Source organism: Streptococcus sp. IsoGale022 (assembly GCF_031142805.1).
Classification (GTDB): Bacteria; Bacillota; Bacilli; order Lactobacillales; family Streptococcaceae; genus Streptococcus; species Streptococcus sanguinis_A.
The window spans coordinates 1-115,343 of the sequence record NZ_JAKZJI010000005.1 but is presented as its reverse complement, the minus strand read 5'-3'; the positions used below and the strand labels follow the sequence as shown (position 1 = coordinate 115,343).

Here is a 115,343-nt window from a genome sequence, read left to right as displayed (position 1 = left end):
CAACTTCGAGGATCACTTCCTGATCCGTGATGTTTTTCATCTGGGCAAAGATATGGCCTTCGTTTCCAGAATTGCCATAGTAGTCGCCGTCAATGACCCCAACGGAGTTAATCAAGACCAAGCCTTTTTTACGAGGATTGGATGAGCGGTCGTAAAGATAAAGCACCTCACCCGGCTGCATATAGGCCTTGACACCAGTCGGAACCAGCTTAATCTCCCCTGGCGCAATAGGGGTGCGCTCTGCCACTTTCAAATCGTAGCCAGCTGCGTGAGCCGTCTCTCTCTTAGGCAGCAAATCTTCATTTGTAAAGCTGGAAACCAGCTCGAATCCGCGAATTTTCATGCATTTCTCTTTTCTATTTTTGCTGTCCCTATTATACTAAATTCGTAAAAAACAAGCAAAAAAACCGCCAATTGGGCGGTTCTCCCTAGTATAGATTTCTGATGATCTCTCCATTATCCAGATAGGTAAACTGCTCCGTCAAATCTGATGTGAAAACTTGATACATTTCTTTAAAGCTCAAGGCCAGCGAGTGGTGATCAAGATCCTCGCGTTTAATCCAGAACACTTCTCCTTCGTCGGACGAGACCAGCTCTCCTTCAAAACGATTGGTTTTGTAAAGAAAAACGACATAACGTTCATCCTTTTCGGTATAAAACTGCTTGACACCGCATAACCTAGGCTCATAGATGGTCAGACCTGTTTCCTCCTTGATTTCCCGTATTACTGATTTGACAAAGGATTCATGATTTTCAACATGGCCGCCTGGAAAGCAAAGGCCGGTCCAATCATCATTTACTTTATTTTGTACTAAAATGCGGTCCTCATCATAAACCATACACATATTTGTTAAAATAACTCGCTCCGCTCTTGACATCTCTGCTCCTCCATCTACCGACCGATTCGCTCGGCCTACTTGTGACTCATTATAACATAAAAGACATCAAATTGATGAAAATCTAGATTTCTCAGCCTTTTCAACAAAAAAAACCGCCAATTGGGCGGTTCTTATAGGGAGATTATTATGAAAAAGAAAAGTTTTAGGATTTCTAAACAAAGTTAGGAGGTCTTTGTTTATGATCTTAGTATAGGACACTTATCTTAAATTTTCCTAAAAGTAACTTAAAAAAATGAAATAATTTTTTACAGCTCTTGCAAGAGGTACTGAAACAGCTCCAAATTGCCCTTTTCTTCGTTTATTAAAAACTCCGGATGCCATTGAAGGCCTATGATACGATGATTGTCAACCGATTCAATCGCTTCGATGGTATTATCTCTTGGATCAAAGGCTGTCGCGCGAAAATTAGGTGCCAAGTCCTTGATACTTTGGCGATGCACCGAATTAATCTGGCTAGCCTGACCAAACAAGCGCTCCACAACGCTATCTTTCTCCGTACGAATGGAGTGCGAAGTACCAAATGGCAAGCCCTGCCAGTGATTTTCGATATGCTGATTAAGAGTACCGCCAAAAGCAACATTTACCAACTGCAGACCGCGGCAAATAGCCATAACTGGCTTGTTTTGGCGCAGGGCTTCTTCCAAGAGAGCCAACTCAAACTCATCGCGAACAATATTGTAGTCATCACTGTCGATGGTCTTCTCTTCCCCATAAAACTGTGGGTGAACATTTTGCCCGCCTGACAAAATCAGCTTGTCAATGGTTTCTACGTAATCTTGAACTAAACTTTTATCTCCAACAGGAATCACCATCGGCAGGCCACCAACCATTCGTACGCCGTCCACAAACTTGCGTGAAACAGAGGTGTGAATATTCTTTCCAGCTTCATCAACTGGACAAAGATTGGCTGAAATTCCAACAATCGTTCTGCACATACCGTGATTCCCCCTTATTTTGATATAGTATATCTTACCACGCCTTTTGAAAAGCGTCCAATAGATTTTTTTTAAGCTGCTTATAAAAATTTTTTATCAAAGACTCTGCATGTCTCTCAAATAAAAAACTCTCGAATGTACTATAAGCACAAACGAAAGTTTGGAAAAATGTCTCAACTTTCTACTCAAACACAAACTGGTTGTGATAGAGTTCCGAGTAGAAGCCACCGAGTTTGAGGAGCTGGTGATGATTGCCCTGTTCGATAACCTCTCCATCTTTGAGAACGATAATCTGGTCAGCATTTAGGATAGTTTTGAGGCGGTGAGCAATAACAAAGCTAGTCCGGCCAGCCACAACGGCTTCCATGGCCTGCTGAATCTTGCTCTCTGTTACCGTATCGACATTGGAAGTCGCTTCATCTAAAATCAAGACTTGCGGGTCGGTCAGCAGAGTTCTAGCAATGGAAATCAGCTGTTTCTGCCCAGTTGAGAAAATATTCTGATCATCATCTACCAGGGTATCGTATTTGTCTGGCAGACTTTCGATATAGTCATGAATATGAGTCGCACGCGCAGCCGTTTCGACCATCTCCTGACTGGCATCTGGTACACCGAAGCGAATATTGTCCCGAATCGTACCGCTAAAGAGCACCGAATCCTGCAAGACAATCCCCACATGGCTCCGCAGACTGTCCAACTCATAATCTCGAATATCGCGACCGTCAAACTCAATGCTGCCATTATCCACATCATAAAAGCGATTGAGCAGGTTCATAATGGTCGTCTTACCTGATCCAGTAGGGCCAACAACAGCTGTCATCTTGCCCTTAGGAGCTAAAATAGATACGTCTTTGAGAATAGGCTTGCCTTCTACATAAGAGAAGTCCACATGCTTGATCTCAACGGAGTCTGTAAGCTCTGTGAAAGCAGGTGCATTCTCTGGCCGGACTTCCTCCGGCGCATCAAACATCTCCTGAATCCGGTCAGCCCCTGTAAAGGCCAACTGCAGACTGCCCCAGCTGGCTGCAATCTGGATGATAGGCTGATAGTACTGCTGGGAAAACTGAGTAAAGGTGGTAATCAGGCCAACTGCAACAGCCGTTTCAACATTAGGGTCGCTAAGCAAGACAGCCGAACCAACAAAAATAACAATAGCTGTATTAATCAAATTCATCCCGTTCATGATTGGGAAGAGAAGGCCTGAAAAAGTCCTGCCTTTAAAGGTTGCCGAGCGTACGCGGTCATTCTGCTCAATAAAACCTTTAATGACCTCCCCCTGCATTCCCTGAACGATAACGGCTTTCTGACCGGAAATGGTCTCGTCCATATAAGCATTGAGGCGGCCGACTTCTTTTTGCTGAAGATTGGTGTATTTCCGAGCCAGCCTAACAATGACCACTAGAAGAAGAAGAAAAGCAACCGGTGTGCTAGCTACCGTTATCCAGGCTAATCTAGCATTTTGGACAAACATGATAATCACTAGACCCATATAAAGCAAGGCATTGCTCATAACCTGAATCATGCTCTCGTTTAGAGCTTGCAGGATATTGTCCAAGTCGCTGGTAAAGCGCGACAGAATGTCTCCATCCTGATGGCGGTCAAAGAAAGCAACTGTCATCTTGGACAGCTTGCCAAACAGGCCCTTGCGCATCTCATTGGTCGAATGGGCAATAACTCGGGTCATTAAAACCATGTATATTAAGCTAGAAACAGACAGGCAGACAAAGGACAACAATACACTGCCCATGACGCTGCCAAAAGTCAACAGAATCTGATCAGTCTCACCCTTCTCCACAAAAGCCCGGCCCAACTCAACCAAATGCTGAACAGCCTGACCGACATAAACCGGAAAAAGGACCTGAAAAACAGTCGCTGTTACCATCATCAAGAGCACAATGACAAAGGATAATTTGTAACGCTTAAAATATTGCCAGAAAAATGCAATCGTCCGCATCTTAGTCCTCCTTTCCTTTCTGAGTTTCGTAAATTTCGCGGTAAACATCGTTAGTGGCGACCAATTCCTCATGCGTCCCTTGGCCAATCAGCCGTCCCTGATCCAAGACCAGAATCTTATCTGCATGAACAACGGAGCTAATCTTTTGAGCAATGATAATCGTCGTCGTTCCTTGTAGCTCTTTGTTCAAGGCTTCTTGAACCAGCTTTTCTGACTTAGCATCCAAGGCTGAGGTCGAATCATCTAAAATCAAAATATTGGGATTGTTGACAACACCTCTGGCAATGGACATCCGCTGCTTCTGACCTCCAGAGAAGTTACTGCCACGTTCCTCCACTGCACTATCAAAACTCTCTTCCATACGGTTGATAAATTCACTGGCTTGGGCAATACGAGCCGCTCGCTCCATCTCAGGCAGTGAAGCATTGAGCTTGCCCTGACGGAGATTGTCCGCAATGGTCCCACTAAATAGAATCGCCCGCTGCAGAACGATAGAAACATTTTTTCGAAGAGTTCCCTGGCTAAGCTCTCGCAGATCCCAGCCGCCAATCTTGACAGAACCTTCCTGCGGGTCAAAAAGACGGGGAATCAGCTGGGCCAAGGTAGATTTACCAGCACCTGTCGCACCGACAACACCAATCATTTGCCCCGGCTCAACCTCAAAGCTGATGTCCTTTAGCATTGGCTCGTCATCGTTGGGATAGGAAAAAGTCACATGCTCAAAGCGTAGGCTGCCTTCTAGTTCTTCATCTGGTGAGTCTGGAAAAACCATGGCCGACTCCGTCGCCAATACTTCCTTGATCCGACGGATAGAAATGATTCCCCTCGTCACGCCATTTCCCAAAAAACCAACCATAATGATAGTGAAAATAATCTGGCTAAGATAACCAATAAAAGAAGCGATAGAGCTAACCAGCCCTGGCTCCGCCTGAATCATGCCAGATAGAGTCCAGATAGCCAGGTAAACAGAGCTGTAACCGACCAACATCATCATTGGCTCAATGATTGAAAAAGCATAGCCAATATAGAGATTCTCTGACAGCAGCTCATCAGACACCTGACTGAACTTATGAAACTGGTCTTCCTCCCGCACGAAGGACTTGACCACTCGCACACCACGAAGATTTTCCTTGGCAATGGCATTGATTTTATCCAAAAGAGTCTGGAATTTCTTAAAACGAGGCCCCATCATCCCCATCATGACAGCGGTTAGACCAGCTATGAGCACGATTAGCAAGAAAATAATCCACCAGAGAGAGGGCATGGTCACAATGGCCAGGATGACTGAACCAATAAAAAGGATGGGCAAGCGAAGAAGAATTTGAAAGAGCATCATAGTCACATTTTGAATCTGATTGATGTCATTGGTCATCCGCACGACTAGATTGCCGGAGTTGAATTCCTCGATATTAGCATAAGAAAAGGTCTGAATCTTGCGGAAAGTCTCCTCGCGGAGATCTGATGAGACAGCTTGGGCAATATAAGCCGCCAAGGTCACATTAATCCCTCCTGCCACCAGTCCGACAAAACCGATGCCAATCAGCCACCCCCCCCCATACTGTAGATGGTCTGGCTATTTTGCTCCTGCAGAGCATCTAAGATGTGCTTTAAAAACCAGGGTAGTAAAAGAGAGCTGGCAATCATCAGCGAGGTCATCAAAAGCGAACTCAGGGCATACCATTTATACCGTAATAGACTTTTAAAAAACATGCTTCCTCCTACTTTTTTCATATTTGACTTAGTTTCCTTATTATATCACAGATAAAAACAATGTCAAGCAAGAAATTTCTTATATTATATGGTAAAATGAGATATAGAACTCTAAAACTGATTTAAATTCAGACTCGGAATTTCATCATAAGGAGAAGATATGGATAAACAACGAGTTGCTGTGATTGGTCCTGGTTCTTGGGGAACGGCCTTATCACAAGTGTTAAATGACAACGGACACCAGGTTCGTATTTGGGGAAATATCGCTGAGCAAATCAACGAAATCAACGACGAACACACCAATAAACGCTATTTCAAAGATATTGTACTAGACGAAAACATCAAGGCCTATCATGACTTGGAAGAAGCTTTAAAAGATGCGGATGCTGTGCTTTTTGTCGTGCCGACCAAGGTAACCCGTCTGGTAGCCAGACAAGTAGCTCAAGCTCTGGACCACAAGGTGAAAATCATGCACGCCTCCAAGGGGCTGGAACCCAATACTCACGAACGCATTTCAACTATCCTAGAAGAAGAAATCCCTGCAGAGCTACGCAGCGAGATTGTCGTTGTCTCAGGTCCCAGCCATGCTGAGGAAACCATTGTACGCGATATTACCCTGATTACTGCTGCTTCCAAGGACCTGGAAACGGCTAAGTATGTGCAGGAGCTCTTCAGCAATCACTACTTCCGCCTCTACACTAATACCGATGTTATAGGAGTGGAGACTGCAGGCGCTCTGAAAAACATCATCGCTGTCGGAGCCGGTGCTCTCCATGGATTAGGCTATGGTGACAATGCCAAGGCTGCCATCATTACACGCGGTCTGGCTGAAATCACGCGTCTAGGTGTCAAGTTAGGAGCCAATCCTCTGACTTACAGCGGCCTATCTGGTGTTGGTGACCTGATTGTCACAGGGACTTCTGTCCACTCCCGCAACTGGCGGGCCGGCAATGCTCTAGGACGTGGCGAGAAATTAGCTGATATTGAAGCCAACATGGGCATGGTTATCGAAGGAATTTCTACCACTAAGGCCGCCTATGAACTGGCCCAAGAGCTGGATGTTTATATGCCGATCACACAGGCGATTTACAAGGTTATTTATCAAAATTGTAATATCAAAGATGCCATTTATGAAATCATGAACAATGAATTTAAGGCTGAGAACGAATGGACTTCGTTCTAATAGAAAGGAAATAATTATGTCAAAAGTTAAGAAAGCCGTCATCCCTGCAGCTGGCCTAGGAACCCGCTTCCTGCCAGCTACCAAAGCACTAGCCAAGGAAATGTTGCCAATCGTTGACAAGCCAACCATCCAGTTCATCGTTGAGGAAGCTCTCAAATCTGGAATTGAAGATATTCTGGTTGTCACAGGTAAGTCAAAACGCTCAATCGAAGACCACTTTGACTCAAACTTTGAATTGGAATACAACCTCAAAGAAAAGGGTAAAGACGACTTGCTCAAATTGGTCGATGAAACCACTGGTATCGGTCTGCACTTCATCCGTCAAAGCCATCCGCGCGGACTGGGAGATGCTGTCCTTCAGGCCAAGGCTTTCGTAGGAAACGAACCTTTCGTTGTCATGCTTGGTGATGACCTCATGGATATCACCAATGATAAGGCTGTACCGCTAACCAAGCAATTGATTGATGACTACGAAGCTACTCATGCTTCTACCATCGCTGTCATGCAGGTCCCTCATGATGAAGTTTCCTCTTATGGTGTGATTGCCCCTCAAGGTGAAGGTGTCAAAGGTCTCTACAGCGTGGAAACCTTCGTCGAAAAACCAAAACCTGAAGACGCACCGAGTGATTTGGCTATCATCGGCCGCTACCTGCTGACACCGGAAATTTTTGAAATCTTGGAAAATCAAGCTCCTGGTGCTGGAAATGAGATTCAGCTGACAGATGCGATTGATACTCTTAACAAGACGCAGCGCGTGTTCGCTCGCGAATTCAAGGGCGATCGCTATGATGTCGGTGACAAGTTCGGCTTTATGAAGACTTCTATCGACTACGCCCTCAAGCATCCGCAGGTCAAAGACTCCTTGAAGCAGTATATCATTGACTTGGGTCATAAACTAGAGAAAAAACAAAGTAAAAAATAATTGATTCAAACAACTAACTTTGAAAATAAAATTTTAGCTATAAAAAAGAGGTTCCCAACCTCTTTTTTTGATATTTCATCAGTTATTTTCTAAAGATTCATTAAATCAAAGAATGATGAAAGCCTAGAAAAATTAGAAGGGCAGCCAAGGCTAGATAACCGAATAGGACTAGCCAACGCTGAACTGGTTTAAAAGCATTGCTTGAGCCTTTGACAGGAAGAATGACCGCACAGAGTATGCCACCAATCAAACCGCCTAAATGCCCCGCCAAACTGATACTAGGCATGAAACTAAAGATGATATTGACCACAATCAAGGTCATATAAGACTGTCCCAGCTGCTGAATGTAGCTATCGCGAACGACATATTGCAGGGTCACGATAGAGGAAAAAAGTCCAAACAAGGCGGTTGAAGCTCCTGCTGATAGAGCAGCTGGACTGAAAAAGAAGACAAAGATATTTCCCATCAGGCCAGACATCATATAGAGCAGAAAGAAATTTCGCGAACCAAAAATGTCTTCTGCCTGCCGTCCAATAAAATAAAGAGTAATGACATTTACCACAAAGTGCTCCAAGCCAATATGCACAAAGATAGCAGAAAAGAGACGCCATATCTGAATGGGATTCATGATAATAGTTGGAGAATACATTGCTCCAAATTCAAAGACAGTTTGTGCTTCAGCATAAGAAAAGCCACGTAAAATAAGCATCCCCACAAAGACAAGTGTTGTTAGAATTAACAAAACACTGGTCACAGGATATTTTTTATCATAGATGTAGTTCATAAATCAGTACTTCCTTTACTGCTATATCGTGATAATCAGGCTCAAAATCAGACTGTTGAAAACTATAGATGCTGCTGATGGATGCTCCTGCAAAATCAGCCAGATAACGGTCATAGTAGCCACCGCCGTAACCAATCCGAAAGCCTTGAGAATTGAAAACCACACCCGGCACATGAATCAGATCAATTTCTGTCTTGTCCACAGCCTCTTCACTTATCGGCTCCATAAGACCAAAAGAGCTTTTTTGCAGGTGGCTTTCATCATAATCCACAAATATCATCCGCCCCTGGCCATAGGTTTTGGGCACTAAAACCCGCTTGCCGTCCAACTGAGCCTGCTTGATAAAGGATGCAGTTGAGACTTCATGCGGCATAGAAAGATAGGTAGCGATAACCTGAGCGTTTTGATAAGCTGCTGAACTGAGCAAGTGCTGGGTCAGCCAGCTATCTGCCTGTTCTTTTTCTTTTCCTGACAGTTTCTTCATCTGGTTCAGTACAGTTTGTCTCAGCTCTTTTTTCATGCAGCTCGTCCACCCTTTCCTTATCTTTCGTTGATTTTATAATCTAGGAATTTCCCAATCTTTTCAATAGCAAAGAGCAGTGCTGCCTCGTCCGGTGTCATCTTGGGATGATGGAGGGCATAGGGACTATCCACTCCCAGCCAGAACATGACGCCCTTGACCTTGCTGAGCAAATAACCGAAATCCTCGCCTGTCATAGCCGGCGCAATATCAATCAGCTCCACTCCTTCTTCCTTCTGGAAAAAGTCCATCAATTCGTCTGCTAAGCCAGGATGATTTTCCACAGGCAGGTAGCCACCTTGTTTAAGCTCCAAGTCCAATTCCAGACCGAAACTTTGGGCTAGGCCCTCTGCTATTTCCCGTAAGCGCTTCTGAGTCAAGATGTTCATCTCCTGAGTCAGAGTCCGAATGGTGCCATGCAAAAAGGCCGTTTCTGCGATGACATTGTTGGTCGTGCCAGCATGGAGCGAACCAAAGGTCACAACCGCCCCCTCGATAGGATCGACATTGCGGCTGACAATGGTCTGCACCTGGGTGATAAAGTAGCTAGCCGCCACCAAAGCATCATTGGCTTCATGAGGAAAGGCCGCATGGCCTCCCTTCCCCTTAAAGGTCAGCTTGACTTCACAGGTACCAGCAAAAAGCGTTCCTCTGTTAGTGGCAATATCGCCGACCTTGAGGTCTGGTCGCACATGGAGACCGTAAAACTCATCTGGCAGCCAGTCGCCAAAGGCACCGTCTTCATACATGAGCATACCGCCAGCTTCATTTTCCTCAGCAGGCTGAAAGAGAAAGAGTAGATTATGGGTGGGCTGAGTGCTCACAGCTTTCTCCAGTAGGCCAAGAGCCACCGTCATATGCATGTCGTGTCCACAGGCATGCATCCGACCTGCATGGGTACTGGCAAAGTCCAGTCCTGTATCCTCCACAATCGGCAGACCATCAATATCTGTCCGCCAGCCAATCGTCTTATCCGGTGAACTTCCCTTGATAAAGACCAAAATACCCGTCCGCCAAGTTCGAATTTCCACAAAGTCTAGGCCAGCTGTCAGGCCATCAATGACCTGCATCAGGTAGGCATGGGTCTTGTATTCTTCCAGACCGATTTCTGGTATCTGGTGTAAATCACGGCGAATGTTCAGATAATCAAGCATTTTTCTTTCCTTTAAAATCTTGTCAGACCAGTCAAAGTGTCGGGCCGCACCCAATCAATTCAAATTTATGCTATTTTTAAAGAGTACGCAGAGCGTCTTCCAGAGCTGTCTTCTGCTGGGTCTTCTCGTCAATGGTCTTGATAACTCGTGCTGGAACACCAGCAACCACTACGTTTTTCGGAACATCCTGTGTCACAATCGCACCAGCCGCAACAACGGAACCACTGCCAATTTGTACACCTTCAATCACAACAGCATTGGCACCAATCAGCACATTGTCTCCAACCCGAACTGGCTCAGCACTAGCAGGCTCAATGACCCCCGCCAGAACAGCACCAGCACCAATATGACTATTTTTGCCGACAATAGCTCGGCCACCCAGAATGGCACCCATATCAATCATAGTTCCAGCACCAATTTCTGCACCAATATTGATGACTGCCCCCATCATGATGACAGCATTATCACCAATTTCAACTTGGTCACGGATAATAGCGCCCGGCTCAATGCGGGCATTGATATCGCGCTTGTCCAAAAGCGGCACCGCTGAGTTGCGGGCATCCTGCTCTACGACATAGGTCTTATTCTCCTCTAAGTTCGCTAGGAGCGGCTTAATTTCTTCCCAGTCTCCAAAAAGAACATTGCCTAACTTCACAACAGACCAAGGAATGGAACCGTGCAATTCTCCATCAAAGGTTACCTTGACCGGAGTTTTTTTCTTGGCATCAGCGATAAATTTGATAATTTCTTGAGCGTTCATTTTAGTAGCAGACATGATTTTTCCCTCGATTCGTGAATGATTTAGCCTTTTAGTTTGTTTATCTTCGCAATCTCCAACAACTTGAAGAACAATTGAAGTAAACCAAGAAGCTTGATTAGACAATATTATAACACAAAAAAGGGGATTGCAAAACTCCTATAAGACTCTCTACATGAGATACAGATTGTAAAAAGACACGAACTTTTGTCCGTGCCTAACAAAGCAATTCCAAACCATATACCAACGATATTATTTAATTCTTTCGTTCAAAATGTTCCCACTGTTAGCATCAATGGTCATTTTGATCTTTTGCGTACCGTTCAGAGTTTCCAGCTTATGAGACAAGAACTCCTATTCATTTATTCTATTTAGAAAGATTACTCAATAGGTACTGTCCATTTTCCTGACGGATAAAAGTCAAAGTTATCTCCTTATTTGAAGAGGTTTCATAGTTTACAAGCATCTTCGGCTCTGATTCACCATCCCCATAAACTGAAATATGTTGATATTCTGGGTATTCCTTGATTACTTCTTTAAAGGAAGAACCGCCCTCGCCTGTTTCCGCATCACCCATCTTTAAGTTCTCTGTAATCTGGCCAGATACCTTTTTATCATAGTCGTCACTACCGGGCATAATACTCATACCCTGAAGATGGTAGCTGCCATCCTCGTGTTTCATAAAGGTCAGAGTGGTATAACTAGAGTCAGGTAACCAAGACAATGAGAGCCCTTCTTCCTGAAACGTCACACTGCTGGCCAAGCCAAAATCTTTGACTACTTGTTCAGGGGTCAATCCTTCATCATCCGCACTAACAATGCTCATCTTTTCAAGGTCTTTCACTTCCCACTCATATACATCCTCTTTTGATGGAGCCACAAAAGAAGCAACATCGCTTTGATGTCCCTTTCGAGACAGACTTGGCACACTTCCCCCACCCATAAAATTATTTAGGAAATAGCCACCAAGACCTCCTAGCAATAGTCCCGCTGCCAGACCTATTCCTAAAAATCCTATCAGCTTGCCCGTACTATTTTTCTTTGGCTCTGGGCTTGGCTGGCCAGCGAAGTTTGCAGCTTGCTGTGGTCCGGTAAAGTTCTGACCAGCTGGATTAAATCCCTGAGGAATTTCTTTTTGAAAAGCAGGATTTCCCCAATTATCCTGCTGAGGCATCTGCTGCTGAGGAGCATCAAAAATGGGTTGCTGAACACCAAAATCTTGATTAGGATTCGGCATTTCAGGACTGCCCCCTTCTACTGGGAGAGGCTGCTCCTCTGTTGAGTTAGCTACAAATTGTCCTGAGTCTGATGACTGGACTTGCTGTGGGTACGGAGCCAATCCTTCTAAAGATTGTTCCTGCGGTTTATTTTGTTCTGGCATTGTTTCTCCTTTTATTATTTGAGTTCTATTTTATTTATTGGCAGTAGCGGACAAAAGATAGTTTCCATCCTCCTGCTGAACGAAGAACAACCTATAAGTACCATCATTAGGAGCGTCATAAGCCGCCTCCATAATTGTTTGACTAGTATCCTCACTGAAATCTTCATCTACACGAATATAGATACTCCTCGGACTGCCATATTCCTTAAAAACTTCCTTATAGGAAATGCCATCCTTACCAGTCTTTGCATCGCCTTTTTCAATTTTTCAAAGTAATCAGCCGCCATCGCTTCGTCCTCAGCATTATGCTTGCTTCCTTCAAAGCGAATATTATAGATATGAAGGCTATCCAGATAGAAACCATCTTTTTTCTTCTCAAAATCCAGAGAAGCAGTTTGATCTGTATAATAAATTGGCCAGTCCTCCTCCTCATCATCAGAATCTTGAAGCGTTCCCCATTCTAAATCAAGGCTGTCACGAGAGATTTCTTCTTTTAAAGCCTTGCCATATTTATCAAGAATATCTTCCACAGAAGTACCATTCGTATCTGTCTGAATAGTATTGAACCGTAACTCTGACAAACTATCAATATCCCACTTGAACTCAGTAATATCTGGGTCAATGTACTGATTTGATTGATCTCTCTTTGATGCTCCGGCATCAGCCAAAGGATGCAGCACAGGATATTCCCCTTTGATGACATCCGCTACTCCCATTCTATAGCCCCAGATTCCCCCTCCGATTAGTCCAAGACCAAGAGAGAGCAAGGCTCCGCCTATCAGGATTCCTTTCCAGGATTTATTCTTGGTCAAAGGCGGAGTTGGTCCCTGCGGACTTGAAACATGGCCTTGCTGAGGTTGAAAATGATGCGGGAATCCCTCTTGCGACTGAGCATTCTTTGAAGGCTCAAAAGAATGCTGTGTTTGCTGTTCTGTCAATCTTCTTTCCTCTTTCTTGTTTTTTTTCAATAGTCTTATCAGTTCTCTTTTAATAACGAAATGCTTTGAAAGCAGTCAGTCACAAAAGATAAACTAAATAACTAAAACTTACATTTCCTCTGACTTTATATATAAGAAATTTCCATCTGGCTGGCCTACAAACAATAGGTATTCATAACCATCTTCTGTTTTATAAGTCACCTCAGCAATCAGACGGTTAGAGATAATTTTATTATCTACGTCACGTTCGGTTGTGATGACAATTTCTGACGGAACAGGATGCTTCTTCAGAACCTCTGATAAAGCTGTTCCTCCTTCACCGGTTTCCTTGTCTCCTTTTTTCAAACGTTCAAGGTCTTTGGGAGATAATACGCTCCAATCTGTCGTTTCCTTCCCTTTTCTATATTCTTTAAAAGAATCTCCAACTACCACTTGCCTCAGATAGTAGTTCTGGTCAACTTTATCAAATTGAAAAGAAATATTTTGCTCCTTGTCCCTGACAGAAGGGCCCCATCGGAGTAACAGACGATTGCGATCATATTCTGCTGAACTAGCCAAGCCATAAGTTTCAATGATTTGATCAGCCGTCAGACCTAATCCCTCATCATTTGTATAGCTCAACCGTCCCAAGTCTTCCAATGTCCAATTAAACTGAACCGACTGCCCGTCTGTAGTAAAGCTGTCACTCTTGTCTTTGGCTTCTTCCTGAGCTTTACTCAAACGTTTAATCCTTTGCATATCCTTATTTGTCTGTGCCTGCTTGCCGATAAAATAAGCTGAACCGCTGCCAATCAAAAGACCAATTATGAGAGCAAAAACTGAAAGTCCTATGACTTTTCCGATATCTCCCTTCTTATCAGGCGATACTTGCGGCTGAATCTGCTGGAAATTCCCTTGCATTGGCTGGCTAATTTGATTTTCTTGCCAAGCCCTTTGCACTTGACCTTGTCCATCTTTATCTGACATGGTTTTCTCCTTATACATTTTGTCAATTTGTCATATTGCGAAAACATTGAAAAATAATGACAAATTTTACAATATTATAACATAAATTATTTTTCCAATCAAAAAACCTCCCCTAAGGGAGGCTGCGTTTCGTATTACAAACGTGCATTCAATTCTTTGCTCAGTTCTTCAAATCCTGGTTTACCAAGAAGAGCAAACATATTTCTCTTGTAGGCTTCAACCCCTGGTTGGTCAAATGGGTTGATGGCATTCAAGTAACCTGAAAGGGCGATGGCCAATTCGAAGAAGTAGATGGTATAGCCAAGAGTGAAGGCATCTTGCTCTGGAAGAGTCACATACATATTTGGTACGTCACCATCTGTGTGGGCAAGAAGAACTCCGTCAGTCGCTTTTTTGTTTACAAAGTCAACGTCTTTTCCTTGAAGGTAACCAAGTCCGTCAAGGTCTTCTTCCAAGCTAGGGATAATCACGTTCTTGCGTGGTTTGTCAACACGGACAACTGTTTCAAACATGATGCGAGTTCCTTCTTGGATAAATTGACCAAGTGAGTGCAAGTCAGTTGAGAAGTTAGCTGAAGTTGGGTAGATACCTTTTTGGTCTTTCCCTTCTGATTCACCAGCCAATTGTTTCCACCATTCTGAGAAGTACTGAAGTGATGGCTCGTAGTTTACCAAGATTTCAGTTGCATAGCCTTTACGATAAAGGATGTTACGAACGGCTGCGTATTGGTAAGCTTCATTTTCAGCAATCTTGTCTGAAGTGTAGTCTTTACGAGCTGCATTTGCACCTTCCATAAGGGCTTTGATGTCAGCACCTGATGCAGCGATTGGAAGCAAACCAACTGCTGTCAAGACTGAGAAACGTCCACCGATATCATCTGGAACCACAAATGTTTCCCAACCGTTGGCATCTGCTTCAACTTTAACGGCACCTTTTTGGCGGTCAGTTGTTGCATAGATACGTTTGTTGGCTTCTTCTTGACCGTATTTCTTAACCAAGAGTTCTTTGAAGACACGGAAAGCGATAGCTGGTTCAGTTGTTGTACCTGATTTAGAAATCACGTTTACTGAGAAATCTTTGTCTGCTACATACTCTACCAAGTCAGCTAGGTATGTAGAGGAGATTGAGTTCCCAGCGTAAAGGATTTGTGGCGCTTTGCGCTCTTCTTTTGTTTGCAAGTTTGCAAAGTGGTGGTTCAAAAAGTCGATAGCTGCTTTGGCACCAAGGTAAGAGCCACCGATACCGATCACAACCAAGACATCACTGTCTGATTTGATTTGCTCAGCAGCCTTCAAGATGCGGTCGAATTCTTCACGGTCGTAGTTTTCAGGAAGGTCCAACCAACCTAAAAAGTCGCTACCAGCACCAGTTCCTTTACGGATCAATTCATCCGCTGCTGTTACTTGTGTTTGCATGTATTCCACTTCATGTGGGGCAACAAATTTATCTAAAACTTTTGAATAATCAAATTTAATATGTGACATGATATTCCTCCATTTTTTATTCCACTCTATCATATCGCTTTCATACTTATTTAGCAAGTAATTTATTGTTTTAAAGCGTTTCCAATTTATTTTTTTATAAATAAGCTAAAGCTAGCAACCATCTGAAAGCAATCGTTTGCGTAAGTCAACAAATTTTAGGCCTATTGAGCAGAATATTTTTGATTGACAAGAAAACCAATATGCTCCTTAAGATTGGATGTCAGCTGAATTCATTTCAGGTCCATTCGAACTAGATTCACTGCTCCAATATTCATCTGCGCCTTTCAGGCTTGACTCCTTAAATTTTGGAACGTAGTTCTCGCTTCGCTCAAACTGCGTCAATGCACCTAAGTTCATCTGCGTCCTTTGGACTTGATTCACTTAAAGACTCTATACGGTTTACAGATTTTTTCCTTATGGGAAAAACTGCATCCATTGCTCTAAAATTCATCTGCGCCTTTCAGGCTTGATTCATTAAGAGCAATAGAAAAGAGCACACAGTTTACATCGCTTAGGGCTGCTGGATTCCTCCCCTGACCCGCTTCACGCAAAACTGTTGCTCCATGAATAGTATATCACATTTTTTTACTTTTGGCGACGATTTCTAAAAAAATCTTGCATGATTTGAGCACACTCTTCTTGAAGGATCCCTGTTTCCACTTCTACACGGTGGTTCAGGCGCTCATCTGTCAAAATATCATAAAGGCTTCCAGCTGCTCCAAACTTTTGATTTGCTGCGCCATAGACAACGTAAGGAATGCGCGCTAGACCGATTGCTCCGCTGCACATGACACAAGGCTCGATGGTCACAAAAAGCGTTGAATCCAGCAAGCGCCAGCTATTTTCATGCCGATTCGCCTCTTCGATAGCCATAATTTCCGCATGCATAACAGCCCGTTGCAGCTCCTCACGTGCATTGTGACCGCGGCCGATAATCTTACCTTCTTTAACCAAGACACAGCCGATAGGAATTTCATCATGGGCTAAGGCCATCTCCGCCTCCTTTAAAGCTTCCCGCATAAATGCTTCTTTTTCTTCAATCGTATAATTCATCATTGTCTTTCTAAATCTATAGTCGTCTACCCCATTATACCACAAGCCCGCTGCACTTCTCAGAAAAAGTAAAAGCCACCACTGGGGTGACTTTCAGGAGATTATTATGAAAAAGTTTAGGATTTTTAAACAAAGTTAGGAGGTCTTTGTTTATGCTGTTAGTATAAAATATATATCTTAAATGAGTCTTAATATGAAATTTTCTTACAAAAAAGCACAAGAAGCAATTTCCTTGTGCTGACTTTTTTATAAATTAGACCAGACGCTTTCCAAGATATTGGTCTGCTCGCGGCCAGGACCGACTGAGAAGGTAGAAATACGAACACCAACCAACTCACTCACTCGGCGAACATAGTTGCGGGCATTTTCTGGCAAGTCTTCCAGACTGCGGACACTGGTGATGTCCTCTGACCAGCCTGGCAGCTCTTCGTAAATCGGCTTGCAGCGCTTGAGCTGTTCCAGACTAGCTGGGTAATGGTCAATTCGCTGCCCATCCAAGTCATAGGCTACACAGATTTTCACTGTATCCAGACCGCTCAAAACATCGATGGAGTTAAGCGAAAGATTGGTAATCCCTGATACACGGCGGCTATGGCGCATGACAACAGAGTCAAACCAGCCTACCCGACGCGGACGACCGGTGGTGGTGCCATATTCGTGGCCGATATCACGAATGCGGTCACCAACTTCATCGAAAAGCTCTGTTGGGAATGGTCCATCTCCGACCCGACTGGTATAGGCCTTGCAGACACCAACTACCTTGTCAATCTTGCTCGGACCAACACCAGAACCGATGGTGACTCCCCCTGCAACTGGATTAGAAGAAGTTACAAATGGGTAAGTCCCTTGGTCAATATCCAGCATAACCCCTTGAGCCCCTTCAAAGAGCACTCGCTTGCCTTGATCCAGCGCATCGTTGAGGATAACAGAGGTATCAGTCACATACTGCTTGATTTGCTGTCCATATTCATAGTATTCTTCAAAAATATCATCAAAGTTGATTGCTGTACTATCGTACAATTTTTCAAAGAGGCGGTTTTTCTCAGCTAGATTCCGCTCCAATCGCTCTCTGAAAATATCTTTATCCAAAAGGTCAGCGATGCGGATACCGACACGAGCAGCCTTGTCCATATAGGCAGGGCCTATTCCCTTGATTGTTGTTCCGATTTTATTGTCACCTTTCGCTTCTTCCTGCAGACGATCCAGCTCGATATGGTAAGGCAGGATGACATGCGCTCGATCAGAGATGCGAAGGTTATCCGTCGTCACACCCTCTTCATGCAGGTAGTTCAATTCTTTGACCAGAGATTTAGGATTGACCACCATTCCATTTCCAATGACAGAGATTTTTTCTGGGAAGAAAATCCCTGACGGAATCAGGTGCAGCTTGTACTTCTTGCCGTCAATCACGATAGTGTGTCCGGCATTGTCACCACCCTGATAGCGGGCAATCACTTCGGCATTGGCTGAAAGGAAGTCTGTAATCTTCCCTTTTCCTTCATCTCCCCACTGGGTTCCTACAACAACTACTGATGTCATAATTTTGTCTGAGCTGAAGCAGCTCTTCCTTTCTTGAAAAGCAGGCAGGAATCTCACCTGCGATTATGTTTTATACCTCATTATATGAAAAATTTAACAATTTTTCAAGATGGGACCCATTCTTGATTTGCTTTTTCCCTTTTGAAAACGAATTAAATTTTCACAAAATCTGTATTTTCTGAAATTTAGCGGTTTATTAAAAATAAAAGTTCGGAATTTTTGTAAAATCGTAGCGGAAATTTGTTTTCTTTTTCCGTTTGTAATAGACTAAAATTACTACCATAGGACGGTGAAACGATGACGATTAATCAATTACTGCAGAAACTGGATACAGCAAGCCCTATTCTTCAAGCGACCTTTGGGCTGGAGAGGGAAAATCTGCGAGTGACAGCTGACGGGCACCTAGCTCAAACTGCCCATCCGAGTCAGCTTGGTTCCCGCAATTTCCACCCGACCATCCAAACAGACTTCAGCGAGCAACAACTGGAACTAATTACACCTATTTCTCACTCGACTAAGGAAGCACGGCGCTTACTGGGAGCTATTAGCGATGTGGCTGGCCGCTCGATTGACCAGAGTGAACGCCTCTGGCCCCTGTCCATGCCACCGCAGCTGACAGAAGAAGAGATTGCCATCGCCCATCTGGAAAACGACTATGAACGCCACTACCGAGAGGGCTTAGCGAAAAAATATGGCAAAAAACTACAGGCTATCTCTGGCATCCACTACAATATGGAGCTAGGGAAAAATCTAGTCACTGCTCTCTTTCAAGCCAGCTCCCACCAGTCACTCAAGGACTTTAAAAATGACCTCTATCTCAAGCTGGCTCGAAACTTTCTGCGCTTCCGCTGGATTTTAACCTATCTCTACGGTGCTGCCCCTCTAGTAGAAGCTGGCTTCTACAGTCAGGAAATTTCCCAGCCTATCCGCTCTTTTCGTAACAGCGACTATGGCTATGTCAATGACGAGAATATTCAGGTATCCTACGCTTCTTTGGGACAATATGTAACCGACATTGAAAACTACGTTCAGTCAGGCGAGCTCAGCGCTGAAAAAGAATTTTACTCAGCCGTTCGCTTCCGTGGACAGAAGCACAACCGTGCCTATTTGGAACAAGGCATCACTTATCTAGAATTCCGTTGCTTCGATCTCAATCCTTTTGACCATTTAGGCATTAGCCAAGAGACCTTAGATACCGTCCATCTCTTTTTACTAAGCCTGCTCTGGTTAGATGATGTAGAAAATGTTGATACGGCATTAAAAGCTGCCCACGACTTGAACCAAAAAATTGCTTGTAGCCATCCGCTGACTGCCCTACCAGATGAGGCGGACAGCTCAGCACTTCTGCAAGCCATGGAAGAGCTCATCCAGCATTTTGAACTGCCAACTTACTACCAAAGTTTGCTTGAGCAACTTAAGGAAGCACTACTAAATCCTCAGCTAACCCTATCTGGTCAGCTCCTGCATCATATCCAACAGGATTCTTTAATGGCCTTTGGGCGAGAAAAAGCAGAGGAATATCACCGCTACGCTTGGACTGCTCCTTATGCCCTCAAAGGCTACGAAAATATGGAACTATCCACCCAGATGCTGCTCTTTGATGCTATTCAGAAGGGGCTGAATGTCGACATCTTAGATGAAAATGACCAATTTCTCAAGCTTTGGCATGGTCACCATGTGGAATATGTCAAGAACGGCAATATGACCTCCAAGGATAACTATGTCATCCCTCTGGCCATGGCCAATAAAACAGTCACTAAAGAGATTTTGTCTGCAGCTGACTTTCCTGTTCCGGCTGGAGCAGAGTTTTCTTCTCTAGAAGATGGACTGGCTTATTACCCTTTGATTAAGAATCGACAAATTGTCGTCAAACCCAAGTCAACCAACTTCGGACTGGGCATCTCCATCTTCCAAGAACCAGCTAGTCTGGAAGCTTATGGCAAGGCTTTGGAGATTGCTTTTTCAGAAGACCTTGCTGTCTTAGTGGAGGAATTTATCGCTGGAACGGAGTACCGCTTCTTTGTCTTAGACGGTCAATGTGAGGCAGTCCTCTTGCGAGTAGCAGCCAATGTCGTCGGAGACGGTCAGCATACCGTGAGAGAATTGGTTGCCATCAAAAACGACAATCCCCTGCGCGGTCGTGACCATCGCTCACCGCTTGAGATTATTGAACTAGGGGACATTGAACTGCTCATGTTGGACCAGCAAGGCTATGGACCAGACGATATCCTGCCTGCTGGAGTCAAGGTTGACTTGCGACGCAATTCCAATATTTCTACTGGCGGAGACTCGATCGATGTCACTGACAGTATGCACGCATCTTATAAGGAACTTGCTGCTGACATGGCAAAAGCTATGGGAGCTTGGGCTTGTGGCGTTGACCTAATCATCCCTGACAGCTCTGCTATTTCCACAAAGGAAAATCCCAACTGTACCTGCATCGAGCTCAACTTCAACCCCTCTATGTATATGCACACCTATTGTGCTGAGGGGCCGGGACAAAGCATTACTCCGAAAATACTAGCTAAACTTTTCCCAGAAATGGACTGATAACATAAGAATCGCAGGTATTTCCTTGCGATTTTTGTTTGAATACTTGCGATAAACAAAAAACCTTTCGTTCTATAAACAACACTTACTTTATTGAGAGGAATAAAATGCCTTTCCGAATTAAGCAAATATAAAAAATGGTCTCAATGTATAAAATCATTTCAATCTTTAGCCTTCAAAAACCAGCTTTTATGTTAAAATAGAGATATCACATTGATAAGAAAGAGAAACGTCCATGTCGAGGAGAAATGATGATTCCAACCAGCAACCAGAATGGTTTAGCTGGATTTGGATACTTGTATTTGTATTTGGTTCTGGAGCTGTAGCCAGCTATCTAATTCCCATAGCTATTCTGGGAGCAATTGGCTACGGAATCTATCGCTACCAAAGTCAGAAAAAAGTTCGGATTGAAGCTAAACAAGCCAGCATTGGCCGTATTGAAGATTTGAAATCAGAAATTGGTCATGCTGACCGCCGCATTAAAGAATTGGAAGGCTACCAAGAAGATGGGGCCCAAGAAAGCTATCAGAATTTAGCTCTAGAAATTCTTCCCCAGCTAACCTATATCAAAAATGCTGCTAACGACCTACGCGGAGAAATTCCTACATCTGTCTACCAGCGAATCCAGACTAAAATTCGTACTGTCACTGATGAAATCGATGAACAACTGAAAAAGATTGAACGAGAGAAAAAACGAAAAGAAGCGCAGCCTAAGAAAACTAGTCTAGAAGAGCTATCCCCAGAATTGGTCGCTACAGTTCGCAATATTCAGATTGACCATGAGGCCATTCTTCAAAAAATCTCTCAATCTGAAAGCAACAATAAGGAAGAGCTGACTGCCATTCATCAGTCCCAGATGGAGCACTACGAAGATATTTTAGAAGGCTACCTCAAAATCAAAGCTTCTCCCAAAGATTTTTACAATGCAGAGGAGCGGCTAGCCAAGGCCAAAGCAGCTATAGAGCAGTTTGACTTGGACCTAGACGAAGCGCTGCGTCAGTTAAATGAAGCTGATTTGAGGGACTTTGACATTAGCCTGCGCATCTTAGACAAAGAAAAGCAAACAGACACCGGCCTTTAAGCTAGATAAACCAAAGGAGAAACTATGAGCCAAGAATTTAATTTTGATATTGATAAAATTGCTAACAATGCCATCAGCAAAAGCGACAAAACAACAGAAATCATCGAATCCAATACGACTCAAGAAAATGGCCAGCTAACTTTTCTGGAAAAACTGACTCCTGAGCAACAGAGTGCGATTACGGCTAAAGCTCCGCAGCTGGTGGATAATTTCGTATCGGACCAAAATGCCTTGCTGGACTTTGGCCAATCTGCTGTAGAAGAGGTCAATGGTACTGTCAATCGTATCTTAGCCGAGCAGAAAAAATTACAAATTCCCCAGGTAGATGAGCTCTTAAAAAACACCAACAAAGAACTCAATGGCTTTGTCACAAAATACAAGGATGCTCAAGTAGCAGAACTGGACAAAAAGCCTAATTTCCTAGAAAAACTCTTCAAACAGAGCAAAAACACTCTTCAAGAATTCTATTTTGACTCACAAAATATTGAACAGAAAATGGACGGCATGGCTGCAACGGTCGTCAAACAAGAAGATGTCTTGGCCCGCAACATCGTTTCTGCTGAAATGCTGATTGAGGATAATACCAAATCGATTGAAAACCTAGTCGGAGTTATTTCCTTTATCGAAGCTGCTCAGCAAGAATCTGGCAATCGAGCGCTCAAGCTGCAGACTGAAGTCGCTCAGCTAGATATGACAACTGTTGACTACCAAGTCAAATCGCAAGAATTAGCCCGAATGACAGAGGTGGTCAATACCCTAGAGCAGCAACACACTGAATATGTCAGCCGTCTCTATGTGGCTTGGGCGACAACGCCTCAGATGCGCAATCTGGTCAAGGTTTCCTCTGATATGCGCCAGAAGCTAGGAATGCTCCGCCGCAATACCATTCCAACTATGAAGCTGTCTATCGCCCAGTTAGGAATTCTCCAGCAATCCATGAAGTCTGGTCAGGTAGCTGACGCCATCTCGAATGCCAATAACGCTGCCCTGCAAATGCTCGCCGAAACGAGCAAGGAAGTCATTCCTCAGCTGGAACGGATTTCCCAAAGTCCTACTATTGCTGTTGAGTCTGTCACTAAGCTGGCAGAAAGCCTTGTCGCACAAAACCAAGGCATTATCGAAGCTATTGATAAAGGGCGGGAAAAACGCGCTCTGCTAGAAGCCACTGTTATCCAATCTGCAGAGACCATCAACAACTCTGTCAAACTGCGTGATCAAAAGATTATCCAAGCCTTGTTGGACCAAGGTAAGGAAGCCCAGAAAGAATTAACTACAGAATAAGTAAAAGAGCCTAGATGGCTCTTTTAATGTTTTACTTTTTAAATAATCAACACAGTCCTGTCTTCCGATTATCCCTTTAAAACAAGCAGCTTTCCAGTAGTTCTTTATTGCGCAGCTGGGCTAGCCAGTTGTCAGGAATCCCTTCCAAACCATAGATAATACCAGCCAATCCGCCAGCAACTGCTGCTACTGTATCAGTGTCATCGCCCAAATTAACAGCTTTCAGGACAGTTTCCGGATAAGAAGTGCTAGTCAGTAAGCACCAAAGTGCTGCTTCCAAGGTATCCACCACATAGCCACTAGAACGAATGTCAGTCTCTGTCAGCTCTGCTAATCTTTGCAAACGAACATAGGTCTTACTAGTCTCTATGTCTGATAGTATTTCCGGTAGTTGCTGGCCTTTTAAGAGCCTACGAGCAATATCCACATAAAGCAGGCAGGCCTCTACGGAAGTCGCATGGGCATGAGTAATGCTGGAAACAGCTTCAATATCAGACGGACCGGCTTCTGTAAAGGTTAGGGGCAGAATCCGCATCAAAGAACCATTCCCGTTGGAATATTCATCAGAGAGACCGTGTCCCCTTGTCAATGCTTCGCGAGTCGCATTTCCTACATCAAAAGTCAGACCATCTGGTGTGTATGCTCCCTCGAATAGCCATTTTTTAAACCGCTGCTGCATATCGGCAGGGTCAACCTTACCTTTTTCCCTGATAGAATCACAGGTCGCCAAAACAAGGCTAGTATCATCTGACCAAGTTCCAGCCGGTTGCTGATGGCTGCCATAGCCTGTCATACCAACCGCTTCAAAACTGCCCCGAATTAAAAATTCATACGGAACACCTAGAGCATCTGCCACCGCCAAACCATAGACTGCCGCTTTCAAAGATTGGTTCATGCTAGCCTCCTCTGCTTTTTGTTTTATTATACTATTTTTGGTCTTAAAATTCTTCCTAACCCCAAAAAACAAGCGCAGTCGCGCGCTTGTTTTTCTATTTTGTGTTAAAATAAAAGGTATGGACAAAATTATCAAAACTATCTCAGAAAATGGTTCTTTCCGAGCTTATGTGCTGGACAGCACAGAGACGGTTCGGACCGCTCAAGAAAAACATCAAACTCAAGCAAGCTCAACTGTTGCACTTGGCCGCACACTGATTGCCAGTCAAATTTTAGCTGCAAATGAAAAAGGCCAGACCAAGATTACCGTCAAGGTCCTTGGGACCAGCTCACTAGGCGCGATTATCACAGTGTCAGATACCGAGGGCAATGTCAAAGGCTATGTGCAAAATCCCGGTGTAGATATCAAAAAGACTGCCACCGGTGAGGTTCTAGTTGGTCCTTTTGTCGGCCAAGGAGAATTCCTCGTCATCACAGACTATGGTACTGGCAATCCTTACAACTCCATGACCCCTCTCATCTCTGGAGAAATCGGCGAAGACCTAGCCTTCTACCTGACCGAAAGCCAGCAGACACCTTCCGCAGTTGGCCTCAATGTCCTCTTGGATGAGAATGATAAAGTCAAGGTTGCCGGCGGTTTCTTGGTACAAGTTCTGCCTGGTGCCAAGGAAACCGAAATTGCCCGCTTTGAGAAGCGAATCCAAGAAATGCCTGCTATCTCAAGACTGTTAGAATCCGATAACCATATCGAAGCTCTGCTGGCTGCCATCTATGGTAATGAGCCTTATAAACGCCTGTCTGAAGAGGAAGTCCGCTTCCAGTGCGACTGTAGAAAAGAGCGCTTTATGAATGCCTTGGCTACCCTGCCAAAGGCTGACTTAGAAGAGATGCGTGACCAAGACCAAGGGGCTGAAATCGTCTGCCAATTCTGCCAGACAGCCTATCACTTTGACCAAAACGACCTGGAGGAACTGATTCGTGACAAATCTTAATACCCCTTTTATGATTGGAAATGTTGAAATTCCCAACCGCACAGTTCTGGCGCCTATGGCCGGCGTAACCAACTCTGCTTTCCGAACCATTGCCAAAGAGTTGGGAGCAGGCTTGGTCGTCATGGAAATGGTCTCTGACAAGGGCATCCAGTATAACAACGAAAAAACCCTCCACATGCTCCATATTGATGAGGGAGAAAATCCCGTTTCTATCCAGCTTTTCGGTAGCGACGAGGACAGTTTGGCGCGCGCAGCAGAATTTATCCAAGAAAACACCAAGACAGACATCGTCGATATCAATATGGGCTGCCCGGTCAATAAAATTGTCAAAAACGAAGCTGGAGCTAAATGGCTCAAGGACCCTGAGAAAATCTATAAAATCATCAACAAGGTCCAATCCGTTCTGGATATTCCCCTGACAGTCAAGATGCGGACTGGCTGGTCTGACAGCTCACTAGCTGTAGAAAATGCTCTAGCAGCCGAAGCCGCTGGAGTCTCTGCCCTGGCTATGCACGGTCGCACCCGTGAGCAAATGTATACTGGTCATGCTGACCTTGAGACCTTGCACGATGTAGCCCAAGCTCTGACCAAGATTCCTTTCATCGCTAACGGAGATATTCGCAGCGTGCAAGACGCCAAGCAGCGGATTGAGGAAGTCGGCGCCGATGCTGTCATGGTAGGCCGAGCTGCTATGGGAAATCCTTATCTCTTTAACCAAATCAACCACTACTTTGAAACCGGCGAAATTCTTCCAGACCTCAGTTTCGAGGACAAGATGAAAATCGCCCATGACCACCTCTCCCGCTTGGTAAATCTCAAAGGAGAATATGTAGCCATCCGCGAATTCCGTGGTCTAGCTCCGCACTATCTGCGCGGTACTGCCGGAGCAGCCAAACTCCGCGGTGCTATTTCGCAAGCTGAAAGTCTGGCTGAAATCGAAGAACTCTTACAAATTCAAAAATAAAAACGAAAGGAAGCCCATTGGACTTCCTTTTCCTTATGTTTAGGGTTGGGTCACCACAACGCTTGTTACTGAACCATCCGCTCCTGTTGTAATCTGCAGATTTGCATTGCCTTGCCCGCTTAATTGAGCATTGTATTTGCCATCATCCAGCGTATAAGAGTAGGAAGCGATGGAATAATTATCTGTTTTTCCATCTGCAGACTGGACTGTGAATTGACCATTACCTGATACAGTCACAGTATTTCCATTGGCATCCTTCCAAGTACCAGCAGCCGCTGAGAAATCCCCATCCACCATGGTCAAGACACCTTTATAGCGAGCATTGCTGGCTGCCTGCTTATTTTGAAGCTGGCGATTGCTTTCCGGTGCTTGGGCTGGTTGAGTTGCTTGAGACTGAGTATTTTTTCGACCTGAAGCTTGCTGCGGCTGTGTTTGTTGGGCTTGAGGCGCTTCGACAGTAGACTGTTGCTGATTAGCAGGAATTTCGGCTTGTCCAGGCTGGCCAACTGCTCCTTCTGAAGAAGCGCTATTGCTAGCCTTAGGAGAAGCGCTGGCCTTGCTGGATGACGCAGCTTTTGAGCTAGAGGAAGTCTGAACAGTCTTTCTAGAACTAGCACTTGTTGTACTTTCTTCTTTCTTACCACATGCCCCTAAAAGCAAATTAGAAGCCAGAACTGCAGCTGCCATCAATTTTGTATAAGTCGGTGTTTTCATCTTTTGTCTCCTTGTAATATTTAGAAATCTTTTTGTAATATTATTGTAACACTGTAAATTTACTATGTCAATCATTTATACAAGTTTTTTCAAAAAATTTTTTACTCAAGCGAAATTCTGTTTCTCAATCAGCTTCTTTTGTCATGAGAAACACGCTCCTACTTATCTATTCGTAATTAAAAATGAAAAAACAGGACAAATTTGTCCTGCAAGAGAAATATATAATCAACCTTCTTTTAGTCTGATTTTTCTACCTTAAGCCGATACACTTTTCTCGGCTTCTTCTTTGGCACGCGCTTAACGCCAGCCTCCTCCAAGTATTCTCCAAATTTTACTAAAAAATTATTGCTAACGATAGGGCGTCTAGGTGAGATGAGGTTGACCAGCTCAGTCCCTTCATAGACAGTAAACGGTGATTCCAGCAGATGGAGAAAAGTTGGATTCCAGTCCAGTCGTCCCTGAATCCGCTTGATAGATTCCAACAGGATTTGGTAGTGGTCAAAGGCAAAGCCCTCTGCTGTCAGGAGCCGTTCACCATCTTTAAAACTACTAGTCTTAAAGTCAACATCAAGAAAGGTGACTTCCTTGGCATCATCCCCAGCTTGCGCTTGGTCTACTGCTATGGCCGGCAGATAGACCAGATGGGCAATGGTGATGACCCAACCGCGCGGATCACGTCCTGGAGTAGAAACCGTCATCAGCTGTTCCACCTTTTCCAGCGGTATCTCCAGCCCCACCTCTTCCTTTACTTCCCGAATACAGGCTTGATAGGCATCCTCATGCTTGTCCACAAAACCTCCGACTAGGGCATATTTATTCTGATAAGGATGAGCCTTACGCTTGATGACCAAGAGTTTCACCTGACCATCCACAAAACAGTAAGCCACCATATCTGCTGTTACGCTGGGTGTCTCGTACTTGGGTAAATCCTGTATCTTGTACCATGCCAAAAAGGCGGACTCATCCGCCATGGTTTCGTAGTACTCTTTTTCCGACATTCCCGATGGGATATCCTGTTTGGTCATGAATTTTTCGTCCTTTCCTAAGCTATCTTTTTCTATCAAAAATCTCAAGCTTTGGTCTAAGCTTTCTTCACCGCCTTGGTCCACTGATACCATCCGACGATACTATTGAGGGTATAGACCCAGTACATGGCCTGGATATGGAGATTGCTACCCCACCAGAGATAGATACTGAAGAGATTGGTCGCAATCCAGAAAAGCCACTGCTCGCGGTAGAGACCAGTCATGAGAAGCTGACCGATACCATTGGTCGCATCTGTCACACTATCACGGAAAGGCCGGTGACTGTGAATACTCTTATAGGCAAAGCCCATACCAATCCAAATCAAGGCAGTTAAGGCCAAATATTTAAGCCAGCCGCGCCAGTCTAACTTCTTAGCTTCAAAATGAGATGGTTCTTCCTTATCTTGCTCATTGACCCGATTAGACAGCCAAGTATAAAGGCCAATCGGCTGCATGATAAAGAAGTAGACCGTAGTCAACACTTCTCCATAAAAGCTTGCCTGAAAAGACAATAAGAGGTAAATTGCCGAATTAATAGCTCCAAATAGGTAATTGCTGGCCCGCCCCTCGGCTACTAGAATAACGCAGACAATTCCTGTCCAGGAAGCAAAGAGTCCCAGCCAGTCATGCTGCTCCTGACCACTGGTGAACTCCAGAATGAAAGGCAGACTGGAAAGAGCAATCAAGTAGAGCCATTGAGTCAAGCTGCGCCCGCCAAATAAATCCTGCCAGAACAATTTCGCTATGCCGCTAAAACCTTGTTTTTTAGCTGCCGCACAGACATTGCGGAAATTCTGAACAAAGGTTTGAGATTTTTGTTTCAGTCCTGCGTAAAGAGCTGCAGGAGAGAGTTTTTGATTTTTTACTACCATTCTATTTTACCACTTTCTTTTTTAATCCGCTTGATAAATCATGTCGATCGCATCTTTGGCCGCCTGATAATTGTCCAAATAACTGCCAGCCAGATAGACCGTCGGAATATGAGCCAAGCACTGCTCTTTCAGCTTTTTCAGATAGCTTGAAAAATCACTGCGTATAGCCTCGTCTGCCATACTCATATCGCGAAAGCCATCGTTGACATAGGCCCCAACCGGCTCAGCAAAGAGAATCAAATCCCATTTTTCCTTAGACAAAATGCTGGCAAAGAGATTGTCAAAAGTATCTGTTTCTTCATCCTGAACCGGACTTTCTTTCAGATAGTAATCATAGTAAGCCTTGGTTACCAACGAATTTGTATCAGCCACGACTAGACCACGGTTGGCGCTGCTGTCAATCAAGCGGGAAGTCTGAGCATATTGTCCTAAGAGCAGATAATAGTAGTCTTTAGGAGTCAGCTCATCGTCTCGCACATTATTTTGAATCTGGTATTCTCGAGCATATTCCAGACTAACTGGAGCATCATAATAGCGAGCCAAATCCTTAGCCAAGGTCGTTTTACCATTGCTGGCACTACCCATAATCAGCACTTTCTTGGTAAAGTGACGGCTGAAAGGTTGGGCGATATATTTCCAATAACGACTAGGATTTTCCCGAATCATGGTAGCTGAGATACCAAACTGGCGCTCTTCCAAACAGGTTTCAAAACCACGTTTTGTCAGCTCTGATTGATAGTCTGATTCTCCGACAAAAAAATCAGTTCCTCGCGTTCTGCATCATAGCCAACCAACTCTAATAAAGCTGGCAGCCACTTATCCCAACCCATAGGGTAACGAGGAAAAGAAGTTTCGTCCAGTTTGTAAACCTGGGTCAGTTCATCATCTGCGAAAGTCTCCCGCGTATAGCGGAATCTCTTCTGCAGAGATAGACCCACTTCCTGCCCACGGTCACCCTGATAACCAGAAACCACCACGCGTACCTTGTCATAAGAACGCTTAGTCTTCTGGATTAAATCGATATGCCCCTGATGCAAGGGAGCAAATGTTCCAAATACGATTGCAATTTTTTCTTTCATAAGCCTATTCTTTTTATTGTTTTTTATATTTTGTTCTTTCTATGTTTTTATTATAAACTATATTTTTATTTTGTCAATAGTTTTTTATAAAATTTTATAAAAATATTTTCAGACACTTTAAAACTTCTCCAAGGATACAAAAAAGAACCTGGTGCCTTAGGCATCAGATTCTTTTTATAAAAGATTTATTGCTGATAGACTTCTTGGTAGAATTCCAGCTTGTCTCCATCCTTGACAGTGATTTGATTGGCTGCCTTAGGAGCCATTTCTCCATTGACCTTAAACATCCAGTAGAGGCCCTTTGCTTCATCCTGAGCATGACCGTCAATAGAAGTGATAAAACCATCTTTTTCTTCGACCTTATAGGCTTTCTTCAAAGCATCCATCGCTGTCTTTCCTTCTTCGACAGCCACCGTTTTCTCGCTCTTTTCCTGACCTTCTGGCGCAATACTGATGCTGATTTTCAGTTCCTTTTTGACAGAAGAATCAGCTGAGCTAGAGCTCTTGTCAGTATTTGTCTGGCTGCTGCCGCAACCAACAAGGAGAAGGGCAAAAGCAAGTGTGAGCAAACTAAAGATTTTTTTCATTATAGAGCCTCCTTAAAATAGGGTACAAGAGTGGGTAAAAAAACAAGGTCGACAGTCCGTGCGCTATATTGAAAGTCAAAGCATTGATAATCGCATAAGACCACCAGTGATAGTTGTAAAGCAAGGCTGTCAGTGTATCAATGGCAATGCCATAGCCAAAGGATAGGAGAGCTGCTGCTATTCCCTGTCCCACTAGATTTAACCGAGAATAGAGCAGCCGCCAAAGGCAAAGAATCAGTCCAAAGGACAGCAACTGAAAGAGGACGATCGGACTCATTCCCAAAAGAAAGGCTGATGTAAACATTGTCACAGCCATCACTAGGATTGAAGTCTGCAAATCCTCAAAGATAACTATCAGGAAAAAGATAGCTGAGATAGGCTGCACATTGGGCAAAAAGGAAAATGCATAGCGAAAGGCCACACATAAAGCCGATAGGATGGCAATTTTAGCCATTTTACGAGCGGACAAAGGTACCTCCTTTCTAATTAAGTGAATCAAGAGAAGTTGGACTAGGTATGCAGCTCAACAGCATCCCAGTCTTGTGCCGTATTCAGCCCCAGCAGCCAGTCAAGACCAGACCGCCTCTCCAGAACGACACTTTCATCAAGGCCTGCCGGTGCTGGCTGATCATGAATCCGAGCATCGACACAGGCCCAATGATAACGATAAATCAAATCATCCTCATCCAGTAGTTCTTCTAAGCTGCGAGGTTGGCATTTGCCCAGAAATTCCTGAAAGTCAACCGCACTAGCGACTGCGTCAATAGCAGCATCACAATCACAAATCTTATCTGGAAACGGCAAAGTATCTACTAGACCCAAGTACCAAATCAGGGACCAATAGGCCTCGTATTTCCAAACCATATTGATGATAGCTGCCGGATCGGCACGATCTTCCAAAACTGTCCTTTCTTTGGGCGTCAGCTCTTCCTGCACTCCGTACTGCTGCAGTTTATCCTGCAGCCACTGGCGGCTCTCCTCATTGTAATTATTATTTTCGATATCCAAGGCCGCCTGAATAATCAAGAGGCTGGTAATAGCTCGACGCGCAATTTCTTCTAGCGAGCGCGGCCATACCTGCTCAGCACTTTCGATAACCGGCAAATGCTCAAGGTAAGGAATACCTTCTTTCTTCAAACGCTGGATACTAGCCGCCTTGCGCTCTTCTGGTGTTTTCACGCTGGCTTTCTTGCCAGCAAACAAATCCTTAAAAAACGACATATCAGCCTCCAATCCTTCAATTCCCAGTTTCATTGAATGATGAAATAACTATTGAGTATCTATCTAATCAAGGGCTAATCGTAGGCGAAAATTTTCATTGCAGACTTGGCTTTCTAAACCACTTCAAACTTAAGTTGGTCAGCCTTGACCCCGACCTTAAGAGTCTGACCAGTCGTCAAATCTCCTGTCAAGAGGAGTTCAGACAGCTTGTCCTCCACCTGGGTCTGCAGAGTGCGACGCAATGGCCGTGCTCCCATTTCCACATCGTATCCTTCCTGAGCCAGCAGCTTAAGTGCACTAGACTGAAACTTCAGCTCAATTCCCTTCTCAGCAAGACTAGCAATGAGCGGTTTGACCATAACCTTGACCACCTCCTGCATATCTTCTGCAGATAAGCTGTGGAAGACGACCTTCTCATCTATACGGTTGATAAACTCAGGTCGATAAGCTTTCTTGAGTTCTTCCAGCATCCGTTTTTCCATATTGGCGTGGTCCAAACGGATATCCCGAGCCCCAAAACCTACCGTCTTATCATCCCGCAAACTGGTTGCTCCCAGATTGCTGGTCATGATAATAATCGTATTGGAGAAGTCAACCTTGCGACCCTTGCTGTCAGTCAACTGACCATCATCCAAGACCTGCAGGAGAACATTGAAAATATCCGGATGCGCCTTTTCCACCTCGTCAAAGAGCAGGACAGAGTAAGGTCTGTTGCGCACCTTCTCCGTCAGCTCTCCTCCTTCTTCATAGCCTACATAGCCTGGAGGCGCTCCATTGAGGCGGCTAGCCGCGAATTTCTCCATGTACTCACTCATATCAAATCGTATGAGAGCAGACTCGTCATCAAAGAGACTTTCGGCCAGAGCCTTGGCTAGCTCCGTCTTCCCGACTCCTGTCGGACCTAGGAACATAAAGGAGCCAATTGGCCGCTTGCTGCTGCGGATACCCGACTGATTACGGCGGATAGCTCGGCTAATAGCTGAAATCGCCTCATCCTGCCCAATCACGCGTTTATGCAGTTCTGTTTCCAAATTGAGGTATTTCTTGGCATCTGTCTGAGTCAGCTTCTGCACAGGAATTCCAGATAAACCGCTAAGAGTAGCCAAAACATCGTCTTCTTCCACTTTCAGTTTATAGAGCTTAGGCTGCTGCTCTTGCTCAAGCAACTTTGAGACTTTTTTGAAATCCGCTGCCATCAAGGCTTGATCCACTGGCGTCAAATCTGACTGCTCATAATTCTGCGGTCCTCTATTCTGCACTGTCGCACTGGCCTCGTCCAAAAGATCAATGGCAGAGTCTGGCAGGTGCTTGCTAGTCAGATAGCGATGGGCGTATTTGACCGCTGTCTCGATAGCCTGATCACTGATCTGCACCTTGTGATGGTCCTCATAGCTCTTTCTCAAACCTTGTAAAATAGCAATGCTGTCAGCCACATTCGGCTCTTCTATACTGACTTTGGCAAAACGCCGAGAAAGAGCAGCATCTTTTTCAATATGTTTCTGGTACTCTTCCTGCGTCGTAGCACCAACTGTCCGCAATGTTCCGCGAGCCAGAGCCGGTTTCAGGATATTGGCCGCATCCAAGGTCGAGTCAATACCGCTGCCAGAGCCCATGATAGTATGTAGCTCATCGATGAAGAGAATGACATGACCATCTTCTTCAATGTCATTGATGATGTTGTTCATCCGCTCCTCAAAGTCTCCGCGAAAGCGAGTGCCAGCGACTACATTCATCAAGTCCAGCTCCAAAACCCGCATCTTGGCAAGTTCAGCCGGAACCTGACCAGCCGCTACACGCTGAGCCAGTCCCAAGGCTAGAGCAGTCTTACCAACCCCAGCATCTCCAACCAGCACTGGATTGTTTTTAGTCTTGCGACTGAGAATCTGAACTATCCGTGAAATTTCCTGATCGCGGCCAATGACTGGCTCCAATCGGCCATCTCTAGCCAGCTCCGTCAGATCACGAGTGTAATCTTCCAGCCCCCCGCTGGTAGAAGCCGGCATCCCCATCATATTAGCCATGGTCTGCTTAGCAGCCATTACGCCCTTATTCAGACTGCGGATAGCCTTGATATCTTCCTTGCCCCAGCCAGATCGCTGCTCCAAGACCTTACGCAAATCACTGATTTTCGGCCCCTGCTCCTTATCCTCGTAGCTAAAGCCGGTAAATTCCAGAATACGAGAGGCCAAGGTCCCCCGGTCAAATAGCATGGCCAGCAGCACATGTTCGGTACCTACATGCTTAGCGCGAACAGCTTCTGCAATCTGTCCTGCCTCCTCAAACAGCTCCTCTAAGCGATAAGAAAAAGGCAGCAGCTCGAAGTGACCGTCTTTCTGATAAGCCTGACCAGTAATCTGAAAAGCTGCTTCTTCAAATCCATCAACTTCCACAGGAAATTCATTGAGAACTGAACCAGCAACACTGTAGGGATTATTAGCCAAAGCAATCAGCAGATGCCATGATTCCAGATAATCTGTCGTAAAATGGCCGGCCAAGAGCTGGGCTGCTTCCAAGCTTTCTATTAAGGCTTTTGAGTATTTCATTTATGATTCCATTCCTTTTCTGTCTAGTTGTTGTAAAATCTTTTTTAATATCCGGGCACGAATCTCCGCAGCTCCATCGCCCAAAATCGAGTCCGATGCTGTTGATAAGATTAGATTGCCCTCACGTTCAGTCATAATCTTCTCGTCAAAAAGAAGCTGAATAACATCTGTAAAAACCTGTTGGCTGACACGCTCTCCTACACTGTCGTACAGGCCGCAAAGCATCTGATGCCGGTCGGAAAATTCAATCTTTCCAATCCGAATATAGCCGCCGCCACCACGCTTGCTTTCAACGATATAGCCCCGACTTTCCGTAAAACGCGTCTTAATCACATAGTTAATCTGACTGGGAACCACCTGAAAAACATCAGCCAGTTCACTGCGTTTTAATTCAACCATCCCCGCCTGAGCCAGAATAGACTTGATATATGCTTCAATACTGTCCGATGTGTTTTTTGCACCCATGACTTCCCTCTCCAGTTGAGAATTTCAGAATAAATTTCTTTTTCCTTGATTCTCTAACATTGACTATCTTTGACTAATATTATACCGGAAAAGTCTCTATTTTGAAAGAAAAAGGGGTGACTGAAAGGTCTGATAATTCAAACTAGTGAAAAAGCTTTAAAAGCCTTGTGTAACCGCTTGCTTTTTGCTTTTAAAGCGTTATAATATAGGTGGAAATCCACAAGGAAAAGACAGACAGAAACTTCTGCCTGCCAACGATCATCTAAACAAGGAGGATAATCCAATGAAAATGGATTGGCTCAACTATTCTCGTCATGTACTCAAATGGCTTTTTGCAACTCTGAGTATTTTCACCATCTTTTCTGCTGATTACGTTGATATTCCTATCGGAGCTCTCATCGCCTGTCTTTATGCTCCCTTGCTCTTCGAACAGGAGCTGGTCAGCAACCGAGTCAAATGGTATAGCTTTCTAATCATGATGATGGTTACTCTTCCCCTTCTGTTTATTACCAAAGTCTATCAGTTTAGCCTAACTTACCCCCAAACAACTGCACTTCTCTTCATATTGGTTGTTTTGATTTTTACCAACGGCTTGATTGCTCATAAGGAAGAAAGAGAAAAAGCAGCTAAGTGATGCTGCTCACCATTCTAAACTTGATGTTTCAAAATGCTACAAATGAAAAGGTCTGAGAAAAAATCTCAGACCTTTTTATCGTTCTATTTCTATGCTAAAAACGATTAGTTTTGACCAAGAGCAGCAGCCATTGTTGCAGCTACTTCGTTTTCAAAGTCGTTAGCAGCTTTCTCGATACCTTCACCAACTTCAAAGCGAGCGAACTCAACTACTGAAGCATTTACTGATTCAAGGTAAGCTTCAACTGTCTTGCTGTCATCCATGATGTAGACTTGTGCAAGAAGTGTGTATGCTTGGTCAACTTTAGTGTTGTCAAGCATGAAGCGATCCATTTTACCTGGGATGATCTTGTCCCAGATCTTTTCTGGTTTGCCTTCAGCAGCCAATTCAGCCTTGATGTCTTCTTCAGCTTGTGCAACAACTGCATCCGTCAATTGAGCTTTAGAACCGTATTTCAAGTGTGGAAGAGCTGGTTTACCAACCATTGCACGGCTTTCATTGTCTTGATCGATGACATGGTTCAATTGCGCCAATTCATCTTTGACAAATTGCTCATCCAATTCTTTGTATGAAAGAACAGTTGGTTTCATCGCAGCGATGTGCATAGAGATTTGCTTAGCAAGAGCATCGTCTCCACCGTCAATAACTGAGATAACTCCGATACGGCCACCGTTGTGTTGGTAAGCACCAAAGTGTTGAGCATCTGTCTTTTCAATCAAAGCAAAGCGACGGAAAGAGATCTTTTCTCCGATAGTTGCAGTTGCAGATACGTATGCAGCTTCAAGAGTTTCACCTGAAGGCATTGTCAAAGCAAGTGCTTCTTCGTTGTTAGCTGGTTTGCCTTCAGCGATTACTTTCGCAGTAGCATTTACCAAGTCAACAAATTGAGCATTTTTCGCAACGAAGTCAGTTTCAGCATTCACTTCAACAACAGCGGCAACGTTACCGTTTACGTAAACGCCTGTCAGACCTTCAGCGGCAACACGGTCAGCTTTCTTAGCTGCTTTTGCCATCCCTTTTTCGCGAAGCAATTCAATCGCTTTTTCGATGTCACCATCAGTTTCAACAAGTGCTTTCTTAGCGTCCATGACACCAGCACCAGATTTTTCACGCAATTCTTTGACAAGCTTAGCTGTAATTTCTGCCATTTTTCTTCTCCTATTTTTTAATGTAAATAAAGGAGCTGGGCTGAGCCCTGCCCCTTTAGGTTAGTTTACTAATTATTCGTTTGAACCTTCAACAACTTCAACGATTTCTTCGATAGAATCTGCTTGAGTTTCGGTTGCAGCCAATTCTGCTTCTACTGATTCAACGCTATCTTCACCTTGACGGCCTTCGATAACAGCATCAGCCATTTTCGCAGTGATCAATTTAACCGCACGGATTGCATCGTCGTTAGCTGGGATAATAACATCGATATCATCAGGATCAGTGTTAGTATCAACCATGGCAACCACTGGGATACCTAATTTCTTAGCTTCCTTAACAGCGATTTGCTCTTTATGAGGGTCAACTACGTACATCACGTCTGGGATGCGAGGCATATCTTCGATACCACCCAAGAATTTTTCAAGACGAGCACGTTGTTTGTTGAGAAGAGCGACTTCTTTCTTAGGAAGAACTTCGAAAGTTCCGTCTTCTTCCATACGTTTGATTTCTTTCAAACGAGCTACACGTTTTTGGATAGTAGACCAGTTTGTAAGAGTTCCACCCAACCAACGGTGGTTGATGAAGTATTGACCTGAACGTTCTGCTTCTTCTTTGACAGCGTCAGCAGCTTGCTTTTTAGTACCAACGAAGAGGATAACTGCATCGTTGGCAGCAGCATCACGCATAAAGTCGTAAGCTTGGTCAGCATACTTTACAGTTTGTTGCAAGTCGATTACGTGGATACCGTTACGCTCAGTGAAGATGTACTTAGCCATCTTAGGGTTCCAGCGACGAGTTTGGTGACCAAAGTGAACACCAGCCTCAAGAAGTTGTTTCATTGAAATTACTGCCATGAGTAAATTCTCCTTTTTGTTTTTTTCCTCTTTTAGATTTCAGCTCGCAGGACCACCCGAGGGCAACAGTCCCACAATTCATCTAAAATGAGTATTTTGCCTTTTACACGGCACCTTCTATTATAACAAAAGCGCAGCTCTTTGACAAGGTGTTTGCCAGATTTTCTGCCGCTAGCCACTATTCCCACTTCTCAGCAGAACATTTATTCCCCAAATCGTTCGGAATAGTAACGTCTAACATTTTCTGCTTTGACTATGAAAGACTCTTGACGAAAGCAAGTATTTACGATAGAATAATAAGAGTTGCGGCGGTATAGCCAAGTGGTAAGGCACGGCTCTGCAAAAGCTTGATCGTCGGTTCAAATCCGTCTACCGCCTTCAAAAATATATTTCCAGAAGCCCACCAAAGGGCTTTTTTTATTGCATTTCCTATTGTTTCTAGCAAACTTTGCTGATATAATATTATAAAAATATCATTCATCATCAGCGAAAGGAAAAAAGATTGATTATGAAAAAAGTTAGCTTCTATGCCCTCAGCCTTCTCTCTCTGCTAGCTCTCTCAGCCTGCATGCCTGCCAAGCAGACACAGCAAAGAAAAAAGACGCCTAGCTCCCTCAAAGCTTCGAAAAGTTCATCCTCTAAGGAAACATCCAGCAAATCATCTAGCAGTAGCTCTAGCACCTATGAAAGTAGTGATGAGGTATTTCAGAAACGTGCTACCTTTGATCCAGATGATGCTTCTGCACTACAATACATACCAGATGCAGCTTCTATTCCTGAATTAGAGAAAATAAGAAATTTCCATATTTCCACTGGCTTTGTCATTCAGGTAAACGGAGAGGATATCAATGGTGACAAACCTAAAACGTCTTACGATGAGGTAACAGTAGCTCTAGGCCAACCTACATTCAGCACTGATGAGAATGACCCTGGCAACTCTGTCAACATCTGGCACACAGACAACGGAGACATTATGGGCTACTTTACCAATAATGTCCTGACGAATTTGAGTTTTAGTCTAAAAGACGCTCAGCCAGCCAAAAGCAGCTATTCTAGCATCACCACATCCGACACTCCCAAGACAGCTTTCGACAAGCTTGGTCGTCCGGAAATGATTATGCGTTCAGAACGCGATACAACCTTTGTCTATAAAAATTCCAATGACGAACAGTTTAGTTTCTCTACCCAGAACAATCAAATCGTTGGGGTAATGTCTACCTATCAAATGAAACAAACCAAAGACATTATTGACTCCGTCATTAAGGATAAGTAATCTTCTAATCAGTTCCAAAAACATAAAAATACCATCTGTCGCGATTGACTTAGCATTAAACTGGAGAGAGAATCAGGTTAGTTCTCTCTTTTTTGACGTTCAAAGCTATGAAAATCTCAGTTTTAACGCTATCATTATAAGTCATATGAGACTTTTTTGGCAACCAGATAAGACCTTGTTCTCAAGGTTTCCTAACATCTTTTTCTCTTCTCATTTCCTTGCCGTCAATTCCTTGCTACAACTTACAAAAAGGATTATAATGCAAGCAAAAACCCTTACTTTTCTGTAGAAAGGAAGATGTTTATGAAACGCTTTAGTTTGCTCCTGACCATTATTCTATCCAGCTTTTTCCTAATTTCCTGCCAATCCCAGCATGCCAGCACTCAAGCTTCGGATCCTAGCAAGGACCTGGCTTTGATACCAGCTATGGAGTCTGTAGATAAGTGGGAGCAATTTCAGCAAATCCGTACTCAGGGTCAGCCCACTACTATTCAAGAACTGGATAAGCTACTAGGAAAGCCTAGCCAGACTAAGAAAGAGAACAAGCAAACAATACTGACCTGGAAACTGGCCAAGCACTTAGAGATTCATATTCATCTCGATGAGGATCAGGTGCGAGAAAAAGAGCTAGTCTTTGAGCACACGCGGGGTACCTGTATGCTCTTTCCAAGCATAGAGGACGGCACTCCCATTGCTGAAGCCTTTGAAAAAACTGGACAGCCCTATGCCATCCGTGAGAAGCAAGGACAAATTATCACTTCCTGGTATATGGCTGGCAAATTCCACTACCTACGCTTAGAAAACGGAAAAGTCTATCAGATTGCGGAACCGTAAAAAGTAATCTCACACTTCGTTCCAAAAACACAAAAATCCAAGACTGAAAAAAGTCTTGGATTTTATTTTTAACGAGGATAGCGAAGAGTTCACCCTGCTTCATCAATTAAAGCTCTGCAATCTGACTAAGATTAACTTCGGCCACGGTGTCATTGCCAAACATGGAAATAATCATCTTGACCTTGTTATTATCAATTTCCGTAATCTTACCTGTATAGTCAGTAAAGGCACCATCAATGATACGAACAGTATCCCCAACCTTGACATCCAAGTCAAACTCCTGCACCGTTTGACCCATGGAGATGAGAATGTTGCGAATCTCTTCTTCCAAGAGTGGCGTTGGTTTAGAGCGGTTTCCGTGTGAACCGACAAATCCTGTTACATTCGGAGTATTCCGCACGACAAACCAGGCTTCGTCTGTCATTACCATTTCCACCAAGACATAACCAGGGAAGCGATTTTCTTCGATTTCCTTGGTCTTGCCATTTTTCTCTACTTGCACGGTCTGAGTAGGGATTTCCACGCGCAAGATATTTTCCAGCACATTATAAGTCTGAGCGCGCTGCAAAAGATTTTCTTTTACCTTATTTTCATAGCCTGAGTAGGTCTGCAGTACAAACCAGCCTTTGTCAAAACTGTCCATGAGTTCATCCTTTCCTAAATAAAAAAGCCTGCGGGCTTCTGCTTCTTTCTAGCCCTATTATACCATAATTTCCTCAAATGCAAAGGAATTTAACAACTATTTCCCAGACAAATCAAAGCCTTGTAATTCTGCCTCAAAATCCTTGACAAGGGAAAACAAAGTGGTATAATAAATCTATAATTTAATATTTTTACTTTTCAGTTGGGTATGAGGCCTGTCGGCTTCATTCTATCTTTAAGAACTGACTTTCTAATCTTTACTGAGACTTAGATTGCTTAAGAGATAGTGCCAAAATACAGAAAAACAATCTACGAAGCTAAGGGATTGGTATTTTGAAAGATTTTATGTAACAGCTTAGACATTTATGACTATCGGTAATATTATGACTTTTCGGGCTATGGCTTGAAGAACACTAAGAAAGATTTTCTCAAAACTGACTACATAGGATGTTTTGTTAGTAGAATCGGTTTTTGGTGTGCTTTGAACTTGTTTGAGAGGTCTTTTTTTGCTGAACAAATGAATGTCGAATCAGAAGGTATTTCCAGTTGGAAAAAATTCTGATTTCACAGGTGTTCAACTGGCAAGCTACAAGTGTGGCTTTTTTGTTTGGACAAATTATTAACATCTTTAAGGAGGCGAGATTATGAAGAAAGAGACTGCAGACCAGCAGCCCATCAACTAATCTTCTCCTTAGAGTACAAGCAAGCCTGACAAGCCGTTAAAGAAGACATGTATTCTTTAGCAGCATTCAGGTACATCCGCATGTCCTATGAAAGGAGACGATTGACATGCTCAATACTATCACGGACGCCATCCACTCTCTCGCTCCCAATATCTCGGTTGTTATCACCGTTGTCCTGCTCTACTTGGGCAAGAAGACGGCTGATAAGCTCGTTGACGAGGTCCTCAAGGATCTCATCGCTTCGGGAAAGAAGCTCCTGAAGAAGCGCAAGCAAAAGCGTCAGCAGAGCCTGCGGAAGCAGATCAGTCTTCTTCGAAAGGAGAATGCTGAACTTCGCAAGCTCTCCAAGCTGGACGAGCGCAAGCTCGAGGAGCTTTTGCTCAGCAAGAACGAGCAGCAGCGCAAGCAAAACCGCAGCAATAAGAAGCGGGGAAAGCACAACAACAAGCGCCGGAAGAAGTAATTCCAGTGCAACCAAGAAGCCCTCATCTACGCCAATAGATGAGGGCTTCGGCTTTATTTCAATAAGATTTTCATCAAAAAACTCTCACCTACGCCAATAGATGAGAGCCCTCGATTGTACATGCATACAACCTATCACGGAATTATATTATAACTTATTTTTTATACCTTGTCAAGTGTTTTATAAAAATAGTATGTGTCATAGATTTTGAGAAGATAAAAAATCTAAACTCATTAACAACTATTTAGAAAATTATATCCTGCCAGAATTGTTCATTAAAAAACTCTCATCTACGCCAATAGATGAGAGTTCTAGATTGCACATGCATACAACCTATCCTAGGTATACTATTTTAGCCCCTTTTTTTATACTTTGTCAAGCTTCACCCAGAATAGAATAACTACATAGGCCAAAAATCCCACCTACTCACAATAGGTGGGACTTTTGAATAATATGTTTGTCCTCGTATTCTTCTCTATTTCTACTTCAGTTATTAAGAGAAAATATTCAGAATCTGGAAAAGACCGCTTGCCACTACTTTGTCAAAGATATAGATGATGACTACAAAGAATGCAGTGTATTCCATGACAGAGATAAAATCTGTCCATCTCTCTTTTCGGGTAGGCCAAGTTGTATCTTTCAATAGTTTAAAAACATCTTTAAAGAATTTCACAACAATCTCCTATCTAGTTTCTTTATGCAGCGTATATTTACTGCAATGCTTACAAAATTTATTAACTTCTAAACGCGTTGGTTTTGGAGTGCTACTGAGCTTAACCGAGTAGTTCCTAGAACCACAGACTGTACACGCTAGACTCGCTTTTTTTAATGCCATAACGCCTCCATCTTTCTTATTATAGCAGGATTCTATGCTTTTGACAAGCCATTCAGCGCTTTTGTATGTGTCTGAATTTTTGAGAAGATAAAAAAATAGCAGAAATTCAAGAAAATGAGATACAAACAATTACACTTGTTCATTTCAGCCTTGACATTCTCTACTTTGTGCTGTAAACTAGATTAAAGACTGAGTAACACAAGTGCTATTTGTTTACTCGGTGGAGGTTAGGTGTTGACGCACCTGCCTCTTTTTTTGTTTTATTGCTATAATTATACTACAATTGTTTTTAAGTGTCAATAAAAAATCGCAAATCACTGCCGAAAAATGCGATAATGACGCTATTTTTTCTCTCTAAGTTTAAAATAAAGACAGTCCCTCACTCTTTTTAGCTTTTCTAGGAATAGGCTTATGATTTTTAAGATTGTATTGTTTTTTTGAGGAACTCAAATACCGTTTTGCTGATACATTATCTAATGCTTTTATTTTTTCATATTCTGTCCGCCAGCCACCAAAAAAGAGATCTCTAAGACGACCTTCCTGCCCTAAAATAATTATCTGACTCATTTTTTCTGCTCCACGAACAGACCAGTACATCCCCTGATTTTTCATCCTGTAACTGATTTTTCGATGCTGCGACTCCATAATTCCGATTCCAAAATCAACCATGCCTTTATTTTTGGGAGAAACAGTGTATTTAAAATTGTTAAGAAATTGATTTTTTACTCTATGAAAAGCATCCAATTTCTCTGGATCCTCAATCAAAGACTCTGCGGTATCTAGTGCCAAAATCATTTTTTTCTTATCATGCTTTGCTACAGCATCAAAAGCCAGATCAGTCAAAGCTGCTGGAAATGGTCGAAAGGTTTTTTTGATAAGTTCATTTACATGGAAAGCATCCCAAAAATGATAGTGAATTTTTGGACGAAAAGCTGAGGCTAAATCTTTGAAAACCTCTGGAGAATATCCGTGGCCTCCGTCTGAATTCGTTACAATAACCGTGTCCGAAGTAATTTCAAATTGATTGTATAATGTGTCAAGGAGTTGCTCCTTGGCTTTTTTATAAGAATTTGAAACAATCTCTACCTTGTTTTCTAGCTTACGGCGCTTACCAGTTACAGCAACACTGCCAGTATGAGCCACAAAATGAGCTAACTCAGTAGACTTACCTTCCTGCCCTGCTTGAGATTGCTTGACCCATAGTCCATCCCCCTCAATATAAAGAGTGTCTGTCTTAATTTTCCCCCTTTTTCCGGAAAAGAAAGAAAACGATACTCCTCTTTTTCTTCTAGGAGATCTCCAGCTATATTGACAGCCTTTTGAACACTATCTTTGGTAACATAGACTTGATTTAGCAGCTCGACAACTTCTACCACTTTCCGATATGGGAGCTTTCTAGACAAGTCTGTCAGCTGGTAGAGAACTTCTTGAGAATATCGAACATAAGGAATCAATCCCAATTTTTCATCAACAGGGATTCTAGTCTCCTCACCTTTCTTCCAGCGACTCCTTGAAAAGCGAATCTCACCGAACGAAAAGACAACAGTCCCTTCAGCCTCGTTAATTCTCTTATAGCCTTTTGTCCTCATGATAGGGGCAATATACCGCTCATAACAATCAATCCATTTTAAAAATATCTCTTGGTTCTTTTGCTGCAGGTAAGAATAAAACTCTCTCTCGTCAAGCACTTCCATGTTCATACTTTCCCTCCGTATTTACAAGAAAAGTCGCTAGATATGGTTAGCGACTATCAAATATTTTTAAAGTAGACTATGTAAAAGCTGTAGTCTTTACGGTAATAAATTATACCATAATTTTTTTATACCAGAAATAATTTGCCTATTTTTATATCTCTTTTTTTCTTCTCTGGATAGTCTACGAACATAGTTTACATGGGCTAACAGTTCCTCTTTTCGCTCCTTCTGAATAACTTTTACAAGTTCCTCATGTGTTAAATAGTAGTCCGCAAGGATAAGGTGTTTTAGCTCATAACTCTTTCTACAATATTTTACAGTAATAATCGTCCAGTACTCTACATAGCACTTGTTGTTTATTATGTCCTCAACCCATACATCTTGAATTTTCATGATTTTGTCCTCCTCTATTTTTATTATTCGTAAAAACAGATCAAAAAATAAAAAAAGTTCCCAAATAGGGAACTGAGTAGATGAGTGTTAGGGCTTACTACCCTTTAGCAGTATAGCATAAATTTAAGCAATTTTATTTAATTGTGTAGCGTCCAGTCTCTTATATATCATAAACTATCAAAGTATATACGTTTTAAAACGAATTTTTTTGGATATATCTTGTATATCTTTATATATAATTTAGCTAGAAATGCTATATAAAATCGGATATATGACAATTACGATTTAGAACGAAAAATTCGTTGCCACCAGTGCTGCTTATGGGTTAGCAGCAAATTGTTTTTTAAGTCAAGTGACTCTTTTAATAATATATCGCTTCTTTCCAACTGCTCATCTTTGATTTTTAGCTGTTCTTTAAGATAGTCAACCTGATCAGTCAGTATTTTGATAGTAGATTCGCTTTCTATATTATTCTCTATATCAGGTATATCTTGAACTATATCTTCTTCTAGTGCTTTATCTATCATATACTGACTTCTATTTTTGCCTGATTTATTAGCTAATGTATCAATTCTATCTAGCAGTTCCTCTTCTATTTTAATATTGACTTGTCTCATTGTTCTATCTTTCCTTATATAGTTATTGAATTTATTTTATATAAGCATTATATCACAGATATAGAGCATTTAACATTGAAATATCTGATTTATCCGATTATATATATTGTATATAATCTAGTCTATAGACCTTGAAATATTATATTTATTTCTATATCGTCTAAAGCTTCTTTCAGGTATTCCTGTAAGCTTGCTCACATCTTTATCAGTATAGCCTTGATTATATAAACTAAAGGCATGCTGCAACCGTTCGTCGTTTTCTGTATAGAGTGCCTTCCGTCCCTTATACTTGCCTTGTGTCTTTGCAATGGCGATCCCCTGACGTTGGCGATCCTTGATGCGTTCTCGTTCTGCTTGCGCCTGGTATTTGTAAATCTCCAGGATAAGACTATTTAGCAACCGTCTGAGATTCTCGTCCTCAATTCCTCGCAAGGTTGGAAGATTTAAAACCTCCACAGTAGCTCCCTTAGCCTGGATGTCGTTCATAACTTCTGTCAGTTCCTTGTTGTTTCGTCCCAGCCGCTCCAGTTCACTGACGACCACAATATCACCCTCACGGATATACTCAAGGAGAGCCTGCAGCTGAGACCGTTCCTTGCTGGCTCCGCTGGCTGCTTCCTGAAAAATCTTCTCACAGTTTTCCAATTGCTCCAACTGTCGAGATATATTTTGATCAGCTGAGCTGATTCTGGCATAACCTATTTTTCCCATTTTCTTACCTCCTTTTTGCAGAACTCTAATGGCCGTTTCTTCCGACCAGTTAAATCAAGTTGCACGTACAAGGCCAATAGGGCATACCTTATTGGCCAGTACTTAGTAAAGTTATTACCTCAAATATCTTGTTGCACTCAAAATTATTCAATTTTTTTATCTTTTAACAAAATATCACACAAAATCTAATATTTAAATTTGACGTAAAAAAAATCTTTGATATACTTAAGTTATGATGGCATTTAGCTAAATGCAACTTCAGTGATTCTTCGATTTTAGAAAGGTGAACGCAAATGAAGAAATATTTCCTTGACGAATTAATTCCCCGTACGAGTAGCGATTCCCTTTCTTATGATATGAAAGGAAATACTATTAATGACTAAATATGAAATTATCATGGTCATGATTGCACTATTTAATTCAGTGCGTCAAGTCATTAAAGACTCTAAAAAGAGTCGATAATTGACGACCTAAAAAACACCTAACTTTTTTTTAAAAGTTAGGTGACGCTGACAGAATGCTATCATATTATTACTGAAGTTGAGAGAGCTGTTGCCGCAGTTCTCTTTTTTTATTTGATAACTTCAAAATAATATAAATAATTCTATCACTATCATACAATCTCGTTTTAAATAAGTCAAGCAATTTAAAGACCTTAGAAAAATTTAAAATGTATTTTCCTGTTCTTGCTCCCTACGGAGTTGATTATTATCTTTAACTGACCTATACTCTTCAAAGTTGCCAACAATGTCATCATATTTCTGCTGCAGACCTGCTTGCTCGACACTGATTTCAGTAATCTCTTTCTCCAGTTCCTCCGCTCGAATGGTCAAAGGGAAACCCAAGCTTTCCAGAATTTCCTGACCTAGCGCCTGGTATTCTGGATTGTCAGACTGCAGATCAGACAAAGCAGCTGCAGCTTTGTTGAGTTTCATGAGTCGTTGGTCAATCTGCTGCAGAGTCTCCTCTGTTTGGTCCAGCTGCTCAATAAAGCGTTCCTCGAGTTCTTCAAATTGTTGGCCACTGGTCACGTCATGAGCAGCCAGAAACTCAAACTCTTTAATCAACTGATCTAGATTAGAGATGTTTCGGTTTTTAGTCAGAACAACCTCGCCATTATTATAAGCCAGTTGCTTCATAAGGGTATTTCCTTTGATGTAACGGTTATTCTCTGAGTGATCTGGATTAAGAAAATAAAAGAAATCATTTCTTCGGACAAAGAGTTCAAAGCGTCCATCTTCAAGCTGATCTACTTGTCGATGTGGGACCTTAATCAAACCATGATTACGGATCCCAAAGTCTATCTCAAGGTAGATGCCGTCAGCTGTAACCTCTTGAACTTGCCAAGGTTCAATCATGAGACGTTGTTCAAAATCTTCTGCTTTTTCTTGCTGCAGTTTGTCATACTCTGGCTTAATGTCCTCCAGGGAGTAGGTCGCCTTGTTTTGGCTGACTCGCTTCTCAATCGTGGCCAAAGTGTAAGCACCTTTTTTAGATAGAGTACTATCACGAGTATTGCGCTGCTGCTCACTGTCCAGCAACCGATAAGTGGCATGCTTGCCAGAGAAATTGACCGCTAAATTTAGCGCCTCTGCTTTCTTCAAAAAATCATCGATGGATCTTGAGTGCTTAATCAAGAAATTCAAACGGGACTTAATCTCAAGTTTAAATACATTCTTTTTCTGATAGGCTGCGTACTTCGTATGAGAAAATCTTGGAGCGCTCCGATCAATAATTTTAGCTCCAGCCAGCTCCGCATAACGGTCTGAAATTTTCTCAAGGCTCCGCTTGGTTCCCTTTTGCCAACGGAATTTTTTCAAGGTGCTATTATCCGTTGTATTGAAAATGATATGGTTGTGAATGTGATTTTTGTCTACATGAGTTGCAATCACAAACTCATGTTTTCCCTTCGTCAGTTCTAAAACAGTCTTGCGCCCTATCTCGTGAATTTCTTCTGGTGTTAGATTGTCCGACGGATCAAAAGATTGGATCAGATGATGAGCCAGTACTCCTTTTTCTGTCACCAAGTCAGAAGTTTCTTTTCGTCCAAAACGAGTATCAGCCAGCTTCTTAGTCAGAATGAATTCCTCTGCAGCTTTTCGCTCCTGGCCAATCAAATGACCAGAGACTAGCTGCGTCTGCAATTTCCCATCTTTGAGAATAACTGGAAAAGATTGGTTGCTGTTAGTGACCAGCTCTACCGTCTTAGCTTCATCCAAAATATATTTAACAGCTCTCTTTAAGTTACCAGTATTTTTTATCTGAATAGCTTTTGTAACAACCATCTATTCTCCTTTCTCTGCTTCTTCAATCTTACCCTCAATCAGCTCCTCAATCTCCTGCAGCTTCTCCAAAACAGCAACCAATTCCTCCCTACTAGCTTCTTCGTTCGTGTTCACCTGCCGAGCAATTTGGTTGATGTTGACTCCGACTCGGTTGATTTCCTGACGCAGTTTAGACAGCTCTTCAAAGTTGATAACCTGCACTCGACCAGTAAGCAACATGTAGCGGGCAAAGGTCGAAAAGTTCCGGATACCAGCTTCCCCCATTTTACGTCGGATGGCCTGATTTTCGCTTTCGTTTATCCAAAATAGCTTTTGTATTGGTCGTTCTCTGTGTCCTTGTTCTTTCATACCTAACTTTGTTCCTCTCTGCTTGATTGCAACCTGCCATCTTGATATACTTTGCTCTGGCAAGCATAGCATTTGTATATACAAATGCGAAATTTAAAAGAATAGGCTCTCTTCTCTTTGGGCTTTCCCTGCCCAAAAGAGAGAACCTATCTTTCAAAACTTTGGGGAAATCCCCAAGCCCCTGGTGAGGTGCTACGCACCTTTAGAAGCGCTCCATTTTTTCAAAATGCTACGCTTTTTTGAATGACTCCCTATCGGTAATCATTCTTAAGTTCTTCATATTCTGCATCATTGATAGACTTCAGATAATTGATTGTTTCTGTAGTCTCTTCCGCCAGATCCAGCTCCAACTCTTCCTGCTCCTTTAGGTCATTTTGGAGTTCATGAATTGCTGCATTTCGGGAGAGTTTGAAAAAATCTTCATCTGGTTTTAGCACACCATCTGGCACAAATGTTGTAAAATAGGTTGCTAAAGTTTCTTCAACTATTTCTTTCATCTTGGTTATCCTTTCGTTTTCGGTTAAGTGAACTGAGCAGTTCTTTTACTTGCTCGCTTGGTTGTCCTTCTCCTCGTCCCCTTTCTGGGGATGAGATTTTTTTTCGGGTTCTGATGCCACCTTTTCAGCTAGTTTTTTCTGACACTTCTGGTTAAACTCTTCCAGTTTTTGACTAAGCGGATCCTTGGACACTTCCTTGTTTTGATATTTTTCAAAAGCGGTATCTAGTCGTTTAATGAGGTCCGCAGCTTCCTTTTGGACGATGGATAACTGAGCTTCCAGATCAGCAAGACTGTCCGGTTCATTACTCCAGTTAGCAAGATACCCAAAGCTATAAGAGCTAGTGTCTAAACCGTAATGATTGGCGACAACGTAAGCCACACTTTCAGCCTGTAGCTCCTTATTTGTTCGGGTCAGCTTCTGCCCTTCAAGTGCTTTAGGGTTATGTAAGTCTGCATGCGCCATCTCGTGAAAAATGGTACTCAGCGTCTCACGTTCACTCATGCCAGCCCGAATGACAATCTTATTCTCCGATGGTGAATAATAGCCGTGTGCTTCCATTTGCTCCTTAGAAATTTCTAAACGAACACCTTTAGCAGCTGCAGTTTCTTTAGCTGCGCGATAGAGGTTAGCATAGTCTTGGTGAGTCCCTTCTAATTCATAAATAGGTTGAGGAAGCTCCTTACCTTCAGTTTGACTGACATCAAAGACAGGAACTAAACGGAAGCGTGTGTCCTTTACTTCTTGACCTTTTTTATCTAAAACAGGTTGGCCTTTTTCGTCCTTTCGAGTAACTTGATAGGGGGCCCAAATCTTGAGCGCCTTCTGCCCTTTTTGGACATGTCTTCCTAATTTTTTCCATGCATTAAAGGAAGCAACCGCAGACGCATCTTTCTTTTGAGCGACGATTAAAAACAAATTATTCAGAGAGTAATTGTTGAATTTGCTCATGGTTTGCAAGAAAGCTTTATAGATGTCTGAGTTGAAATAGTCTTTGACACCTTCCTTCAGGTGAGCAGATAAACCTTTCAAATCTCTGTCTTGAATGAGCTGGTCAATGCTTGGTTTATTTACTTCTGTCATTCGGTTCTCCTTCTTGAAATTTTCTTTATCTCTTATCCTCGTTAAAATTTTTGGAAATTCTACTTTCCATATTCCTTGATCTTGTTCATGGGTTAAAACTTTTCCTCTTGTTGCATCCAATGCTTGACGAAAGGACGTATCTTGCTGATAACGTTCTTTTAAAAGTTTCTCCATTAACAAAATATTCTTACTGGTATCAGCAGGCCCTAAAACTCGATCTGATTGGACTTTTTGACCTGTCTTAAAGGCTGCTCTATTTTTTTCAGCCCACGAATAAGCTTTTGCATTCATCTTTCCTGATTTCAGAGTCTGATAAGCATGTTCGACACTCTCATAACTGAAACCATCAATGACTAGTAGGGAAGGTGCTAGATTAGATAGTAATGTATTTTCATTCGTTCCAGCCCAGATGTTCAGTGTCTGCGGAACATCCTCTCTAAGCCCCTCTTTGGCTTCTGAGAGCTGTTGGTATGTCTGTGATTGATTAGCCGCAAATTCCTCTATCTCGTCCCGAGAGAGCGTTTCAGAGGTACTGAAAGCAACCATATCCCCTGCAGTCAACTGAGCGATTTTTTCAGCGGCCAAATCTTTTGAAAAGTAGCCTTGATAGGCTGCAGATTTTTTCTTTTTATCGTAGCTGTAGATATGAACTAGCTCTATTTGCCCCTGGAGTGGTTCTTTCAAAAAGCTGTTCCAATCGGCTTTTTCAACCCCTTCTTGTGCAATAGGCGGAATGTCTAGCTTAAAAGGGATTCCCTTTTCCTGCAGCTTGCTGATAAAGTTCCAGCCTGCAGAGTCATTATCTACGGCTAAAGTAATAAAATCCTCATTCTCTTTCTTCTGAAAAAACGTGGAAGTCTGAGCTGTAACTTCAAGAACCTTGGCTGTTCGTTCTCCTGGCTCATATTTCTTTCCCTGCAGATCACTGACTAACTCCGCAAAGCGAAAGCTCATGAGACCTTCCTTGAGCCCATCCATGGCCACTAAGCGGACATCTTGCAGCTGAGGATGAAGTTGATAGTAGCTCATGACATCAATGGGAGACTCCGCAAATATAAGCCGCTTAGGTCGGCCTACGTCAGCATAAAAACCAGTAAGACCATCAGAATTTTTCAATATCCGCTTTAGATAGCCCCTATCAGGATATTTCTCAAGATTTTCGACAATTCCCTGCAGGCTGGCTCCCATCACTTTTCCCTGGCTGTTTTTAAATTTAAAAACAATAGCTGGCTCAGAGTAATCGTTCATTTTATGAGATATTTCAGCTATACTCCCTTGTTGAAAGAAAAAATCAATCGTTCCAGGTGACAACTTTCTTTCTCGTCTTAGATACTGTCTTGTCCAGCTAGTATTGACATGCTCATTCTGCTTCAGCTTATATTCAAAGGCTATTTTAGGAATTGGGGTAGAGTCTGTTTCTGACTCTGGAAAGTGGCCTGCTTCTAGGAAATGTTTAGCAGCTTTAAAAGATGGTCGAGTTCCTGTCTGCGCCTCTCGGATTGTTTGGACTAGCTCCAGGGCATCTCCTCCCCTCAAATCACGAGAGAACCAGGAAAAACGATTGCGACGTGGGCTGATTACAAAACTTTCATGCTCTACCCAGACATATCTGTCCGTTCCCTGGCGCTTCAGCTCCATCCCTAAAGCCTCGGCGACATCTAAGATAGATATTTTTTTCAATTCTTCTACTCGTGCCATTCTCTAGCTCCTTTCTATTTCAGGAAGAAATCTGCTGGAGCAGCTCGGATTAATTCAAATTCTTCTTGGGTTGCTTCCAGCGGCCGAACTATTGGGACTTTTGCTGTTTGTTCTGCATCATAACAAAATAAATAAGGCTGCAGCTGTTGGAATTCTTGGTAAGTCAATTCCCGAATAGCTTTCACAAGCACCTGCAGCAAAAACTCCTCATGAGACTGATCTGCGGTTCCTTCTTTTGTAGCAGACACCGCAGCTCTCAATAATACACCTCCAGGTATCTGTTCCTCAATGCCCGTAAAAAAACCAACTCCATAAGTTGGTTTTTGAGGGTCTTTATTACTCTTAAACATAAAATCGTACATATCATTTCCTTTCTAAGCACTCAGCTCCCATGGCAGAGCGATTTCTTCTAGTTCTTTCACGCTGATCTCTACCTGGTGGCTTTTCTCGACGTTCTCAAACCATTCATCGATGTCTGACATGTACCTCTTATAAGTGTACCAGTTATCATCTGTCGGACCATTGGAAAGCTGATCTGCGTTTGAAAAATCTGAAACCCTAGCTTTTTTATCTCTCAGAACATTTTGCTTAGCCAGAAATACCAAGGCTTCATCTCCTCCTATTCTGGCAACTTCGTCAGGAGTCATCAGCTTGCGGCCAGTTTGTGAGGTACTTTCACTAGAAGAACCCTGTTGACCAAAACTTTTAGATTGGTTCCGAACAGTGACCGTCTGTGTTCCAGTCCGATCAGAGAAAAACTTCAAGGTATCTGAGTCATTAGAACCAAGATAAACCAAAGTACCACTGTTATTAATCAGGGTTTGAGTATCTTCTTTTCCATACAGCGCCTCTGCCTGACTTTTAGATTGGAAAATTGGATCAAACGACATCAAGCGGCTTCGTCCTGTTGAGTAAATCTGAACGAAACCAGGAATTTTCCCAACTTGAGCAATCTCGTCCGCTATTGTCCGATGAGGAATCAGAGTTCGTTTCTTATCAAGACCTTTGATGATGGCATCTGCGGATCTAAACATCACCTTAAAAGCGGTTGAAAACAATAAGGCAGAGATAAAAGCAAAGGCCTTATTATCTTCTGGAATATTAATAAACGCCACTGTCTTTCTAGTATTCCAAGTCTCCATTTCCAAATTGTCTTCTGCAATAATATTCCGGACAGCTTCATGGTCAAAGACTGAAAACAGGGCTGTAACAATGTAGACAACTGAGTCTCTTGTACGACCCTTAGCGCCTTCATTGAAAGACACCCATTGCTTGTAAGCATAGTTATTCGGCAGTTCTTCATTCAGTTGCTCCATCATCATTTCAAAAGGACTTTCAATATCTGGATCCTTACGATTGATATTCCGGAGCAAATCGGCTATCTGAGTTAAATTGGGCATGTATTTCTTTAGGACAAGCCCATCAAAATATAAGTAACCAATCAGCGTACGGACTAAGTGTGTTTTAGCTTGCTCCCAAAAATCTTCTCCGTCATGCTTTGTTTTTTTCAATGCTGCAATAACAGTCTCTGCCACCCAGTCAATGTCTAGCTCATTCTCCATATATTGGTAAACATTAAACCTGTTAGAATTTGAAAAGTTAATCAGATCAAATACCTTAATTACATAACCAGCATTTTCAAACATTTTTCCTGTTTCATGAACCAGCAATCCTTTTGTATCCGTTACTAAATACGAAGCATTGAGTTGCTGCAGGTTTGGCTTTACGTAATTATAGGTTTTTCCCGTTCCTGGAGGCCCTTGAACCCAGACGTTTTTATTCATTTGATACTGATATGGCAACCGTCTATCATAAAGGCCTATTTTTGCGTTTTTAGAAAGGATAAGATTTTTATCCTCATCTGTATCCGCATAGGGGATCAACTCCTCAATCGTCGCAAAGCGAGCCGAACCATGTTCCTCTCCAAATCGATAATTCCCCCAATCCCGACGTCGGGAAAAGAAGAAAAGAACAGCCATGACACCGACAAGACCAGCCATCAATGAGGAAGAGGTGAACTGGACATCGATAGGAAATTTCTCAGTCCAATGTTCAGTCATCCATTCCAGGCGGGCCAAACCAAAATCATCGTTAATGGCCGTATCTGGAGACATCTCAAAAAGTTTGGCCAGCCAGTGTAGGCAATAAAATAAAATCCCTGCTGCGATGACATACGGCATTGGTTTTCGTTCAGTCATTTGCTAACCTCCTTACTTGGGCTTGCTTTGGTAATCTTTGGTGCTTTCTGAACTGCTGCTTGGATTTTCACCTGCTCTTGAACCTTGAAATGAGTGATTTTTTCCTCAAGGTTCATGTTTTCAGGACTCTTCAGCAATTCCTGATTGAGCTTCTTAGTCTCCTGAGGACTGGTCAAGTCGGTCAGGAACTGTTCATAGGCTTTTTTGACTAGTTCCTTATTTTTGACCTCAAAAGCCAACATTACTCGATTATCTTTCAGGTTCTGAGTGGCAAAACCGATTTTGTACTCTTCCAGATAAGCCTTGAGCTTATCCAAGTTGACCTCATTGTTTAAGAAGGTTTTCACTTCCTTAGCACTATCACTGGCTATGAACTGGTTCCATCGAGTTTCCGCACCGTACCGTTGCCGTTTCATGTACTTCTGCCCCTGGTCGTTCATATACTCAACCATATAAGCGAGCATCTTCAGCAGCATCTCTCCAGTTAATTTTGACGCATCTTTCACCTGAAAAATGGTTCTTTCCTGCTCCATTAGCTAATGCTCCTTTCTTTGTAAATAGAAACAGCAGCATCCTCTTAGATGCTGCCGTTTTTCTTCTGCTTCTTGTGAAGAACAAGACCAACCAAGCCCAAGGCTGCCGCTCCCAGGAAGCTCATAAGGGGGCTGTCAGATGTCCCGGTATCTGGCAGTCGATCTAGAGTTTGCTCGCTCTCCTTTTGTTCAGTAGTTTTCTCTGCCGTTTTTGAGGACTGAATTTGGCTTTTTGGAGTGATAACTACTTCCTCTGCAGGCTTTTCAGAAGATGCGGGAACATCAATGATTGGCTGCTCCTCTGCAGGCTCTGTCGAAGCGCTAGAGCGAACAATAGGAGTCACTGGAGCACTAGGATTAGTTGCTGCAGGAGTTTGGCCGGTTTGGCTTGATTGCTCTACTTCTTTAGGCTGACTGGGTTCTGTCGGCGTTTCTGGAGTCTTTGGTTGCGTTGGCTCTTCAGGAAGTGGACGAACCGGATCCGTCGGTTGGCTTGGCTGGACTGGAGCCACAGGCTCTGTCGGCTGCACTGGTTTTGTCTCTTCTGTTTCCCCTGGAGTTACTGGATCAGCTGGAGCTGGCTCCACTGGATTAGTTGTTGCAGGTACGGTCGGAATAACTGGCTGACTTGGTTCTGTTGGAGATACAATACCTGGCTTCTCTCCAGCTGGAGCGATGATTTCATCTGCCAAAACAGCTTGATTTAAAGCTAATGAAGTGAGTAATAAAGTTGAGTAAATAGTTGTTTTTTTCATGATTGATTTTCCTTTTTTATTGTTGATGTTTAGATAATGTATTGGTTTATCCTGGATAGAGACTTTCAGTCGGCTGGCTAGTAACAAGCCAACCAAAGCGACTGTCTTTGTCCGCCACAACATCAAATGTCAAGCGGACTAGACGGATACTGTTCTCTTGATTGACATAGAGAACATAGGTCACCTCGTAGCCCTTGCCTTTAGGTTTGATGGCCTCAAAGACAGTAGATTGTAGCTGACCATCTTTGACCTCAATTTTCTTCTGCATATCCGCATTGAGATATTGCTGAACCTGCTCCTTATCATTGGCAAAGAGAGTGGCCACAAAATAACGGCCAAAGACATCTACCTTAGACGTTGCGTTCTGCAGATCGGAGAGAGTGCTGATCTCTTTCTTTAGGTCTGCAATCTGATTTTTCATCTGCTTGTTTTGACCGCCTAAAACAGTTGTATAGCCGCCTAAAAGAAGAACTAGGAGAAGAACCGGCGCTAAGACTTTAAGAGTGCTGAGAGGGCTTCTAGGAGCTTCTGAAGTAGTCTTTGAGGTAGCTTTCCGTTCTACATCAGACTGAGAAGCGGATTTTCCCAGCTTAAGGAAAGAAGGAAACTTCTTTTTTTGAGCTGTCTGAACGAAGCCAAACTCCTGCAGCAATTCCTCTACTGTTTCTACAAATGGCAAGCTGACCCGCTTCTTCTGCAGGATTTCCCCTTCTTCTGTTACCTGCATCAAGGTCAGGTCCGCTTCATGTTCCAAACTCTTCACTTTTGCATTTTCCTGCTCCAGAAAGCCCAACAGCTGATCTCGACTAGGAAATTGCTGCTGGCTCCCTCCAGCTACATTCTGAGCTAAAAACATCAGCTCTCACCGCCTTCCTCTGACTTCCCATTGTCATCCAGTAGGAGGCCTTTCAAATCGTCCAGAGAAGTATTGGACTGACTGAGTAGAGCTGTCACATACTCAGCTTTTGCTTGAGTTGCAGCCTGCTCAATATCTTTTTCTTTTTTCTTGAGCTCGATTTGCTGCTTTTGTACCTTGATTTTCTCTTGTTCCAGGCGCTGGAGCTTCTTCTCCAGATCCTGAATAGATTTCTTTTTCACCATGTTATTTGTTCCTTTCTATTCTTGTTTGTTACTTGACTCGCTTGTTTCTTCTGAGGAGCTAGAGGAGCTTTCTGAGTCCTCCTTCAAGGATCCATAATCAGGATAACTACTAGATGTCCCTGTATTGGACGTGAGAAGCATCTGCTCCTTATTATTGAGTAAGAACTTGCCATTTTGTTTACTGTAGGTTAGTTTGAGTGTCGTTTCGTTGCCTACATTAGTTTGGGCTTTATCATAATTGTTTTTCTTATTTAGGAGCGTATTGCTATATCTCACCTGAGCAATAGCCGTTAGGTTCTCCTGATCAATATAAATCTGAGCGCTCTGGAAAACATAGTCCACAACATAGCCCTTATAGGCTTGATTAACGGCCTTATCTTCCTGGTTAACCTCTGATGTATAGAGACCTTTCGTCATGAAAGGACGATACCGTTCCCGGTTTTCCTCTAGATCTTTTTTGGTAAAGTAAGCCACCAAAAATTCCTTGACTTGCTTCTGGCTTAATTCTCCCTTTTGGTTTGTTACGGTCTGTTCCTTTTGGCTAGTAGTCATTTTCGTTTTACCAGAGGTATCAACTGTTTTATTCCTACCTCCAATACCGTACCCGATCAGAAAAAGAATGACTGCAGCAACAACCAAAACCATTCTCTGAAATTTTTTAGACTGCTTTATATCTATCATTCCTGATTCTCCTCTACATTCATCTTGTTTAAATCAATTACTCCTGGCGCATATTCATCTTGCTTTTGACCGCTTTCTGATATGGGATTAAGATTGACAATCTCAATTTTATCAACCAACCATTTGCCCTCAGTCTGTTTATAGGTCAGTTTTAGACTATAATTAGCCGTTGAGGTGATCTTCTTTTGCTTTTCATTCTCTTTCAACTGGTTGACACTATCAAATTGATAGCTTACCGTTGCAAAGACAACTGGTTCCTCAGAACCAAAATAGAGTTTTGCAGACTTATATTGATAGTTCTGCATATAGGACGTATAGGCTTGGAAAGCTGGATTTTCTTCCTTGCCTATTTCTTCCTGATAAGCTCCTTTAGTTAGATAGGGCTGATAATCCTTTCGATTGGAACCAACTTTATCCTTATTGAAATATGCTTCTAAGAAATCTGTGACCTGCTCTTCTCGTAGACTGTTATCTAAATTATTGCTGGTTCTTTTAGACGGGCCTTTCAGAAAAAAACTTAGAATAAGCAAGAAAAATAGAACTATTCCAGCCAGTGCGGCCCAAACTAACATCTTAACTTTCTTTTCATCAATCATATTTTACCTTTCTAATTATTGATTTACTTTTATCTGCTGACTTTGAACCAGTGGGCTTCCTCCAGTTATCAGGAAGGACGGATCCGGACTGGCTGCTGTACCAATCGCTGGAGTCGGGCTAATTTCTAGATGAACGTGATAGATCGTTGTCATTCCAGAATTACCCAATAGTGCGATTTGTTGACCAGCCTTGACTTCTGTACCAGGCGCCAAGTTCGGTTGCTCCTTCAAATGACCGTAATATAAATACTGATCAGTTCCTTCTGGGATAATTGTAATTTGATATCCACCGACTGCAGAGAAGCCTGTATTGTAGACTTTCCCGTTTGTAATGGAATAGACTGGTACATCTGCAGGAAGTGCTGCCGTCCCATATTGAACGCTTAACGGTGCCAGATCGACACCTGTATGCTTCCCACCAGATGGCCCGTAAAGACCACCACCGGCTCCTGATGACCACGGTGTGAAGCCATACGGCTGCATGACCCAATAATCTGTATTAAAAATTGGAGCGTATTTGCCGTTTGGTTTGATAAAGGAAGCTCCTCCGCTTCCACCACCTTCCAAATAAGAAAGGACCTGCTTAGCACTATCTTGACGCTGGAGCAGTTTATCTCCAGGGTTCCCTTCCCAATACACAAGAAATTCTTTGGTTAATTTTTCGACATCATCGTTACTCTCACTGATACGGTTCACTGTCTCAATGTAATAAGGACTATCACCCTCAAACATAAATTGGATTTGCAACTCCAAATTATGCCATTTTTTATTACTATTTTTCGCAAAATCTAAAAGCAAAGTGTGTCGAGTAGAGCCGTCTTTTGTATCCGTCCACTGACCCAGACCAAGGCCACGACGTAGGATATTGTCATAGCCACCACCGTAAATGCTTGGCCCGCTCATTGAAAGCCAAGCTTCATCATCCCAGGATCCGTCGGAGGCACCAATAGGCGGGTTAAGGTAATCTCCCTCAGCTCGTTTGGAAGTGATATTACTCTCCGTTAGAAAATTTCCCATAATAGCTGCAGCACCATTCTTAGTGATATTAGGTTTATACTGCTTTAAAAGTTTGTATGTTTCTTGAACCCTCTGAGCAACATCCCCAGAAAATTCAATATTAGAAAGGACTGAGGTTGTTTGATTATATTTTACCTTCTCAAAGTAAAATCCAGGGTTGACCCATATCCATTCATCCTTTTTATCTTTATCGCCGTATCGACGATATTTCCGATAAAAGAACTCCTGGCCGCCCTGGCTGGATACTGTCCCCAATTCCTGACCGGCCGAAACCTGCTCACCATCCTTGACTCGAATTCCATTGACTTTCTTGTAAGTCAATTCTCTGCTAGAGCTAGTGATGAGCACATCATTTCCTTTTATTTTAATTTTACCACCGAAGGCCGCTCTTAAAGATTGCCCTTGACTGATCTGCATCACCGTTCCGTTATACATCTTATCCTTAGGATCATATCCAAAGCGTCGAGTAATAAGGAGTGGGCTATCATGTCCATCTTCTGCAGAACTATAGAAAGGGTTCTCTAGTTCCTGATAAGCCATATAACGGCCCAACTCGTCCGATTGTTTCAGAAGCTCTTCATACTCTTTCAAGGCTTTTTCCCCAAGATAGTAGGTAGTAGCTTGCTCATTGGTATACAAATCTTTCATAGTCTCCAGTTTCTGAGGATCATCATTGAGACCATGCCAGATCTGGCGCAGCAAATCTTTGTAGGTGCGTTGTTCGCTGGTATCTTTCCGAGTGGCCGATGGATTAGTCCTGTTTTTCAAGCTATCACTGCCGTCATCATAAATATCTGACAGCTTATAGTTCTTATAACGGTAATTCATGTAAAAGACCACATCATCAATATTGGACCAGTAGTCCACTTTGTCGTTAGAAGCGTTCCGATCCAATTCTGTCAGATAGATCCATGATTGATTTAATTCCCATTCATCCTGCTGGACTGGGCTTGGATTTCCTAAAAAGATAGCGAAAAAGAGGATAAGAAAAAAGCCTACGATATAGGCTTTAAGTGACAATGGATTTTTCAAAATCACCTGCAGGGGCTTTGTTAGGAAATTCAAAACTTTTCCTGTTCCTCGCACAGACTTACCGGCTTTAGAAAATTTAAGTCGGTGACGAAAAGCCCTGAGCCGTTTGGCTGCTTTGACTTCCCATCGTTCCCCAGCAACTGTTCGAGTAAATCCTCGACCCCGCAATAGGTTATAACCTCGGTTTACGAGGCCATAAGATCCTTTCACTAGCCCTTTTGAAACAGTCTTGCTTGACTTGGCGAGCTGCTTGCTCTGCTGAAGGCTTGCATGGATGCCCCTGATTTTTTGACGAGCATCTGCGATATCTTCTAAGGTATCATTCCCTTGCCAGGCCGCCTCACCCATCCTACCGAGAACTCGGTGTCCACCTCGAGCTAGCTTTTCCTTTTTCGTGCCACCTACTCGGTTATAAGCCGCTCTTTGAGCCTGCTTATCTACCTTCAAGTTGTGTTTGGCTTGATGAAGTTTTTCTCTACTGTCAGCTGTGCTTTGCTTAGCTTTGACCGTCGCTTTATGCTCAGTCTTAGCTTCTTTTAAGCACTGTTTACTTTCCTGAACAGCGCTCTTGGCTTGTTTCAAACCCTGGCGCTTACTCAGTTCATTATGCTCAGAAACCTTCTGGCTGGCTTCTCGTTTGATTTTCCCCCTTTCTGACCAGGGTTCTTTTTCTGCCATTCTCTAGCTCCTTTCTAATTTATGCCACTACTGCATCTGTCTGTGTCAGTTCATAAAGCTTAGTCTCTTTAGGTATCTTGTTTTCAAACGGGACGACAGTTTCTCCAGCTAAAATCAAGCCACTACCTTTTTCTTTTGGTCTCTTGATATAACGTAGCATTGCATCAGGAATATCTACCACGTCTCGCAGAGCCTCGATGTCCTGTTCTCTCATCTTAAGTAAGATGAAAAACTCTGTATTGGACATGAGATTTCTTCCTTCCTCCCATGCTAGGATAGTTCCTGGGTTTTGGGTAATGCCAGTTGGAATAGCACCGTACTTCCGGATCCGTGCCCATAGCTCAGCAAAGAAAGCAGCATCTGTCTGGTTACGGAAGGTTAGATGCAGTTCGTCCCAATAGAGCCGGATAGTTTCCTTTCCTTGGTACTTAATCACCTGTTGCCAAATGAAATCTTGCAGCACCAAGAGAGCAAAAGGTTTGAGCTTCTTATCCGACCCCTTGAGATTGAAAACAACCAATCGATTATCTAAATTGACATTCGTTTTATAAGAAAATAGGTTCAAGCTCCCTTTGGCATATGGTTCTGATCGTGTAGCCAGCTGCTGTGCAGCATCCTCAGGCTGTTCTAAAAGAATATCATGCCAATTCGCTAGAGTCGGTTCTGAGTAGCGCTCATAGACCAACTTTGTAACCCGGTCAATAATTCCAATATCTTCATCAGTAACCTCTTTAAGAATAGACTCAAAGAGAGCCATAAGAAGATTGGCCTTATCGGCCACACTGTCAATTTCTTCATCATTCTCGTTAAATAAGACCTGATCTGTCTGGGTCAAGCCCATCAGGTTGATATGGCTATCTGACTTTGGAGATAGGTTAATCACCTGACCTCCAAAAGCCTCTGCAATATCTGTGTATTCATTTTCCGGATCCACTATGATAAAGCGATCCTTAAGATACTTTAAATAAGCCGGAATGACTTCAGTTGTTTTAGTTGTCATCCCTTTCCCTGACCCCGTCGTTCCGATAATCAATCCATTCGCAGCGTTGAGGTCTCTCTGACGGTCCAAAGTAATCAAATTTTTTGACAACTGGTTTTGCCCATAATAAAGAGCTCTTTGACTGTCAGACTGCAGATCCACATTAGTAAACGGAACCTGCGTCACTACGTTGGATGTCGTAAAAGGGCGCATAAACTCCTTTTTGACTTCCAGGAAGGGCTTGCCAATCGGAAGAATGGTATTGAGACCATTTTCTTGATGATAATAGGTTTCTTCCAAGTCCACACCAAGCTTGCGGCCAGCTGCCTGTACTTTCTTGGTGCTTTGTTGCAGCTCTTCCAGGCTGTCTGCCACAAAGTAAACCGTGATAACCCCATTGAAAATTTTCTGATCCTCATTGACCTTATCTTTCCACTTCTGAGTCGTCTCACTAGCTTCCACAGCTCTTCCAGAAACAGCTAACCCTGGGTCAATTCCAACCTGGAATCCTTCCTTCTGACTACGGACCATTTCCTCTTGAGCCACTGACTGCTCATTAGATAGTTCTTTTCCTACTTCCCCTAATTCTCGAGGAGCAACATGAATTGAGACAGCCAGCTCTATACCAATATCACAAAAACTCTTGATAAGCTTATCGGATAAGAAGTTCGGATAATCTCGGACATAGAGGACCTTAGCGAATTGTTCATCAATCTTCATAAAGTTTTCATGAAACTCAATCCGATTGGGAACAATAAAGTTTTTAGCTGCTAAACCAGACAAGGCAATGTCTTTGTAGGTGTAAGCAAAATAAGGCTGTTGTCTGAGTAGGAAGTTAAAGATCCCCAGCCGCTCTATACCTGAGAGCTTCTTCAGGCTAATATTCATCGCCTGCAATTCATTTTCTACCAGGGTTCCCATTTCCTGAAGTTGAGTGTCTGCGAGGTTCTTCTCATAGGCCTCTGTGGCCAAGGTGATATACTTCTCCACCTTGAAGTTTTTGGCATCCAAAGAAAATCGATCCTGAATAATATCATTATATTCATCTCGGTAGATATCGTTACAATCTCCTGCAGGCTCATAGAGAACCTTGCGGACTGTCTGATTGTCCACCCGTCTATTGATCACCAGGAGCTGAAAATTATCTCCAGCATCCAGAGAGTTCAGTGCCTCTCCATAGCTGTCAATAATATCCAACTTGTCCTCTGTGCTAGCCGTTGTATAGGCAACATCTCCCAGCCGGTATGTTCGGGAATACCAGTTTTCTGCAATGTGCATGATTCCAGTCTCAAACTGACTGGTAAAGTAAATACTGTTCTGTGTTGAAGGCTTCCTTTTAAATTCCTTACGCAAACGAATTTGACGGCTACGTTCAGTAGCCGTCTGGACCGTCCGCTTCCTGAACGGAAGCTGATTGAGTAAACTCATAGTGTCTTGTCTCCTCTCCTCCATATTCAGTCATATAAGACCGTTTTTGATTGATTAACTGAAAGATTAAACGCTCTTTCAGAATTTTGTTTTTCTTAGTTCCATACAAAAAACAAGGACCAATAATAATTCCAGTTACTAAATAGTTAAATACATCTGGGAAGCCTAGCCAATTCAACAAAACTCCCAGAGCTACACCTAAGACAATCCCACCAGTCATAACTAGCTGTCTTAGAGTTCGTCTTAAAAAAACAGGGCGCTCATAGTCCCCAAATTCCTTAAGAAATTCACTGCCTAATTTTTCCAAACCAAAACCTCTCATTCTGTTTTTTAGCACAATAAAAACACCTTACTGTCTGCAAAGTGTTTTCTGTCAGTTCTAGTCAATCTCGCCTTTATATTGTAAAGCCGTTCCAATCAGGGATAAAATCCCTGCTATAATCACTATTATTGTAGTGATGTTGTCATTAATCGATGTTGGAGTTGATTGGAAAGGTCTATACTGATCTAATATAACAACCCGATAAACCCCATCAAGAAACCAACACATCACCCACAATCCTAAGCCCATAAAAAACCAATTTTTCAGGAAGGAAAGAATGAAAAAAGGAGCCTTGAGAATCCAAAGCAATACCCGAAGCACAATAAATCCTGCCCTAGCTAGCAACTGACCTAATCGGGAAACAAACTTCTTCCAGCTAAAAACAGTTGCTTTAGCAGTCTGCTCAAAATGATCCGGCTGAAAATTCTGTTCCAGAAACTCTGTCCGCTCTTCTTCCGAGGCTTGACTTAACGCTTGATTAAGATTTTTAACTGCTTTTTCTAATTCTGTTGCCATCTTCTCACCCCTCCCCTTTTTTATTATTATAGCACAATTTACTAGGAAGTTCCGAATAATTTTTTAGACTGTTGCTGGGTTTTCCAAATTGTAAATATAAAAACAAGTAATTTAAAAATCCCAGCAAAAGCAATATCCGCACCAGCTTTACCAGTTGAAACCTTAAAGAGATCGTCTGTTACAAAAGCAGAATAAATAGCAACTACAATGAATAATACAATTCCTTGAAAAGCTGCAGCTGCAAATTGCTTCAGTAGATTCTTGGCCATATCTCTAGTGCTATCAGCCATCCAGAAAGCAATGATTAGTGGGGCAATTGCTTTGAGTATATACATTTCAAAGGCTCTCATAAAAATAATCATTTTTATAGAGACACTAGAAACAGCTTCCGATAGCCAACTTATTAGCCCTAAGAAATTCTTTAAAACCCAACCATCTACTCCATCTGTTTTTACAGATCCTTTAAAAGCAATAATTGATATTATCTTGCTTAAACCACTTAATATATAACTAAAAAGTTCTGCAATACCATCAAAAATAGTCGCAGAATAAGTGACAAGAATAAAAGCAAATAAAAACTTCACAGCTAATTCTGCAAAGAGGCCACTATTCAAGCCGCCTCCCTCCCGTTTCAAATATCGATACCAAGAATCCAACTCAATTAGAAACATTACAGCAATAATTAATTGTGCAGCTTTCATACTAGAAGAGTTAATAAGAGTTGACATCTCATTAACTTTAGGTGCATATTCAGCGAGGCTCTGGGTCAATTCTTTAACTTGATCAACGTCCATATCTGCCTCCTTTAGTTTTATCCAAGAGCAGCAATTTGATTAGCTACATAGGTCATTACAATTGTTCCTCCAGCAATCATCATGCCACCATAAATCATGCTATTTTGTCCTTGAAGTCGTTCATTAGGACTATTAGAACTTTTACCTGCAGCGTATGTCTGCCATCCTTCTGCAATAAACAATGCTCCGCCAATGTTAATTCCAATACCTAAAAAACGAATGATTGTTGTGAAAATTTCCATTATTTTATTCTCCTTGTATTATTTCTTATAGCCCTGCCCTGTCAGCTGTAGGGAGGTTTTACGTTGTTTTAATTTCCTAGCGACCAATACTGGTCCAACCTTGATAGTTCGGATCTGACTAAGCAGTTTAGCAGTGTAGGGTAAAACCACATCCACTTCTTGTACCTGACCAGCAATGATACCAAAACGACGTTGTGTAGCAAATTTTGCACCAAGAGCAATTTCCTCTCCTGATTCCAGTCGAGCAGTTGCTCCGCCGTATTTGCCCATCTTTTTTAGGTCAGAGATGGTAACTGACTTTATATCATTTTTTTCAGTCATGGTTAATCCCCCTTCTGAAAACTTGCTGATTTACAGCTTGCTGAGGCAGTGCGTAACTGCCTTCCGTGTTTCTTACGCAGGGTTATTTTAGTCTAGTAAACCCTAAAACTCCTTTGCCTTACGGGACAAGTCAACCGTGGCTTTGCGTCATGTGACCGACACTAGATATCCTTTTCTAGTTACTCGCCGCCCCTATTTTTCTTTTATGTCTAGGTCACGCTAATCAGGACAGCGGGGGTATTCAATTTTCAAGGAACTAGAAGCAGTTTAGAGACTTACTTAGGTCAAGTATTAAAATCTACGAAAAAAGATTTAATCAGTACAACTGCTCAGATATTATTTGAAAGCCATTGGTCATAAGGTTGTATACTGTAGCTCCAACAACAAATGAAATGATTATAAAAGTTGCAGATTCCACACATTCTTTTCTTTTTTGCTTTTCCTCTGGGGTATTTGCTGGCATCGTAATAAAAGCAATTCCAACAACAAGCAATATAACCAAAGCTATTACGAGAGCTACTTTAGCATTCTTCACAGAATATAAAACAGTAGCAAACAAAGCTGGGCCAGCTATAAAGCCAATGACATAGTCTAATCTCTTATGAAAAAACTTAAATATTTTAATCATGATGCACCTTGTTTCTCATATTTTTGATTACCCAGACGAGACCTAAAATGAAAGAATAGAAACTAACCGCAATGAAAATGTATATATTTTCAAAATTTTTAACTATCACGAATGGTAAGAAATTTTGTTTCGGTGTTACTGGTATTTCAGTAAACAAAGCCAACGTATTCCAAATTATCCAGAACAAGCTACCTAACGAGATGAAAAATACTAGGATTAGCATGGTAAGCAGCCAGGGAATCAATAAAAATACTGCGAGATCTGATAGGCTAAAACCTTTTTCTTTTTTGTTTTCGTTGCTATTCATCTCTATCTCCTTCCTTCGCTTGATAGCCTACAATTTGAGGACACATTGTTCTTTGTCTATATCCTCACCCTCCATACCTCAGTTCAGCATTTCTATGAGCTGCTATTTTAGCCTCCAGCCTACGCCCTTCCTTGAGGTTCTCCAGGCATTTCAGCAGATAAGCGAGGGGCTGTTCTGTATCAAAGGGCATGCGCTCGATAGTATCCAGGATCTCCTGACTGGTCATATATCCATCAGCCAGAAACTGACCAATCAGCATTTTCTGACGATGAGTTAGATTGTAAATCTCACGTCGGTTATAATCATAGGCAAATTTGTCATTGTAACTATCTGCAATTACCTGCAGCAACGAGTAGTATTCTGGCTGGATATATTTCTCCTCAGATTTTTTTTGAATAGATAGACTATCAGCCCCAGCCTTTCTAGAACTATCAATATTATTTTTATTCTCACTCTGTTTAATCTCACTAGATTTATTCTTACTTGAGTCGGATTTCCCGACTTCTTGAAGTCGATTTTCCCGACCTCTTGAAGTCGATTTTTCCGACTTCTTGAAGTCGGTTTTTCCGACTTCAGGCGATTTTACTGGATTTTCAGACTGTTTTTTCTGTTCAAAATCCATATTCAGAAGTTCTATACGAGTTTCAACGTTCTTAACGTAAATCCGGTTAGCCTTCTTCAAACCTTGCCGGACCTCATCAATAAGGTCATATTTGATAAGCTGTTTTTTGAGTGACATTACTTTGTCACGTTTCCAACCAAGATCCTCAACCAGCTCCTCGATAGGATAATAGATAAAGACATCTTGATTATCATCAACAAAACGCATATCGCCTTTTCTAGCATTCTCAATCGAAGCCCCCATACGATCCCTAAGTAACATAAACATCATTTTGGCTTCTGATTTTAACTTGCTGTAATATTTTGAACCAATCATCACTTTTGGTAATTGATAAAAACTTTCACTGCCTAGACCTTGAGCTAGGGATATTCTTCCGTTATCAACCATTATTACAGCGCCTCCTCTCGAAGCATCACTCCGCCTGCAGTTGGAAACTTAATTAGGTTTGCAGCTTCTAGCTCCTTGAGAGAAGCCACTACTTTCGCCCGTGACCAGCCAGTTAATTCCATACATTCCATAATCACCATATTTCTGGATTGTCTTTGTTTAGGATGTCCTTTTTTATTCATAAGCAAATGCTCCTTTTCTTTGAACAACAAAAAACGAGGAAATGATTTCTCATTTCCTCGTCAATTTCTTATTCAATTTTTCACTTTCTCAAAACTCTAGACACTTACAGCGCTTTTAAATCCTATTGAAACCAGCTGGTAACAGTATCCCAGAGATTCTTAGCTTTCTCAGGAATTCCAGTGTCATCAATTGCTTTCTTGGCTTCATCCACCAGATTTTGAGCACGGTCCTGAACATCCTGCAGGAAGTCTTTATTTTCGGTTGTAGTACCCGTTTCCTCGGTACCATAGGTGTCCACAGGGGCAATGCCGTTGGCAGCATAGGCATTCTTCTGCCCTTCAAAGGAAGTTCCTTCTGTATATGGCAGGATGCTATTAGCAACATTTCGGAAAACCGCCGAGGCTTCATTTGCGCTGGTCCCAGTCAGATAGTGGGTCTCATCAGTTTTTGGAAAGCCTAGCCACTGGCTGATGACCACATCTGGCGTATAACCAATAACCCATTGGTCACCAGATAGATCTGGGTTAAAGTCCGTTTCAGTCGTACCGGTTTTACCAGCCATAGTGTAGCCATAAGGAGCCGCATAGATACCTGTACCGTTCGAGAAGGTCCCCAGCATCATGCTGTTCATCTTGTCAGTAGTTGAACCATTGAGAACCCGAGTAGAGGTTTGGCGATGGGTCTTGACGACCTGACCACTGGCATTTTCAATTTTTGTAATGAGATGGGCATCATTCATCACGCCGCCGTTGGCAAAGACTGAGTAGGCCTGAGCCATTTGCAACGGATTGGTCGTGACTCCGCCTCCTAGGGCTACTCCCAAAGTCTTATCAACCTTGTCCATATTCAGACCAAACTTTTTCCCGTATTCAAAGGCCTTGTTGATTCCCAGTTCGTCCACAGTTGAAACAGCCGGAATGTTCAGAGATTCTGCCAAGGCTTGATACATAGGAACTGTAGGTGAACTTTGGATATTGCCATAGTTGTTGATGGTATAGTCGCCAAAGGTGGTTCTGGTATTATCCAGCTCCTTATCTGTCGGCCAACCAGCAGCAACGGCCGGACTGTATGCAACCAAGGGCTTGATAGTAGAGCCGGGACTACGAGAAGACTGGGTTGCATAGTTGAAACTTCTGAAGCTCGAGCCTTCTGCACTATTGACTCGTCCAACTAATGCCCGGACACCGCCAGTTTTTGGATCCAAGGCAACACTGCCTGATTCAGCCATAGTACCATCTTCTGCTACAGGAAAGAGAGAGACATTGCTGTAAATAACCTGCATGCTGGCTTGGTAGTTCTGATCCAGTTCAGTATAAATGCGATAGCCATTATTAACAATCTCTTCTTCTGTCAAGCCGTAGTCATTGACTGCTTCATTGATGACCGCATCGAAATAGGATGGATAGCGGTAGTCTTCTGACTTACCAGCATAAGCATCAACTAGCTGGCCGCCAATTCCTACAGCGGCTGCCTGATCGGCCGTCCCCTGATCAATAAAGCCTGCAGCAACCATATTTTGCAGCACCGTATTACGGCGATTGGTCGCATTTTCAACTGAGTACAGCGGATTGTAGATCTCCGGTCCCTTGAGCATACCGGCCAAAACAGCCGACTGATCCAGACTAAGCTGGCTAGCCGAAACTCCGAAATATTTCTTAGAGGCATCCTCCACACCCCAGACCCCATTTCCAAAATAGGAATTATTGAGGTACATGGTCAGGATTTCCTGCTTGCTGTATTTCTTATTGATTTCCAGAGCCAGGAAAAATTCCTTGGCCTTCCGCTCGATGGTCTGGTCCTGAGACAGATAGGCATTCTTGGCCAGCTGCTGGGTAATGGTAGAACCCCCACCCGAGCGACCGGCTGTCAGGATAGCTAGGATAAAACGACTGTAGTTAATCCCGCCATTCTCATAGAAAGTCCGGTCCTCTGTCGCGATAACAGCATTTTGCAGGTCTTGACTAATCTCAGTCAGCTCAACATAGGTCCCTTTCTGACCAGACAGACTTCCTGCTTCATTACCATCCTTGTCAAAGATGAGCGTGGTAGCTTTGAGGGCGTTCTGCAAATCCTTGACATTGGTCGTCTTAGCCACATAAAAGAGATAGCCACCGACCACCAGACCAAAGGTCAAGCCTAGAATCAGGAATATCTTGGTCAGGTGAAACCTGCGCCAAAAACGGCGGATAGGGTGCTGAGAGAGAGCTTTCTTCTTGGTCTTGCCCGAACGGCTGAGACCAGACTTAGCCTGCTCTTCTGTCAGCTCTACCTCCTCTGCTGCTTCTTTTTGAGGTTTCTGTATAGTAAAATAATCTACTAATTTTTCAAATAAATCTTTTAAATTCTTCATAAATCTTATTTTATCACCTTATTTAGGTGCAGACAAGAAAGTACCCTATTTCCCGTCTGATTTTTAGTTATTTTTAAGAAAAAGAGTATATTAAATAGCCTTTTAAAAGCCTCTGCAGCAAGTCTTATCCGACACTGCCTATTTTCAAAGTTCTGGCTTTCTGCTACAATAAATGTATGAAATTTACACTGACTATCCCAGATGGACTGCCTGCCATGACAGTCAAAGAGCTGCTGGAAGAACAATTTCTCATTCCGCGAAAAATTCGGCACTTTCTGCGGACCAAAAAACATGTGTCTGTCAACGGTCTAGCTATCAACTGGCAGACTGTAGTCAAACCTGGAGATGATATCCGCCTGATATTTGATGAAGAGGATTATCCTCAAAAGACAATCTTGCTTGGAAATGGCGAACTCGTAGAAGAGCTCTACCAGGACCAGCATCTCATCATCGTCAATAAACCAGAGGGGATGAAAACCCACGCCAATGAACCAACAGAGCTAGCCCTGCTTAATCATGTTTCTGCCTATGTTGGTGAGACCTGTTATGTCGTTCACCGGCTGGATAAAGAAACCAGCGGTGCTGTCCTCTTTGCCAAGAACCCCTTTGTCCTGCCCATCCTCAATCAGCTGCTGGAAAAGCGAGAAATCAGCCGTGAATATTGGGCTTTGGTCCAAGGCAAGTTCCCAAGCAAAAAGCTTATCTATAAAGACAAGATTGGCCGCGACCGTCATGACCGCAGAAAACGGCTGGTCGACCCCCGAAAAGGACTCTATGCAGAGACCCATGTAACTAGGGTCAAGCAATTTGGGCAGGCTGCCTTGGTCAAATGCCAACTCAAGACTGGCCGAACCCATCAGATCCGTGTTCATCTCGCTCACCACGGACACCCACTTATCGGTGACCCCCTTTATCATCCGCAGCCCAAAGGGCGGCTTATGCTCCACGCCCATCGGCTGACCTTCACCCACCCTTTTACGCTAGAAAAAATAACAGTCGAAGCCCGCTCTGACAATTTTGAAAAAGTATTGAACAGTCTGAACCCCAGATAGACCAAGAAAAGCAACAGTATTCTGTTGCTTTTAGTTTGGAGTCAAAGCGAGGATAAGCTATGACAGCTTACATCACTGAGCCGGAAGCGCACTGATAAGCCTGGGCCTGATGGCTTTCTGAAAAGCTATGCTCAGCAAGTAAGACAGTAAGAAAATAATAAAAAAGCCAAAACTGTAAATGGTATTCCGAGGCATTATCGACCTGAAAATGAAGATAATAAAAGGATGAATGATATAAATCATGGTAGCATATCTCTTAGCGATATTATTCAAAATCGGAATATCAATATCGGACCCATTTCTTACCGCATAGAAGAAAATTGCACTGGATGAAAAAAGAGTGCTGGGATAGAGGTCATATTCCGTACCCATGAAACAATACTCAAGCAGAATCAAGCCTGCTATTCCCAAACCAATCGCCCATTTCCTGACAGACGACAAGTCGTAGGCTAAAATCCGATCCCGATGCTTGGCAAACTGCATCCCTAGAATGAAAAAGGGAAGACCCATAAACAGGAAGTTGCGATAGTAAAATTCGCTATCTGTATTGAACTCAATACAAAAGGCCAGGATCAACAAGAACAATGACACACCCAAGCTAGTTAAGCGGTGAAAATGCTTATAAAAAACCAAATAAAGCGTGTAGATATAAGAAATAGCCAGCAAATACCATGTCGGTGTAGCAGCTGAGCCAATCAAGTCTCTGGGACTGTTAAAAAGGAAAAAGTCCGCAAAATCAGATAGGTCTATAGCTGCCATCTTTTCTGTTAACTCTCTGGTCAGCACTAGGTTGACAAAATGCACAATCGTGTAAAATAGGAGACTGGCAGCTGTCAAAAGGAGCATCTGCTTGAGACGATACTTAACCTTATCTCTGGAAATATTAAAGGAAAAATAGCCCGACAGCATCATGAAAAAGGGAACTGCAAAGCGGGCCACAATTTGATAAAAAACGCCAAATTGCCCCGGCAGCAGAAAGTGTAAGGAAACAATACTAAAGCAAGCTAGGGCCTTGAAAGCGTGCAAAGTTGTGTTTTCAGTCTTCATGCAGACATTATAGCATGTTTATTATTACAGCTCATCAAGACCAGATTACACGCCCATTAAAAAACATATCAATTGATGACAGTTGAGTGCATATAAAAAGCCCAGACAGGGCTTAGTATTTAGATTGTTAAACTATTTATAATTTCTCAAGCATCAACGAGTCCGCAATTGTTGGAGCAGGCCTTTCAAACTTTGGTATTTGTATATACTGTAGGTCAGATAGACAAATCCATAGGCTGCTGCAGCAAGATAAACTGATAAAAACCAATTCGAAGCAATAAATACAAGCGTCATTAGCAACTCAACCCAGATATCTTTGACGACCTCAATCTGCATCCTCTTGGCTAAGATTAGCTCTGCCAATATACTCCTAGTCGCAAGCAACAGCACGATAGACAGCACTGTAGCATTCAGATTGCGCAGAAAAACTGCAAAAATCAAGGTAGTAGCGAAACTTAAGAGCATGGCAATTACATTTACTTTAAAAATCTGCCTCTCCATTCGTAAGGCTTTTAAGTAGGTATTGATAAGCAGAGCCATTTTTCCCTCGTAGACAGACATAGGAAAGACTAGAGCCATAAATATCAAAGACTCTCTGTAAGCCGGCAGCCAGCTGTCCAAAGCTATTTTCAGGGGATAATACAACAAAAGCACTCCAAACATAAGAACCATAAGGACATTCCGCAACTGATTATAAATCTTAGGCAACTTGCTTTCGTTCGTCCGTTTCAAAATCGGAAAGATGACCAAACCGATAGCGTTGATAAAGGTCATAAGCAGATTGGAAATACTCAGAGTCAAAGATACTTTCCCAAATGTAGCAATGTTCCATACCTTTTGAATCCCCATTCGAACCGTTCCTATAATGAGCATACTGGCTACATTTGATAGCATCAGATTGATACCAACAGCAATATTGCGAACCGTTTCCTTTATATCAAGCTTAAACTGATTGAGGGGTCGCAGGGCCATATCTCGGCACAGATACATGGCATAAAAAAGAGAAACAACTCTACCAATCAAATCTGCATAGACCATAATCTTGAAATCTCGAAAACCCACGAAAATAAAGACCAGTAAAAGCAGTAAATAGAGGAGTCGGTCTCCACTAACAACATAGGAACTTTCCTTTAGTCGATTAGTCATCTGCAGAACGTAAACAAAGAGAAAACGCAGATTGGTGACCAACGTGGTATAAACCAAAAGTGTAAAAACAAACTGACTGCTCTCATCTCTAATAAAGGCAGAAATCCCTAATAAAAATAAAATTCCAATCCCTGTCAGATAGATCAAAAGCATGAGAAACTGAGAGAAAAACTTTTCTTTATCCAGATCAGCATACTCCAAACCACCGTAGCGAAGGTAAATTCCGTCCACCCAACCCAGATGAACAAAACCGGCATAAGATAAATAAAAAATATAGAGTTGCCAGTATCCATACTCCTCTACACCCATGATCTTAGGCAAAATCAAGACAACCAGAGAAGAAACTATTACTGTCAGCAAATTGGACAAGACAACATAGGAAAAATTAGCTACTATTTTTTTAAATCCACCAGACAAATTTTCCCTCCTATTTCTTCCTATCTGCTGCCATGCTCTCAATCAAACGTAAAAACATGGTTTCTAAATCAGTATGAGCATGCCAGCCTAAACTCTCAATCTTGTCCGTATTGAGACGAATCTTAACTGTCGGATTATATCCTAGCTTTTCCACATCCTCTGCCAAATCAAAGACCAACTTCGATTCATTGCTACCGCTTAGTTCAATAACCATTTCCGCCATCTCACGGATAGAAATAGCCGTCTCTTTATTGGCGACATTATATGCTTGACCTGCTTGGCCTTTCAGCAGAATGTAAAAAATAGCTTCAATGGCATCTTTGGTATAGCAGTAGTTCCGAACAGTTTCCCCTTTAGTCCGGAGAACAATATCTCTCTTTTCAAGGATAGCACGCGCAAACTGCGCAAAAACTCTGTTGTCCTCATAGCTCACACCTGGGCCAAAGGTTTGTGACAAACGAGCCATTTTCACTGGTACCTGATACTGATGACAATAGCCTACACACAAGGACTCTGCCATGCGCTTGCTTTCCGAATAACTGCTGCGGATACTGGTTGGATCCAAATAACCGTAATCTTTCTCGCTAATGCTAGAAGCATCAGGATTTGTCGTCCCATAGACTTCCAGAGAAGAGAGATAGACCATACTGTGAACCTGCTTATTTTTAGCCAGCTCCAGTAGTTTTTTCGTTCCATTTACGGCTAGATCAATTGTCTCCACAGGATGCTCAACGAAAAAAGAGGAGTCCGTCGCACTGGCTCCATGGATAATATAATCCAAATCCTCCTCTATCTGCCAATCTGACAGCAAGTCAGCATACACTAGCTTCAAATTCTCACTATGTAAAAAATCTTGAAATAGATCTTCCGCTTTTTTCTGATTTCGTGCCAAGGCCACTACTCTGACATTAGCTTGGTACAAATCATTTAAAGCCATCAAGGCGGAAATGCAGTGTCTGCCTATAAGTCCCGTTGCTCCGGTTACCAAGACTGTTACATTTCTCAGTTCTCTAAGAATAGGACTGACAGTAGCTAGGTCTTCCATATCCTTTTGTAAAATCGTATTATTTCCCATATTAACCAAAAATTTGTGCATTTTCACGCGCTTCGTAAATCGCTCTAAAGATATAAAAATCAGATGGAGTCGTAATTTTGATATTTTCACTGCCCCCCATGACTGTATGCAGAGGGAGACCAAAATAACGAGCCAGTGTCGCAGAATCCGTCATATCAAACTGATTCTCTGCCTGAGCTTTTAAATGCAGGGAGTGAATCTTCGAAAGCGCGAAGGTTTGAGGGGCGACAGCTGTCTGACAAGTGGAACGCTCAATAACCTGATTAATAACATCCGCCTCATCGACCTGAATAACCGTTTCGATAACCGGCTTAACCGTAATAGCTGCCCCATACTTTTTGGCTGTTTCAATATTTTTAGAAATAATTCCCCCGTCAATCAAGGGGCGAACACCATCATGAATCAACACATAGTCGTCATCGTTCTTGTACTTTTCCCGTAAGACAGATAGACCATTAAAAATAGACATTTGTCCAGTCTCTCCACCAGGAACCACTTGACTGACTTTCTTGATATTGAATCTGGCTAATAAATCTCTGCAGTAGTCCAGCCAGCCGTCTACACAGACAACCACAATGTCCGATACTGCCGGATGGTCTTCAAAGTGCTCAATCGTATGAATAATAATAGGCTTACCGTGCAACTCTAAAAACTGCTTGGGTAAGGTCTTGGTATTCATGCGGCTGCCTGTGCCGCCTGCGAATATCAGAGCTGATGTCGTCATACCGATACTTTCCTTCCTCTCGTTGTAAATCGTACTCTACTCAGTAAATCAGCTGCCATATAAATCACAAAAGCATAGATAATCCGATTGATATGGGTTGTCAGCAATGACAGCAATGTTTCCTGAAAGAATGAAATGACCAAAGGATACGCAAATAAAGCGAAAACAATAACCTTTAGCGGGGTGAAATAGCGTTTTTTGATAGAATAGTAGAAACTTCCGTAAAAGAAGCCATATAAAAGCTGAAAGATAAGGACTGAGAAATAGCCAAAATCCTTGATAAAGTAGTAATAAATTGTGTAAACATTGGTTTTATCGTCGTTGAAATGAACAACAGGCAAGAAAGGTGTCAGATCATGGCTAGACAGACCGAGGGATTTCAATGTTCCATAGATAGCAATAAGAGTATTTTCTCCAAAGACTTGATTATCGCTATAAAGAGTAGGATTTTTCAGATAATAGTCTAAAGCCTGAATGGGTGAACCCATATATTTAACCAAATTATCCAAAATTCCGAACTCTGCCCGACTATCCACTCGATTGAGAACAAAGGTTCCAACTGCCATAAATAAGACAAGGAATACAAAGCCAATTATCAGCAAAGAGCGAAAAAGCTTCACACCATACCTGCTGTCTCTCCACGAATAATACTTCGAGAAAAACAGCATATACACAATAGCATAGCCTGCAACCAAGCCCAGCAACTCCGTACGTCCGGTAGACAAGAGGGAAATACCTAAAGAAATCAGACTAACCAGCAATAACTTGCCCTTGTAAAAAATGCCATCTTTTCCCGAAAAAAGAGACTCGCAGAAAAAATAGAAGAAAACAATTCCTAAGGAAAAGTTAACCCGCAACAAATTGAGGCTAAGACGACTAAGAGAGAAATCATAATTTGTAGTCATATGCCGAGCCAATTCAATGGTTTTAAACAATCCCCCAGGTACCTGCTTACTCTGCGCCGCCAAGTAAAGCAAATCGGAATAAATAAACCTGACCGCATAAGCCAAAAATAAGAGAACTAAAATAATGAAAAAATTACTCACCTTTATTTGACTAGGTTTGGCGTCCAACTTCCTCTCAGCAAACAAATTCGATGACAAGAGGACTCCCATTAAAAAAATGGCATTTCCAACAAAGATAACAGTGACCGTTATCAGAGAAAGTCCCTCTCCCCATTTGGATGAATAAAATGCAGTAAAAATGCTTGCTATCATCCATATTGCCAGATATATAAAAGCCGGGTTAGCATAGTCTCTTCCTACTGTTTTGATTGTCAAAAACAATAGGAAAAGGCCTCCCAAAATTAGTAAAAAAACCATTATCTTCCTTCTATTAATTCAACCCAATTATCTCTCAGTCTGACATGACGTTCTGTCTGTTCTTTTCTTTCAGGCGGTGTCATGTAATCACCGTAGCGATTGGTCAGATACTTGTCCGCATCATTAGGTCCATCGAACTCATAGCCTTCAAAGGAATACTTCTTAGCTGGATAGAAACTTTCATAGTCGATTGTCTCTCCCAAATAACCTTTTACACCATAAGCAATTGTTATTTTTGAAGTCTTCTTATTAGACTGGATGAGTTTTTCCATCAACTTATACATATTGGCTGGCCCCATGATAAAAGAAGGGAAGCCTATCAGTCTTCTGATCCAAAGATTTTGTCTGAGTTCTTTGGATTCTTTAGCCATATAGGTCAGATGCGGAGTAAACTTCGTATAGCAGCGTGAGCTATTGTGTGATAAATCCAAGGCTCTGAATAGAAGACCCTTGAGCTTGCGAAGCATGTTATTCTCTGGGACAAAGTCAATTGGCAGCATATCAAGATAAAGATGTTTCTTTTTACTGAAACCTTCTCCCAAAACATCATAGTAGGTCAGTGACTTGCTCTGCAGCTTTAGAACCTTAAAGACACTGTCTGTCGCATCCGCAGGAGAAATCAACTCGAAGTCCTCGCTGTCCGCAAAGATTTCCTGCAGACGATTGTAGTCCTCTCGGAACATCACTAAGTCAATATCATCGTCCCAAGGGATATAGCCCCCATGTCGCAAAGAGCCAATCAAGGTCCCTGCAACCATGTAGGAATGAATATGATGCCGACGACACTCTGCATCAAATTTTTTATACATTTGTAAATAGGCTTTTTGTAAAACCTTTAATTTATCATCCGTAATTTTCTGATACATGGGGCTGAAGCGTTCTCCCAAAGCCAACTCCCATTCAATCTTACTGGTTCCTCTCATTTTTCTTACCTCCCAAACTTTTTCAATAATCTCCTAGCAACTCCATTCAGTGAATAGGTGTATACCAAATCACTGATGAAATCTTTTATTGTTCGATACTCCCTTATTTGAAACATCAGGCCCAAAGCCCAAAATGGATTTCTAGACTGTAATAATTTCAGTCTAAGATTGGTCAAGGCCAAAGCCCTAGCAAGCTGGCGATGAGCCGCCTCAGAAATCTGACGCTCTTCTGCGATTTTTTGCACGGACTCATAGCGACTGATGACCTTCTGTAAATAGTTAATCCTAGATAACCTTGTTTTATTAAAACTGAGCGACGACGCAGACTGGGTTACATTCGCCTGATGAATGCGATGCTGATCTAGAAGCTGGTCCAAGCAAACAACTTTTCCATACAATGGAGCCAGCATACCAAATAAAACATCATGATAATCAAATCCAGGATAATCCGTATACTGCTGCTGCAAAATATCCGTCAGTACCGACTTTCTAAAAGCTGTCTGATAACCTGACGGCCAATTTTTTAGAAGCCAAGCTAGATTTCTTTCTTGCCTTTCTCCTGAAACCCTGGGCTCCTTGATGACCTGACCATTTTGATCAATCAAGTAAGACTGGCCATACACCATAGCAGAACCTGTTTCTAACAGTACTTTCTGCAAGGCAGCTGTTTTATCAGGCAGCCATTTATCATCCTGATCAGCGAAAAAAACAATATCGTGCTCAGCCAAACTTGCTAATTTTATAAAAGTTCGATAATGGCCCAAATTTTCCTGATTTTCAATCAGCTGCCAATCAGTCAGTTGATGCTTGGTGATGTAGTCCTTGATTAGCGCCACTGTCCGATCTGTCGAACAGTCATCACAGATAATGACCTGATCAGGCTTCAGCTTTTGAGTGCGGATAGAGTCTAGTTGCTCCAAAATAAAATCCACCCCATTATAGGTCGCCATCACGACAGAAATCATTTCTCCCTCCTTCCTAAACTTTTCATCCTATATCCCCCTAACTTCTAGCTTTCTCCCTGTCTAAGCTAGATTGCTCTGTCTGTGAAGAAGATTACTTTCTTCTAAGCAGATACTTATAAATGAACGCTTTTATCCAAATAGGCGTTCCCACAAAAGCGCGAATCATCAACATATTTTGATAATATTGCCCTCGGTTCAACATACCATGTGACAGCAAAAAAGTATTGACTACTTTCCAGCTGGCAATCTGCTCTGTCTGGCTTCTTCTCGTATGCATGCCGTTTCCGACACGAGCATAAACCAAGACCCGATTAAGATTGGCGAAACGACAGCCCTGAGCAGCCATTCTCGCCCAAAGATAATAGTCTTCCACTAAAGGCAGGGGCTTGTAATTGCCCGCTTTTAAAACAGATGATTTCTTGAAAAATACCGTCATGTGACAGAAAGGATTTCTCCGCTGCAACCTTTTGATAATCTCTTCATGAGAAAGCGGCATTTGTTTCTCTGCCACTATTTGATCTGGTTCCGAATCAAATTCTATGATATTTCCCCCCAGAACATCTAACTGTGGATGCTGCTCAATATAGTCCACTTGTTGCTGAAAACGGTCCGGTGTCGCAATGTCATCTGTATCCATTCTAGCAATCCAGTCATAAGAACAAGCCTCAACTCCCCGATGCAAAGCTTCTCCCAATCCGACATTTTCCTTTAAGGGTAGAACTTTCATCTCTGGAAATGATTCCTTGAAATCTTGAATCGTCTGATAAAGCTCTTCTGTCAGCGGCCCATCCTCTACAAGGACAAGCTCATCTGGTTTGCGGCTCTGCTCTATAAGAACGCTATTTAGGCTCTTTCTTAAGAAATCTGGATTCTCCTTCTGATAGACAGACATCAATACCGAAAATTTCACTAACAATCCCCCCATTCATCCTAAACTAGTTTCCCTTCTCCGTCTTCTCAATAGACCTCCTAAAATCTGCTACCTGATAAGACTGAGGATAGCTAGACATCTCTTTTTCATAAGTTAAATCTGAAAACAGCTTATTTAGTGTCGAAACATGGCGAGACAGTCCTTTTAAAATCCAGTTAAATGCAGGCAGCAAGACTACTCTCTGGCCATGAGTCCTTTTTATTTCTCTGACTAGCTGAGAGGTATTGACATAGTCCTGATTTTGAGGATAGAAGACACCGCTGTCTTGATTCTGAACAATCAGTCTGATAAACTCACAAAGGTTGTCAATATAAATCATACTACGTTCATTCTGGACTAAAGGGAAAACTGGTAGATTCTGAGCCAACTTTGACAGTCGCTTATAATTTCCCTTAGCTTGATAACCATAAACCATGGGCGGCCGTAAAACTGCCAATTTGAAATCTTCGCTCTCCAATTCCGCCAGAAGTTGCTCAGCAGCTAGTTTGCTTTTGCCATAAAAAGAATCAGGACCTTCTTGCGTGTCTTTTGTGATAACCCGATCTCCCAAAACTTCGCCATAGACGCTCATGCTGCTCATAAAGATAAACTGTTTGACACCTTCGCGTTTAGCCTTTTGAGCCAATTCATAAGGTAGCTGAGTATTGACTTGCTTATATACCGATTCCATCTCTTTTGATGGGTTGGAGATATGGACAATCGCCGCCAAATGCAAAATTACATCAAAAGACGAAAAATCTTTCTCCTTCCAGGTCTCTCCGCGGACGTCCAGCTCATCAACCTGAACATCCTCCCGTGAGGAAACATATCTCTTAAAGCTCCGGCCGATATAGCTACCCTCTCCCGTAATTAATATTCTTTTCATCAGCCTTTAATCTTTCTTTTCCATATTTCCCGTACCGCCTTCGACAACACCTTCGCTCTTGGCCACACTCTTAATGGTTCCAAAGAAACAGCGGACATCTAATCCAAAAGACAAATGCTGGACGTAGTAGCCGTCCAATTCAGCTTTCTTGGAGATTGGCAACTCATCTCGCCCGTGAATCTGAGCCCATCCCGTCAGACCTGGCAAAACATCATTTGCTCCATAGCGGTCTCGCTCTTCAATCAAATCATACTGATTCCAAAGAGCCGGTCTTGGACCTATGATACTCATGTCACCAACAAAAATATTCCAAATCTGAGGCAACTCATCCAGAGATGTCTTCCTAAGAAATTTCCCAACCTTTGTAATCCATTGCTCTGGATTTTCCAGCAAATGAGTTGGAGTATCCTTAGGTGTGTCAATTCGCATCGTTCTGAATTTCAAAATATAGAAGTGTTTCTTATGCAGACCGACCCGCTTCTGTTTGAACAAAACTGGTCCTTTTGAATCCAATTTAATAGCGAGTACTAGAAGCAGAAAAAATGGTGATAAGACAAGCATTCCTAAGAATGACAAGACTATATCTAATGTTCGTTTAAAAAATTTATACATGATTATCCTAAAAACTTATTGCTGTGCAAACTTTACCAGGCTGTCCTTGAGGTCATTTGCACCAAGAGTTAGAAGAGAGTCCACATAGGAATCCACCTCTATCTTAGGCAGCGACTGAACATTTCCTACAAAAATCTTTTCATAGACTTGATCATTAACCTTTTCCTTGGCAGACAAGAGCTCTTCATAAAGCTTTTCACCCGGTCGAATGCCTGCTTCTTGAATCTGAATCTCCTCTTCAGTATGGCCACTGAGCGTGATCATCTTTTTAGCCAAGTCCAAAATTTTCACAGGCTCGCCCATATCCAAGACAAAAACCTCTCCCCCTTGCATCAAGGCTCCAGCCTGAATCACCAAGCGGCTGGCTTCTGGTATGGTCATGAAATAGCGTGTCATTCGAAAGTCCGTCACGGTGATAGGACCTCCCTTGGCAATCTGCTCCTTGAACAAAGGAACGACACTACCTCGGCTGCCCAAAACATTCCCAAAGCGGACGGCTGAGAAAAGAGTCTTTCCTTCTTCATTTAAACTGGTCACGACCATCTCCGCCACTCGCTTAGTTGCCCCCATAACATTAGGCGGGTTGACTGCCTTATCTGTAGAAATCATGACAAATTTCGCGACACCAGCTGCCTTTGCTGCTTCTGCTACATTTCGCGTGCCATAGATATTGTTTTTGACTGCTTCTGTCGGATTGTACTCCATCAAAGGAACATGTTTATGAGCCGCTGCATGATACACTCGATCAGGACGATAGGTTTCCATAATATGGAAAATCCTCTCTCTATCTTGAATATCTGCAATGATTGGAATCAACTCAATATCATCTTTATAACGGCTTGACAGCTCCTTGTGAATCAAATAAATTGAATTTTCTCCATGACCTAGAAGCAGGAGCCTTGCTGGGCAGAATTGAGCAATCTGACGGCAAAGTTCTGAGCCGATAGAGCCACCTGCCCCCGTAACAAGAACTGTCTTGCATTTAATATTGGACTTCAAACTTTGCTGATCCAGCTTAACTTCTTTACGCCCTAACAGATCTGCAATATCAATTTCCTGAAGTTTGCTGACAGATAGTTTCCCCGTAATCACCTGTTCATACTTAGGCATGGCATTGACCTTGACCTCCGTCTGTTGGCAGTACTCTACGATTCGCTCGTAATCATCCGGTGCCAACGAAGGAATGGCAATGACAATTTGTTCAACTTCATAATTCCCTACAATTTCAGGTATCTGCTCAGTTGTTCCTACAACTTTTACTCCATGAAGATACGTATTTTGCTTGTTCTTATCATCATCTACAATCGCAACTATTTTTAAATCTTTTGATTTTTGCTGGGCTGTCTTGATAAAGAGACTGGCACCATCCCCCGAACCAACAACAAGGGTCTTTGTCCCATCTACTTTCTTACCCAGTAAGGCTGAAGGGTGCTGCACGAATTCATGAATCTCCCGCCAAGTCAGCCTTGAAGCAATAACCAACAAAAAAGATAGCAGCATAGAAAGGACAATATATCTACTGTTTGTGGATTCGTAAAAAATTTTCTCTGCAATGTATACAATCGAGTAAGCTCCCAAAATTGAGCCCCCCACTCGAAACATTGTTTTGTAATCTGTATACCTTGTAATCGTAGAAAAGACATTCGACAGTGTTGCAAATGTCAAATACAGTACAATAATCCCCATTAAAATAGAGACAAAAGATAAATCCGTTATCCCGACATATTTTGCTAAGAAGAATTTTGAAATCCCCTGACTTATACTGAGCAAAATAATATCAACAATAATTAAGATGACTCTTTTTCTCGCTCTTGTCATGTTCCTAATCTCCCAATTATCCTAAAACTCTTTATTCCCTATTTCCCATAATTGCCATAGCTGCCGTATCCTCCATAAGTTCCGTAGGCACCATAGCGTTCCAAATCAATGTTATATTTATTGAGGACAACACCCAAAAAAGGAGTTCCCGTTTGTTCCAACTGCTCTTTAGCTTTCATGACTGCTTTTCGTTTGATATGTCCTGCTTGTGTCACCAAGAAGCTAGCATCGCATTTCTGAGCGATGATGGCCGCATCAATGACTAGACCAATCGGTGAAGTATCTACGATGATGTAGTCATAGCGGACACGCAGGTCAGTCAAAAGCGCTTCAAACTGCTTGCTTTGCAAAAGTCCAGTCGGATTAGGTGATACTGGCCCAGATAAGATCACATCCAGATTTTCCAGATCTGTATCGTTGATGACTTCATGCAGGGCAGCCTGTCCTGACAGATAGTCCGTCAAGCCTGATACTTTTCTCTGACTGCTAAACACACCGGACATGACTGAGTTACGGATATCCGCATCAATCAGCAAGGTCTTGTGACCAGCTCTGGCAAAGGCTGCCGCAAGATTCACCGAGGTTGTAGACTTCCCTTCATTTGCCGTCACTGAGGTTATTTCGACCATTTTGATATTGGCGCCGCTCAGCTGCACATTAGTACTTAGAGCGTTGTAGTATTCCTCGGTTAGTTTGACAAGATTCCTTTTTTTCCTAACTAATTCTAAGGTTGCCATTTTCTCTCCCTTACATTCTGTTCATATCTGGGATAACGCCCAACAGCGTCAAGCCCATAACTTCTTCAATGTCTTCTGGCTTCTTCACCCGATCATCCAAGATTTCTACAGCGATGATAAAGATCGACATCAGGACGCTGCCCCCTAAAAATCCTAAGATAACATTACGCCGAATATTTGGTGAAGAAGGCTCTGCTGGGACTGTTGCTTCTTCCAAAGTTGTCACATCAGAAACTTTTGTCACCTCGATGATTTTCTCAGCGGCGATATTACGAAAGGCATTGGCAATGCGAGCCGCTTCCTCCGGATTGTCATCTTTAACTGTAATCGAAACGATACGAGTATCCGCCGGAACGGAAACGGTGATGTGACGCGTCAGCTCTCTTGGTGACGTTTGCAGTTTCAACTCACTAATCGCCTGTGACAGAACCGCCTGTGACAGAATGATTTCCTTAAAGTCCTTAACGAGGTAAGCCCCCGCCTGCAGATCCTGATTGGTCAAAGCTGCCTGCGTTTCGTTCTGACGGCTGACCACATAGATGCGCGTGGTACTCTGATACATTTTCTTAGCAATAAAGACGCTGTAGCCAAAAGCCAGCAAAGAAAAGAGCACAGCTCCCAACACGATGGTAAATTTCTTCAGCCATAAGGCTCTCAGCAAGGACAAAATATCGATTTCTACGATTTGCTTTTCTTGTTTTTCCATTTTTCCCCTAAATCAATTCATTTTTCAATAATAAGGCTTGGTTGCCGCCAAAGAGAGCTTCTGCCCGGCGGGAACCGTATTTCTTAGCGACGATGGCAAAGGCCTCCTTCATAAAGGGCGGTCTCTGGCTTAGATTGTGCATGTCGCTGGCAATAAAGTGGACCAAGTCTTTCTCCAAAAAGAATTGAGCCCGTTTTTTCATAAATTTATGCGAGTCTCCAAGCAGCTTAGGTTTTAGAACACTGGAGCTATTAATTTGAGTATAGCAGCCCATATTAATGAGTTCCTGTACCTTCTTTTCATCATTTTCCAAGCAGTGATAGCGCTCAATATGAGCCACGACTGGGGTTAGACCTAAGCGCAGAATCTGAGCCAAGCCTTTATGAATGTCCTTATAGGGCGTCGCCATGCTAAACTCAATCAGCACATAGCGTGTGCCAGCTAGACTGGGGAAAATCCCCTTTTCCAACTTATCCGCCACATCACTGGTGTAGTAAATCTCTGCCCCATAGAGAACCGTCAAGTCAGGCGCTACAAGCTCTGCCAGTTCTTTTACCATTTTAAAGTTAGCGCTAATGGTCTCTTCAGGCGTTTCAAACATACCCTTTCTGCGATGAGAAGTAGAGATGATGGTCCGAACTCCCTGTCGATAGCTTTCTTCCAGCAGTTTTTTGGAATCCTCAAAATTCTTAGGGCCATCGTCCACATCAAAGATAATATGAGAATGGATATCAATCATGGTGCTTTTCCTTCCATTAGCTGCTGAATCGCTGCCTTAGCATTATCAAGGCTTTCTGGCTGGATTTCCATCATGTAGAGATTGGAATCTGGCATAGCATAGGATGGTAAATCCATGCGTCCATTTCCGCTGATGGCTTGTGACTGAACTTGATAGCTTCCTCCTGACTCCAGCTGGGTATTGACCAGATTCATAAGAACAGGCAACTCCATGTTGGTCTGGATAGAGTCCTGCAAGCCGGAAATAATCTCGTTGTAGTTCTTCAAAGCACTGGTTGAAGTCAGCTTTTTAATGACTGCTTCGATAACTTTTTCTTGATTTTTTCCGCGGTCATTGTCACCACCCTGAAGGGAGTAACGCTCGCGAACAAAGCCAAGCGCCTGATCTGAGTTCATATGGACTTTCCCTACTGGGAAATGATGATTGCCGTGTCGGCTGGTAAATTCTTGGTCATTTTCAACATCAATCCCTCCCAACAGGTCTACTAGCTTGAGGAAGGAAGTGAAGTTCAGACGAACATAGTAGTCAATGCGAATGCCGTAAAGATTTTCCAGTGTGTGGACAGAAGCATCTACTCCATAAATCCCTGCATGGGTCAGCTTGTCCATCTGCCCAGCCCCTCCGTCTGCAATCGCCACATAAGAATCACGAGGAGTTGTTGTCAAGAGGACTTTCTTGGTCTTGCGATTGACCGTCATGATGATATTGACATCTGAGCGTGAGACAGATGAGATAGAGCCATAAGTATCGATACCGCTGACATAGATATTGAAGACATCCGCATTGGCATCATCCCTGCGTTTGCCGGTCTCTACTTGACGAGTAATTTTATAAGTATAGATTTTCTTTATCTTTGAAGCATAGTCAGCATCGTGAGAAGCCAGCATATCTCCAAACGAACTATTGAGGGCAATGGCCTCAGTCTCTTGATTGATGAGGGCCTTGTAGGCTGCGATATAAGATGAGCTGTTTTCCACTGTGAGTTCTGTCTTTTTAGTCTTCTTGATGTGCTCCAGAAGAGCCGTTACATTGTCCTTGTCTCCATTTTCAGTCGGAGCCGTAAGCTTCTGCAGCTGAGTCACATCTGATTTGTCGCTGTCTGCTCGGACATAAACCGCCATTTCAATTTCAGAGTAATTTGAAGTAGAGTTCACACCTCTAGATAAGTCCATCAATTCCTTGACCCCGTACATAGCTCCTGAGGATACCAGCAAAGTCACAAGCAAAAGCACCGTGGTCAAAACTTTGAACTTATTTTTCCATATAAAGAAGGCTGCCAGTAAAATAACAGCCGCCAAAAGAGCAGACAAAACAAGGTTCAGGTGATGAAACGCCAGAACATTATTTCTAAATATAGAAAAAACCAGCAAACCTGAAACCAAGCTTACCAATGTCAGTAAAGCTGCATTAAAGAGCCTAAGCTTCTTCCCCTTTTTAGAAGCAGGCACATTTCTCCTATGATGATTCATAATTCTCCCTTTTTCTCCCCTGAGATATAAATACATTTTATTATATCATAAATGCATTATGATACACTAAAATATTTAAAAATATTTTAGTTTTTTTCAAATTTTGTTGACAAAAAAGGACAGTCTGTATTAATTTTCAGTAAATTCCTTCTCCCTTCTCGAAAAACCAATATTTTATACTGTTTTTGGCAACAGAAAAAGAGGTGAAACCTCTTTTATATCAGTATTTTGCTTGTTTTTTAAAGCATCTTATCTCTGTCAACTTGCTCATAGGCCTGCAAGCCATCATTGAGCTTCTCCCAGATGATAACCTTGCCTGCCTCAAGGGATTTCTGCACATCGATGATCCGCTGATTGGAAGAACCGCGGAACTGCAACATGAGATTCTTCTTGGTAAGGTCAAAACGGCCATCCACCAGAATGTCAATCAAACTCAGCAGCTCCAGCTTATCCTCCGTTTCCAGCATCATCTCCTCCCAGGTGTAGCCCGTCCAGGACCAAATATCCTTGTCCGGCAACTCTCTCCGAATCCGCTTGACCAAGGGCAGGAGAATGCCTGTATTGAGAAAAGGCTCGCCGCCTAGGAGGGTCAGCCCCTGCACATAGGGTTCCGCCAAGTCTTTCATAATCTGATCCTCCAGCTCTTGGGTATAAGGAATGCCAGCGTTGAAAGACCAGGTTGCTGCATTATAGCAGCCTTCACAGTGAAACATACAGCCACTGACATAGAGGGAGTTGCGGACGCCTTCGCCATCCACAAAGTTAAAAGCCTTATAGTCAATAATTCGCCCCTTGCTCAGCTCCTCACTTTTCCATTCTTGAGGTTTGGGATTGTTCATGACACCTCCCCATCTAACTCTATCCAGTAACGCTGACTTCTATCAATTGTATTTTCGTAAACACCGCCAGCGGAGAGAATCGTGCGTCGACTGGCTTCGTTGTCTTCATCGCAGGTAATCAGCACTCGTTCTAATCCTTGCTTTCGAGCCTCTGCCAGCCCTAACTCTAGCTGCAACTTAGCCAAGCCCTTTCTGCGTTGACTGGGCCGGATAGAATAGCCAATATGACCACCCTCCACAAATAATTTGTCATTTAAGGACAAGCGCAGAGCTAAAAAACCCAGAGGCAAGCCAGTCTCATCAAAGGATAAAAATTTGATTGCAGGAACCCAGCCTTCTGGCAAATTGGCAGCATCCTCCTGCTGTTCTACAATCTTTAACCAATCCTCATAATCCTTTGCTCGCTTCCAAGCGGAGCCCATGCCACCGTGGATATAGGATTTTGCAGCAGCAAACTCCGCAATCATCTCTAAAATTGCGTCTTTATCTTCCAAAGTTGGTCTTCTTAGCTCCATGCTTCCTCCTTAATCGACATCAATCCAGTAACGCTGACTTCTGTCGATTGTATTTTCATAAACACCGCCAGCAGAGAGAATGGTGCAGCGGCTGGCTTCGTTGTCTTCATCGCAGGTAATCAGCACTCGTTCTAATCCTTGCTTTCTAGCCTCTGCCAGCCCTAGCTCTAGCTGCAACTTAGCCAAGCCCTTTCTGCGTTGACTGGGGCGGATAGAATAGCCAATATGCCCGCCCTCCACAAATAATTTGTCATTCAAAGACAAGCGCAGAGCTAAAAAGCCCAGAGGCAAGCCGGTCTCATCAAAGGATAAAAATTGAATGGCAGGAACCCAGCCTGCTGGCAAATTAGCAGCATCCTCCTGCTGCTCTACAATCTTTAACCAATCCTCATAATCCTTTGCTCGTTTCCAAGTGGAGCCCATGCCACCGTGCATATAGGATTTTGCTGCATCGAACTCCGCAATCATCTCTAAAATCGCGTCTTTATCTTCCAAAGTTGGTCGTCTTAGCTCCATGCTCCCTCCTTAATTGACATCAATCCAGTAGCGCTCTTTCCCGCCTCGAATATCCTCTAAAGCCCCGCCATTAGCCATAATCACTGACCTGCTGGCAGCATTATCACAATCGCAAGTCACTAGGACTCGTTTAATATTTTTACTTTTGGCTACTTGCAAGCCTTGTCGCAGCTGCTCTTTGGCCAATCCTTTCCCACGCGCAGACGGACGGATACTATAACCGATATGCCCGCCTTCTTGGAGCAAATAGTCATTGAGCCGCAAGCGCAGATTGAGAAAGCCCACAGCCTGACCATCCGCAGCAAAAGAGATTAGTTGGATGTAAGGCACAAAACCTTGCGGCAAGCCTAGACCTGCCTCAGCTAGCTGAATCGTTTCCAACCAGTCCTCGTAGACAAAATCCGCTCCGCCAAAGAAGCCATCCTGCCGGCTGCCAGCTGCTTCAAAGTCAGCCAGCATCTCTAAAATCTTTTCCTTGTCTTCTAGCTTCGGTCGTCTCAGTTCCATAGTGCCTCCTGATACGAAGAGAGTGAGACCGCCTTGCGCCCCACTCTGACTTCTATTGTTTCTTGTTCTTTTCTAAAAATTGCTGACGCAGTTTGGCCAATCGTTCTTTTTTGCCGCTGCCTCCCTGCGAATGTTTTTCATGGAAACGCTGCACCTGAGCCTTTCCTTTGTCGTCCAATTGATACTTTCCCATCTTAATTTCCTTCGTACTTAATAGTCGAGCCATTCATGTGCTTGACCCGAGCTGATATTTCCTTGTGTCGGCCATTGACCATCGGACGGGCTTGCGGATTTCCTAAGTAACCGCAGGTCCGCTTGACCACATCGACCGTCTTGGGATCGCTGTTGCCGCAGTTTGGACAGGTAAAGCCCCGCTCGGTCGGCGTGAAGTCCCCCTCAAAGTTACACTTGTAACAACGGTCAATCGGTGTATTAGTTCCCAGATAGCCTACTCGGTCATAAGCATAGTCCCAGACAGCTTCCAGAGCCTTGGGATTTTGCTGCAACACAGGGTACTCACAGTAGTGGATAAAGCCGCCTGAAGCACCCACTTCCGGATAAATCTTCTCAAAGTCCAGCTTTTCAAAAGGCGTTGGATTCTTGCGCACATCGTAGTGGAAGGAATTAGTATAGTATTCCTTGTCAGTAATATCCGGAACAACCCCAAACTTCTCTGTATCCAAACGGCAGAAACGGTCAGTTAGACTTTCAGATGGTGTCGAGTAAACAGAGAAATGATAGTCATACTGATCTGACCACTCTTGCACCCGACGCTTCATATCTTTGACAATGGCAATCGTAAAGTCCTTGGCTTCTGGATTGGTCTCCCAGTCGCCGCCATAAAAGACTGCTGCCACTTCATAGAGACCGATATAGCCTAGGGACACCGTTGCACGACGGTGAGTAAAGAGCTGGTCTACCTGATCATACTTGCCCAAGCGTTGGCCAAAAGCCCCATACTGATAAAGAATCGGTGCATTAGCTGGACTGGCTTCCTTAGTCCGCTCCACTCGGTAAACCAAAGCATCCTCAGCGATATTCATCCGCTCATTAAAGAGTTCCCAGAATTTATCCAAATCCCCCTCGGACTCAAGCGCAATCCGCGGCAGATTGACAGTAACGACACCTAGATTCATACGGCCGGAGTTGACTTCCTGACCATTTTCATCCTTCCAGCCTTGTAGGAAAGAACGGCAGCCCATCGGCACCTTGAACGATCCAGTTAAGTCGATAATCTTGTCATAGGAAAGCACATCGGGATACATGCGCTTAGTGGCACACTCCAGAGCTAGTTCTTTGATGTCATAGTTAGGCGTTCCCGGCTCGAGATTGAGTCCACGCTTAAGGGTGAAAATCAGCTTAGGGAAAATTGCTGTGCGGTGCTCGCTTCCCAGTCCCTTGATGCGGATATTGAGAATGGCCTTCTGAATTTCCCGCTCAAAACGATTGGTTCCCAGACCAAAGCCCAGCGAAGTAAAAGGAGTCTGACCGTTAGAAGTAAAGAGAGTATTGATCTCATACTCCAGCGACTGCATGGCATCGTAGATGTCCTTCTTGGTCTTCGCCCAGGCGTACTCTTCCTGCTTATCCAGCAAAACCCATTGCTCCGCATCCTTGAGATGCTTTTGATAATTAAGCTCAGCATAGGGCGCCAAGACTTCGTCAATCCGATCCGCTGAGCAGCCTCCATACTGACTAGAAGCTACATTGGCAATGATTTGCGAGATTTGAGCTGTCGCAGTCTGGATAGACTTGGGACTCTCTACTTCTGCATTCCCAATCTTGAAGCCATTTTTCAGCATGCCGTCAAAGTCAATCAAACAGCAGTTCGTCATCGGCGTATAAGGACTGTAGTCCAAATCATGGTAGTGGATGTCCCCCTTCTGGTGGGCATTGGCCACATGAGGCGGCAACATCTTAAGCCCAATGGACTTGCCGACAATCCCAGCTGTCAAATCCCGTTGGGTATTGAAAACATCGCTGTCCTTATTGGCATTCTCGTTAACCACCGTACGATCTTTGTTGAGAAGCTTGTCAATGGTAAAGTTGATATCAGTCGCTTTTGAGCGCTCAAAATCCCGTTGGGTGCGGTAAGTGATGTAGTTCTCCGCAATGGCATATTCCTTGGCATTTAGAAGCTCATGCTCAACGATATTCTGAATCTCATAGATTTTGACATACTTAGCGAAGCGACTGCTGATTTCTGCCACAATGCGGTCTGTGATAGCTTCTAGCTTGGCTTCCAGCATCGGATTCAGCGGACCGACTTCTTGAGCTGCCCGCACCATAGCCTTATAGATCTTTGACACATCAAAAGCCACCCTGCGGCCGTCCCTCTTCTCCACATAAATAGCTGGAGCAGTTTCAAACTTCTCTTCCCTTAAAATCATCATGAACACTTCCTTTTCCTGCCCTTAGGACAAATCAAGTCTCTTCAGACTAGCCAACTGCTAAGAAATTTCCAGGAAATCTCCGACAGCGTTTTATCCAAAGAACAGTATTTTATAAATAAGTCGATACAAGTCTCATTATAGCACGTTAAAATTAAAAATCAATATGTTGTGGCAAAAAAGTCATTTTTTCTTTTTATACACAACATATTGATTTTACTACTTAAGTTGATAAAGCTTGAAATGGTCGAGTTTGAGGTCAGCTTCCTTGTAATTTTGGGAAATTAGCTGCTTCACATCTGACAGCAATTTGACATCATTGTTAACCAAAATATACTTGGGCTGACTGTTTTCCAGTCCCTTCTGAAGGCCTAGACGATTTTCAGCCGTTCCCACATACAAAGTTGGAGACAAGAGAGAGACGGCAGATAGGCGGCCGCTCTTCTGATACAGACTAGCCGAGGTATCCCAAGCATAGATAGTGTCCCCGTCCTTGGTCTTTTCCTTAATATACTGAGCCGCTTTACTTCTTTCAGCAGAGACACCGCTGGAAAGGATATACTCATTCACCAAAGGATAGCCAATCAGATAAAAAATGGCTAAGAGTGGCAAAAAGAACTGGCCCGAGAGATAGGAAGTCCACATCGTAGGACGACGGCGATCTCGACGATGACGCCCTGGTGCCTGCTGCTTGCCTTTACTGAACCACAAAGCAAAAAGAATCATAGCAAAAGGCAGGGCAGGAAGCAGTTGATAGCTGCCTTGATCTGGCAGGATAAAAGCCGCAAAGACAGTAATGAAGAGCCCTAGCAGACCGATAAAGCGCAAGACGCGCAGGCTGGTTGCTTGCCCCTTTTCCCTTGAAAAGAGATTGATACCCAAAGCAGAAATGAAACCTAGACCGACCGTCAGCAAGCCATAATAAACCAAATTAGAAATACTATGACTGCCAATCAAGCTGATGGAATCCCAAGCATAGGTCACCTGACTGATAGCCTGGCCAAAGGTTCGATTAGCAACAGTAAAGTAGCCGATAGGATAAAAAATCACTGAGAAGCCAAAGAGACCAGCTAAAAGCTGATAGAATCCTCGAGCCGCACGCTTGGCTGCGATATTGTAGACCAAAAGCACCAGAGTAGTCAAAGAATAGAAGACTAGGCTGGAAACCGGATCAATCATAAAAGCGAGGGCTCCAAAAGCTCCATAGACAATGAACTTTTCATCCTTGATTGAATCCTGCAGATAGCGCACCCAAAAAGATAGATTCCAAAAAATAAAGGGCAGAACAAAAATACTAGAGTAAAGGCCGCCAAATCCAAGGGCAAAGACTAGCAGGTAAAAGAGCAGCAGGAGGCTGCGCGATAGATCTTGTTTAGGCTGTAAGAGCACCAAGGTCTTGTGCAGAAAAAGTCCGGCCAGCCAAAGAGCCAGCGTCTGAAAGACCATCCACAAAAGCTGGCCAAAAGCCAGGCTGCTGGTCCAAGCCATAAGATAGTAAAGCAGGCCACTAGTTCCATATATTTGCGAATAAGGCACCTGCCCCTGAGTCATGGCCCAACCGGCATAAAGATTCTGACTTTGTAAATTCGTTGCTAGATTGGTCAAAAAAGGATTGACCACACTCAGCAGGCTGATAGCCAAACTGCACAAGAGCGTCAAAAAATAGGGCGTCGGCTCTGGCTTGATAATTTTTTGCTCAGACCTTTCAGCCCTAGTCAGCTGCTCCTCTGAAACCTCTAAAACTTTTTCTTCCGTTGTATCATGCATATAAAATATTCTCCTTGATATCAGTCCCATCTAGTATATCAAATTCCTGTCCTCCTGTCAGCTTTCTCTTGACCCTTCTTCTGAGCATTATAGCTTCTAGCCAGCTCCTCCAATTCCCGAAAACAGCGATATTCTCTCGTTTCATAAGCAAGCGGCTGACTGGAAATTTTCTCCATTGTCATCTTAAAAAATTCCTTTATTTTTTACATTCGTAAAAACAGAGCAAAAATCCGTCCCCGTATAAAAGCGAAAATGACAAAAACATCTCAACACGATTAGAAAAAGTACATGCAAAAAATCTGAGACTTCCACCTCAGATTTTCTGTATATTGCTGCAGAACTTGCCCACCTCTGGCATTAGAGCATGGGTGCAAAGAGCTGCATGATTTCTTTGATAAAGCGACGATACCAGCTGCTATCGAGATTTTCAGGAAGAATTTCCTCAGAAGCCTCAAAAATTGCTTCAAAATCTTCCTTGATAGCTGGGATACTCTCCGTATGGTACATCAGGACTGCATTTTCATAGTGGTGCACCAGACTGCGGTAGTCAAAGTTAATTGTCCCTACCACAGCAAATTCATCATCAGCCACCACGTTCTTACTGTGGATAAAACCTGGTGTGTACTCAAAGATCTTAACCCCTGCTTCCATCAGATCCGGATAGGCTCCGCGAGTGACAATCTGAATCAGCTTCTTATCCGGAATGAAAGGAGTCACGATGCGGACATCCACTCCCCGCATAGCAGCATTCTTGATATCCTCCGTCAGGTCATAGTCAATAATCAGATAAGGCGTGGTAATGTAGACATAGTCCGTAGCCTGACTGATGATATTTTGATAGACCGTTTTGCCAACCTGACCCTTATAAATAGGCTTAGGCCCGCTACCATAGGGAATGTAAAGCCCTTTGCCTTCGACAGCTTTATTTTCCAGATGGTACTTGTCAAAGTCTGTGATTTCCCCGCGGTTGATGTACCAGTTCATGAGAAAGAGTCGCGTCAGAGCCTTGACTGCCCGACCTTCCAAGCGCACACCGCCATCTTTCCAGTGGCCAAAACGAACAATATGATTGATATACTCGTCGGCCAGATTGATGCCGCCAGTATAGCCAACCTGACCGTCAATGACCAAAATCTTGCGGTGGTCACGGTTGTTGTAGGATACCGTCATTCGCGGAATCACCTTGTTAAACCGATAAGCCTCAATGCCCATCTTGCGCAGCTTACGGGTATAATCGCCCGGCAAAGTGGCCATGCAGCCAATATCATCGTAGAGCAGTTTGACTTCAACGCCCTGAGCAGCTTTTTCGACCAAGATTTCCAGAACACTGTCCCACATCAGCCCTTCATCGATGATATAAAATTCCAGAAAAATGAATTTCTCAGCAGCCCGCAGGTCAGCCAGCATGGCCTCAAACATCTCCTCACCGATGGGAAAATAGCGAGAAGCTGTACCGTCATAGACATCCGCATTATTGTCCATACTCAGCAGCGACTTGATAATACCATAGGCTGACTTGTTTTTCTTTTTCAGCTGGACACGAAGATCGTAGCTGTTGTCCTCACGAAATTTCATAGAGTCCATATTTTCCAGCTGAATCATTTCCTTTTTAGACAACCGTCGCTCACCAAACATCAGATAGAGCAGGAAGCCAAATACGGGTACCACAGCAATCAGGAGCCAAGTCACCTTGCTCTCAGGCGGCATATTGCGGTTGACAATCGCTAAAATAGTCCCAATATACAAGAAAACAATCATCGCTACTGACAGCCAGTTGGGTGCATTCTCATTAAAATAGAAGAACGCAACAAAGACAAAGACCAGCTCCAGCAGCATAATAATGATGCTGAAACCGTATTTTGACATTAATAAGCGGAATTTCCTGAAAGTCATACACTCTCCTATCTCATTGCATATATTCTAGTATAGCAGTAAAACTGCCTTAAAACAACGTTTATATCACTGCAAACTGTATTTCTGGTGGATGAAAATTCAAGAATATCATTTAAACACCGCTATCCTTATAATTTCACCGCTAAATTACGGCCGATAAAAATAAAAGCCCTATTCAAGACAGGGCTCTTTCATCATTGTTTTGTAAAGACCAGTGTGTCATCATCATAAGGCTCTTGGGAAAGGTCCTCGATAGTCAGCTGATTGCCCTCAATGCGATAGCGCTTGACATCATCTCCAATGACCATAGTCTGGTTGGTCGCATCAATTTGAACCTGTTCAATTTCCTGCTCACCATCCGCCTCGACCTTGGTCAGCTGGCCAGTAGTTCCTGAAATCTGCAAGGTCAGCTGATCGCCTTCATGACTTGTCTGATAGCTTCCATCCAGCTCGCCATTGGCTGCTTGCTCAGAAGAGGATGCTGAAGCAGATGTGCTGCTATCGACAGCACTAGACGAGCTAGCTATCGACGAAGACTCTGCTGGCTTGCTGGAAGCGACTGACTGAGACTGAGAGGAAGGTGCCGTCTGGTTCTGATTAGAACCGCAAGCTGCCAAGGCCAAAATAGCCGCAGCAGTTAGACCTGAAATCATTAACTTTTTAGAAATTGCCATAGTATTCTCCTTTTTCTTCTGTCTTTATTGTACCAAAGCGGGACTCTGGCGGTCAATTTATAAACTTGTCAAATAAGCTCTGACTTCTGCAACAAAATAGAGAGAGCCCGTAATGAAAAGCAGCTGATTATCATTTTGCCTCTCCTTAAAATTCTGAATAAGCTGCCGATAATCCTCTATGTAGAAGAAGCCTTCCACTTCAGCTTGACCAAGGGAATCTCCATCAGAAAAGGAAGTAACCGTCAGCTGAACATCTGGCAGAGCCTCTCGCAGATAAGTCAGCATAGCGCTATAGTCCTTACGCTTGAGAGCACCGAAAAGAAGCTGGCACTCTTTGTCAGGCTGACTCTGGATGAACTCTACTAACCTCTCCAGCGCAGGAAGATTATGGGCCCCATCTAGATAAATACCTAGACCGGCTTCTTCCAAACGCCCTGCCCAACGAGTCTCCTGCAAGGCTGTCCGAATCCTAGCAGAATATATTTCCCAGCCCTGCTGCTGCATGAAGAGCAGGAAAGCCTGCAGGGCCAGCGCTGCATTTTCCTCCTGATAGCCCCCCTTGAGGCCCAGTTCAAGATTGGATAGGGTCATAGTCGAATTGGAAAAAATCTGATTTGCCAGAGAAAAATCGCAACCATACTGATAGAGTTCTATTCCCAGCTCCTGAGCTCGCTGCTCACAAACCAATCGCGCTTCTTCTGGCAGCGGTCCGATGACCGCTGGCCGCCCCGGCTTGAAAATCCCTGCCTTTTGCTCCGCAATCGCCGTCAAGCTCCTTCCCAGAGTCTCCTGATGGTCCAAGCCTACAGAGCTGATGACCGCAATATCTCCTGTAATGACATTGGTCGTGTCCAAGAGTCCGCCAATCCCCACCTCAATCAAAGCCAAATCCACTTCCTGCTCCTTGAAATAGAGAAAGGCAATCAAGGTCAGAATTTCAAAATAGGACAGCTGGTCATGGCTTTTAAGCAGTTCTTGCTCCATCTTTTGCACCTCTTGACCCAGACGGATAAAGTCAACCGAAGCAATCGGTTGGCCGTTGATACAAATCCGATCATGAATACTAATCATGTGGGGCGAGGTGAAACTTCCTGTCTTGCGACCATGCCCCGCAAACAGCTGACGCATAAAAGCAATAGTAGAACCTTTGCCATTTGTACCAGTTACATGAATCGTTGGATAGTCCCTCTCAGGATTCCTCAAAAGAGCTACTGCCTGCTGCATCCGCCCTAGACCCGAACGAAAGTTTAGCCCAATTCGGCTGTTCAGCCATTCTTCAATTTCATTCATTTTCTTACCCAAAAAAGAGCAGCGAAGCAGAATTCAAATCTGAATTGCAACTCGCTCCTCTTTCTAATGTTTATGATACGAGATAGAAAATAGCCGAGCCTTGGCTACTTCCTTCATCTGTCAAGTTTAGCTAGCTTTTCGCCCACACTTGTCCATTTCTGGAAATGAGACTAGGTCACTCTTGCTCTTCCATAAAACTGTTGAAGACTTCTTCAATCATATCCCATTCAGCATCTGAGTCTTCTGGGATTGGCTGCAGGTCACCTTCTGTGCCATCTTCATTTTCAGTAAAGGAATAGGCTTGAATTTCTACCTCACCGTTCTCATCTTCTTCCGCATTAGCCGGAATCAAAAGAACATAATTCTTGCCAAACTCTTCCTTACCATCAATGGTCAAAAGAATTTCAAATAAAGTTTCGTTCCCCTGCTCGTCAACCAAGGTGATTAATTCACGCTCTTCATGCTCGTGGTCATGGTTATGATCATGTGTCATACTAGTGTCTCCTTCATTTCTTTTCTAAAAATTTCGATCCAGATAATTCTGCAAAATCAGCTGTGCGGCTAGCTTATCAATAACTTTCTTGCGCTTGCTGCGGCTAATATCCGCCTGCTCCACCAACATGCGCTCAACAGCCACCGTTGTCAGACGCTCATCCTGATAGTCAACCGGCAGACCAAACAGCTCAGCAACCCGCTGGCCATAAGCCTGACTAGCTTCCACTCGAGGCCCGCTGGTATTGTTCATATTCTTAGGCAGGCCGATAACAAACTTATCAACCTTATACTCTTTCACCAGCTCGCCCAAGCGCTCTAGGCCGAATTCGCCCTTTTCTTCATGAATCGAAATAATCTCCAGTCCTTGAGCCGTAAAACCAAGAGGATCACTAATGGCAACCCCAACCGTTTTTGAGCCCACATCTAATCCCATAATTCTCATTAGAGATCGACGCCTTGTCCTTTCAAATAATAACGAACCAACTCCTCAACAATCTCATCGCGCTCGTATTTACGGATTTGATTGCGGGCATTGTTATAGCGAGGTACGTACGCAGGATCACCACTGAGTACGTATCCCACGATTTGATTGATTGGATTGTATCCTTTTTCATTGAGCGACTTGTAGACATCGGTCAAAGTCTCGCTAATTTCCTTTTTATTTGAATCATCGAGATTAAAACGTACTGTTTCATCTGTAAATCCCACAATTACACCCTCTTTCTTTAGAATATCCCTATTATAGCATAATTATAGGCTTTTCACAAATTTAATTCACCCGAATTCTCCTAATTTTTCAATAAGCTTTAGCTAATATTTATCCGAAGTCTGGCTCTGAAATCCAGCAAAAATCCAGCTCTCTTCAGAGAACTGGATGGAAACTTCCTAATTTGAAGACGGTACTTCCACACCGTCGCTTCCTTTAAACTTGTTCAGCAATTCTTCTGGACTCAGGGTCTCGATTTGCTCAAACAGCTGCGCATAGTTTGGAAGCTTTTTGGCTGCTTCGTAGTCTAGATTCTCAGGATCGATAGTCATCTCCAGAGAAATCTCTTCCGCTGTCATATCTGTTTTCAAGTCAAGACCGGTTATATTCACTGCTTCTTTCAGACCAAGCGCTTCCTCGATCAAAGACAGCATTTCTTTCTTTACGGTGGAAACATCCTGTTTTGACAGAGCTTCCTTGATGTTGTCAGGAATAGCCTTGCTGACATGCAGGATAACCTTCTCATACTTCTGTCCGCTGTAGCTGACGGTTAAGATTCTGGTTTCTTTTCCATGTTCTAATTGCTTCTCAGTTTTATAGGACTTAGTGACAATATCTCCTTTTCCAGCCCCTCCCTGTGAGGATGAACTGCTATTTGACTGCTGACTGCAAGCTGTTAAGATTGCCAAAGCTGTCAGCAAAAAGACAATTAATTTTCTCATGTCTTATCTCCTTCAATATTGAACTGATTTTATCATATCATTATAAAAACGGCGCTGTCAAACTGATTGTCACTCTGTCATTAAAATGTAATAAAAAAGAGCAGCTTATTTCTGCTCTTCTGCTCCATTCATCAGGAGATTGTTGATGTATTCTTCTGGCGTCAGCTTAATCATTTCTTTGAGCTTGAGATTTTGAAAATAAGGCATAGACGCTGCTTTTTCGATATCCAAACTCTCAAAGTCATAGGTGGAAGTCATTTTCAGCTCGTTCTCATTCAAAATTGTCACTGAACCGCTGAAGCCTTGAAGTCCACGAGCCTGCACATAGTCTGCATCCTGCTCCAGTGACTCATTGAGCGACTTCTGCGCTTCCTCCAGCCCCATTTGCTTGATGGCTTCTTTCATCTCATCATCAGTCGTAGTCAGCCTTTCAATGACCAAGCGTTTAAAATGCTCTCCCTGATAAGTCACCGTCTGACTCTGCTGGTTTCCTCGTTCATCCTTTGGAAAAACAAGCGTTCGAGTAATCACTTCCTGCTGCTTGGCATTATCAATGATAGGCAGATTATTGCTGATTTCTTTCTTGTCAGCCGCATTCGAATTCGTCTCTGTCTTTTTATGTCCACAGCCTGCTAGCAGTGCCACACTCAATCCCAGTCCTACTAAAATTTTCTTCATCTTCCATCCTCCTCAGAGATATTGTATCACAGTTCTGCCCCTTGTCAATCCATCCAGTCGCCAAAGCCCTCTGTCAACCCGAACCAAAAGAAGAGCCGAGATTCTCTTCCCGACTCTTTCAGTTATATTCAAAGATTAGAGAGCTGCCCGCAGACGAGCTTCTGCATTTTCAACATTGCGAACAGAACGTGGCAGAAAAGCACGGATATCATCTTCTTTGTAACCAACTTGGAGACGTTTATCATCCACTAAGATAGGACTTTTCAAAATACGCGGGGTCTCCATGATGATGTCAAGAACTTCGTTGACACTCAACTCTTCAATGTCAACACCCAAACCTTTAGCATAGCGGTTTTTTGATGAAACAATGCTCGCGATACCATTTTCTGTTTTGGTTAAAATATCCAGAAGTTCCTCTTTGGTGATGCCTTCTTTGCCTAAATTTTGTTCTTTATAAGTTAATTGATGAGCGTTTAGCCAGGTTTTTGCTTTTTTACAACTAGTACAACTTGAGACAGTATAGATTGTGATCATGTAAGTACTCCTTTCGCTACACGATACTAATATCGTAGTCTATTATATCACAAAAACCATCGGTCTTGCGACCTATTTTGCAAAATTACTCTTCAATTTCGATGGCATCGTCCAAATCTAGAGTCACTTCTTCCAGCGTTTCTACTGGGCTGTCAGCCTTATTGCCAACCGCTTCTGCCATATCGTCTCCATCAATCAAACCGTAGCGGACACGAACCTGACGGTCAATTTCATCAAAGACTTCTGGATGATCAGCCAAGTACTTCTTAGCATTTTCAGATCCTTGGCCGATTTTTTCATCATTGTAGGAGTACCAAGCACCAGCTTTTTTGATGATATCCAAATCAGTCGCAATCTTAATTAGCTCACCTGTCTTAGAAATGCCTTCTCCGTACATGATTTCTACGAAGGCTTCTTTGAATGGCGGAGCTACCTTATTTTTAACGACCTTGATCTTGGTTTCTTTACCAACATTGGTATCCTTCTCATCACCCGTTCCCTTGATTTGAGTATTGCCACGGACATCCAAACGGACAGAAGCATAGAACTTCAGTGCACGGCCACCTGGTGTTGTTTCAGGATTACCAAACATAACGCCAACTTTTTCGCGCAGCTGGTTAATGAAAATCGCAATCGTCTTCGTTTTGTTGATAGAAGCAGACAGCTTGCGCATCGCCTGGCTCATCATCCGAGCCTGCAAACCAACGTGACTGTCACCGATATCGCCATCGATTTCTGCACGTGGTACCAGGGCTGCAACTGAGTCCACAACCACCAAATCCACCGCACCTGAGTCAATCAGCTTGCCGGCAATTTCCAGTCCCTGTTCCCCAGAGTCCGGTTGGGACAGCAGCAACTCATCAATATTGACACCCAGAGCAGCCGCATATGACGGATCCAAAGCATGCTCAGCATCGATAAAGGCTGCGATACCACCTTCTTTTTGCGCTTGAGCAACAGCGTGAAGCGCAACGGTTGTCTTACCAGAAGACTCCGGACCATAGATTTCAATAATCCGTCCCTTAGGGTAACCACCAGCACCAAGGGCAATATCCAAGGCCAAAGAGCCAGAACTCATAACTTGAACCTTTTGCTCTGCCCGCTCGCCAAGACGCATAATGGCTCCCTTACCAAAATCCTTTTCAATGTTTTTAAGAGCATTATCCAAGGCTTTTTGGCGCTCATCGCCGAATTTCTTTGAGATTTCGTCTAGTTTTTTTTGTTTCTTTGCCATTTATTTCTCCTGTTTTTTCTAAAATGTCTTTTGGCCATCTTCGTCATTATACCAAAAATCAGCTATTTAATAAAGTTTTTCGTACTAGGTTGAAGGCGTGTAGAACAGCAATTTTCCGCACATCACGCCGACTTCGTCCAGCAATATTGACCTTAATAGTTTCTGTTCCAGCAGCACTAGCTAAGCCGATAAAAACAGTCCCTGCTGGATGGTCTTCCAGCGAATCTGGACCAGCCACACCTGTCAGACTGACAGCTAAGTCGCTTTCGGTCAGCTTTCTAGCCTGCTCTGCCATTTTCCCAGCCGTAAAAGCTGAAACGACACCGTGCTTCTCCAGGTCTCCCAACGGAATATCCAGCATCCGGCTCTTTTCCTCCATGCTGTAGGTGACAAAGCCACCTGAAAAAATGGAAGAGGCTCCAGCAAAATCAGCCAAGGTCGCCTGAAAGAGCCCTGCTGTCAGACTCTCCGCTGCCGAAATCGTCTTCCCTTGACTCTTCAGCAAGTCAAAAGCCACCTGTGCCAAGGAATTGTCATCCCCGTAACCATAGAAAATCTCTGACAGTGACTGTCCCTCAAAAGTCTTATGTACCAAAATTTCCTTTTCCACAGCCTCAAACTTGGTGTCGGCTTCTGCCTGACTCAGAGCCTTGGTGGACAGTCGCAGGGTAACTTCCCCTGTCTTTGCATAAGGAGCAATGGTGGGGTCACTCTGCTGCTCAATCATCTTGGACAAAATAGTCACTAGCTGACTCTCACCGATACCAAAGAAACGCAGCACCCGTGAATACAGTTTTTGACCTGTGGATAAGAGGGGAACTAGCTCGTTATTGACCATAGGCTTGAGCTCACTAGGCGGGCCAGGCAGGACTACATAGGTCACTCCGTCTGCTTCTAACAAGCCTCCGACAGCTAAGCCGGTCTCATTTGGCAACGGAGTCGAGCCTTCGACCAGCTGGGCCTGACGCTCATTGTTGGGCGTTCGAGCATAATCTGGCCGGCTAGCAAAAAAGCGGTCCAGCTTTTCCACAGCTTGTGAGTCAAAATTGAGCTCGCGCTCTAAGAATTTAGCCAAGGTTTGCTTGGTCAAATCATCCTCTGTTGGGCCCAAGCCTCCTGTCAGGATAATTAGATTACTGCGTCCTTGAGCAATTTCCAAAACAGAGAGGAGACGATTTTCATTGTCCCCTACTGCTGTCTGAAAATAGACATCAATCCCCAGACTCGCCAGTTTTTCAGATAAAAATTGGGCATTGGTATTGACAATCTGACCGGTCAGAATCTCAGTGCCCACAGCAATAATTTCTGCTTTCATAGAACCTCCTACCTTACTATTCGGAATTGGCTTTATTTTATCACAAAAAATCTTAAAAAAGTTGATTTTCATTTCAGGAAATAAAAAGAGCTGTCAAGTTCCTTGACAAACTTGTCAACATGCTGTGGAAAACTTTTAAGAATGACTGGTGTTATGTAGAATAACTAGATTGTTAGGGAAATGCTATTGGCAAATGGTTTCATTATTTTTATAATAAAGATGAAAAAAGGAAATCATCTAAATACTGTTATTTGAAGAAAGGAGATCATCATGAAAATTTCACAAGTTCTCAAAGATATTCGTCAACAAAATCAACTCTCTCAGGAGGCTTTGGCAGAAAGACTCAAGGTTTCCCGATCCGCCATTGCCCGCTGGGAAAGCGAAAAAGGTATCCCGGATATTGGAAATCTCATAGCCATCAGTCGGGAGTTTGATATCAGTCTGGACACACTCATCAAGGAGGATGAGCGCTTGGAGAAAAAGGTCATCGAAGACAGCAAGGCTAAGAAATGGCATTATCTAGTCATTCTCTACCTTTTTTCCATCTTGGTTTATATTGGTGTCTTTGCTTACTTGCACCATATCTTTATGGCTGGCTTCCTCATCTCTACTCTCTTCATGCTCTTTTACGAGCTGCGCATCTTTATCAAGGAAAAGATTTGGAGGCAGAAAGGAGAGTAAGGATATAAAGAGAATAACAAAAAACCTAGAGGTCTGGAATGTACTGACCCCCAAAAGTTGGACAAATAATTTAAGCGAAGGATTTAGTTCTGTATTGCACAGGGCTAAGTCCTTTTAGTTTGACTTTGATTCGTTTGTTGTTGTAGTAATCAATGTAGTCCACAATAGCTTGTTCAAGGTCTTCTAAAGACCTAAAGTGCTTCTCATAACCGTAAAACATCTCCGATTTCAAAATACCAAAGAAGGACTCCATCATGCCATTGTCTGGGCTATTGACCTTACGTGACATGGATGGCTGAATTCCCTTATTCTCTAGAAACCGATGATAAGAATCATGTTGGTATTGCCAGCCTTGATCGCTATGGAGAATAGTATGCTCGTAGTGTTTCTCTGTGAATGCCTGTTCCAACATTGTTTTTACTTGTTCTAAATTAGGCGAAGTAGAAAGATGATAAGCGATAATTTCGCTGTTAAAGCCATCCAGAACAGGGGATAAATAGAGTTTCTGCGTGCTATTAGGAATGGCAAACTCCGTTACATCTGTGTAGCACTTTTCCATTGGTTTTGATGCTTCAAACTGGCGTTGAATGAGGTTATCAGCCTTCTTTCCAACTTCTCCGTGATAAGAGGAATACTTACGCTTACGACGAATACGAGCGCTTAGTCCCATGCCTTTCATCAAACGCTGAACCTTCTTATGATTCACTACAAAACCACGATTTCTGAGTTCGAGAGTTACTCTACGATAGCCATAATTTCCTTTATGCTCACTATAAATTGCCTGTATTTCAGCTCTGATACCTTGATTTTTATCATCGCTCCTACCCAGCTGTTTCAAGTGGTAGTAGTAAGTTGAGCGAGGCAAGTCAGCCGTTTCAAGAAGTAAATCTAGTCGAAATCCTCCTGAGACCATCTCTCTAACTGTCTCTGCCTTTCTCACTTCAAGGCTTCGTCCCGGTCTTCCAGCTCTTTTGACTTTTTTAGGTAAGCTACCTCGGTACGTAAGCGTTCATTCTCCTCTTGAAGTCGCTCAAGTTCAGTCATTTCTTCCCATGTTTTCTTACGTTTACGTCCCATTTTAGATGGCCTCCCTCTTGTTTTCTCAACAATAGTATACCCGTTTTTCTTGTATTGTGCCAGCCAATTAGAAAGCACTCCACGATTCGGAAGGCCAAATTCAAGAGAAACACTCAGTTGCGAACGACCTGCAATTAAAACTTCACCCATCATTTCTTGTTTTAATGCAGGAGAGTAATAGCTGTTCTTCCCTTTTTTAACAATCTCTGATCCATAACGATCCATCAATCGAATCATGTATTGAAGGTTAGAAATAGCTACCCCAAATCGATTTGAAAGCTGTTTGAAGCTTTGCCCTTGTTTTCTGAGTTCATAGATTTGAACTTTGTCCTCATATGCTAATTTCATTTAATTATGGTCAATAAGGAAATGAAGCAGATAATTCAGCCATTTTTGACCAATAAGCTGCAACCCTCTGCCTATAAATAGAATTGAATATATAGAGAGAGAAAAATGAGTTGAATTTTTCTTGTTTTCATCATTCTACTTCCAGTCACAATCATTTTCATGATCATTGATAAGTCCAGCTGCTTCTAGGAATGAATAGACACAAACAGGACCGACAAACTTGAAGCCTTGCTTTTTCAGCGCCTTGGACATGGTTTCTGATAGCTCTGTTTTAGTTGGGGCTTCCTTATAGTTCAAAATTTCATTGTCAATCGTTTTGAAACCGACAAAGGACCAGATATAGTCATTAAAAGAGCCAAACTGCTTTTGAACAGCCAAAAAAGCTTGGGCATTGTCCCTAGTCGCATAAATTTTCATCTTGTTACGGATGATGTCAGGATTGTCCAACAAACCATCCAGATCTGTATCCGTCATCTGAGCAATTTTCTGGGCATCATAAAAATGAAAAACTTCCCGAAAAGCCTGACGTTTATTCAGAATGGTCTCCCAAGAAAGTCCGGCCTGATAGGTCTCCATGCAGAGCAATTCAAATAATTTCTGATCATCATGGAGGGGCTTGCCCCACTCCTCATCATGGTAGGCTACATACAAGGGGTTGTTCATTTTTACCCAGCCGCAGCGTTTGGTCATAGCTTACTCCTATTTCACTAACATCTTGAGAGCTGACTTGATATAGTTTTCAGCTGTGTCAGTTGTTCCTTCAAAGAATTTCTTGATTTTCTTAAGCTCAGCAGCTTTGTAGCCCAAAGCCAGCATGGCTTCCATGGCTTCCTCCAGCTCCTGATTATCCACAGTCTGGACGGGTGCCTTACTTTCTGCCGAACCATCCGCAGCCACTACTTTGCCCTCTAAGTCCAGCACCATCTGCTGGGCTGTCTTCTTGCCAATTTTAGGAAACTTGGTCAGGTAGGTGATGTTTTTCTGCTCAATGGCCTGTACCAAGCCAGCATTATCATCAGCCGCAATAATTGCCAGAGCAGACACAGGGCCAATACCTGAGACTGAAATCAAGCTGAGAAAGAGTTGCTTCTCTTCCTCGGTTGCAAAGCCGTATAAGAGTTCCGCGTCTTCTCTTACCACCTGGTGAACATAGACCTTGGCTTCCTGATGAAGATGACCTGAATAAGCATAGGGGTTGGCCACATGAAGAATATAGCCGATAGAGTTGACTTCCAATACGATGTACTTGGCTGTAATTTTACTGATGATTCCTTTAAAATATTCGTACATAATCTTCCTTCTTTTTGTATCATTTTGCCTATCTAGTATATCATATTTTCTATCTGGAAACTGCAAATAGAAGTGCAACCGGTGGTTGACAAAATGTACAGGAAGCTGTATTCTCAAGATGACTAAAAGCTGTTAGGATAGAGTTAGCAAAGAAAAGGAGGCTGCGAACATGAAGCTCGCCGATAAATTATTTGAACTAAGAAAAGAAAAAGGCTGGTCACAAGAAAAACTGGCTGAACAAATCAATGTCTCTCGTCAGAGCATTTCCAAGTGGGAGTCTAGCCAAGCGATGCCAGAGCTGGAAAAAATTGTAGAGCTGAGCAAGATTTTCCAAGTGACGACAGATTATCTGCTTTTAGAAGACGGCGACAAGCCAGAAATAAAACCCGTCCTCTCAGAAGACGAAAAAGATCGCTACTACAAGGAAGTAAAATCTTATGGCTTCTGGCAGGTTCTGTATATTTTTGTATCAACCTTGGCTATCTTTCTCTTCTTCGCAGGTTCTAGCTTTCCAGCAAAATTCACTGCTCTGGTCTGGTTGAGCTTTTTCCTCTTAATCGCATCAGCAATGGCTATTAACAAGGCGCTAAAAATTAAGAAAAATTACTTGGACAAGGTTATAGGCCTTGATGAGGATTCTAAGAAAGAAGGTGCTAAAGATGAAACTAAAAACTGACAATCCCATACCTGTCAAAACTCGTCTGAAAGAACTCTTTGGCGACTGGCTCTTCATCTCAGGCTACCTCATTGCTCTTTTTTTACTAGCTATGGGCTTTTATAATCTGGTTCTAGGAGGCATTCCTGTATTCACTGAAGCCCAGAGTCAGCTTCTGGCTTTTTCTACCTCAGTCTTACCTCTAACTATCATCTTTGCTTGGCTAGACTATAGAAAAGGCAGTTTTGGCAAGCGTTGGGCAGGTTTACAGTTGGTTTACAAGCATAGGAGCCTTGCCCACAGCCTTTTGCGCTCTGCCATCAAGTTTTTCCCTTGGCAGTTGGGACATATGGGAGCTATCCGTAGTGCTTATCAAGCAGATGATTTGTCAATTTTCTTATCAACTTCAGCAGGGATTCTCTTCTTGATTTTTCTGCTGATGGGACTGCTTCGTAAGGACAAACGCCATCCAGCTGATTTGCTTGCTGGAACACAAGTTCAGCTCAAAAATTCAAAACAGCTCTAGTTCGATGACTAGGGCTGTTTGATCTTCTATACAGTTTAGTATTTCCCCAACTCCCGCAGGCTAGTATGATTTTCCTGAATGCGACGGAACATTTTTTCCATATCCGACTTGGTAAAGTTGACCAAGACCGGCCGTCCGTGTGGACAGTTGTAAGGATTGTCACACTGGGACAGCTGAAAGAGCAAGTCACGCGCAGAGTAGTCATCCAGACTGTGATTGGCCTTGATGGAGCGTTTGCAGCTCATCATAATGGCTAGCTCTGCTCGATATTTCTTGATGGAAACTTCCTTGGTCAGGAGAAGCATATCACACATCTCATAGATGCCGGCCTCAATCTCCTCTTCCTTGAACCAAATGGGATGCTCACGGAGGATAAATTGATTGGCTCCGTACTCTTCTAAAAAGATGCCAGCGTCTTCTAACAGCTCCATCCGCTGCTTGATTCGCAGCATATCGTCCGCTGGAAATTCAAAGATATAAGGCACCAAGAGCTGCTGCTGGCTATTGTCCACATCCCCAATCTTCTCCCGATAATACTCATACTTGACCCGCTCTTGAGCAGCATGCTGGTCAATAATGTAAAGACCGCCCTTGCCCTGAGCAAAGAGATAAGTACCATGCATCTGGCCGAAATATTCTAACTCTGGGAAGCTTGACTTCTCTTCCTGTTCCAACTTATCCACAGCCCGCTCCAGACTAGCCTGATCTAGCTCTGGATGGTCTAGTTGGTCATAGCTGGCAGGCTTTCTCTCTGCAAATTTGACCGAAGTCGGTTGCGGTTCTGATTTTTCATCTGTCGCCTGATGAACAGGCTCCGCTGACTCTTCAAAGGATAGCTGCTGCTCGGCCACCTGCGGCTTGAGGAAGAAGTCATTCTGCTCCTTATCGTAGTAGAAGCGATTTTCTTTAAGTGGGAGACTGGTCTGTTCGGGCTTAGCCGCGCGCTTAACAGTTGATTTGGCAAGATTTTCCAAAGCATCCGGGATAAGGTCCTGCTCCTTGAGACTGGTCGCAATGGCTTGCGAAATCAAGGCCATGAGTTCGCGTTCTTTAGAAATCCGCACCTCTTGCTTGGTCGGATGGACATTGACATCGGCCAGATAGGGGTCAATCTGGATATTGATGACCGCTAGTGGAAAGCGGCCTACCATAAGCTTGCTGCCGTAGCCGTCCAAAATAGCACGATTGAGCAGGAAATTCTTAATATAGCGGCCGTTGATAAGGATCGTAATATAATTCCGATTCGCGCGAGTCAGCTCAGGCAGACTGACATAGCCGCTCACCTCAAAGTCCAGATCTGAAGCCGAGATTTCCACCATTTTCTTAGCTGTTGCCAGACCATAGATGCCCGCAATAGCTTGACGCAGATTGCCACTGCCGGCAGTCCGTGTCATTTCTCGGCTGTCACTGATAAGGGTGAATGCTACTTCCGGATGGGCTAGACTGAGCCGATTAATCACATCAACGATATGAGACAGCTCAGCCTGCTGGCTCTTCATATACTTGAGCCGAGCTGGAGTATTAAAGAAGAGATCTTCTATCTTGATTTTCGTTCCCACTGGACTGCTAGTAGGCTCATGCTCTTCTATCTCACCGCCTTGGGCAACCAGCAGAGTTGCGTGCTGGCCGGCTTCCGTCGCTGTCTCAATAGTAAAACGCGAGACAGAAGCAATGGAAGGAATGGCCTCACCACGGAAACCCAATGTCCGAATCCGAAAGAGATCCGCCTGCTTCTTGATTTTACTGGTAGCATGGCGTCGAAGGGCCAGAGGGACATCTTCGTGGTCAATGCCCTCGCCATTGTCCGTCACTTGAATACTCTTAAGTCCAGCTTCTTCGATTTCGATAGTAATCTGACTGGCACCCGCATCAATTGAATTTTCCACCAGCTCCTTGACCACGCTGCTAGGCCGCTCAATGACCTCACCGGCCGCAATCTGATTGGCTAGAATTTCTGGAAGTTCGATAATTTTTGACATCATTTTCTCCGTATTTGTTCTGCTATCTATTATAACACATTGGGCTCTTTCTATCAGAAGGCAGCCTTTTCTCAACCACTCTGCTCACCCTTCAAACCATATAGACACAAATAGCTGCCACATAGGCAAAAGGGCTTGTTTTCTCCGCTGAGTTGCGGTTTAATAAAGGTGAAAGGAGGGAGCTATGAAAGTTAAACTAAGAATCGATTCTCAAATTACCGAGGACTCCGTCAGCATTGAGGCTCGCCTCATGACTGAAAGCATTCAGGAATTGGTCCACTTTGCTCAACATCTAGGCAAAGAAGACAAGATTCATGTCAAGAAAGAAGACGAAATTCACTTACTAGACGCTAAGGAAATCCACCGAATCTATACAGAAAATCGTCAGGTTCGGGTCCGAACGGCAAAAGACAGCTATCGAGCTCAACAAGCTCTTTATCAATTGCTGCAGGTTCTGCCGGACTATTTCCTGCAGATTTCTCAGTCGGAGATTATCAACAGCCAACAAATCAGCCACCTCAAGCTGACTCCAAATGGTCTGATTCAAATATTTCTGAAAAACGGCGACCAGACTTACTCGTCCCGCCGCTATCTCAAATCTATCAAAGAAAGGTTGCAATTATGAAAACTCGTCTTAAAGAACTCTTTTTCGGAGGAATTGGAGGGATTTTCCTCGGTCTCTTCTTCTCCATGATTGTTTCTTATTTTTACAATCCAGCTTATCTACCGCTTCACCCTCGCTCTCCTATCGGCCACTTCTTTTTGAGCCAGCATGTCCATGTTTCTCTCATCATGCTCTACTGCATGCTTATCTGGTTTATCATGGGAGCTATTTTCAGATGGAGCGGAAGCTTCTTCCAAAGAGACTGGAGCATCCTGCGCTCCATCGTCAGCCACTATGGTGTGATGATTCTGACCTTTGCACTGTTGGCTAATCTAGCTGGATTTTTCCCAAGAGAAAAAATACTCAGCCTGACACTGACTGCCGTCGGGGAATTCACCCTTATCTATCTAATTATTTCAGGCGCCATCTATTACCACACCTACCGTAAAATTCAAAAGATCAATAGCGGTTTGTCTAGCAAATCGTGAGAAACAAAAAGAGCAGACTTGAGGCATTAACAAGTCTGTTCTTTGTTTTTACAACTTTTTCTTGAGCTCGGCTACCGCCGCCATGACTTCAAGGGGAGTCATATTATAGATGTCCAAGTCTCGGAGTTCAGTCAGGGCTGGATTTTCCGATCCTTCTGCGAAAAGAGACATCTGCTCAGCCACTCGTGGCTGCTTCGGTCTGGATGCAGCAGGAAGCTCTGAGCCTAGTCCTGTATCCTGACTTTCCAAATGACTCAAAATGCTATCCGCTCGCTCCAGCAATTTCTCAGGAAGTCCGGCAATCTTCGCCACATGGATTCCGTAAGACTTATCAGCCGGACCCGGCTCAATCTTATGCAGGAAAGTCACCTGTCCGTCCTTTTCCAAGGTTGCCACATGGACATTTTCCAAATGCTCCAAACTATCCTCCAAGGCTGTCAGCTCGTGATAGTGGGTGGCAAAGAGGGTCTTGGCCCCAGTATAATGATGAATATGCTCGATAATAGCCTGAGCTAGCGCCATCCCATCGTAAGTCGCCGTCCCACGGCCCAGCTCATCAAAGAGGATGAGCGAACGATCGCTGGCCTGCCGAATGGCCCGATTGGCCTCCATCATCTCCACCATAAAAGTGGACTGGCCGGACACCAAATCATCCGCTGCGCCGATGCGAGTGAAAATCGCATCGAATAGCGGCAGACTGGCAGACTGAGCGGGCACATAAGATCCATCTGTGCCATGATGACGATGATAGCCAACTGGCGCATATAGGTCGATTTCCCGCTCATATTAGGCCCGGTAATCAGCTGGATGTCCGTTTCCTGATCTAGCAGAATACTATTTGGAATGTAGCTTTGGGCACCCATGACCTTTTCCACAACAGCATGCCGACCTTTTTCAATCTGCAGACGGCGCTCCGCAGTAAAGACAGGGCGCACCAAATGCAGTTGTTCTGCCACCGCAGCAAAGCTCTGCAAGACATCTACAGCTGCCAGCGTTTGTGCCAAGGCCTGCAAGCGCTGGATGTATTTGCCAGCTTCCTCGCGAATCCGCATGAAAATCTCGTATTCCAGATTAGCAGATTTTTCACGCGCCTCCAACATCTCTCCCTCAATCCGGGCCAACTCCTCCGTTCCGAAACGCTCCGAATTTTTCAGGGTCGCCTTGCGGAAGAAATGACTAGGCACATGAGCCAGCTGAGAATTGGTCACGTGGAAATAGTAACCATCTTTTTTGTTGTAATCAATCTTCAGATTGCTGATGCCGCTGTTGGCACGTTCTTTGACTTCCAGCTCTGCAATCCATCCGGTCCCCTCCCTCAGCACAATCCGATACTGATCTAAGGTCTCATCAAAACCAGTCCGAATGATATTTCCCTCGGTGATGATATGAGGTGCATCCGGTGAAATAGCTGAGCTAATCAAGCCTGCCAACTCTGGAATAGGATCCAATCCCTCAATCAAACGAGCTAGATGCGGGCTGCCGATTCCTTGCAAGATAGCCTTAATCTGAGGCACATTGCCCAATGTTGCTGCCAGCTGCAGCAGATCTTTAGGATTGGTCTTGCCAAAAGAAACCCGACTAGCCAGCCGCTCGATATCATAGACTCCCTTGAGGCTTTCTGTCAAATCACTTCGCTCAAAGAAATGATCCAGAAAGACCTCGACGACATTCTGCCGCTGGATGATTCGCGCTTCATCAATCAGCGGACGCTGAATCCAAGAGCGCAACATGCGACCGCCCATAGCCGTCTTGGTCTCATCCATCAGCCAATAAAGACTGCCGTGCTTCTTGCCCGAACGAGCATTTTCTGTCAAATCCAGACTCGCCTTGGTAGCATAGTCCATTTGCAGAAAGTCCTTGATTTCATAATGCTGAGCCTTCTTCAAATGGCTGAGCTCCCTCATCTGAGTCCGGTGCACATACTCAAGCAATTTCCCCGCTGCCTGACGTTCCATAGGAGACAGCTCCTCGCCCAGCAGCTGGACATCGTCCAAGGCCGTCTGTACATAGGACAGTAAAAGATTCATCTGTCCAGCCAAGACCTGCTCCTCAACTTCTGGCAAGGCATAGCCCAGCACCACTTCCCTAGCCTTCAAATTGCGGATTTCCCCGCAGACCAAGGCAAAATCCTCTAGACTGGTCACCTGAAACTCACCGGTCACCAAGTCCATATAAGCCAGACCATAGAGGCCCTCTGAGTAATCCAGAGCCACCAGAAAGTTATTCGCAGAGTCCGGCTTACTGGAGTCCACCACCGTCCCCGGCGTGATAACCTGAACGACCTCCCGCTTAACAACTCCCTTGGCTTCTTTGGGGTCTTCCATCTGCTCCGCAATTGCTACCTTATAGCCTGATTCAACCAAAACATCAATATACTGCTGTGCCGAATGATAGGGAACTCCAGCCATGGGAATGGGATTTTCTGCATTTTTATTACGGCTGGTCAAGGAAATCTCTAAAATCTGGGCGGCATTGACCGCATCATCATAAAACAACTCATAGAAATCCCCCATCCGAAAGAGCAAGAAAGCATCTGGATAGTCCTTTTTGATATCCAAATACTGCTGCATACCTGGCGATAACTTGTCTACTGCCATCTCTATCCTTTCTAAAAACAAACGAGGTCAGGACTTCCGTCTCAAACCTCTCCATCTTTCCTGAAAAACTGTGATTCTTACATCACTTCCTGTATTTGCTCTTCAATCTCCTGAGCAGCTGCCTGATCCCGGCAAACCACTAAAAGAGTATTAGCACCCGCAACAGTTCCCAAAATACGGCTATCCAGCGAGCTATCGACGACATTGGCCAGCACTGTTGCTTCGCCCAGCTCAGTACGAAGAACCAGACTAAACTCGGCTCTGGCTACACTCTCCACATGCTTGGCTAAAAACTCTATCAAATCAATCTCTTCGGTCTCATGCGCCAAAACATAATAAGTCAGCCCCTTCTTCTTAACCTTGGTCAGGCCAATTTCACGGAGGTCACGCGACAGGGTAGTCTGCGTTACATAAATCCCTTGCGCTTCTAGGCGATCCTGAATCTCCTTTTGCGTTCCTAGCTTTTCTTCCTTAATCATCGTTTTTACTAACTGATGACGATCATTCTTTCTCATTTTTACCTCATTATTGAATAATTAGAAGCTGCATTCATGAAGGGAACTTCAACGGACAAAAGACTGCTTCTCCATCAATCTAGGCAAAGATTTGCAGGAATACTGAGAATAAACAAAAAACTTTAACGAAGAGTGACAGGGAAGGAAGCATTCAGATGGAAAGCCCATCTATAAATACAGGTTCTTATCCCTCTTATTATATCAGAAAAATTCCTATTAGCCCAAAAATTATTCCCAAAAAAATTGAAGAATCCTTGAAAAATGTGATAAAATAGTAACAAAAGACACAAAGGAGCAGATATGGATAACAAACAGTTGATTGCCGGCGAATTGGCCAAGGTTATTGACAGCCTTGATCAAGACGCTATTTTAAATTTATTGGAGCAGCCAAAGAGCTCTGAACTTGGTGATATCGCCTTCCCTGCCTTTTCTCTGGCAAAGACTGAGCGCAAAGCTCCTCAGGCTATCGCTGCTGACATCGCTGAAAATATTGACACGGCGCATTTTGATAAAGTCGTTGCGACTGGGCCTTATGTCAACTTTTTCCTCAGCAAAGCTGAAATTTCTGGCCAAGTTATCAAAGAAGTCATCAAAGACGGAGCTGACTACGGCCAGCAAAACGAAGGAAATGGGGAAAATGTCACCATTGACCTATCCAGCCCAAACATTGCCAAGCCTTTCTCAGTCGGCCACTTGCGCTCTACTGTTATCGGTGATGCTCTTTCCAACATCTTCCGCAAGATTGGCTACAACACCATCAAAATCAACCACTTGGGAGACTGGGGCAAACAGTTCGGCCTCCTGATGGTAGCTTATAAGAAGTGGGGAAGCCAGGAAGCTGTTGAAGCCAACCCTATCGACGAGCTCCTCAAACTCTATGTGCGTATCAATGCTGAGATTGAAAACGACCCATCTCTAGATGACGAAGGCCGCCTTTGGTTCAAGAAGCTGGAAGACGGCGACCCAGAAGCGACTGAGCTCTGGCAATGGTTCCGCGACGAAAGTCTGATGGAGTTCAACCGTATCTACGAACTCCTAGGTGTCGAATTTGACAGTCTAAACGGTGAAGCCTTCTACAACGACAAGATGGACGAAGGGATTCAAATCCTCGAAGAAAAAGGGCTCCTAGAAGAATCCAAAGGAGCTAGCATTGTAGACTTGGAAGACTTCAACCTTCCGCCTGCTATGATTAAAAAATCAGACGGTGCTACCCTCTACATCACACGGGATATCGCAACAGCCATCTACCGGGCTCGCACTTATAACTTTGTCAAAAATGTCTATGTTGTAGGTCAAGAGCAGGCCAACCACTTCAGACAGCTCAAGGCTGTTCTGAAAAAGATGGGCTTTGACTGGAGCGATGACATGATTCACGTTGACTTTGGTCTAGTGACTAAGAACCGTCAAAAACTGTCTACACGTAAAGGAAATATCATCCTTCTCGAACCAACTCTGCTGGAAGCTATCAGCCGGGCAAAAAGCCAGATTGAAGCTAAAAACCCAGATTTGGAAAACAAGGAAGCTGTTGCTCGTGCAGTTGGGGTTGGGGCAGTTAAGTTCTACGACCTCAAAACTGACCGCCGCAATGGTTACGACTTTGACCTGGAAGCTATGGTTTCCTTCGAGGGAGAAACAGGCCCTTACATCCAGTATGCCTATGCTCGTATCCAGTCTATCCTGCGCAAAGCTAACTTCCAGCCAGATGCAGAGGCTACATACAGCCTGAACGATCCAGAAAGCTGGGAAATTATCAAGCTGCTCCAAGACTTCGGTCGCGTTGTCAAACGGGCTGCTGATAACTATGAGCCATCTCTGATTGCCAAATATGCTATCAGTCTGGCTCAAGCCTTTAACAAATACTATGCGCACACACGGATTCTGGACGAAAGCCCTGAGCGCGACAGCCGTCTGGCTCTCAGCTACTCAACAGCTGTTGTCCTCAAAGAAGCTCTGCGTTTGCTGGGAGTAGAAGCGCCAGGAAAGATGTAAGCTTGATTTAGAACATCAAAAAACGAAAACCTCACTGGTTTTCGTTTTTTTCAATGTGATAGAGCTCTTCAATAATGCCCGCAACCTTCTTAATGTCTCCCAACATGCCGCGCATTTCAAAATCAGCCAAAACTGGAAAACCAAAGCGCTCTGAGTATTGCTTGGCTGTCAGACAGTATTGGTTGTTAAAGTTACGATTGCCGCTGCCAATGACGCCCAGACACTTGCTGGCATTCTGACCATAGGCGATAAAGTCCCCCACATCGGTTGTCAGAATTTCTACATCGCCATTGTCCACACCATTGCCGCCCTCCAGATAAGTCGGCAGAAAAGCGATAAAAGGATTGCCCATTTCAAAAAAGGGCTGCCCTTCCTTTACCAGGTCTTTGATATGAATCTTCTCTACCTCTAGGCTTGGATGCTGCTCCAGCAAATAGTCTGTCAGCCGACGGACAAAACTCTCTGTATTGCCGCTCAAGCTGATGTAAACCAAGGAAACCTTTGTCATCTTATTCTCCATTCTAAAAAATAACAGATATTGCTTCTTAAAATTGTAAGCACTTATCTGTTATTTGTCAAATCTTATTCATTTGCAGCTAGTTCTGCTTTTTCAGCCTCTTTTTGCTGCTGGACTAGCTTAAAGATGACGATGGAAAGGAAGATTAGACTAATGACTACTGAAAGGAGGATGGAGAAATTCAGCCCCGTCATCTGTGCCGAAAGAAGAGTTGAGTCTGAAAAAGAAGAAGCTATAATTCCCTTTGATACCACATAAGCATAGGCTGTCGAAATCAAGCCCACAAGAACATCGGCAATGTAGATAAGATTGGCCTTAAATACATCTTTCCTAAAAAGGAAGAAAAGAGCCACTATTAAGAGAATGATGTGCCCGTAAAAAAAGAAATTATTGGCTAGCGAATTCGCCACTTCAGCACTCTTGCTAAAATAAGTTGCATACTGGGATTTTGCTGGTTCTTCTATCTGCTTAAGAATGCTTTTCACTCCAGCATCAGAAGAAGTGAACTTGCTAAAAAGTCCCCACAAGGTTCCTACGGTTGACAAGCCCAGCAAAACATAAAGATAAATTGGTTTCTTTTTCATGAACGCCTCCTGTAAAGAAATATTTTCACTTATTATACACCGAAAAGAAAAAGCTGACAA

The 115,343-nt window shown here is 43.3% G+C and carries 114 protein-coding genes, 1 tRNA gene, 1 other RNA gene and 6 pseudogenes (1 of these 122 running past the window's edge); 19 read left to right on the top strand and 103 right to left on the bottom strand.

The window, feature by feature from the left end; genetic code table 11:
• The 7 genes and pseudogenes from RG608_RS04345 to RG608_RS04325 form a co-directional block, all read right to left on the bottom strand.
• On the bottom strand, window positions 1-343 hold the 5' portion of the coding sequence (locus RG608_RS04345) for a dUTP diphosphatase (protein WP_268687677.1). It extends 101 nt beyond the left edge of the window; only the first 343 of its 444 coding nucleotides appear in the window; its start codon is at window positions 341-343; its stop codon lies beyond the left edge, outside the window.
• 85 nt (window positions 344-428) lie between these two features.
• The gene (locus tag RG608_RS04340) at window positions 429-878 is read right to left on the bottom strand and encodes an 8-oxo-dGTP diphosphatase (RefSeq protein WP_002917792.1); all 450 of its coding nucleotides are present in this window, start codon (window positions 876-878) and stop codon (window positions 429-431) included.
• A 266-nt stretch (window positions 879-1,144) separates the two neighbouring features.
• Window positions 1,145-1,834: a gamma-glutamyl-gamma-aminobutyrate hydrolase family protein gene (locus RG608_RS04335; protein WP_268687678.1), complete on the bottom strand. Its 690-nt coding sequence runs from the start codon at window positions 1,832-1,834 to the stop codon at window positions 1,145-1,147.
• A gap of 181 nt (window positions 1,835-2,015) precedes the next feature.
• A complete protein-coding gene (locus RG608_RS11640; RefSeq protein ID WP_374989834.1) occupies window positions 2,016-2,804 on the bottom strand; it encodes an ABC transporter ATP-binding protein in 789 nt (262 codons plus the stop codon).
• Between the two features lie 135 nt (window positions 2,805-2,939).
• Window positions 2,940-3,674 (bottom strand): annotated as a pseudogene (locus tag RG608_RS11635) (ABC transporter transmembrane domain-containing protein); the annotation flags it as partial.
• Window positions 3,650-3,788 (bottom strand): annotated as a pseudogene (locus RG608_RS11630) (ABC transporter ATP-binding protein); the annotation flags it as partial. The pseudogenes RG608_RS11635 and RG608_RS11630, both read right to left, overlap by 25 nt.
• 1 nt (window position 3,789) lies before the next feature.
• Window positions 3,790-5,498 (bottom strand): annotated as a pseudogene (locus tag RG608_RS04325) (ABC transporter ATP-binding protein).
• A 160-nt stretch (window positions 5,499-5,658) separates the two neighbouring features.
• Between RG608_RS04325 and RG608_RS04320 the strand changes: the two are divergent.
• Together RG608_RS04320 and galU are read left to right on the top strand one after the other, a co-directional pair.
• On the top strand, window positions 5,659-6,681 hold the full coding sequence (locus RG608_RS04320; RefSeq protein ID WP_268687681.1) for an NAD(P)H-dependent glycerol-3-phosphate dehydrogenase: 1,023 nt from the start codon (window positions 5,659-5,661) through the stop codon (window positions 6,679-6,681).
• A gap of 16 nt (window positions 6,682-6,697) precedes the next feature.
• Entirely contained in the window at window positions 6,698-7,603 is a 906-nt protein-coding gene (gene galU / locus RG608_RS04315; RefSeq protein WP_268687682.1) for a UTP--glucose-1-phosphate uridylyltransferase GalU, read from the top strand.
• Between the two features lie 100 nt (window positions 7,604-7,703).
• On the opposite strand, the gene RG608_RS04310 is transcribed toward galU, so the two are convergent.
• The 11 genes and pseudogenes from RG608_RS04310 to RG608_RS04260 all read right to left on the bottom strand — a co-directional run bounded on the left by RG608_RS04310 (window position 7,704) and on the right by RG608_RS04260 (window position 18,179).
• The gene (locus RG608_RS04310; RefSeq protein ID WP_268687683.1) at window positions 7,704-8,387 is read right to left on the bottom strand and encodes a rhomboid family intramembrane serine protease; all 684 of its coding nucleotides are present in this window, start codon (window positions 8,385-8,387) and stop codon (window positions 7,704-7,706) included.
• Entirely contained in the window at window positions 8,371-8,907 is a 537-nt protein-coding gene (locus RG608_RS04305; protein ID WP_268687684.1) for a 5-formyltetrahydrofolate cyclo-ligase, read from the bottom strand. Before RG608_RS04305 ends, RG608_RS04310 begins: the two co-directional genes overlap by 17 nt.
• A gap of 20 nt (window positions 8,908-8,927) precedes the next feature.
• On the bottom strand, window positions 8,928-10,061 hold the full coding sequence (locus tag RG608_RS04300; RefSeq protein ID WP_268687685.1) for an N-acetyldiaminopimelate deacetylase: 1,134 nt from the start codon (window positions 10,059-10,061) through the stop codon (window positions 8,928-8,930).
• 76 nt (window positions 10,062-10,137) lie between these two features.
• Window positions 10,138-10,836: a 2,3,4,5-tetrahydropyridine-2,6-dicarboxylate N-acetyltransferase gene (dapD, locus tag RG608_RS04295; RefSeq protein WP_268687686.1), complete on the bottom strand. Its 699-nt coding sequence runs from the start codon at window positions 10,834-10,836 to the stop codon at window positions 10,138-10,140.
• 349 nt (window positions 10,837-11,185) lie between these two features.
• The gene (locus RG608_RS04290; protein WP_308946587.1) at window positions 11,186-12,199 is read right to left on the bottom strand and encodes a hypothetical protein; all 1,014 of its coding nucleotides are present in this window, start codon (window positions 12,197-12,199) and stop codon (window positions 11,186-11,188) included.
• Between the two features lie 30 nt (window positions 12,200-12,229).
• A pseudogene (locus tag RG608_RS04285) lies at window positions 12,230-13,167 on the bottom strand (hypothetical protein).
• 78 nt (window positions 13,168-13,245) lie between these two features.
• Window positions 13,246-14,103 carry a hypothetical protein gene (locus RG608_RS04280; protein WP_268687689.1) on the bottom strand — a complete coding sequence of 286 codons (858 nt, stop codon included), beginning with the start codon at window positions 14,101-14,103 and terminating at the stop codon, window positions 13,246-13,248.
• A 134-nt stretch (window positions 14,104-14,237) separates the two neighbouring features.
• Window positions 14,238-15,587, bottom strand: coding sequence for a glucose-6-phosphate isomerase (locus tag RG608_RS04275; RefSeq protein WP_268687690.1), 1,350 nt, complete (start codon window positions 15,585-15,587; stop codon window positions 14,238-14,240).
• A 475-nt stretch (window positions 15,588-16,062) separates the two neighbouring features.
• Window positions 16,063-16,160: signal recognition particle sRNA small type (gene ffs / locus RG608_RS04270), an RNA gene on the bottom strand.
• A 12-nt stretch (window positions 16,161-16,172) separates the two neighbouring features.
• Window positions 16,173-16,643, bottom strand: a complete 471-nt coding sequence (gene tadA, locus RG608_RS04265; RefSeq protein ID WP_268687691.1) for a tRNA adenosine(34) deaminase TadA — start codon at window positions 16,641-16,643, stop codon at window positions 16,173-16,175.
• A 243-nt stretch (window positions 16,644-16,886) separates the two neighbouring features.
• Window positions 16,887-18,179, bottom strand: coding sequence for an adenylosuccinate synthase (locus RG608_RS04260; protein ID WP_268687692.1), 1,293 nt, complete (start codon window positions 18,177-18,179; stop codon window positions 16,887-16,889).
• A gap of 297 nt (window positions 18,180-18,476) precedes the next feature.
• On the opposite strand from RG608_RS04260, the gene gshAB reads away from it, so the two are divergent.
• The 3 genes from gshAB (at window position 18,477) to RG608_RS04245 (ending at window position 23,091) form a co-directional block, all read left to right on the top strand.
• Window positions 18,477-20,729, top strand: coding sequence for a bifunctional glutamate--cysteine ligase GshA/glutathione synthetase GshB (gene gshAB, locus RG608_RS04255; RefSeq protein ID WP_268687693.1), 2,253 nt, complete (start codon window positions 18,477-18,479; stop codon window positions 20,727-20,729).
• 235 nt (window positions 20,730-20,964) lie between these two features.
• Window positions 20,965-21,810 (top strand): hypothetical protein, encoded by an 846-nt coding sequence (locus tag RG608_RS04250; protein WP_268687694.1) that lies wholly within the window; start codon window positions 20,965-20,967, stop codon window positions 21,808-21,810.
• Window positions 21,811-21,834: 24 nt separating this feature from the next.
• On the top strand, window positions 21,835-23,091 hold the full coding sequence (locus RG608_RS04245; protein ID WP_268687695.1) for a toxic anion resistance protein: 1,257 nt from the start codon (window positions 21,835-21,837) through the stop codon (window positions 23,089-23,091).
• 76 nt (window positions 23,092-23,167) lie between these two features.
• Here RG608_RS04245 and RG608_RS04240 read toward each other — a convergent pair whose 3' ends face one another.
• On the bottom strand, window positions 23,168-23,986 hold the full coding sequence (locus tag RG608_RS04240; protein WP_308946586.1) for an ADP-ribosylglycohydrolase family protein: 819 nt from the start codon (window positions 23,984-23,986) through the stop codon (window positions 23,168-23,170).
• 118 nt (window positions 23,987-24,104) lie between these two features.
• On the opposite strand from RG608_RS04240, the gene hslO reads away from it, so the two are divergent.
• Both hslO and dusB read left to right on the top strand, forming a co-directional pair.
• Window positions 24,105-24,977 (top strand): Hsp33 family molecular chaperone HslO, encoded by an 873-nt coding sequence (gene hslO, locus RG608_RS04235; protein WP_308946585.1) that lies wholly within the window; start codon window positions 24,105-24,107, stop codon window positions 24,975-24,977.
• Window positions 24,964-25,941 (top strand): tRNA dihydrouridine synthase DusB, encoded by a 978-nt coding sequence (dusB, locus tag RG608_RS04230; protein ID WP_002926271.1) that lies wholly within the window; start codon window positions 24,964-24,966, stop codon window positions 25,939-25,941. The genes hslO and dusB overlap by 14 nt, the downstream gene beginning before the upstream one ends.
• Before the next feature lie 39 nt (window positions 25,942-25,980).
• Here dusB and RG608_RS04225 read toward each other — a convergent pair whose 3' ends face one another.
• From RG608_RS04225 to RG608_RS04185, 9 genes and pseudogenes are all read right to left on the bottom strand, one after another.
• On the bottom strand, window positions 25,981-26,730 hold the full coding sequence (locus tag RG608_RS04225; RefSeq protein WP_308946584.1) for a DUF6287 domain-containing protein: 750 nt from the start codon (window positions 26,728-26,730) through the stop codon (window positions 25,981-25,983).
• A 161-nt stretch (window positions 26,731-26,891) separates the two neighbouring features.
• Window positions 26,892-27,680 (bottom strand): NUDIX hydrolase, encoded by a 789-nt coding sequence (locus RG608_RS04220; protein ID WP_308946583.1) that lies wholly within the window; start codon window positions 27,678-27,680, stop codon window positions 26,892-26,894.
• Window positions 27,681-27,736: 56 nt separating this feature from the next.
• The gene (gene pnuC, locus RG608_RS04215; protein WP_268687700.1) at window positions 27,737-28,552 is read right to left on the bottom strand and encodes a nicotinamide riboside transporter PnuC; all 816 of its coding nucleotides are present in this window, start codon (window positions 28,550-28,552) and stop codon (window positions 27,737-27,739) included.
• A 21-nt stretch (window positions 28,553-28,573) separates the two neighbouring features.
• Window positions 28,574-29,631 (bottom strand): annotated as a pseudogene (locus RG608_RS04210) (AAA family ATPase).
• A 185-nt stretch (window positions 29,632-29,816) separates the two neighbouring features.
• Window positions 29,817-30,218, bottom strand: coding sequence for a DUF4430 domain-containing protein (locus RG608_RS04205; protein ID WP_002911498.1), 402 nt, complete (start codon window positions 30,216-30,218; stop codon window positions 29,817-29,819).
• Complete coding sequence (locus RG608_RS04200; protein WP_268687702.1) at window positions 30,202-30,687, bottom strand: ECF transporter S component; 486 nt, start codon at window positions 30,685-30,687, stop codon at window positions 30,202-30,204. Before RG608_RS04200 ends, RG608_RS04205 begins: the two co-directional genes overlap by 17 nt.
• A 41-nt stretch (window positions 30,688-30,728) precedes the next feature.
• Window positions 30,729-31,472, bottom strand: a complete 744-nt coding sequence (locus tag RG608_RS04195; protein ID WP_268687703.1) for a DUF4272 domain-containing protein — start codon at window positions 31,470-31,472, stop codon at window positions 30,729-30,731.
• An 80-nt stretch (window positions 31,473-31,552) separates the two neighbouring features.
• Window positions 31,553-33,982, bottom strand: a complete 2,430-nt coding sequence (locus RG608_RS04190) for an ATP-dependent Clp protease ATP-binding subunit (RefSeq protein WP_308946582.1) — start codon at window positions 33,980-33,982, stop codon at window positions 31,553-31,555.
• Complete coding sequence (locus RG608_RS04185) at window positions 33,983-34,447, bottom strand: CtsR family transcriptional regulator (protein ID WP_268687705.1); 465 nt, start codon at window positions 34,445-34,447, stop codon at window positions 33,983-33,985.
• Between the two features lie 184 nt (window positions 34,448-34,631).
• Here RG608_RS04185 and RG608_RS04180 point away from each other — a divergent pair, with 184 nt between their 5' ends.
• Window positions 34,632-35,081 carry a hypothetical protein gene (locus RG608_RS04180; protein ID WP_374989833.1) on the top strand — a complete coding sequence of 150 codons (450 nt, stop codon included), beginning with the start codon at window positions 34,632-34,634 and terminating at the stop codon, window positions 35,079-35,081.
• Between the two features lie 104 nt (window positions 35,082-35,185).
• Here RG608_RS04180 and tsf read toward each other — a convergent pair whose 3' ends face one another.
• Together tsf and rpsB are read right to left on the bottom strand one after the other, a co-directional pair.
• Window positions 35,186-36,229 carry a translation elongation factor Ts gene (gene tsf / locus RG608_RS04175; RefSeq protein WP_002928238.1) on the bottom strand — a complete coding sequence of 348 codons (1,044 nt, stop codon included), beginning with the start codon at window positions 36,227-36,229 and terminating at the stop codon, window positions 35,186-35,188.
• Window positions 36,230-36,301: 72 nt separating this feature from the next.
• On the bottom strand, window positions 36,302-37,084 hold the full coding sequence (gene rpsB, locus RG608_RS04170) for a 30S ribosomal protein S2 (protein WP_002894015.1): 783 nt from the start codon (window positions 37,082-37,084) through the stop codon (window positions 36,302-36,304).
• Between the two features lie 307 nt (window positions 37,085-37,391).
• On the opposite strand from rpsB, the gene RG608_RS04165 reads away from it, so the two are divergent.
• The 3 genes from RG608_RS04165 (at window position 37,392) to RG608_RS04155 (ending at window position 39,191) form a co-directional block, all read left to right on the top strand.
• Window positions 37,392-37,462, top strand: a tRNA-Cys gene (locus tag RG608_RS04165).
• A 130-nt stretch (window positions 37,463-37,592) separates the two neighbouring features.
• A complete protein-coding gene (locus tag RG608_RS04160; protein WP_268687707.1) occupies window positions 37,593-38,357 on the top strand; it encodes a hypothetical protein in 765 nt (254 codons plus the stop codon).
• Window positions 38,358-38,660: 303 nt separating this feature from the next.
• Window positions 38,661-39,191 carry a hypothetical protein gene (locus RG608_RS04155; protein ID WP_268687708.1) on the top strand — a complete coding sequence of 177 codons (531 nt, stop codon included), beginning with the start codon at window positions 38,661-38,663 and terminating at the stop codon, window positions 39,189-39,191.
• Between the two features lie 106 nt (window positions 39,192-39,297).
• Here RG608_RS04155 and nusG read toward each other — a convergent pair whose 3' ends face one another.
• A complete protein-coding gene (gene nusG / locus RG608_RS04150; RefSeq protein WP_308946581.1) occupies window positions 39,298-39,834 on the bottom strand; it encodes a transcription termination/antitermination protein NusG in 537 nt (178 codons plus the stop codon).
• A gap of 788 nt (window positions 39,835-40,622) precedes the next feature.
• Here nusG and RG608_RS04145 point away from each other — a divergent pair.
• Window positions 40,623-40,979, top strand: coding sequence for a hypothetical protein (locus RG608_RS04145; RefSeq protein WP_002928242.1), 357 nt, complete (start codon window positions 40,623-40,625; stop codon window positions 40,977-40,979).
• Window positions 40,980-41,472: 493 nt separating this feature from the next.
• Here RG608_RS04145 and secE read toward each other — a convergent pair whose 3' ends face one another.
• The 30 genes from secE to pbp2a all read right to left on the bottom strand — a co-directional run bounded on the left by secE (window position 41,473) and on the right by pbp2a (window position 68,810).
• Window positions 41,473-41,652 carry a preprotein translocase subunit SecE gene (secE, locus tag RG608_RS04140; RefSeq protein WP_002894022.1) on the bottom strand — a complete coding sequence of 60 codons (180 nt, stop codon included), beginning with the start codon at window positions 41,650-41,652 and terminating at the stop codon, window positions 41,473-41,475.
• A gap of 9 nt (window positions 41,653-41,661) precedes the next feature.
• The gene (gene rpmG / locus RG608_RS04135; protein WP_002894024.1) at window positions 41,662-41,814 is read right to left on the bottom strand and encodes a 50S ribosomal protein L33; all 153 of its coding nucleotides are present in this window, start codon (window positions 41,812-41,814) and stop codon (window positions 41,662-41,664) included.
• 360 nt (window positions 41,815-42,174) lie between these two features.
• Window positions 42,175-43,032 (bottom strand): UPF0236 family transposase-like protein, encoded by an 858-nt coding sequence (locus tag RG608_RS04130; RefSeq protein ID WP_308946591.1) that lies wholly within the window; start codon window positions 43,030-43,032, stop codon window positions 42,175-42,177.
• On the bottom strand, window positions 42,966-43,514 hold the full coding sequence (locus tag RG608_RS04125; RefSeq protein WP_308946580.1) for a hypothetical protein: 549 nt from the start codon (window positions 43,512-43,514) through the stop codon (window positions 42,966-42,968). Before RG608_RS04125 ends, RG608_RS04130 begins: the two co-directional genes overlap by 67 nt.
• 90 nt (window positions 43,515-43,604) lie before the next feature.
• The gene (locus RG608_RS04120; protein WP_308946579.1) at window positions 43,605-43,901 is read right to left on the bottom strand and encodes a trans-aconitate methyltransferase; all 297 of its coding nucleotides are present in this window, start codon (window positions 43,899-43,901) and stop codon (window positions 43,605-43,607) included.
• Between the two features lie 278 nt (window positions 43,902-44,179).
• The gene (locus tag RG608_RS04115) at window positions 44,180-44,518 is read right to left on the bottom strand and encodes a ribbon-helix-helix protein, CopG family (protein WP_002926305.1); all 339 of its coding nucleotides are present in this window, start codon (window positions 44,516-44,518) and stop codon (window positions 44,180-44,182) included.
• Between the two features lie 117 nt (window positions 44,519-44,635).
• Window positions 44,636-45,229, bottom strand: a complete 594-nt coding sequence (locus RG608_RS04110; protein WP_308946578.1) for a recombinase family protein — start codon at window positions 45,227-45,229, stop codon at window positions 44,636-44,638.
• Window positions 45,230-45,894: 665 nt separating this feature from the next.
• Window positions 45,895-47,514 (bottom strand): relaxase/mobilization nuclease domain-containing protein, encoded by a 1,620-nt coding sequence (locus RG608_RS04105; RefSeq protein WP_308946577.1) that lies wholly within the window; start codon window positions 47,512-47,514, stop codon window positions 45,895-45,897.
• Window positions 47,515-47,862 carry a plasmid mobilization relaxosome protein MobC gene (mobC, locus tag RG608_RS04100; RefSeq protein ID WP_002926311.1) on the bottom strand — a complete coding sequence of 116 codons (348 nt, stop codon included), beginning with the start codon at window positions 47,860-47,862 and terminating at the stop codon, window positions 47,515-47,517. It abuts the gene before it with no gap.
• A gap of 251 nt (window positions 47,863-48,113) precedes the next feature.
• The gene (locus tag RG608_RS04095) at window positions 48,114-48,359 is read right to left on the bottom strand and encodes a hypothetical protein (protein WP_308946576.1); all 246 of its coding nucleotides are present in this window, start codon (window positions 48,357-48,359) and stop codon (window positions 48,114-48,116) included.
• A 45-nt stretch (window positions 48,360-48,404) separates the two neighbouring features.
• Window positions 48,405-51,140 carry an ArdC-like ssDNA-binding domain-containing protein gene (locus tag RG608_RS04090; RefSeq protein WP_308946575.1) on the bottom strand — a complete coding sequence of 912 codons (2,736 nt, stop codon included), beginning with the start codon at window positions 51,138-51,140 and terminating at the stop codon, window positions 48,405-48,407.
• Between the two features lie 14 nt (window positions 51,141-51,154).
• A complete protein-coding gene (locus RG608_RS04085; RefSeq protein ID WP_308946574.1) occupies window positions 51,155-51,502 on the bottom strand; it encodes a hypothetical protein in 348 nt (115 codons plus the stop codon).
• Between the two features lie 12 nt (window positions 51,503-51,514).
• Complete coding sequence (locus RG608_RS04080; RefSeq protein WP_308946573.1) at window positions 51,515-53,338, bottom strand: VirD4-like conjugal transfer protein, CD1115 family; 1,824 nt, start codon at window positions 53,336-53,338, stop codon at window positions 51,515-51,517.
• Window positions 53,335-53,871: a hypothetical protein gene (locus tag RG608_RS04075; RefSeq protein ID WP_308946572.1), complete on the bottom strand. Its 537-nt coding sequence runs from the start codon at window positions 53,869-53,871 to the stop codon at window positions 53,335-53,337. The genes RG608_RS04080 and RG608_RS04075 overlap by 4 nt, the downstream gene beginning before the upstream one ends.
• Before the next feature lie 44 nt (window positions 53,872-53,915).
• Entirely contained in the window at window positions 53,916-54,626 is a 711-nt protein-coding gene (locus RG608_RS04070) for an LPXTG cell wall anchor domain-containing protein (protein WP_308946571.1), read from the bottom strand.
• Window positions 54,627-54,672: 46 nt separating this feature from the next.
• Window positions 54,673-55,482 (bottom strand): hypothetical protein, encoded by an 810-nt coding sequence (locus RG608_RS04065; protein WP_308946570.1) that lies wholly within the window; start codon window positions 55,480-55,482, stop codon window positions 54,673-54,675.
• Window positions 55,482-55,727, bottom strand: a complete 246-nt coding sequence (locus RG608_RS04060; protein WP_308946569.1) for a hypothetical protein — start codon at window positions 55,725-55,727, stop codon at window positions 55,482-55,484. Before RG608_RS04060 ends, RG608_RS04065 begins: the two co-directional genes overlap by 1 nt.
• 15 nt (window positions 55,728-55,742) lie before the next feature.
• Window positions 55,743-56,408: a hypothetical protein gene (locus tag RG608_RS04055; protein WP_308946568.1), complete on the bottom strand. Its 666-nt coding sequence runs from the start codon at window positions 56,406-56,408 to the stop codon at window positions 55,743-55,745.
• Window positions 56,405-57,004 carry a hypothetical protein gene (locus RG608_RS04050; RefSeq protein ID WP_308946567.1) on the bottom strand — a complete coding sequence of 200 codons (600 nt, stop codon included), beginning with the start codon at window positions 57,002-57,004 and terminating at the stop codon, window positions 56,405-56,407. Before RG608_RS04050 ends, RG608_RS04055 begins: the two co-directional genes overlap by 4 nt.
• Before the next feature lie 15 nt (window positions 57,005-57,019).
• The gene (locus RG608_RS04045; RefSeq protein WP_308946566.1) at window positions 57,020-59,731 is read right to left on the bottom strand and encodes a phage tail tip lysozyme; all 2,712 of its coding nucleotides are present in this window, start codon (window positions 59,729-59,731) and stop codon (window positions 57,020-57,022) included.
• A 19-nt stretch (window positions 59,732-59,750) separates the two neighbouring features.
• Entirely contained in the window at window positions 59,751-62,138 is a 2,388-nt protein-coding gene (locus RG608_RS04040) for a VirB4-like conjugal transfer ATPase, CD1110 family (RefSeq protein WP_308946565.1), read from the bottom strand.
• Window positions 62,083-62,475 (bottom strand): hypothetical protein, encoded by a 393-nt coding sequence (locus RG608_RS04035; RefSeq protein WP_008809883.1) that lies wholly within the window; start codon window positions 62,473-62,475, stop codon window positions 62,083-62,085. Before RG608_RS04035 ends, RG608_RS04040 begins: the two co-directional genes overlap by 56 nt.
• Before the next feature lie 42 nt (window positions 62,476-62,517).
• Entirely contained in the window at window positions 62,518-62,976 is a 459-nt protein-coding gene (locus tag RG608_RS04030; protein ID WP_308946564.1) for a hypothetical protein, read from the bottom strand.
• 41 nt (window positions 62,977-63,017) lie between these two features.
• Entirely contained in the window at window positions 63,018-63,770 is a 753-nt protein-coding gene (locus RG608_RS04025) for a type IV secretion system protein (protein WP_308946563.1), read from the bottom strand.
• A gap of 17 nt (window positions 63,771-63,787) precedes the next feature.
• Entirely contained in the window at window positions 63,788-64,012 is a 225-nt protein-coding gene (locus RG608_RS04020; RefSeq protein WP_002905332.1) for a hypothetical protein, read from the bottom strand.
• 18 nt (window positions 64,013-64,030) lie between these two features.
• Window positions 64,031-64,333, bottom strand: a complete 303-nt coding sequence (locus RG608_RS04015) for a hypothetical protein (protein WP_125438610.1) — start codon at window positions 64,331-64,333, stop codon at window positions 64,031-64,033.
• A 316-nt stretch (window positions 64,334-64,649) separates the two neighbouring features.
• On the bottom strand, window positions 64,650-64,961 hold the full coding sequence (locus tag RG608_RS04010; protein ID WP_308946562.1) for a hypothetical protein: 312 nt from the start codon (window positions 64,959-64,961) through the stop codon (window positions 64,650-64,652).
• A 371-nt stretch (window positions 64,962-65,332) separates the two neighbouring features.
• Complete coding sequence (locus RG608_RS04005; protein WP_308946561.1) at window positions 65,333-66,277, bottom strand: replication initiator protein A; 945 nt, start codon at window positions 66,275-66,277, stop codon at window positions 65,333-65,335.
• A gap of 2 nt (window positions 66,278-66,279) precedes the next feature.
• On the bottom strand, window positions 66,280-66,459 hold the full coding sequence (locus RG608_RS04000; RefSeq protein WP_125348535.1) for a hypothetical protein: 180 nt from the start codon (window positions 66,457-66,459) through the stop codon (window positions 66,280-66,282).
• A 122-nt stretch (window positions 66,460-66,581) separates the two neighbouring features.
• A complete protein-coding gene (pbp2a, locus tag RG608_RS03995; RefSeq protein ID WP_268687709.1) occupies window positions 66,582-68,810 on the bottom strand; it encodes a penicillin-binding protein PBP2A in 2,229 nt (742 codons plus the stop codon).
• Between the two features lie 176 nt (window positions 68,811-68,986).
• Here pbp2a and RG608_RS03990 point away from each other — a divergent pair, with 176 nt between their 5' ends.
• Window positions 68,987-69,862, top strand: a complete 876-nt coding sequence (locus RG608_RS03990; RefSeq protein ID WP_268687710.1) for an RluA family pseudouridine synthase — start codon at window positions 68,987-68,989, stop codon at window positions 69,860-69,862.
• 72 nt (window positions 69,863-69,934) lie between these two features.
• On the opposite strand, the gene RG608_RS03985 is transcribed toward RG608_RS03990, so the two are convergent.
• The 34 genes from RG608_RS03985 to RG608_RS03820 form a co-directional block, all read right to left on the bottom strand.
• Window positions 69,935-70,909 (bottom strand): acyltransferase, encoded by a 975-nt coding sequence (locus RG608_RS03985; protein ID WP_268687711.1) that lies wholly within the window; start codon window positions 70,907-70,909, stop codon window positions 69,935-69,937.
• A 153-nt stretch (window positions 70,910-71,062) separates the two neighbouring features.
• Window positions 71,063-72,472 (bottom strand): flippase, encoded by a 1,410-nt coding sequence (locus tag RG608_RS03980; protein WP_032906216.1) that lies wholly within the window; start codon window positions 72,470-72,472, stop codon window positions 71,063-71,065.
• Window positions 72,473-72,482: 10 nt separating this feature from the next.
• Complete coding sequence (locus RG608_RS03975) at window positions 72,483-73,568, bottom strand: NAD-dependent epimerase/dehydratase family protein (protein ID WP_308946560.1); 1,086 nt, start codon at window positions 73,566-73,568, stop codon at window positions 72,483-72,485.
• Window positions 73,549-74,271, bottom strand: coding sequence for a 2-C-methyl-D-erythritol 4-phosphate cytidylyltransferase (gene ispD / locus RG608_RS03970; protein WP_268687713.1), 723 nt, complete (start codon window positions 74,269-74,271; stop codon window positions 73,549-73,551). Before ispD ends, RG608_RS03975 begins: the two co-directional genes overlap by 20 nt.
• Window positions 74,268-75,593, bottom strand: coding sequence for an O-antigen polymerase (locus tag RG608_RS03965; protein ID WP_268687714.1), 1,326 nt, complete (start codon window positions 75,591-75,593; stop codon window positions 74,268-74,270). Before RG608_RS03965 ends, ispD begins: the two co-directional genes overlap by 4 nt.
• Entirely contained in the window at window positions 75,593-76,516 is a 924-nt protein-coding gene (locus RG608_RS03960) for a phosphorylcholine transferase LicD (RefSeq protein WP_002907804.1), read from the bottom strand. Before RG608_RS03960 ends, RG608_RS03965 begins: the two co-directional genes overlap by 1 nt.
• A gap of 5 nt (window positions 76,517-76,521) precedes the next feature.
• Window positions 76,522-77,481, bottom strand: a complete 960-nt coding sequence (locus tag RG608_RS03955; protein ID WP_268687715.1) for a glycosyltransferase family 2 protein — start codon at window positions 77,479-77,481, stop codon at window positions 76,522-76,524.
• A gap of 91 nt (window positions 77,482-77,572) precedes the next feature.
• Complete coding sequence (locus RG608_RS03950; protein ID WP_308946559.1) at window positions 77,573-78,406, bottom strand: glycosyltransferase; 834 nt, start codon at window positions 78,404-78,406, stop codon at window positions 77,573-77,575.
• A gap of 10 nt (window positions 78,407-78,416) precedes the next feature.
• Complete coding sequence (locus RG608_RS03945) at window positions 78,417-79,277, bottom strand: NAD-dependent epimerase/dehydratase family protein (RefSeq protein WP_268687717.1); 861 nt, start codon at window positions 79,275-79,277, stop codon at window positions 78,417-78,419.
• 6 nt (window positions 79,278-79,283) lie between these two features.
• Entirely contained in the window at window positions 79,284-79,889 is a 606-nt protein-coding gene (locus RG608_RS03940; protein ID WP_268687718.1) for a sugar transferase, read from the bottom strand.
• A 15-nt stretch (window positions 79,890-79,904) separates the two neighbouring features.
• Window positions 79,905-81,707: a nucleoside-diphosphate sugar epimerase/dehydratase gene (locus RG608_RS03935; RefSeq protein ID WP_308946558.1), complete on the bottom strand. Its 1,803-nt coding sequence runs from the start codon at window positions 81,705-81,707 to the stop codon at window positions 79,905-79,907.
• Window positions 81,708-81,745: 38 nt separating this feature from the next.
• Window positions 81,746-82,444, bottom strand: coding sequence for a tyrosine-protein kinase (locus RG608_RS03930; protein WP_268687719.1), 699 nt, complete (start codon window positions 82,442-82,444; stop codon window positions 81,746-81,748).
• A gap of 10 nt (window positions 82,445-82,454) precedes the next feature.
• Window positions 82,455-83,150 carry a Wzz/FepE/Etk N-terminal domain-containing protein gene (locus RG608_RS03925; RefSeq protein WP_268687720.1) on the bottom strand — a complete coding sequence of 232 codons (696 nt, stop codon included), beginning with the start codon at window positions 83,148-83,150 and terminating at the stop codon, window positions 82,455-82,457.
• Window positions 83,151-83,157: 7 nt separating this feature from the next.
• A complete protein-coding gene (gene cps4B, locus RG608_RS03920; RefSeq protein WP_268687721.1) occupies window positions 83,158-83,889 on the bottom strand; it encodes a capsular polysaccharide biosynthesis protein Cps4B in 732 nt (243 codons plus the stop codon).
• Complete coding sequence (locus RG608_RS03915; protein ID WP_268687722.1) at window positions 83,886-85,394, bottom strand: LCP family protein; 1,509 nt, start codon at window positions 85,392-85,394, stop codon at window positions 83,886-83,888. The genes cps4B and RG608_RS03915 overlap by 4 nt, the downstream gene beginning before the upstream one ends.
• A gap of 203 nt (window positions 85,395-85,597) precedes the next feature.
• On the bottom strand, window positions 85,598-86,197 hold the full coding sequence (nrdG, locus tag RG608_RS03910) for an anaerobic ribonucleoside-triphosphate reductase activating protein (protein WP_268687723.1): 600 nt from the start codon (window positions 86,195-86,197) through the stop codon (window positions 85,598-85,600).
• Complete coding sequence (locus RG608_RS03905) at window positions 86,194-86,712, bottom strand: GNAT family N-acetyltransferase (protein WP_268687724.1); 519 nt, start codon at window positions 86,710-86,712, stop codon at window positions 86,194-86,196. The genes nrdG and RG608_RS03905 overlap by 4 nt, the downstream gene beginning before the upstream one ends.
• A gap of 9 nt (window positions 86,713-86,721) precedes the next feature.
• Window positions 86,722-87,228: a GNAT family N-acetyltransferase gene (locus RG608_RS03900; RefSeq protein WP_268687725.1), complete on the bottom strand. Its 507-nt coding sequence runs from the start codon at window positions 87,226-87,228 to the stop codon at window positions 86,722-86,724.
• A 9-nt stretch (window positions 87,229-87,237) separates the two neighbouring features.
• Window positions 87,238-87,735 carry a GNAT family N-acetyltransferase gene (locus RG608_RS03895; protein WP_268687726.1) on the bottom strand — a complete coding sequence of 166 codons (498 nt, stop codon included), beginning with the start codon at window positions 87,733-87,735 and terminating at the stop codon, window positions 87,238-87,240.
• Window positions 87,736-87,787: 52 nt separating this feature from the next.
• Window positions 87,788-87,928, bottom strand: coding sequence for a hypothetical protein (locus RG608_RS03890; RefSeq protein WP_002894059.1), 141 nt, complete (start codon window positions 87,926-87,928; stop codon window positions 87,788-87,790).
• A gap of 1 nt (window position 87,929) precedes the next feature.
• Window positions 87,930-90,125, bottom strand: coding sequence for an anaerobic ribonucleoside-triphosphate reductase (gene nrdD, locus RG608_RS03885; RefSeq protein ID WP_125434094.1), 2,196 nt, complete (start codon window positions 90,123-90,125; stop codon window positions 87,930-87,932).
• Window positions 90,126-90,344: 219 nt separating this feature from the next.
• The gene (locus tag RG608_RS03880; RefSeq protein WP_268687727.1) at window positions 90,345-91,892 is read right to left on the bottom strand and encodes a heme transporter CcmD; all 1,548 of its coding nucleotides are present in this window, start codon (window positions 91,890-91,892) and stop codon (window positions 90,345-90,347) included.
• Window positions 91,893-91,930: 38 nt separating this feature from the next.
• On the bottom strand, window positions 91,931-92,074 hold the full coding sequence (locus RG608_RS03875; RefSeq protein WP_002899268.1) for a hypothetical protein: 144 nt from the start codon (window positions 92,072-92,074) through the stop codon (window positions 91,931-91,933).
• A 175-nt stretch (window positions 92,075-92,249) separates the two neighbouring features.
• A complete protein-coding gene (cls, locus tag RG608_RS03870; RefSeq protein ID WP_268687728.1) occupies window positions 92,250-93,785 on the bottom strand; it encodes a cardiolipin synthase in 1,536 nt (511 codons plus the stop codon).
• Window positions 93,786-93,979: 194 nt separating this feature from the next.
• Entirely contained in the window at window positions 93,980-94,459 is a 480-nt protein-coding gene (locus RG608_RS03865; RefSeq protein WP_268687729.1) for an SP_0198 family lipoprotein, read from the bottom strand.
• Window positions 94,460-94,516: 57 nt separating this feature from the next.
• Complete coding sequence (locus RG608_RS03860; RefSeq protein ID WP_268687730.1) at window positions 94,517-95,749, bottom strand: folylpolyglutamate synthase/dihydrofolate synthase family protein; 1,233 nt, start codon at window positions 95,747-95,749, stop codon at window positions 94,517-94,519.
• A 175-nt stretch (window positions 95,750-95,924) separates the two neighbouring features.
• Complete coding sequence (locus tag RG608_RS03855; RefSeq protein WP_268687731.1) at window positions 95,925-96,242, bottom strand: DUF1292 domain-containing protein; 318 nt, start codon at window positions 96,240-96,242, stop codon at window positions 95,925-95,927.
• A gap of 24 nt (window positions 96,243-96,266) precedes the next feature.
• A complete protein-coding gene (ruvX, locus tag RG608_RS03850) occupies window positions 96,267-96,686 on the bottom strand; it encodes a Holliday junction resolvase RuvX (RefSeq protein WP_268687732.1) in 420 nt (139 codons plus the stop codon).
• Window positions 96,686-96,952: an IreB family regulatory phosphoprotein gene (locus tag RG608_RS03845; RefSeq protein ID WP_002894075.1), complete on the bottom strand. Its 267-nt coding sequence runs from the start codon at window positions 96,950-96,952 to the stop codon at window positions 96,686-96,688. Before RG608_RS03845 ends, ruvX begins: the two co-directional genes overlap by 1 nt.
• A 177-nt stretch (window positions 96,953-97,129) precedes the next feature.
• On the bottom strand, window positions 97,130-97,672 hold the full coding sequence (locus RG608_RS03840; RefSeq protein WP_268687733.1) for a hypothetical protein: 543 nt from the start codon (window positions 97,670-97,672) through the stop codon (window positions 97,130-97,132).
• A gap of 105 nt (window positions 97,673-97,777) precedes the next feature.
• The gene (locus RG608_RS03835; protein ID WP_125434041.1) at window positions 97,778-98,350 is read right to left on the bottom strand and encodes an SP0191 family lipoprotein; all 573 of its coding nucleotides are present in this window, start codon (window positions 98,348-98,350) and stop codon (window positions 97,778-97,780) included.
• 135 nt (window positions 98,351-98,485) lie between these two features.
• Window positions 98,486-98,884: a transcriptional regulator Spx gene (gene spx / locus RG608_RS03830; protein ID WP_002894078.1), complete on the bottom strand. Its 399-nt coding sequence runs from the start codon at window positions 98,882-98,884 to the stop codon at window positions 98,486-98,488.
• Between the two features lie 85 nt (window positions 98,885-98,969).
• A complete protein-coding gene (recA, locus tag RG608_RS03825; RefSeq protein ID WP_002899282.1) occupies window positions 98,970-100,118 on the bottom strand; it encodes a recombinase RecA in 1,149 nt (382 codons plus the stop codon).
• A 58-nt stretch (window positions 100,119-100,176) separates the two neighbouring features.
• Complete coding sequence (locus RG608_RS03820; protein WP_268687734.1) at window positions 100,177-101,433, bottom strand: competence/damage-inducible protein A; 1,257 nt, start codon at window positions 101,431-101,433, stop codon at window positions 100,177-100,179.
• A gap of 270 nt (window positions 101,434-101,703) precedes the next feature.
• Here RG608_RS03820 and RG608_RS03815 point away from each other — a divergent pair, with 270 nt between their 5' ends.
• A complete protein-coding gene (locus tag RG608_RS03815; RefSeq protein ID WP_268687735.1) occupies window positions 101,704-102,114 on the top strand; it encodes a helix-turn-helix domain-containing protein in 411 nt (136 codons plus the stop codon).
• Between the two features lie 70 nt (window positions 102,115-102,184).
• Here the strand turns inward: RG608_RS03815 and RG608_RS03810 are convergent.
• The 3 genes from RG608_RS03810 to ruvA form a co-directional block, all read right to left on the bottom strand.
• Window positions 102,185-103,539, bottom strand: a protein-coding gene (locus tag RG608_RS03810) for an IS3 family transposase (RefSeq protein ID WP_308946557.1) whose coding sequence is annotated in 2 segments (ribosomal slippage) — window positions 102,185-103,098 and window positions 103,098-103,539 — 1,356 coding nt in all. Because the reading frame shifts where the segments join, the coding sequence is not laid out codon by codon here.
• A 135-nt stretch (window positions 103,540-103,674) separates the two neighbouring features.
• Entirely contained in the window at window positions 103,675-104,229 is a 555-nt protein-coding gene (locus tag RG608_RS03805; RefSeq protein WP_268687737.1) for a DNA-3-methyladenine glycosylase I, read from the bottom strand.
• 9 nt (window positions 104,230-104,238) lie between these two features.
• On the bottom strand, window positions 104,239-104,829 hold the full coding sequence (gene ruvA, locus RG608_RS03800) for a Holliday junction branch migration protein RuvA (protein WP_268687738.1): 591 nt from the start codon (window positions 104,827-104,829) through the stop codon (window positions 104,239-104,241).
• Window positions 104,830-104,998: 169 nt separating this feature from the next.
• On the opposite strand from ruvA, the gene RG608_RS03795 reads away from it, so the two are divergent.
• Both RG608_RS03795 and RG608_RS03790 read left to right on the top strand, forming a co-directional pair.
• Window positions 104,999-105,505: a helix-turn-helix domain-containing protein gene (locus RG608_RS03795; protein ID WP_268687739.1), complete on the top strand. Its 507-nt coding sequence runs from the start codon at window positions 104,999-105,001 to the stop codon at window positions 105,503-105,505.
• Window positions 105,489-106,010, top strand: coding sequence for an RDD family protein (locus RG608_RS03790; RefSeq protein WP_268687740.1), 522 nt, complete (start codon window positions 105,489-105,491; stop codon window positions 106,008-106,010). Before RG608_RS03795 ends, RG608_RS03790 begins: the two co-directional genes overlap by 17 nt.
• Before the next feature lie 35 nt (window positions 106,011-106,045).
• Here the strand turns inward: RG608_RS03790 and mutL are convergent, their stop codons facing one another.
• The gene (gene mutL, locus RG608_RS03785; protein ID WP_268687741.1) at window positions 106,046-107,989 is read right to left on the bottom strand and encodes a DNA mismatch repair endonuclease MutL; all 1,944 of its coding nucleotides are present in this window, start codon (window positions 107,987-107,989) and stop codon (window positions 106,046-106,048) included.
• 184 nt (window positions 107,990-108,173) lie between these two features.
• Between mutL and RG608_RS03780 the strand changes: the two genes are divergently transcribed.
• Window positions 108,174-108,614, top strand: a complete 441-nt coding sequence (locus RG608_RS03780) for a LytTR family DNA-binding domain-containing protein (RefSeq protein ID WP_268687742.1) — start codon at window positions 108,174-108,176, stop codon at window positions 108,612-108,614.
• Window positions 108,611-109,081, top strand: a complete 471-nt coding sequence (locus RG608_RS03775; RefSeq protein ID WP_268687743.1) for a DUF3021 domain-containing protein — start codon at window positions 108,611-108,613, stop codon at window positions 109,079-109,081. Before RG608_RS03780 ends, RG608_RS03775 begins: the two co-directional genes overlap by 4 nt.
• A gap of 48 nt (window positions 109,082-109,129) precedes the next feature.
• Here the strand turns inward: RG608_RS03775 and mutS are convergent.
• Together mutS and argR are read right to left on the bottom strand one after the other, a co-directional pair.
• A pseudogene (gene mutS, locus RG608_RS03770) lies at window positions 109,130-111,678 on the bottom strand (DNA mismatch repair protein MutS).
• A 77-nt stretch (window positions 111,679-111,755) separates the two neighbouring features.
• Entirely contained in the window at window positions 111,756-112,193 is a 438-nt protein-coding gene (argR, locus tag RG608_RS03765) for an arginine repressor (RefSeq protein ID WP_072074757.1), read from the bottom strand.
• 300 nt (window positions 112,194-112,493) lie between these two features.
• Between argR and argS the strand changes: the two genes are divergently transcribed.
• Window positions 112,494-114,182, top strand: a complete 1,689-nt coding sequence (gene argS / locus RG608_RS03760) for an arginine--tRNA ligase (RefSeq protein WP_268687745.1) — start codon at window positions 112,494-112,496, stop codon at window positions 114,180-114,182.
• A gap of 31 nt (window positions 114,183-114,213) precedes the next feature.
• Here argS and nrdI read toward each other — a convergent pair whose 3' ends face one another.
• Window positions 114,214-114,702, bottom strand: a complete 489-nt coding sequence (gene nrdI, locus RG608_RS03755) for a class Ib ribonucleoside-diphosphate reductase assembly flavoprotein NrdI (RefSeq protein WP_268687746.1) — start codon at window positions 114,700-114,702, stop codon at window positions 114,214-114,216.
• 62 nt (window positions 114,703-114,764) lie between these two features.
• Window positions 114,765-115,283, bottom strand: coding sequence for a hypothetical protein (locus RG608_RS03750; protein ID WP_002928357.1), 519 nt, complete (start codon window positions 115,281-115,283; stop codon window positions 114,765-114,767).
• Window positions 115,284-115,343 lie beyond the last annotated feature (60 nt).

Excerpts from the sequence above, each read along its gene's own strand:
- RG608_RS04280 (WP_268687689.1), bottom strand. The coding sequence starts at position 14,103 with ATGTCAGATAAAGATGGACAAGGTCAAGTGCAAAGGGCTTGGCAAGAA.
- RG608_RS04075 (WP_308946572.1), bottom strand. The coding sequence starts at position 53,871 with ATGGAGCAGGAAAGAACCATTTTTCAGGTGAAAGATGCGTCAAAATTA.
- RG608_RS03860 (WP_268687730.1), bottom strand. The coding sequence starts at position 95,749 with ATGAATGAAATTGAAGAATGGCTGAACAGCCGAATTGGGCTAAACTTT.
- RG608_RS04050 (WP_308946567.1), bottom strand. The coding sequence starts at position 57,004 with ATGATTGATGAAAAGAAAGTTAAGATGTTAGTTTGGGCCGCACTGGCT.
- RG608_RS03875 (WP_002899268.1), bottom strand. The coding sequence starts at position 92,074 with ATGACAATGGAGAAAATTTCCAGTCAGCCGCTTGCTTATGAAACGAGA.
- RG608_RS03985 (WP_268687711.1), bottom strand. The coding sequence starts at position 70,909 with ATGAAGACTGAAAACACAACTTTGCACGCTTTCAAGGCCCTAGCTTGC.
- tsf (WP_002928238.1), bottom strand. The coding sequence starts at position 36,229 with ATGGCAGAAATTACAGCTAAGCTTGTCAAAGAATTGCGTGAAAAATCT.
- RG608_RS04205 (WP_002911498.1), bottom strand. The coding sequence starts at position 30,218 with ATGAAAAAAATCTTTAGTTTGCTCACACTTGCTTTTGCCCTTCTCCTT.
- RG608_RS04005 (WP_308946561.1), bottom strand. The coding sequence starts at position 66,277 with ATGGTTGATAACGGAAGAATATCCCTAGCTCAAGGTCTAGGCAGTGAA.
- RG608_RS03865 (WP_268687729.1), bottom strand. The coding sequence starts at position 94,459 with ATGGCAATTTCTAAAAAGTTAATGATTTCAGGTCTAACTGCTGCGGCT.
- RG608_RS04040 (WP_308946565.1), bottom strand. The coding sequence starts at position 62,138 with ATGAGTTTACTCAATCAGCTTCCGTTCAGGAAGCGGACGGTCCAGACG.
- mobC (WP_002926311.1), bottom strand. The coding sequence starts at position 47,862 with ATGAAAGAACAAGGACACAGAGAACGACCAATACAAAAGCTATTTTGG.
- RG608_RS03905 (WP_268687724.1), bottom strand. The coding sequence starts at position 86,712 with ATGGAGCTAAGAAGACCAACTTTGGAAGATAAAGACGCAATTTTAGAG.
- RG608_RS04320 (WP_268687681.1), top strand. The coding sequence starts at position 5,659 with ATGGATAAACAACGAGTTGCTGTGATTGGTCCTGGTTCTTGGGGAACG.
- RG608_RS04260 (WP_268687692.1), bottom strand. The coding sequence starts at position 18,179 with ATGACATCAGTAGTTGTTGTAGGAACCCAGTGGGGAGATGAAGGAAAA.
- RG608_RS04145 (WP_002928242.1), top strand. The coding sequence starts at position 40,623 with ATGCTCAATACTATCACGGACGCCATCCACTCTCTCGCTCCCAATATC.
- RG608_RS04025 (WP_308946563.1), bottom strand. The coding sequence starts at position 63,770 with ATGGACGTTGATCAAGTTAAAGAATTGACCCAGAGCCTCGCTGAATAT.
- nrdD (WP_125434094.1), bottom strand. The coding sequence starts at position 90,125 with ATGATTTTAAGGGAAGAGAAGTTTGAAACTGCTCCAGCTATTTATGTG.
- argS (WP_268687745.1), top strand. The coding sequence starts at position 112,494 with ATGGATAACAAACAGTTGATTGCCGGCGAATTGGCCAAGGTTATTGAC.
- RG608_RS03955 (WP_268687715.1), bottom strand. The coding sequence starts at position 77,481 with ATGATTTCTGTCGTGATGGCGACCTATAATGGGGTGGATTTTATTTTG.
- RG608_RS03880 (WP_268687727.1), bottom strand. The coding sequence starts at position 91,892 with ATGCATGATACAACGGAAGAAAAAGTTTTAGAGGTTTCAGAGGAGCAG.
- RG608_RS04310 (WP_268687683.1), bottom strand. The coding sequence starts at position 8,387 with ATGAACTACATCTATGATAAAAAATATCCTGTGACCAGTGTTTTGTTA.
- RG608_RS04105 (WP_308946577.1), bottom strand. The coding sequence starts at position 47,514 with ATGGTTGTTACAAAAGCTATTCAGATAAAAAATACTGGTAACTTAAAG.
- dapD (WP_268687686.1), bottom strand. The coding sequence starts at position 10,836 with ATGTCTGCTACTAAAATGAACGCTCAAGAAATTATCAAATTTATCGCT.
- RG608_RS04065 (WP_308946570.1), bottom strand. The coding sequence starts at position 55,482 with ATGTTTTTAGCTCAGAATGTAGCTGGAGGGAGCCAGCAGCAATTTCCT.
- RG608_RS03945 (WP_268687717.1), bottom strand. The coding sequence starts at position 79,277 with ATGAAAAGAATATTAATTACGGGAGAGGGTAGCTATATCGGCCGGAGC.
- RG608_RS03965 (WP_268687714.1), bottom strand. The coding sequence starts at position 75,593 with ATGGTTTTTTTACTAATTTTGGGAGGCCTTTTCCTATTGTTTTTGACA.
- RG608_RS04045 (WP_308946566.1), bottom strand. The coding sequence starts at position 59,731 with ATGGCAGAAAAAGAACCCTGGTCAGAAAGGGGGAAAATCAAACGAGAA.
- RG608_RS04120 (WP_308946579.1), bottom strand. The coding sequence starts at position 43,901 with ATGAAAATTCAAGATGTATGGGTTGAGGACATAATAAACAACAAGTGC.
- RG608_RS03890 (WP_002894059.1), bottom strand. The coding sequence starts at position 87,928 with ATGGGAAAGTATCAATTGGACGACAAAGGAAAGGCTCAGGTGCAGCGT.
- RG608_RS04340 (WP_002917792.1), bottom strand. The coding sequence starts at position 878 with ATGTCAAGAGCGGAGCGAGTTATTTTAACAAATATGTGTATGGTTTAT.
- RG608_RS04290 (WP_308946587.1), bottom strand. The coding sequence starts at position 12,199 with ATGCCAGAACAAAATAAACCGCAGGAACAATCTTTAGAAGGATTGGCT.
- RG608_RS03960 (WP_002907804.1), bottom strand. The coding sequence starts at position 76,516 with ATGAGAGGAACCAGTAAGATTGAATGGGAGTTGGCTTTGGGAGAACGC.
- rpsB (WP_002894015.1), bottom strand. The coding sequence starts at position 37,084 with ATGGCAGTAATTTCAATGAAACAACTTCTTGAGGCTGGTGTTCACTTT.
- RG608_RS04010 (WP_308946562.1), bottom strand. The coding sequence starts at position 64,961 with ATGATTAAAATATTTAAGTTTTTTCATAAGAGATTAGACTATGTCATT.
- RG608_RS03780 (WP_268687742.1), top strand. The coding sequence starts at position 108,174 with ATGAAAGTTAAACTAAGAATCGATTCTCAAATTACCGAGGACTCCGTC.
- RG608_RS03975 (WP_308946560.1), bottom strand. The coding sequence starts at position 73,568 with ATGCACAAATTTTTGGTTAATATGGGAAATAATACGATTTTACAAAAG.
- RG608_RS04070 (WP_308946571.1), bottom strand. The coding sequence starts at position 54,626 with ATGAAAAAAACAACTATTTACTCAACTTTATTACTCACTTCATTAGCT.
- RG608_RS04250 (WP_268687694.1), top strand. The coding sequence starts at position 20,965 with ATGTCGAGGAGAAATGATGATTCCAACCAGCAACCAGAATGGTTTAGC.
- mutL (WP_268687741.1), bottom strand. The coding sequence starts at position 107,989 with ATGTCAAAAATTATCGAACTTCCAGAAATTCTAGCCAATCAGATTGCG.
- RG608_RS03915 (WP_268687722.1), bottom strand. The coding sequence starts at position 85,394 with ATGTATTTATATCTCAGGGGAGAAAAAGGGAGAATTATGAATCATCAT.
- RG608_RS03815 (WP_268687735.1), top strand. The coding sequence starts at position 101,704 with ATGAAAATTTCACAAGTTCTCAAAGATATTCGTCAACAAAATCAACTC.
- RG608_RS03790 (WP_268687740.1), top strand. The coding sequence starts at position 105,489 with ATGAAACTAAAAACTGACAATCCCATACCTGTCAAAACTCGTCTGAAA.
- RG608_RS03855 (WP_268687731.1), bottom strand. The coding sequence starts at position 96,242 with ATGACACATGATCATAACCATGACCACGAGCATGAAGAGCGTGAATTA.
- hslO (WP_308946585.1), top strand. The coding sequence starts at position 24,105 with ATGGACAAAATTATCAAAACTATCTCAGAAAATGGTTCTTTCCGAGCT.
- RG608_RS04190 (WP_308946582.1), bottom strand. The coding sequence starts at position 33,982 with ATGAAATACTCAAAAGCCTTAATAGAAAGCTTGGAAGCAGCCCAGCTC.
- RG608_RS04240 (WP_308946586.1), bottom strand. The coding sequence starts at position 23,986 with ATGAACCAATCTTTGAAAGCGGCAGTCTATGGTTTGGCGGTGGCAGAT.
- RG608_RS04335 (WP_268687678.1), bottom strand. The coding sequence starts at position 1,834 with ATGTGCAGAACGATTGTTGGAATTTCAGCCAATCTTTGTCCAGTTGAT.
- pbp2a (WP_268687709.1), bottom strand. The coding sequence starts at position 68,810 with ATGAAGAATTTAAAAGATTTATTTGAAAAATTAGTAGATTATTTTACT.
- RG608_RS04110 (WP_308946578.1), bottom strand. The coding sequence starts at position 45,229 with ATGGGAAAAATAGGTTATGCCAGAATCAGCTCAGCTGATCAAAATATA.
- RG608_RS04225 (WP_308946584.1), bottom strand. The coding sequence starts at position 26,730 with ATGATTGACATAGTAAATTTACAGTGTTACAATAATATTACAAAAAGA.
- RG608_RS04080 (WP_308946573.1), bottom strand. The coding sequence starts at position 53,338 with ATGACTGAACGAAAACCAATGCCGTATGTCATCGCAGCAGGGATTTTA.
- nrdI (WP_268687746.1), bottom strand. The coding sequence starts at position 114,702 with ATGGAGAATAAGATGACAAAGGTTTCCTTGGTTTACATCAGCTTGAGC.
- RG608_RS03925 (WP_268687720.1), bottom strand. The coding sequence starts at position 83,150 with ATGGAAAAACAAGAAAAGCAAATCGTAGAAATCGATATTTTGTCCTTG.
- RG608_RS04030 (WP_308946564.1), bottom strand. The coding sequence starts at position 62,976 with ATGGCAACAGAATTAGAAAAAGCAGTTAAAAATCTTAATCAAGCGTTA.
- RG608_RS03805 (WP_268687737.1), bottom strand. The coding sequence starts at position 104,229 with ATGACCAAACGCTGCGGCTGGGTAAAAATGAACAACCCCTTGTATGTA.
- cls (WP_268687728.1), bottom strand. The coding sequence starts at position 93,785 with ATGACTTTCAGGAAATTCCGCTTATTAATGTCAAAATACGGTTTCAGC.
- RG608_RS03895 (WP_268687726.1), bottom strand. The coding sequence starts at position 87,735 with ATGGAACTGAGACGACCGAAGCTAGAAGACAAGGAAAAGATTTTAGAG.
- RG608_RS03775 (WP_268687743.1), top strand. The coding sequence starts at position 108,611 with ATGAAAACTCGTCTTAAAGAACTCTTTTTCGGAGGAATTGGAGGGATT.
- gshAB (WP_268687693.1), top strand. The coding sequence starts at position 18,477 with ATGACGATTAATCAATTACTGCAGAAACTGGATACAGCAAGCCCTATT.
- argR (WP_072074757.1), bottom strand. The coding sequence starts at position 112,193 with ATGAGAAAGAATGATCGTCATCAGTTAGTAAAAACGATGATTAAGGAA.
- recA (WP_002899282.1), bottom strand. The coding sequence starts at position 100,118 with ATGGCAAAGAAACAAAAAAAACTAGACGAAATCTCAAAGAAATTCGGC.
- RG608_RS04305 (WP_268687684.1), bottom strand. The coding sequence starts at position 8,907 with ATGAAAAAAGAGCTGAGACAAACTGTACTGAACCAGATGAAGAAACTG.
- RG608_RS04055 (WP_308946568.1), bottom strand. The coding sequence starts at position 56,408 with ATGATAGATATAAAGCAGTCTAAAAAATTTCAGAGAATGGTTTTGGTT.
- RG608_RS03835 (WP_125434041.1), bottom strand. The coding sequence starts at position 98,350 with ATGAAGAAAATTTTAGTAGGACTGGGATTGAGTGTGGCACTGCTAGCA.
- RG608_RS03795 (WP_268687739.1), top strand. The coding sequence starts at position 104,999 with ATGAAGCTCGCCGATAAATTATTTGAACTAAGAAAAGAAAAAGGCTGG.
- RG608_RS04090 (WP_308946575.1), bottom strand. The coding sequence starts at position 51,140 with ATGGCACGAGTAGAAGAATTGAAAAAAATATCTATCTTAGATGTCGCC.
- nrdG (WP_268687723.1), bottom strand. The coding sequence starts at position 86,197 with ATGAACAATCCCAAACCTCAAGAATGGAAAAGTGAGGAGCTGAGCAAG.
- RG608_RS04020 (WP_002905332.1), bottom strand. The coding sequence starts at position 64,012 with ATGGAAATTTTCACAACAATCATTCGTTTTTTAGGTATTGGAATTAAC.
- RG608_RS04085 (WP_308946574.1), bottom strand. The coding sequence starts at position 51,502 with ATGTACGATTTTATGTTTAAGAGTAATAAAGACCCTCAAAAACCAACT.
- ruvX (WP_268687732.1), bottom strand. The coding sequence starts at position 96,686 with ATGAGAATTATGGGATTAGATGTGGGCTCAAAAACGGTTGGGGTTGCC.
- RG608_RS04125 (WP_308946580.1), bottom strand. The coding sequence starts at position 43,514 with ATGAACATGGAAGTGCTTGACGAGAGAGAGTTTTATTCTTACCTGCAG.
- RG608_RS04000 (WP_125348535.1), bottom strand. The coding sequence starts at position 66,459 with ATGAATAAAAAAGGACATCCTAAACAAAGACAATCCAGAAATATGGTG.
- ispD (WP_268687713.1), bottom strand. The coding sequence starts at position 74,271 with ATGACGACATCAGCTCTGATATTCGCAGGCGGCACAGGCAGCCGCATG.
- RG608_RS04115 (WP_002926305.1), bottom strand. The coding sequence starts at position 44,518 with ATGAGACAAGTCAATATTAAAATAGAAGAGGAACTGCTAGATAGAATT.
- RG608_RS04155 (WP_268687708.1), top strand. The coding sequence starts at position 38,661 with ATGAAACGCTTTAGTTTGCTCCTGACCATTATTCTATCCAGCTTTTTC.
- RG608_RS04195 (WP_268687703.1), bottom strand. The coding sequence starts at position 31,472 with ATGAAACTGGGAATTGAAGGATTGGAGGCTGATATGTCGTTTTTTAAG.
- RG608_RS04095 (WP_308946576.1), bottom strand. The coding sequence starts at position 48,359 with ATGAAAGAAATAGTTGAAGAAACTTTAGCAACCTATTTTACAACATTT.
- pnuC (WP_268687700.1), bottom strand. The coding sequence starts at position 28,552 with ATGGTAGTAAAAAATCAAAAACTCTCTCCTGCAGCTCTTTACGCAGGA.
- RG608_RS04275 (WP_268687690.1), bottom strand. The coding sequence starts at position 15,587 with ATGTCACATATTAAATTTGATTATTCAAAAGTTTTAGATAAATTTGTT.
- RG608_RS03820 (WP_268687734.1), bottom strand. The coding sequence starts at position 101,433 with ATGAAAGCAGAAATTATTGCTGTGGGCACTGAGATTCTGACCGGTCAG.
- RG608_RS03935 (WP_308946558.1), bottom strand. The coding sequence starts at position 81,707 with ATGACAAGAGCGAGAAAAAGAGTCATCTTAATTATTGTTGATATTATT.
- RG608_RS11640 (WP_374989834.1), bottom strand. The coding sequence starts at position 2,804 with ATGTTTGATGCGCCGGAGGAAGTCCGGCCAGAGAATGCACCTGCTTTC.
- RG608_RS04060 (WP_308946569.1), bottom strand. The coding sequence starts at position 55,727 with ATGGTGAAAAAGAAATCTATTCAGGATCTGGAGAAGAAGCTCCAGCGC.
- RG608_RS03940 (WP_268687718.1), bottom strand. The coding sequence starts at position 79,889 with ATGTATAAATTTTTTAAACGAACATTAGATATAGTCTTGTCATTCTTA.
- nusG (WP_308946581.1), bottom strand. The coding sequence starts at position 39,834 with ATGGACAGTTTTGACAAAGGCTGGTTTGTACTGCAGACCTACTCAGGC.
- galU (WP_268687682.1), top strand. The coding sequence starts at position 6,698 with ATGTCAAAAGTTAAGAAAGCCGTCATCCCTGCAGCTGGCCTAGGAACC.
- RG608_RS04300 (WP_268687685.1), bottom strand. The coding sequence starts at position 10,061 with ATGCTTGATTATCTGAACATTCGCCGTGATTTACACCAGATACCAGAA.
- RG608_RS04160 (WP_268687707.1), top strand. The coding sequence starts at position 37,593 with ATGAAAAAAGTTAGCTTCTATGCCCTCAGCCTTCTCTCTCTGCTAGCT.
- RG608_RS04185 (WP_268687705.1), bottom strand. The coding sequence starts at position 34,447 with ATGGGTGCAAAAAACACATCGGACAGTATTGAAGCATATATCAAGTCT.
- tadA (WP_268687691.1), bottom strand. The coding sequence starts at position 16,643 with ATGATGAATTATACGATTGAAGAAAAAGAAGCATTTATGCGGGAAGCT.
- RG608_RS04220 (WP_308946583.1), bottom strand. The coding sequence starts at position 27,680 with ATGACCAAACAGGATATCCCATCGGGAATGTCGGAAAAAGAGTACTAC.
- cps4B (WP_268687721.1), bottom strand. The coding sequence starts at position 83,889 with ATGATTGATATCCATTCTCATATTATCTTTGATGTGGACGATGGCCCT.
- RG608_RS03840 (WP_268687733.1), bottom strand. The coding sequence starts at position 97,672 with ATGAGAAAATTAATTGTCTTTTTGCTGACAGCTTTGGCAATCTTAACA.
- RG608_RS04015 (WP_125438610.1), bottom strand. The coding sequence starts at position 64,333 with ATGACTGAAAAAAATGATATAAAGTCAGTTACCATCTCTGACCTAAAA.
- RG608_RS03950 (WP_308946559.1), bottom strand. The coding sequence starts at position 78,406 with ATGGGGGGATTGTTAGTGAAATTTTCGGTATTGATGTCTGTCTATCAG.
- RG608_RS03900 (WP_268687725.1), bottom strand. The coding sequence starts at position 87,228 with ATGGAGCTAAGACGACCAACTTTGGAAGATAAAGACGCGATTTTAGAG.
- RG608_RS03930 (WP_268687719.1), bottom strand. The coding sequence starts at position 82,444 with ATGGCAACCTTAGAATTAGTTAGGAAAAAAAGGAATCTTGTCAAACTA.
- spx (WP_002894078.1), bottom strand. The coding sequence starts at position 98,884 with ATGATCACAATCTATACTGTCTCAAGTTGTACTAGTTGTAAAAAAGCA.
- RG608_RS04245 (WP_268687695.1), top strand. The coding sequence starts at position 21,835 with ATGAGCCAAGAATTTAATTTTGATATTGATAAAATTGCTAACAATGCC.
- RG608_RS03990 (WP_268687710.1), top strand. The coding sequence starts at position 68,987 with ATGAAATTTACACTGACTATCCCAGATGGACTGCCTGCCATGACAGTC.
- rpmG (WP_002894024.1), bottom strand. The coding sequence starts at position 41,814 with ATGGCATTAAAAAAAGCGAGTCTAGCGTGTACAGTCTGTGGTTCTAGG.
- ruvA (WP_268687738.1), bottom strand. The coding sequence starts at position 104,829 with ATGTACGAATATTTTAAAGGAATCATCAGTAAAATTACAGCCAAGTAC.
- RG608_RS03750 (WP_002928357.1), bottom strand. The coding sequence starts at position 115,283 with ATGAAAAAGAAACCAATTTATCTTTATGTTTTGCTGGGCTTGTCAACC.